This is a genomic window from Pseudonocardia yunnanensis, assembly GCF_039534065.1.
GTDB lineage: Bacteria > Actinomycetota > Actinomycetes > Mycobacteriales > Pseudonocardiaceae > Pseudonocardia > Pseudonocardia yunnanensis.
On record NZ_BAAAUS010000055.1, the window covers coordinates 1 to 89,455 of the forward strand.

Annotated in this window: 49 protein-coding genes and 1 pseudogene; 16 read left to right on the forward strand and 34 right to left on the reverse strand. The window is 72.5% G+C overall.

The genetic code is table 11. The features are described from left to right. The 5 genes and pseudogenes from ABD743_RS38595 to ABD743_RS38615 all read right to left on the reverse strand — a co-directional run. Positions 1-329 (reverse strand): annotated as a pseudogene (locus ABD743_RS38595) (potassium-transporting ATPase subunit B); the annotation flags it as partial. Beyond that, positions 326-1,987 (reverse strand): potassium-transporting ATPase subunit KdpA, encoded by a 1,662-nt coding sequence (kdpA, locus tag ABD743_RS38600; protein WP_344728693.1) that lies wholly within the window; start codon positions 1,985-1,987, stop codon positions 326-328. The gene kdpA and the pseudogene ABD743_RS38595, both read right to left, overlap by 4 nt. A gap of 37 nt (positions 1,988-2,024) precedes the next feature. Beyond that, entirely contained in the window at positions 2,025-2,117 is a 93-nt protein-coding gene (kdpF, locus tag ABD743_RS38605; protein WP_241041304.1) for a K(+)-transporting ATPase subunit F, read from the reverse strand. Positions 2,118-2,515: 398 nt separating this feature from the next. After that, complete coding sequence (locus ABD743_RS38610; protein ID WP_344728695.1) at positions 2,516-3,742, reverse strand: DUF1700 domain-containing protein; 1,227 nt, start codon at positions 3,740-3,742, stop codon at positions 2,516-2,518. Continuing rightward, a complete protein-coding gene (locus tag ABD743_RS38615) occupies positions 3,739-4,059 on the reverse strand; it encodes a PadR family transcriptional regulator (protein WP_241041306.1) in 321 nt (106 codons plus the stop codon). The genes ABD743_RS38610 and ABD743_RS38615 overlap by 4 nt, the downstream gene beginning before the upstream one ends. A gap of 184 nt (positions 4,060-4,243) precedes the next feature. Between ABD743_RS38615 and ABD743_RS38620 the strand changes: the two genes are divergently transcribed. The 3 genes from ABD743_RS38620 to lysA all read left to right on the forward strand — a co-directional run bounded on the left by ABD743_RS38620 (position 4,244) and on the right by lysA (position 7,261). Continuing rightward, complete coding sequence (locus ABD743_RS38620; protein WP_344728697.1) at positions 4,244-4,684, forward strand: hypothetical protein; 441 nt, start codon at positions 4,244-4,246, stop codon at positions 4,682-4,684. Positions 4,685-4,705: 21 nt separating this feature from the next. Then, positions 4,706-5,740: a magnesium/cobalt transporter CorA gene (gene corA / locus ABD743_RS38625; protein WP_344728699.1), complete on the forward strand. Its 1,035-nt coding sequence runs from the start codon at positions 4,706-4,708 to the stop codon at positions 5,738-5,740. Positions 5,741-5,923: 183 nt separating this feature from the next. Next, entirely contained in the window at positions 5,924-7,261 is a 1,338-nt protein-coding gene (lysA, locus tag ABD743_RS38630; RefSeq protein ID WP_344728701.1) for a diaminopimelate decarboxylase, read from the forward strand. Positions 7,262-7,277: 16 nt separating this feature from the next. Here the strand turns inward: lysA and mutM are convergent, their stop codons facing one another. Genes mutM through ABD743_RS38655 form a run of 5 tightly spaced genes read right to left on the reverse strand, consistent with a single transcriptional unit; the run spans position 7,278 to position 10,260 of the window. After that, positions 7,278-8,159 carry a bifunctional DNA-formamidopyrimidine glycosylase/DNA-(apurinic or apyrimidinic site) lyase gene (mutM, locus tag ABD743_RS38635; protein ID WP_344728703.1) on the reverse strand — a complete coding sequence of 294 codons (882 nt, stop codon included), beginning with the start codon at positions 8,157-8,159 and terminating at the stop codon, positions 7,278-7,280. Positions 8,160-8,167: 8 nt separating this feature from the next. Beyond that, positions 8,168-8,896, reverse strand: coding sequence for a ribonuclease III (rnc, locus tag ABD743_RS38640; RefSeq protein ID WP_344728705.1), 729 nt, complete (start codon positions 8,894-8,896; stop codon positions 8,168-8,170). A gap of 58 nt (positions 8,897-8,954) precedes the next feature. Beyond that, positions 8,955-9,137, reverse strand: coding sequence for a 50S ribosomal protein L32 (gene rpmF / locus ABD743_RS38645; protein ID WP_344728706.1), 183 nt, complete (start codon positions 9,135-9,137; stop codon positions 8,955-8,957). Positions 9,138-9,165: 28 nt separating this feature from the next. Next, the gene (locus ABD743_RS38650) at positions 9,166-9,741 is read right to left on the reverse strand and encodes a YceD family protein (RefSeq protein WP_379658917.1); all 576 of its coding nucleotides are present in this window, start codon (positions 9,739-9,741) and stop codon (positions 9,166-9,168) included. A 54-nt stretch (positions 9,742-9,795) separates the two neighbouring features. Next, positions 9,796-10,260, reverse strand: a complete 465-nt coding sequence (locus ABD743_RS38655) for a hypothetical protein (RefSeq protein WP_344728708.1) — start codon at positions 10,258-10,260, stop codon at positions 9,796-9,798. Between the two features lie 114 nt (positions 10,261-10,374). On the opposite strand from ABD743_RS38655, the gene ABD743_RS38660 reads away from it, so the two are divergent. The 5 genes from ABD743_RS38660 to ABD743_RS38680 all read left to right on the forward strand — a co-directional run bounded on the left by ABD743_RS38660 (position 10,375) and on the right by ABD743_RS38680 (position 16,817). Then, a complete protein-coding gene (locus ABD743_RS38660; RefSeq protein ID WP_344728710.1) occupies positions 10,375-11,043 on the forward strand; it encodes a response regulator transcription factor in 669 nt (222 codons plus the stop codon). Between the two features lie 9 nt (positions 11,044-11,052). Further along, positions 11,053-12,444, forward strand: a complete 1,392-nt coding sequence (locus ABD743_RS38665; protein WP_344728713.1) for a sensor histidine kinase — start codon at positions 11,053-11,055, stop codon at positions 12,442-12,444. Further along, entirely contained in the window at positions 12,441-13,376 is a 936-nt protein-coding gene (locus ABD743_RS38670) for a TAXI family TRAP transporter solute-binding subunit (protein WP_379658921.1), read from the forward strand. Before ABD743_RS38665 ends, ABD743_RS38670 begins: the two co-directional genes overlap by 4 nt. 111 nt (positions 13,377-13,487) lie before the next feature. After that, positions 13,488-14,834 carry an Nramp family divalent metal transporter gene (locus ABD743_RS38675; RefSeq protein ID WP_344728717.1) on the forward strand — a complete coding sequence of 449 codons (1,347 nt, stop codon included), beginning with the start codon at positions 13,488-13,490 and terminating at the stop codon, positions 14,832-14,834. A 72-nt stretch (positions 14,835-14,906) separates the two neighbouring features. Then, complete coding sequence (locus ABD743_RS38680; RefSeq protein ID WP_344728719.1) at positions 14,907-16,817, forward strand: AfsR/SARP family transcriptional regulator; 1,911 nt, start codon at positions 14,907-14,909, stop codon at positions 16,815-16,817. A gap of 58 nt (positions 16,818-16,875) precedes the next feature. On the opposite strand, the gene ABD743_RS38685 is transcribed toward ABD743_RS38680, so the two are convergent. Continuing rightward, the gene (locus ABD743_RS38685; RefSeq protein ID WP_344728721.1) at positions 16,876-49,218 is read right to left on the reverse strand and encodes a preprotein translocase subunit SecA; all 32,343 of its coding nucleotides are present in this window, start codon (positions 49,216-49,218) and stop codon (positions 16,876-16,878) included. 689 nt (positions 49,219-49,907) lie between these two features. Between ABD743_RS38685 and ABD743_RS38690 the strand changes: the two genes are divergently transcribed. After that, positions 49,908-51,944: an exo-alpha-sialidase gene (locus tag ABD743_RS38690; protein ID WP_344728723.1), complete on the forward strand. Its 2,037-nt coding sequence runs from the start codon at positions 49,908-49,910 to the stop codon at positions 51,942-51,944. Here the strand turns inward: ABD743_RS38690 and ABD743_RS38695 are convergent. Continuing rightward, positions 51,917-53,110, reverse strand: a complete 1,194-nt coding sequence (locus tag ABD743_RS38695) for a MinD/ParA family ATP-binding protein (RefSeq protein ID WP_344728725.1) — start codon at positions 53,108-53,110, stop codon at positions 51,917-51,919. The genes ABD743_RS38690 and ABD743_RS38695 overlap by 28 nt on opposite strands. A gap of 558 nt (positions 53,111-53,668) precedes the next feature. Here ABD743_RS38695 and ABD743_RS38700 point away from each other — a divergent pair. Then, positions 53,669-55,990, forward strand: a complete 2,322-nt coding sequence (locus tag ABD743_RS38700; RefSeq protein WP_344728727.1) for a hypothetical protein — start codon at positions 53,669-53,671, stop codon at positions 55,988-55,990. Positions 55,991-56,144: 154 nt separating this feature from the next. Here ABD743_RS38700 and ABD743_RS38705 read toward each other — a convergent pair whose 3' ends face one another. From ABD743_RS38705 to ABD743_RS38730, 6 genes are all read right to left on the reverse strand, one after another. Beyond that, on the reverse strand, positions 56,145-57,245 hold the full coding sequence (locus tag ABD743_RS38705) for a MinD/ParA family ATP-binding protein (protein ID WP_344728729.1): 1,101 nt from the start codon (positions 57,243-57,245) through the stop codon (positions 56,145-56,147). A gap of 154 nt (positions 57,246-57,399) precedes the next feature. Then, positions 57,400-58,545: a MinD/ParA family ATP-binding protein gene (locus ABD743_RS38710; protein WP_344728731.1), complete on the reverse strand. Its 1,146-nt coding sequence runs from the start codon at positions 58,543-58,545 to the stop codon at positions 57,400-57,402. 81 nt (positions 58,546-58,626) lie between these two features. Next, positions 58,627-59,373 (reverse strand): F0F1 ATP synthase subunit B, encoded by a 747-nt coding sequence (locus ABD743_RS38715; RefSeq protein ID WP_379658919.1) that lies wholly within the window; start codon positions 59,371-59,373, stop codon positions 58,627-58,629. A 76-nt stretch (positions 59,374-59,449) separates the two neighbouring features. Then, entirely contained in the window at positions 59,450-59,932 is a 483-nt protein-coding gene (coaD, locus tag ABD743_RS38720; RefSeq protein WP_344728736.1) for a pantetheine-phosphate adenylyltransferase, read from the reverse strand. 24 nt (positions 59,933-59,956) lie between these two features. After that, positions 59,957-60,547, reverse strand: coding sequence for a 16S rRNA (guanine(966)-N(2))-methyltransferase RsmD (gene rsmD / locus ABD743_RS38725; RefSeq protein ID WP_344728777.1), 591 nt, complete (start codon positions 60,545-60,547; stop codon positions 59,957-59,959). Continuing rightward, positions 60,525-63,902 carry a pyruvate carboxylase gene (locus ABD743_RS38730; RefSeq protein ID WP_344728738.1) on the reverse strand — a complete coding sequence of 1,126 codons (3,378 nt, stop codon included), beginning with the start codon at positions 63,900-63,902 and terminating at the stop codon, positions 60,525-60,527. The genes rsmD and ABD743_RS38730 overlap by 23 nt, the downstream gene beginning before the upstream one ends. A 180-nt stretch (positions 63,903-64,082) precedes the next feature. On the opposite strand from ABD743_RS38730, the gene ABD743_RS38735 reads away from it, so the two are divergent. Beyond that, positions 64,083-64,919, forward strand: a complete 837-nt coding sequence (locus ABD743_RS38735) for a hypothetical protein (RefSeq protein ID WP_344728740.1) — start codon at positions 64,083-64,085, stop codon at positions 64,917-64,919. Between the two features lie 81 nt (positions 64,920-65,000). Here the strand turns inward: ABD743_RS38735 and ABD743_RS38740 are convergent, their stop codons facing one another. Further along, a complete protein-coding gene (locus tag ABD743_RS38740; RefSeq protein ID WP_344728742.1) occupies positions 65,001-67,211 on the reverse strand; it encodes an ATP-dependent DNA helicase RecG in 2,211 nt (736 codons plus the stop codon). Further along, positions 67,208-68,878 (reverse strand): DAK2 domain-containing protein, encoded by a 1,671-nt coding sequence (locus ABD743_RS38745; protein WP_344728744.1) that lies wholly within the window; start codon positions 68,876-68,878, stop codon positions 67,208-67,210. Before ABD743_RS38745 ends, ABD743_RS38740 begins: the two co-directional genes overlap by 4 nt. Positions 68,879-68,992: 114 nt before the next feature. Between ABD743_RS38745 and rpmB the strand changes: the two genes are divergently transcribed. Both rpmB and ABD743_RS38755 read left to right on the forward strand, forming a co-directional pair. Beyond that, positions 68,993-69,184 carry a 50S ribosomal protein L28 gene (gene rpmB / locus ABD743_RS38750; protein WP_241041332.1) on the forward strand — a complete coding sequence of 64 codons (192 nt, stop codon included), beginning with the start codon at positions 68,993-68,995 and terminating at the stop codon, positions 69,182-69,184. A 142-nt stretch (positions 69,185-69,326) separates the two neighbouring features. Then, positions 69,327-70,532 carry a cytochrome P450 family protein gene (locus tag ABD743_RS38755; protein ID WP_344728746.1) on the forward strand — a complete coding sequence of 402 codons (1,206 nt, stop codon included), beginning with the start codon at positions 69,327-69,329 and terminating at the stop codon, positions 70,530-70,532. 12 nt (positions 70,533-70,544) lie between these two features. Here ABD743_RS38755 and ABD743_RS38760 read toward each other — a convergent pair whose 3' ends face one another. The 14 genes from ABD743_RS38760 to ABD743_RS38825 all read right to left on the reverse strand — a co-directional run bounded on the left by ABD743_RS38760 (position 70,545) and on the right by ABD743_RS38825 (position 84,660). Continuing rightward, a complete protein-coding gene (locus tag ABD743_RS38760; RefSeq protein WP_241041365.1) occupies positions 70,545-71,225 on the reverse strand; it encodes a uracil-DNA glycosylase in 681 nt (226 codons plus the stop codon). Then, positions 71,222-71,743, reverse strand: coding sequence for a gamma carbonic anhydrase family protein (locus ABD743_RS38765; RefSeq protein ID WP_344728748.1), 522 nt, complete (start codon positions 71,741-71,743; stop codon positions 71,222-71,224). The genes ABD743_RS38760 and ABD743_RS38765 overlap by 4 nt, the downstream gene beginning before the upstream one ends. 9 nt (positions 71,744-71,752) lie before the next feature. Then, positions 71,753-72,112: a monovalent cation/H(+) antiporter subunit G gene (gene mnhG / locus ABD743_RS38770; protein ID WP_344728750.1), complete on the reverse strand. Its 360-nt coding sequence runs from the start codon at positions 72,110-72,112 to the stop codon at positions 71,753-71,755. After that, a complete protein-coding gene (locus tag ABD743_RS38775) occupies positions 72,109-72,387 on the reverse strand; it encodes a monovalent cation/H+ antiporter complex subunit F (RefSeq protein WP_379658909.1) in 279 nt (92 codons plus the stop codon). Before ABD743_RS38775 ends, mnhG begins: the two co-directional genes overlap by 4 nt. Then, entirely contained in the window at positions 72,384-72,968 is a 585-nt protein-coding gene (locus tag ABD743_RS38780; protein ID WP_344728752.1) for a Na+/H+ antiporter subunit E, read from the reverse strand. Before ABD743_RS38780 ends, ABD743_RS38775 begins: the two co-directional genes overlap by 4 nt. Beyond that, the gene (locus tag ABD743_RS38785) at positions 72,965-74,497 is read right to left on the reverse strand and encodes a Na+/H+ antiporter subunit D (protein WP_344728754.1); all 1,533 of its coding nucleotides are present in this window, start codon (positions 74,495-74,497) and stop codon (positions 72,965-72,967) included. Before ABD743_RS38785 ends, ABD743_RS38780 begins: the two co-directional genes overlap by 4 nt. Further along, positions 74,494-74,952, reverse strand: a complete 459-nt coding sequence (locus ABD743_RS38790) for a Na(+)/H(+) antiporter subunit C (protein ID WP_344728781.1) — start codon at positions 74,950-74,952, stop codon at positions 74,494-74,496. Before ABD743_RS38790 ends, ABD743_RS38785 begins: the two co-directional genes overlap by 4 nt. A 59-nt stretch (positions 74,953-75,011) precedes the next feature. After that, complete coding sequence (locus ABD743_RS38795) at positions 75,012-75,557, reverse strand: MnhB domain-containing protein (protein ID WP_344728756.1); 546 nt, start codon at positions 75,555-75,557, stop codon at positions 75,012-75,014. Further along, the gene (gene mbhE / locus ABD743_RS38800) at positions 75,554-77,953 is read right to left on the reverse strand and encodes a hydrogen gas-evolving membrane-bound hydrogenase subunit E (RefSeq protein WP_344728758.1); all 2,400 of its coding nucleotides are present in this window, start codon (positions 77,951-77,953) and stop codon (positions 75,554-75,556) included. The genes ABD743_RS38795 and mbhE overlap by 4 nt, the downstream gene beginning before the upstream one ends. Before the next feature lie 488 nt (positions 77,954-78,441). Continuing rightward, a complete protein-coding gene (locus ABD743_RS38805) occupies positions 78,442-78,723 on the reverse strand; it encodes a hypothetical protein (protein WP_344728759.1) in 282 nt (93 codons plus the stop codon). A gap of 37 nt (positions 78,724-78,760) precedes the next feature. Then, positions 78,761-80,437, reverse strand: a complete 1,677-nt coding sequence (locus ABD743_RS38810) for a sodium:solute symporter family protein (RefSeq protein WP_344728762.1) — start codon at positions 80,435-80,437, stop codon at positions 78,761-78,763. Between the two features lie 220 nt (positions 80,438-80,657). Next, positions 80,658-81,155, reverse strand: coding sequence for a GNAT family N-acetyltransferase (locus tag ABD743_RS38815; protein ID WP_344728764.1), 498 nt, complete (start codon positions 81,153-81,155; stop codon positions 80,658-80,660). A gap of 64 nt (positions 81,156-81,219) precedes the next feature. Then, positions 81,220-82,443, reverse strand: coding sequence for an MFS transporter (locus ABD743_RS38820; protein ID WP_344728766.1), 1,224 nt, complete (start codon positions 82,441-82,443; stop codon positions 81,220-81,222). 75 nt (positions 82,444-82,518) lie between these two features. Then, the gene (locus ABD743_RS38825; protein WP_344728767.1) at positions 82,519-84,660 is read right to left on the reverse strand and encodes a malate synthase G; all 2,142 of its coding nucleotides are present in this window, start codon (positions 84,658-84,660) and stop codon (positions 82,519-82,521) included. A gap of 511 nt (positions 84,661-85,171) precedes the next feature. Here ABD743_RS38825 and ABD743_RS38830 point away from each other — a divergent pair. The 3 genes from ABD743_RS38830 to ABD743_RS38840 are packed head-to-tail and all read left to right on the forward strand — an operon-like array spanning position 85,172 to position 89,194. Continuing rightward, positions 85,172-86,626: an FAD-linked oxidase C-terminal domain-containing protein gene (locus ABD743_RS38830; protein WP_344728769.1), complete on the forward strand. Its 1,455-nt coding sequence runs from the start codon at positions 85,172-85,174 to the stop codon at positions 86,624-86,626. Positions 86,627-86,669: 43 nt separating this feature from the next. After that, a complete protein-coding gene (locus ABD743_RS38835; protein WP_344728771.1) occupies positions 86,670-87,848 on the forward strand; it encodes an FAD-binding oxidoreductase in 1,179 nt (392 codons plus the stop codon). Further along, positions 87,845-89,194 carry a (Fe-S)-binding protein gene (locus ABD743_RS38840; RefSeq protein WP_344728773.1) on the forward strand — a complete coding sequence of 450 codons (1,350 nt, stop codon included), beginning with the start codon at positions 87,845-87,847 and terminating at the stop codon, positions 89,192-89,194. Before ABD743_RS38835 ends, ABD743_RS38840 begins: the two co-directional genes overlap by 4 nt. Positions 89,195-89,455: the final 261 nt, after the last annotated feature.

The window sequence follows — 89,455 nt, forward strand, 5'->3', positions numbered from 1 at the left end:
GTACGCCGCAGCGACTCCGCCTGCGCCTTACCCCGACCCTCCGCCACCGCCTCGGCCAGGTTGGCGAACAACACCGTGAACCACAACCACACCGCGATCCACCACGCGAACACCGAGGGCTGGATGATCGCCATCACCGTCACGACAACGGATCCGACCCACACCACGAACATGACCGGGTTACGCAACTGCGTGCGCGGGTCGAGCTTGCGCAGCGCCTCCGGCAGCGACTCCCACAGCTGCTGGGGGCTGAACGCTCCCGCCTTGACGGCCTGCGGCGCGTGCGACGCCGCGGTGGGAGCCTTTTTCTCCTGAAGTTCGAGGGTCATGAAAGAGCCTCCGCGATGGGCCCGAGAGCGAGGGCCGGGAAGAAGGTGAGGGCCGCCACGAGGATCAAGGTGCCGCCGACCATGACCCCGAACAGCGTTCCGTCAGTGGGCAAGGTGCCTGCGCTGGCCTCCACCCGTTTCTGCTTCGCGAGCGAACTGGCGAGCACGAGCACGGCGAGGATCGGCACGAAGCGGCCGAAGAGCATCGCGAGCCCGGTCGTGACCTGGAAGAAGTCGCTGGTGACGGTGAGGCCGCCGAACGCGCTTCCGTTGTTGTTGGCCGACGAGGCATAGGCGTAGAGCACCTCGGAGAAGCCGTGCGCGCCGTCGTTGCCGAGGGCACCGAGTGTGCTCGGGAGCGCGATGGCGAGGCCGGCACCGATCAGGACGATCGCCGGCATCGTCAGCAAGGAGATCGAAGCGGCCGTCACCTGGACCCGGCCGATCTTCTTGCCCAGGTACTCCGGTGTGCGCCCGACCATGAGGCCGGCGAGGAACACCGCGATGATCGCGATGATGAGGATGCTGTAGAGGCCGGTACCGGTACCACCGGGCGCGACCTCACCGAGCAGCATGTTCAGGATCGTGATCCCGCCCGCGCCGCCGGTGAAGCTGTCGTGCCACGAGTTGACCGCACCGGTCGACGTTCCGGTCGTCGACACCCCGAAGATGATCGAGCTCGGTATCCCGAACCGGACCTCCTTGCCCTCCAAGGCTGCCCCGGCGGCCTGCGCGGCCGGCCCGTTGGGGTGCGCCTCGGACGCCCATGCGAGTGCGATGAACACGAGCCAGACCGCACCCATGACGGCGACGAGCACCGTGCCCTGCCGGGTGTTGCGGACCATGGTCCCGAACGTGCGTGTGAGGGCCACCGGGATCACGAGCTCGAGGAAGATCTCGACGAAGTTGCTCAGCCCGTTGGGGTTCTCGAACGGGTGGGCGGAGTTGGCGTTGAAGATGCCGCCGCCGTTGGTGCCCAGCTCCTTGATCGACTCCTGCGACGCGGCGGGCGCCAGCGCGAGCGTGTGCTGCGTGCCGTCGACGGCGGTGATGCCCACACCGGACTTGAACGACATCACCACGCCCGTGGCGATCAGGATGATCGCGAAGACGAACGCGATGGGCAGCATCAGCCGGATGACACAGCGGGTCAGGTCGACCCAGAAGTTGCCCAGCCGATCGGTGTTGTAGCGGACGAACCCGCGGATCAGCGCGATCGCGACCACGATGCCGACCGCTGCGGACACCACGTTCTGCACGGTCAGGCCGGCCATCTGCACGGTGTTGCCGAGCGTGGTCTCGGGGACGTAGGACTGCCAGTTCGTGTTGGTCACGAACGAGATCGCGGTGTTGAAGGCCACCGCGGCAGGCACCGGGTCGTGCCCGAACGCCATGGGAAGGAAGGTCTGGAGCCGCTGCAGCAGGTACAGCAGGATGACCCCGACGAAGGAGAAGCCCAGCACGCCTGCCGCGTAGGTGCTCCAGCGCTGCTCGGCGTTCGGGTCCACCCGGAGTATCCGGTACAGGGCCAGCTCGAGGCCGGAGTGCTTGTCGCTCGTGAAGATCCGCGCCATGTAGTCGCCGAGCGGCTTGTACACGATCGCGAGGACCACGAGCATCGCGACGACCGTGAGGATGCCGGCGAGAGTGTCGCTCACGCGTGTGCCTCCGCCCGAGAGTTCTTGTCAATGCGCATCAGAAGCGCTCCGGACGCAGGAGGGCAACGAACAGATAGATGAGCAGGCCCAGCGCGATGAGCCCGCCGACGATGTATGCAGCGGCGTTCACAGGGATTCGAGCCCCCTCGCGATAAGGGCGAGGACCGCGAAACCTGCGATCACCAGCACCACGTAGGCCAGGTCGGCCATCGTTTCTCCTCCACCAGGACACACCTGTCCGCCGAGCCGACGGACCGGTGCGCGAGCATCGTCGGAGTCGGCGGGGCATAGCGGACCGCGAACGCCGCGTTGACGCCTTTGGCCTGCGACGTTGACGCGTTCCTGACGCGCTGGTGGTGCCGCTCACGCGGGAGAGAAGGGCGGGCCGTGCCGGCGCCCCCGACGCATACCGGCACGGCCCTGGCACAACCGGCCGCGACCGGTCGGAGCTGACCGCACGCACCTGGTGGCCACCGCGCACACGTCCTGCCCTGTGTGCGGCGGCCACGAGGTGTGCGCCGTGGGGGTTCAGCCTGTGGGGGTGGGGGGAGCCGGCGGGCTCGGCGGGGTCGGCGAAGGCGGTGTCGGGGCCAACGGCGTCGTGGGCGGCGGCACCGTCACCTGGGCGGTGGCCGACGGCGTCCCGGAGGGCACCGCCACCACCAGCGGGCCGGGCGGGATGGTCACGCAGTCGCCGGTGCGCGGGTCGTAGTCCACGGTTCCGCGCGGATACGGGCGGGCCGCGGCGGCCCCGGGCGCCGAGAACCGGTACTCGTCCTCGCACGAGGAACTGGTGGACGTGTCGATCGGGCGCCCGTTCTGGTCGAACAGGTAGACGCCGGTGAGCGGGTTGCCCCCGGCGTCGACGGGCCGGATGTCGAGGATCTGCCGGTCCATGTCCTGCCACAGGCCCGGCTGCTGGTAGGTCCGCACCGAGCCGCTGGAGGACGACGAGGAGCCGAACAGGGCTGAGCTGCCGAGCAGCAGCAGGAGCAGTGCGGCCGCGAGACCGTTCAGCGGGACCACCGCCCAGAGCCAGCGCCGGTCACGACGGGTGCGGTTCCCCAGCCAGATCGACAACGGCACGGTCACCAGCGACAGCAGGACCACCAGTGCGAGCTCCGCCCCCACCACGATCTCGTCCACCAGCACCGCGGCGACCACCCCCCTGGCCACCCACCACGCAGGCTGCAGGGCCGCCAGGAAGTCCGTGGCGGACCGAGCGGCCGTTCCGGGGGCCGGCATGGCGGCGACGAGCCGGCGCATCGCCGGAAGAGCCGCCAACGAGGGCAACTCCGGGCCGTCCCTGGTGACGAGCGGGAGCCCAGCGAGAGCGAGGAGCATCCCGAACAGGACGACCTCGGGAGCGCTCGCCGCGACCCCGAGCATGATCAGCACGGTGGATGCGACGAGCCCGGCGACAGCGAGCCGTGCGGCACCCGACCTCGACCGCTCCCGCGGCGCTCCGGACGCGGGCGGGTATCCGGCGGCGGCCCGCAGCTCGCCCGCGTAGGCCGCCGGGGTGCCGAGCCGATCCACCAGCGCGGCGAGGCTCGCCTCGCTCCCCAGCTCAGCGGTCAGGTCCACGAGGTGCGCCCGGGCGTCGTCGAGGATGTCGGCGAGCTCCGGTGCCGGCAGGTCGGCCAGCGCGGAGCGGATGCCGGCCAGGTACTCCTCCACCGGCCCGGCCAGTACCCGCACGTTGGGCACGCCCTCGGTCCCGCTGCGCTTGACGTCGTCGTTGTCGCCGATCACGCCGCCCCCACCAGTCCTTCCATCGTCTCGGCGAACGACCGCCAGGTCTTCACCAGCTCCCGGAGCCGGTCCCGGCCCGGCCCGTTCACGCTGTAGTACTTGCGGTGCGGCCCCTCCTCGCTCGGCACGACGTACGAGGTGAGCAGGCCCGCGTTGTAGAGCCGGCGCAGCGTTCCGTAGACGGAGGCGTCGCCCACCTCCTGCAGTCCGGCCGCGCGTAGCCCGCGCACCACCTCGTAGCCGTAGCCGTCCGCGCGGTCCAGCACCGCGAGCACGGCGAGGTCGAGCACCCCCTTGAGCAGTTGGCTCGTGTCCACACCTCCCCCTCCCCTGGTCGACGCGCCGCGCCGGTCGTGGGGACCGGCTTGCGCACGGCACAGTACTACGCACCGCGCAGTAGTACGACAACCGCATGACAGGTGCGTCAGAGGTCGCCCCGGCCTCGTCAGGAGGGCGTCAACGATTCTTCAGCGCCGGACGCCGCGCTGGATCGTCGAAGACGTGCTCGCACCCCGACCCACTACAGGCGACACCACTCCCGCGCAGCCCCTCATGTCCGGCCCGGTCGGAGGCGTTCTGGGTCTCCCCGCCGGGGCCGTAGCCGCCATCGCCGCCTGGGCGTTCGCCGGCGACCCCACGACCGGGCTCGTGTTCGCCGCCGGGGCGGCCGTCCTCCTCGCAGCGATGACCACAACGGTCGGTGCCGTCGTCACCGCGAGCCTCAGCTGGGCCTGCTACGACGGCTTCGTCCTCCACCGCTTCGGCACCCTCGAGGGCGGCCGGGGCGACCTCATCGCGCTCGGCATCGTGCTGGGGGCCGCACTGGCCGCACGAGCGGTCGCCGGCGTCATGCGGCAGGTACGGACGGCGGAAAGTCGACGCGACTACCCTGCGAATGTGCCTCCGGAGGTACGGCTGCGCATCCGGAGCATGACCCGGTAGTCGCATCTGACAGGAGCACGGATGTCGGTCGTCGACAACGCCATCTACATCGACGGCCGGCGGGCTGTCGATCCGACGTCGCTCGACCACACCTTCGAAGAACTCCGTCAGTGCCCTGATCAGGGGCGCAGCTTCTGCTGGATCGGACTCCTGCGACCCAGCAAGAAAGAGATCGAAGCCGTCGCCGAGGAGTTCGGCCTGCACCCCCTCGCCGTCGAGGACACCATCACCGCCCACCAGCGCCCGAAGCTGGACCTCTACGGCGATGTCGTGTTCGTGGTGCTGCGCCCTGCCCGATACGTCGACCCGGTCGAGGTCGTGGAGATCGGTGAGGTGCACCTGTTCATCGGGCCCGACTTCGTGATCACCGTCCGGCACGCCGAGGAGCCCGACCTCGCCGCGGTCCGCAAGCGGCTGGAGGCCGATCCGGAGCTCCTGGACAACGGCCCGTACGCCGTGCTCTACGCGGTGCTGGACAAGGTCGTCGACGACTACTTCCCGGTGCTCGACGGCTTGCAGGACGACATCGACGGCATCGAGGTGCAGGTCTTCGGCGGTGACCCCGGGGTCTCGAAGCGGATCTACCAGCTGAGCCGCGAGGTGATCGAGTTCCAGCGAGCGGTCGAGCCGTTGCGGGAGGTCTTCATCGAACTGCGCGACCGGCTGAAGTCCACAGCGAGCGAATCCGACCTGGAACTGCGCCGGTCGCTGCGCGACGTCTCCGACCACGCCACACGCGTGATGGAGCGCGTCCAGTCCTTCCGCGACCTGCTCTCCAACATCGTCCAGGTCAACGCCGCGCTCGTCGCGCAACGCCAGAACGAGGAGATGGCGCGCTTGACCGAGGCGGGCTACGACCAGAACGAGCAGGTCAAGCGCATCTCGTCGTGGGCGGCGATCCTCTTCGCCCCCACGCTGGTGGCCTCGATCTACGGCATGAACTTCACCCACATGCCCGAGCTCGCGTGGACCTACGGCTACCCGTTCGCACTCGGACTGATGTTGCTGTGCGGGATGATCCTCTACACGATCTTCAAACGGGCCGGCTGGCTCTGAACCGCCCGTAGGGCCCCCGGGTGGCCCGAACCACTCGGCGCTATGGCGGCGTCAGGACACGGCCGGTGGCCGTCAACGCCGCGGTGACACCCTGTTCCGTCCGGTCCGATCGCGGGAAAACGGAGACCTCGGCGGCCTGCCGGCCGCCGTCGCCTCCGGAGACCACCGGATCTAGGAGAACAGGTGACTCTCGCCGATCTCATCCCGTCACTCCGCACGTCGCTCTCATCCCGACTGGCCCCGGGCCTGTGGCCGGAGACTGCCCGAGCGACGTGTGACGGGCAGCTGCTCGTGGGCGGGGTCGACCTCGCCCAGTTGGCCGCGCAGTTCGGCACGCCGGTCCTGGCGATCGACGCCACGGACGTCCGCTCCCGCTGCCGGGCCTACCGGGAGTCGCTCCCGGGAGTGGAGATCGCCTACGCCGCGAAGGCGTTCCTCTGCCGAGCCATGGCCCGGCTGGTCGACCAGGAAGGCCTGGCGATGGACGTCTGCTCCGGGGGCGAGGTCGCCGTGGCCGCGGCCGCCGGCTTTCCCGGAGCGCGGATGGTGATGCACGGCAACGTCAAGACCGTCGAGGACCTCAAGACCGCCATGGCCACGGGCGTCGGCCGCATCGTGATCGACTCTCTCGAGGAGATCGCCCCGCTGGCAGCACTCGTGCCGACCCGCCAGCAGGTGCTGCTGCGGGTCGTCCCCGGGGTCGACGCCGGGACCCACGCCGGGCTCACCACCGGCACCGAGGACCAGAAGTTCGGACTCTCCATCGCGACCGGTGCCGCGGCGCAGGCCGTGCGCGGCGTGCTCGCCCGGCCCGAGCTGGAGCTCGTCGGCCTGCACTGCCACCTCGGCTCCCAGGTGCGCTCGATCAGCCGGTACGTGGAGGCCTCGGAGCGCATGGTCGCCTTTCTCGCCGAGATCTCACGCGAGCACGGCATCGAGCTGCCGCAGCTGGACATCGGCGGCGGCCACGCGGTGGCGTACGCGCCCGGTGAGGAGTCGATGGACCTCGCCGCGTTCGGACGCACCGTGCCGGCCGCGGTGGCCGAGGCCTGCCAATGGCACGGCCTGCGGATGCCCCGCCTGACCGTGGAGCCGGGCCGGGCGCTCATCGCCCGCGCCGGCGTCACGGTGTACCGGGTCGCGGCCGTCAAGCACGGGGTGCACCGCACGTTCGTGGCCGTGGACGGCGGGATGAGCGACAACCCGCGGCCCGCGCTCTACGGCGCGCGCTACCACGTGCGGCGCTTCGGCCGGCCCGAACGCGTGCCGTCCCGGCCGGTCACGGTCGTCGGACGGCACTGCGAGTCGTCGGACGTGCTTGCCGAGGAGGCGATGCTCCCCGAGGACATCGCTGCAGGTGATCTCCTTGCCGTGCCCTGCAGCGGGGCGTACCACTCCTCGCTCTCCTCGACCTACAACCAGATCGGTCGGCCGCCGGTCGTCGCGGTGGCGAGTGGCGCGACCGTGCCGATGCTGCGCCGGGAGACGTTGGAGGACCTGATGCTGCGCGACGCGGGTTGAGGAGCGGTCCGGCGGATCAGGCGTGCGGATGACGCGGTCGGGGCTGGCAGCGCGGGCAGCTGAACGAACTGCGGTTCATGAACGGTTCACGCTGGATGGGCGTGCCGCAGCGGCGGCACGCCCGGTCCGCCTGGCCGTAGACGTCGAGCGAGCGGTCGAAGTAACCGGACGCCCCGTTCACGTTGACGTAGAGCGCGTCGAACGACGTGCCACCGGCCGCGAGCGCCGCCGCCATCACCTCGGTGGCGGCGGCGAGCACCTCGCGTCCCTGTTTGCGGGTGAGTGCCTCGGTGGGGCGGGCCCAGTGCAGCCGCGCCCGCCAGAGCGCCTCGTCCGCGTAGATGTTGCCGATGCCCGACACCACCGTCTGGTCCAGCAGCGCACGCTTGAGCCCGGTGCGCCGCCGCCGGATGGCCGCGACGGCGTCGTCGAGGTCGAACACCGGGTCCATCGGGTCGCGGGCGATGTGCGCGATCGGTTCGGGCAGCAGGCCTCCCCCGGCCGCAGGCACCAGCGGGTGCACCGACAGGCCCCCGAAGGTCCGCTGGTCGACGAAGCGCAGCTCCGTGCCTCCGTCGGCGAACCCGAACCGGATGCGCAGGTGCTTCTCGTCGGGCCGGTCGTCGGCGGCCACGAGCATCTGCCCGCTCATGCCGAGGTGGGCGAGCACGGCGTCGTCGCCCTCGGCGCCGCCGTCGAGGTCGAGCCACAGGTACTTGCCGCGACGGCGGGCACCGGTGATGGCGCGCCCGGTGAGCCGGGCGGCGAAGTCGTCACCGCCTGCCACGTGCCGGCGCACTGCGCGGGGATGGGCGACCGTGACGGCGGCGATCTTGCGGTCGAGGACGTGGTCGGCGAGGCCGCGACGGACGACCTCGACCTCCGGGAGCTCCGGCACGGCCGGCGTCAGGCGGGGCCGGACGTGGCGGGCTCGCTGCCCGCCGCGGCTTCGGCCGTGAGGGTGCGCCACGCGAGCTCGGCCGCCTTCTGCTCGGCCTCCTTCTTCGTGCGCCCTTCGCCCGACCCGAGCTCCCGGTTCGCCACGACAGCGGTGGCCGTGAAGACCTTGAGGTGGTCCGGGCCGTCCTCGGCGATCCGGTACTCGGGGACGCCGAGCTCGGCCGCCGCGGTGAGCTCCTGGAGGCTCGTCTTCCAGTCCAGTCCCGCTCCGAGCAACGGCGCGCTACGCATCAAGCCGTCGAAGAGGCGGTCGACGAGCCCACGGGCCGTCTCGAGCCCGTGCTCCAGGTACACCGCACCGATCAGGGCCTCGGTGGCGTCGGCGAGGATGCTCGCCTTCGTGCGGCCACCCGTCAGCTCCTCGCCGCGGCCGAGGTAGAGGTGCGCCCCGAGCCCGCCGTCGCCGAGGGTGGCCGCCACACCGGCGAGCGCGTGCATGTTGACGACGCTCGCGCGCAGCTTGGCCAGCTGCCCCTCGGGCAGGTCCGGATGATCACAGTAGAGCCGCTCGGTGACGATGATGCTGAGCACGGAATCGCCGAGGAACTCCAGGCGCTCGTTGGTGGGCAGCCCGCCGTTCTCGTACGCGTAGGACCGGTGGGTGAGCGCCAAGGTGAGTAGATCGTGGGCGATCTCGACTCCGAGGGACGCGAGAAGGGGCCCGCGGTCCTCCACGGGCCCCTGTAGGCCTCGCGCTACCACTGCGTCGTCGCCGATTCCGTGCTCCCGGCGATCAGGCCGGGCTGACGACCTGGCGGCCGTCATAGGTGCCACAGGTGGGGCAGGCCACGTGCGGGGGCTTGACGGCCCGGCAGGCGCGGTTCGAGCAGGCGACGAGCGTGGGTGCAGTGGCCTTCCACTGCGACCGGCGCGAGCGCGTGTTCGACCGCGACATCCGGCGCTTCGGAACAGCCACGGTGAATCTCCTAGCAGTACTCGAGGGATCAGTCTGCGGACAGGCGCTCACGCAGAGCGGCCCACCGAGGATCCAGTGTCTCATGCCCGTGGTCGGGCGCGAGGTCGGCCCGCTTCTCGCCGCACTCCGGGCAGAGGCCGAGGCAGTCCGGGGTGCACAGCGGGGCCAGGGGTAGGGCGAGCACGACCGCGTCACGCACGATCTGCTCGACGTCGATCATCTCGTCGACGACCCTCGGCAGCTCGTCCTCGTCGGTGGTCTCGTCGGTGACGCTGTCGGGGTAGGCGAACAGCTCCGAGAGGTCGACGTCGATCTCGTCGGTGAGCGCGTCGAGGCAGCGGGCGCACTCGCCCGTGAGGGACGCGTGCACGCTGCCCGAGACGTAGACCCCTTCGGTGACCGACTCGAGCCGGACGTCCAGCTCGATGGGTTCCCCCGCCGGCACGGCGATGGTCTCCAGACCGAGCGTGGCGGGGGCCGCCGGAGCCGGGATGGTGCGCCGGTAGCTGCGCATGTTCCCCGGGCGCCGCCCGAGCTCACGGGTGCTGAAGACCCACGGGCTTGCCGGATCGGGGTGGCCGGGGGTGGGGTGGTGCGTACTCACTCCACCAGAGTAGTAGCCCGCGACGATGCGGGCACCGCGCCGGGAAGCCGTGGGTCAGCCCGGTGTCACCTGGAACTCCGCCGAGCCGCCCCCGGCACGCACGACCTCGATCACGGCGGTGCCGACGGTGGCGTTCGAGCCGGGGGCGATCGTCACCGTGGCTCCGTCAGCCGTGAACGTGACGCCGGAGTCCTCGACCGCCGCGATCGCGATGAGCGGGCTCGAGCCGCAGGACAACGTCGTGTGCCCGTTCACGGTGGACGAGCGCGCGCTCGTGCCCGAGCTGTTGATCGACGTGCCGCCGGACGTCACCCGCACACGACAGAACCCTGAGGATGCCCGCGGCGCGGCCGACGGCGCGGCTCTCTGCGGGGACGGCGCGGCCTGGCCCGACACGCCCGGGCTCGAGGTGGCCTCACCGGCGATGCTCGTGGTGCAACCCGCCACGACGAGCGTCGGCAGCGTGACGGCGACGAGCACGGAGCCGAGCACCCGTAAGCGCGTACGGAGGAGCTTCACGATCCGGATCGTGCCGTTGATCCGGGTTGCTTGGCGAGCCCTGTGCGACGACCGGCCGTACGCATGCCGCCGATCAGGTTTTGCCGCTCGGGATTCGTCCGGCAGGGTGATCACGTGCGGGTTCTGGTGGTCGAGGACGACGACGGGGTCGCCGACGCGGTGCTCGAGGCGCTGGCCGCCCACGGGCACACCGCGATCCGGGCGGCCCGCGCAGCCGAGGTCTGGGGCAACGCGCACGACGCGGACGTCGTCCTGCTCGATCTCGGCCTGCCCGACGCCGACGGACTCGACGTGCTGCGCAGGCTGCGGCGCATCACCTCCACGCCGGTGCTCGTGCTCACCGCCCGCGGCACCGAGCGGGACGTGGTGCGGGGGCTGCGGCTGGGCGCCGACGACTACGTGGTGAAGCCGGTGCGGCTGCGCGAGCTGCTGGCGCGCATGGAGGCGGTGGCGCGCAGAGCCCGCGCGGGCCGCGCCGACGACGGCGCCGCGGCGGACGTCGTGGAGATCGAGGACCTGCAGATCGACCTGGGCGCCCGCCGCGCCACCGTCGGCGGGCGCGAGATCAACCTGACCGTGAAGGAGTTCGAGATCCTCGCCGCGCTCGCCCGCAGGCCGGGCGCCGCCGTCAGCCGGCAGCAGCTGCTCGACGAGGTCTGGGGTGACGCCTACCTGGCGGTTTCCCGCTCCCTCGACGTGCACCTCGCGGCGCTGCGGGCCAAGCTCGGGCGCCCCGGGTTGCTGACGACGATCCGCGGGTTCGGCTTCCGGCTCGGCGGCTGAGGACAGCCCGTGCGCCGTCGCCTGCTGCTGGTCCTCTCGGCGTTCTCCGTTGCCACCGTCGCGGCCTTCGCGCTGCCGCTGCTCGACAGCACGGCGGCCGAGCGCACGCAGCGGTTCGTGCTCGCCCGCACCGCCGACATCGACCGTTTCGCCGCGTACGCCCAGCAGGCGGACCAGGAGACGGCCACGGTGCTCGCGGAGGAGGTCCGGGCCCACAGCGAGCTCTACGGCGAAGGAGTCGTGGTCGTGGACCGGGGCGGACGTCCGATCGTCGAAGCCGGTCTGGACGTCGATGATCCCGGAGTGCTCGCGGCGGTCGACGCCGCTCTGCGCAACCAGCCTGCCGCCCGGCCGGAGCGGCTCGGGCCAGGATCCGACGAGCCGATCCTGTTCGCGCGTCCGGTCGGAACCGGCACACAGGTGGGCGGTGCGGTCGTTCTGCGGGCCTCGCCCGCCGGAGCTGCGGCCGATATCGCCACCGCCTGGACGACCATCCTGCTCGGCGCGCTGGCTGCGGCCGTGGCGTTCGCCGCGCTGGCGCTGGTGGTGGCCCGCTGGGTGCTGCGGCCGGTCGCCGAGCTGGCGGGAGGGGTGCGCGCGGTGGCCGAGGGGCACCCCGGAGCGCACGTGTCGCCGCGCGGCGGCCCGTCGGAGCTGCGCGAGCTGGCCACGGCGTTCAACCGGATGTCCGACGTCGTCTCCACCAGTGCCGAGCAGCAACGCCGGCTCGTCGCGGACACCTCGCACCAGCTCCGCAACCCGCTCGCTGCGCTCCGGCTGCGGGTCGACGCCCTGGACGCGCACGTCCCGGACGACGGCCGCCGGACCTACCGCTCGACGCTCGCGGAGGTGGAGCGGCTCGAGTCGCTGCTCGACGGGATGCTCGATCTCGCCTCCGCGGAGAGCCGGGCCACGGACCTCGCGGCGGGCGAGGCCGGCGTCGAGCATGCGGACATGGGCTCGGTCGTGGCCGAGCAGGTCGAGCTGTGGGCACCGGTGGCCGAAGGGGCAGGAGTGCGGCTCGTCGTCACCGACGGGCCTGCGGCCGAGGTGGCGTGCTCCGCGTCGGAGCTGGCCCAGCTGCTCGACGTGCTGCTCGACAACGCCGTGAAGCATGCGGGGGTCGCGGCCACCGCCCGGGTCGGCTGGACCGCGTCCGGGACGCCCGGGGTACGGCGGGTCCGGCTCGAGGTCCGCGACGACGGGCCCGGGCTACCACCCGAGGATCTCGGCCGCGCCACGCAGCGCTTCTGGCGATCGGCGCAGGCGAACGGGAGCCGGGGGTCGGGGCTCGGGCTCGCGATCGCGGAGCGCCTCGCGACCGCTCGGGGTGGCGCGCTGCGGCTCGCACCGGCGCCCGGCGGGGGTCTGGCCGTCACCGTGGAGCTGCCGTGCCTGTGACCCTCTCGCGACGGACGGTCCTGCGCGCGGCGCCGCTGGCTCTGGCGTTCGCCGCCGCGGGCTGCGGCGGCGACGGCCAGCTGCCGGTCGTGGTGGCGGCAGGCGAGCCCGGGGGCTTCTACGTGGAGTTCGGCGAGCTGCTCGTCCGGCAGCTGCAGGCCGCCGGGATCCCCGCGCGCGTGATGGAAACGGGCGGCAGTGTCGACAACGTCCGCCACGTCGACGACGGCACGGCCGCCCTCGGCCTCGCCCTCAGCGACATCGCCGTGGCTGCCCTGCGCGGCGAGGCGCCGTTCGCCCGAGCGGTGGGCCTGCGGGCCATCGGGCGCGTCTACGAGAACTACATGCAGGTTGTGGTGCGTGCCGAGGACTCGATCGCGGACGTCGCCGGTCTGGCGGGGCGGCGGGTCTCGCTCGGCGCACTCGGATCCGGTGCCGCCGTGTTCGGCGACCGGCTGCTCGCCGCGGCCGGGATCACCGCTCCGGTCACCCGGCGGCCCCTGCGCGAGGCCGTCACGGCGCTGGAGGCAGGGGCGACGGACGCGCTGCTGTGGTCCGGCGGCGTGCCGACGCCCGCGCTCGACGAGCTGGCCGCGCGCCGGCCGATCCGGCTGATCCCGCTGGTCGGGCTCCTGCCGCAGCTGCGCGCCCGCCACGGGGAGGTCTACGGGCCGGTCGCCGTGCCGGCCGGGGTGTACGGGACGAGCACCCGGGTGCCCACCGTCGGCGTCGCGAATCTTCTCGTCGCGAACGCCTCGCTGCCCGACGATGTGGCAGGCGCCGTCGCGCGCACCCTCGTGGGCGCCGCGCCCGACCTGGTGCCCTCGGCGGCCCTGGGCACCCAGTACCTGGACCAGCGCTCGCTCATCGGCACCGGTGACGTCCCACTGCACCCCGGCGCCGCGGCCGCCTACCGCGACCTGCACGGCTGAGCGACCAGTCTCCTAAGCGTTGGTAAAGATCTCATCGGAGGTACTGCTCCACGTCGTGATCGCTTTTACCTTCCCTGCGACACCTCTGACAGAACGACGAGCGGGGAGCAGATGACAACGACGTCACGGGTAGGAGAGCTCAGCCCACCGGTCGGATTCAAGGCGAAGGTCAAGCAGGTCGGTCCGGGGCTGCTCGCCGCAGCCACCGGCGTGGGTGCGGGCGACCTCGTCGCCACGATGGTGGCGGGCGCCTCGTACGGGATGGTGCTTCTGTGGGCGGCGGTGCTCGGCACAGCCCTCAAGCTCGCGCTGGCCGAGGGCGTGGGCCGGTGGCATCTCGCCACCGGCACCACCCTGCTCGACGGGTGGCGCAGGCTCGGGTACTGGGCCACCGTCTTCTTCGGCGCCTACATCGTCATCTGGGGCTTCGTCTACGGCGCCACGGCGATGTCCGCGGTCGGCCTGCCGCTCAACGCCCTGTTCGGCGGGCTGCCCGTGCGGTACTGGGCGATGATCGCCGGAGTCGTCGGCCTCGCTCTCGTGTGGGCGCAGCGCTACCACGTCTTCGAGAAGTTCATGACCGTGCTCGTCCTGATCAAGTTCGTGTCGGTCGTCTCGGTCGCGCTGCTCGTCTCACCGAACCTCGGTGAGGTGTTCAGCGGGCTGGTGCCGCGGCTGCCCGAAGGCTCCGTGGTGAACGTGCTCGGCCTGATCGGCGGGGTCGGCGGCACGATCACGATGGCGGCCTACGGCTACTGGATGATCGCCAAGGGCTGGAAGGGCACCCGCTGGCTGTCGATGATGCGGCTGGACAACACCGTCGGCTACGTCATGACCGGCATCTTCGTGATCGCGATGCTGGTGGTCGGTGCGGAGATGCTGCGGGGCCAGAACCTCACGTCGAGCGACTCGGGCCTGCTCACCCTCGGCACCGCGCTCGGTGAGTCCTACGGCGACTGGGCCCGGATCATGTTCCTCATCGGGTTCCTCGCCGTCACCTCGTCCTCACTGCTGGGCGTCTGGAACGGCGTGAGCCTGCTGTTCACCGACTGGACCCGCACGATCCGACTGCCGCACGGCAGGAAGGCCGAGGCAGAGCTCGAGGCTGCGGAGGCCGAGACGGCCCGGGACGCCACCACGGACCCGACCGGCACCGCCACCGGGTACGAGGCCACGGTCGCCGAGCGCAGCCTGCCGTTCCGCGGGTACCTGCTCTGGCTGACCATCCCGCCGATGGCGCTGCTCTTCCTCGACAAGCCGTTCGGGCTCACGCTGGTCTACGGCGTGCTCGGCTCGGCGTTCATGCCCTTCCTGGGCATCACGCTGATGCTGCTGCTCAACTCCAAGCGCGTTGTGGGTGACGGCCGCTCCGGCTGGGTGTCCAACGTCCTGCTCACCGGGGCGTCGGCGCTGTTCGTCGTCCTGCTGGTGATCGATCTGATCGATCGCTTCGGCTGATCCTCGGCGGGGCGCCCCGTGCTCGGACAGCACGGGGCGCCCCGCTCCACCTGTGGAACGAAGGGACGGGGCGTGGACTCGATCATCGAGTTCCGGGTGCTGGGACCGCTCGAGGTCGTCCGCGACGGAGTCGTCCTCCGGTTGGGCGCGGGCAAGCTACGGGTGGTCCTCGCCGCACTGCTCCTCCAGGCGAACCGTCCCGTCTCGATCGACGACCTCGTCGACAAGCTGTGGGACGGGGCCGCGCCCGGCGACGCCCGTGGCACCGTCCAGAAGTACGTGATGCGGATCCGGCGCCTGCTCGGGGGCGGCGCCGAGGACTCCGCCGTGCGGACCGAGCCGGACGGCTACCGGATCACGATCCCCACCTGCCGTCTCGACCTCCACCGATTCTCGACCCTCTGCGCGCAGGCGGCCCGGGCCGCTGCCGCCGACGACGACGTCGCCGAGTCCGCGCTGCTGACCGACGCGCTCTCGCTGTGGCGTGACGTGCCGCCACTGTCCGATGTCCCCTCCCCTCCCCTGCAGCGCGACGAGGTGGCCGGGCTGGTCGAGCGCTACCTGCAGGCGCTCGACCGGCGGATCGAGCTCGACCTGGCCCTCGGCCGGCACGCCGAGGTGCTCGGCGAACTGGCCGCCCTCGTTCGCCGGCACCCGGAGCGGGAGCGCTTCTGGGCACATCGCATGCGGGCGCTGCACCGTGCGGGCCGCCAGGGTGAGGCGCTCGCGGCCTATCGCGAGGTCGCGAGCCTGCTGGCCGAGGAGCTCGGCATCGACCCGGGGGCCGACCTGCGTGCCGCCCACCGTGAGGTCCTCGGCGCGCCGGCGCCTGCCGCGCCCGTCGCTGCGCCCGTGGCGCGTCCGCCTGCCGTCCGCCCACCGCGCCAGCTCCCCATGGCCGACTCCGGGTTCGCGGGGCGGGAGACCGAGCTCGCCGCGATCGTCGACGCCCTTGGGGAAACGGGGCCCCGCAGCGGCGCACCGGTCGTGATCACGGGCATGGCCGGGGTGGGCAAGACGGCACTGGCCGTACGAGCCGCCCACGGCGTGGCCGACCGCTTCCCCGACGGAGCGCTGTTCGCCGACCTGCGCGGCCACTCCCCCGCTGCGCCGACAGCCGTGCCGGATGTGCTGGCACGGTTCGTCCGGACGCTCGGACTGCCGGCTGACGCGCTGCCGACCGACGAGGACGAGCTGGTGGCCGCGTACCGGTCGCTACTCGCAGACCGTCGCATGCTGGTCGTCCTCGACGGCGCGGCGTCCGCTGAGCAGGTACGGCCGCTGCTGCCCGGGTCGGGGTGCGGGGTTCTCGTCACGAGCCGGGCCGACCTCGCCGGGCTGGCCGTCTCCCCCGGCTCGCACCGGATCGTGCTCGACGTCCTGTCCGGTCCCGACGGGCGCGCGTTGCTCGCGGGCGTGCTCGGCGCGCCGCGGGTGGCCGCGGAACCGGCCGCGGCCGACGAGCTCGTGCGGCTGTGCGGCGGGTCGGCGCTCGCGCTCCGCGTGGCCGCCGCCCAGCTGGTGCTGCACCCGCAGCGCGGGATCGCCGAGCACGTCGAGCGTCTGAGCAGCGGTGACCTTCTGACCGCCCTGCGTCTCGACGGCGACGCCGCCACCGACGTGGTGGCCGCGCTCGACCTGTCCTGCCGCGCACTCGACCCCGAACACCGGCGGCTGCTGCGGTTGCTCGGCCCGCTCCCCGGCGTGACCGAAGAGGGGTTCACCGCCGCGGCAGCGGCCGCGGCCACCGGGATGGGCCGGGCCGCGGTGGCAGCGGGGCTCGAAGCGCTGGCCGCGGTGAGCCTGCTCGACCGCCGCCCTTGCGCGCGCTACCGCATGCACGTCCTCGTCCGCCGGTACGCAGCGCGCCGGGCGGAGACCGAGGAGACCCCCGAAGCACGCGACCGCGCCCGTCCGGCGGCCGACGGCCCCGTCATCGTCGGCCACCCGTTGCCTCGCTTCGCGCGGATCTCCAACTCCTGATCGCCGCGAGATCCGGGTTTCGGCCCCGCGGAGGTCCGGAACCCCGATCTCGTCGCGATCATGACTCACGCAGGGCCTCCATCGCGGTCGTCGCGGTCCGCTCGGCGTCGGTGCCCGGTCCGAGAGTCACCGGCTTGTGGAACACGGAGGCGAGGGCGCGGAGCGCGGCCTCGCGCGGGGTGGCGGGGTTCAGCGGCGCGGCGGCGAGCGCGGCCAGAAGCTCGGAGATGCCGTCCGCCAGCACGTAGACGCCGCCCCGTGGGCTGCCGTCCGGGCGCCGCTCGACCAGGCCCAGCCGGACGAGGGCGCGCAGCCGCACGTGCATCGGTGGCTTGCTGGTTCCCGCCCGCTGCGCGAGCTCCTCGGCGGTGACGCCCGCGGGTGCGGCGACGAGGGCGTCGAGAGTGCCGCGCACGGAGTTCGGCGCGGCCGGAGGCCCGCGAGCGGACAGTGGTCCGCGGGGAAGCGCCCTGACGGCGTCGATCGCGCGCGCGACCGCGTCCGTCGTGGCATGGCCGGGTTGCAGCCGGCTCGGCCTGTCGAGCGCGGCGACGAGGTCGCGCAGCGCCTGCTGCCGCTCGTTCACCGGGTGAACCGGCACGGTGACGAGTGCCCGTAGAAGCCGGACGGTCTCGTCGGGAAGTCGGTAGACCAGGTCTCGCGGATTCCTGCCGGGGCGCGTGTCCCGGATCTGCCACACGAGCCCCCAGCCGACCAGCACCGGCAGCCGTTCCCGCAGGCCGGCCACGTCCGTGCCAGGGAGCCGGGCCGCGAGCTCGGCCGTCGTGAGCCCCTCGGACGCCCGGTCGAGGGCCTGCAGCACGGCCCGCACCGAGTTCGACGGTGCGTGCGGACGGCGGGCCGGGAGCGGGCCGTCCGGTATGGCACGCACCGCCTGCAGCACCTCGGCGGTCCGGCGGGCCGACGGCGAGCCGGGAGCCAGCCGGTCGGAGCCGGCCAGCTGCACCGCGAGCGCTGCGAGCGGACGCCGGGCTCCCGCGTGGGTCTCCGGCCGGTCGAGTTCCGCGAGGAGAGCAGCGGTGTCCGGCCCCGGCCGGTAGACGTAGCTACGGCGGGCACCGGGTCCGGGGCCCGGATCACGCACCACCAGGCCCCAGTCCAGGAACGTGGCCAGCCGCAGCCGCACGGCGGTCCGGTCAAGACCCGTGATCGGCACCAGCGCCGCGACGGTGAGCCCGTCGGGGGCCGCGACAAGGGCGTCGAGCGTGGCGCGCGGCGAGTCCGGGGACGCGAGCCGGGCGAACGCGGCCAGCGGGCCGTCCTCGATCCCCGCGACGGCGTCGAGCCCGGCGAGCACGACCTCGCGCGTTGCCGACGTCTCCGTGTTGGTCGCGGTGCCCAGCAGGACCACGAGATCCTCGACGGCCGCCCGGTACCGGGGTGCGTCGATGCCAGCGGGATCGGCCAGCTCCGCGAGCAGCCGCCGCGTGTCCTGCGTGAGGGAGTGGACGACCTCGGGCGCGCTCCCCGGGCCATTCCAGTCGATCTCACGGTGTACGAGGTGCCAGCGGTGCAACACGGCGAGCCGGCCCACAACCCCGTGTTCCCGCAGCTGCTGCGCCCGGGCCAGCCACGCCGCCGGCACGGGGCGGCCGGCTGCAGCCAGTGCGAGCAGGGTGCCCCGCAACGAGTCCGCGGGGACCTGGGGGCCCCGCCCCAGCGGACCGGCCTCCAGCTCGTGAACCACCGCGAGGGCACGGATCAGCTCGGGGGTCCTGGGTGAGCCGGGCAGGAGGTTGGCGTTCTGCGCGAGCAGCGGAGCGAGCCGCTGCGCAGCGGCCCGGTAGTCGGGGTCCGCGATCCGGGCGGGCTCGGCGAGGTCGGCCAGCAGCAACCGGGTCACGGCGGGCACGGAGTAGAGCTTGCGACCCGCGGCACCACGCCGGATGCGCAGCAGCCCCCAGTCGGCCAGCACATGCAGCCGGTGGCGCATCTGCGGCACCGGGAGCATCCCGGTCGTCCCGGTCAGCTCCTCCGCGCCGATCCCGTCGGGCGCGGCGGCGACCGCCTCGATCGTCGCCCACACCGAGTCGGCCGGCCTGTGCAGCCGCTGCGTCGAGAGCGGTCCGGCCCGCAATGCGCGAATCACATCGAGGACGTCCGCGAGCTCCCGCGTCCCGCGCTGTTCCGGCCGCAGCCCGGCCGAGCGGGCCAGCAGCTCGGCCAGGTGCGCTGCCGCGGCCCGATACCGCGGGTCGGCGATCGCCTCGGGATCGTCCAGGTCCTGCAGGAGCCGCCGGGTGTGCGCCGGCAGCCCGTACCGCCTGGGCGCAGGCCCCCGCGTCCCGCCGGACAGGACGACGACCAGGCCCCAATCGGCGAGGGTGAAGACCCGCCCCCGCACGGCCGTCTCGGCGGTGCCGGTGCCCTCCGCGACCTCCGCGACCGTCGCCCCGCCGGGCGCGTCCAGGGCGTCGAGCGTGGCGCGTACCGACTCCGGCCGGGGGCCGAGGCGCTGATCGCGCAGAGGGCTGTAGGGCAATGCGCGGACCGCCTCCACGGCCTCGGTGACCTTCTGCCGCGACCCCGGGCCGAGTTTCGCCGCCGGGGTGCTCAGCAGCTCGTCCAGCGCCCGCAGCCGGGCCCGGCTCTCCTCCGCGACGAAGGAGGACGGATCGTCCGACGCGGCCAGCAGCCGCCGTACCGGCTCGGGCAACCGGTACACCCGGCTGCCGGAACGCGCACCCCGGCCCGCGCCCGACACCCGCTCCACCAGGCCCCACCCCAGCAGGAGCCGCAGCCGCTGCCGCATCGGCACCATGCCCAGCCCCGGTGGCAGGGCGGCCAGCTCCTCGGCCGTGATGCCGGACTCGCCCGCCGCCCCGATCGCGTCGAGCGTGCCCCGGTAGGACGTCATCGGCGCGGGGCCGCGCGAGGGCAGCGGGCTCGCCGCAAGACCGCGGATCACACCGACGAGCGTCACGAACTCGCTTGCCTGCGCCGTTCCGGGCTTCAACGGCGCCGGTGAGCCCAGCCGGTGGGCCAGCTCCTCCAGCGCCGCCGCGTACTCCGCGTCCCGCAGGACCTCGCGACCGTCCACATCAGACAGCAGGCGTCGGGTGTGCTCGGGCACCGAGTATGCGAACCGCGTGGTCGTGTGGTGTCGCGCACCGGCGGGGAGCCGCTCCAGCAGACCCGCCTCGTAGAGCGCCGCCAGGCGCTGGCCCAGGACGGTGCTCACGACCCCGGTGACGGCCGCCGCGATCTCGCCGACCGTCATGACACCTGTCCGGTCCATCACGTCGAGCATGTGCCGCACCGAGTTCTCCTGCGGCGCGAGCGACGCCGGCAACGGGCTCCCGGGCAGGTCGCGTATCGCCGCGAGGACCGCATCGATCCGCCGGCTCCACCCGTCCCTGCCGCGGTCGATCGGCCTGTCGAGCCACCCGGCGAACTCGTCGAGCAGCACCAGGTACCCCGGGTCGGGCTGGAGCGAACGGCCGTCTACGTCCCGGAGCAGCGCACGCGTGTGACCCGGCAGGCTGTAGCGGTACTCGCGGGACCGCGTCCCCGCGGTCGGGTCGATCCATCGATCGACCACCCCCCATCGGTGCAGCGCGTGGAGCCTGGTGACGAGGGCCCACGGCCTCGCCGACGTGGTCGCCGCGAGCTGAGCGAGCGTGACGCCGTCGGCGGCGGCGACCGCGTCGAGCAGCTGCCTCGTGCCCACCCTGGGCAACGCGGGCAGCGCACCCTCCGGCAGATCCCGCACGGCCTGGAGCGCGGCCTCGATCCTCCGGGTCGACACCACGCCGACCTGCAGGCTTGCGGGACGGTCGAACCATCCGGCGAGCGCGTCGAGGGCCTCCCGGTAGCGGCGGTCGAGCACGCTGACCCGATGGTCGAGGTCGTGCAGGAGCCGACGAGTGTGCGCCGGCATCCGATAGACCGACCTCAGGTCGGAGGCATGCCCCAGCTCGAGCAGTCCCCACTCGGCGAACCGCGCCAGGCGCAGCTTGACCGCCGGGACGTCCTGCTGCGCGAGATCGGCGCCACCGACGAACCCGACCGCAGCGGCGACGGCGTCGAGCGTGGCCCGCAGGGACGACCCACGGGTCACCGTCCTCGGGCCGGCGGCCTCGGTGCCTCCTCGGTCGAGCAGGCGGGCGACCGAGTCGATCAGGGCGTCCATGGAGAACCGGTCGCGCCCCGGATTACGGCGCAGCAGCAGAGCCGCGCGGTGCAGTGCGGCCCGGTCGTGAGGGTCCGCCACCGTGCTCGGGTCGCGCACTGCCTCGAGGAAGATCCGCCCGAGGTCCGTCAACTCATAGGTGAACTTCGTCCGGTGATAGCTGGCCGACTCGGGGTCCGGCGCGAACGGCGAGCCAGGCGAGGCCATGACCGGATAGCTGCTGTCCCACCGCAGCACCCGCCGGGTGACGGTGACCAACCGCGGCACGAACCGGTGCACCGTCGTGGCGCGGATGAACTCCGCGTTCGCACCCAACGCGAGTGCAATCTCCAGGTTCCCCGATCCCGGGACCGCCCCGATCGCCATCAGCAGGTCCAGGAAACTCACCGGCGGCGGCTCGTACAGCTCGTGCACCCGCCCGTGGGTCTCCAGTGGGCTTGCCGGGATCTCCCGCAACCGCGCCACAGCCTCGGCCAGCACCGCCAGCGGAGGCCGCGACCGCCCCTGACGCATCAGGAGCTCCGCCAGGTCCAGCAGCGCCTCCCGGTAAGACGGGTCGGCGACGCGCCGCGGATCGGCCAGTGCGTCGAGCAGCGCCAGCACCGGCGCACGCAGCAGGTAGCTGTCCCCGCCCCTGGCCTTGTGCGTGATCTGGACCAGTCCCAGCCTGGTCAGCCTGCGCACCGTGTCGCGCACGCTGCTGTCCTCCAGATTCAGCTCTCGCGCCAGCCCGACCGTGTTGACGCCGGGAGAGCGGCGGACGGTCAGCAGCACGGCCCCGTAGCTGGTCGGCCCGGGCTCCCACAACCCGCCACGGTCCGCGTCCGGGTGCAGCGGGCTGCCCTCGATCGTCCGCAGCCGGGCCACCACCGCGCCGAGCCGGTCGGCCGCCCCGTCCGCCGCGGCAGGCACCTGGCGCAGCAGGCCGAGCAGGGCGTCCAGTTCCCGCCGGTAGTCCCGCTCCTCGATCTCGTCCCGGTAGGCGAGATCGCCGAGCACCCTGCGGACGGGGACGCCGAGCAGGTACCGGACCGCGTCCTGCACCTCGACGTGGACCAGGCCCGCCGCCCGCAACACGGAGATCGCCGCGGTCACGTCCGACGCGGCACCTCCCGGCACCGCTGACAGCAGGTCGCCCGCTCCGAGCCCGGCCGGGGTGGTCCCCACCGTGTGCAGCAGGTCCAGGTAGGTGGGCCTTCCGGCGTCCACCTGCACGCCCAGCTCCGGCAGGGCGGTGAGGAGCGTCAGCAGCCGGGCGATCTGATCAGCGGTGCTCTCCTGCCACAGCACCGGGCGCGTGGAGAGCACCGCGGCGGTCTCGTCCAGCAGAGCGTGCACCGGCCCGTCCGGCAGGCCGTCCCGGGCGTCCACGCGTTCGAGCAGCCCGATCACGCGGTCCACCGGACCGTAGGTGTCACCGCCCCGGCCTGCCCGCAGCAGCCCCGACGCCACCAGCCGGTCGAGCACCATCCGGGCCTGTTCGGCCGGGCCCGGCAGCGCCGTCCGCCGCAGCAGCGTCAGTGCCGTGCCCGGGCCGGCCGCCACCTGTGACAGCAGAGTGCGCAGTGCCGGCAGCCGGGTGGCCTCGGCGCGATCGAGCCGTTCCGCCGCGGCGATCTCGTGGCGCCGCACCCTGGCGATGATCACCTTGGCGACGAGCACCGCGCGCTGCACGGCCTCCGCCCGCCGGTCGGACCCGCCGTCGAGGCGGGTGTCGAGATGGGCATCGAGGAGCGCGCCGAAGTCCCGGCCCAGCAGCCGGCCGCGCACCAGCCGGTCGATCTCGGCCTGGACGTGCCGCAGGGTCACGGTCCACCGCCGGCCGTGCACGTCGACCAGGCGGAAGGCCACCAGCTCGGTGCGAAGCCGCCCCAACCCGATGCTCTCCATCTCGGACCGGAGCCGCTCCCAGTCCGCGGCGATCGTTCCGCCGTCGACCGACGGTGGCTGCTCCCCCAGCCACAGCGCGAACCTCACGGCCAGCCACCGTTGCTCCCCCGGCGAGAGCGTCCCGGTCGAGACGCCGTACCCCAGCTCGGGACGGACCAGGGCGAGCAGGGCCGGCGCCGCCGGCAGCGGCATCGCCTGCACCGCGTCCTCGGTTGCCCGCTCCAGACGTGCCCGCTCCCGTTCGGCCAGCTGCTGTCGCCACGGCTCCGGCAGCAGCACCAGGCGCGCCAGCACCTCCGCGTCGACGAAGACCGCTGCCCGCCCCGGCTCTACGGGGTCCGGTGCAACGAACTCGACCACGGCGAACCGTTGCGGCAGAGCGGCGTTCCACCCCGGCACCGCGTACAGCCGCGGCGCGAACTCCGCCCACACCCCGCCCGGATCCGCGCGTCGGTACGCCCGATGCTCCCTCCCGACCTCTCGCAGCGAGTCCCGCATCGCGTCCAGCACACGCAGCACCTGCGCGTACTCGGTGTCGTCCAGCCGGGTGGGCACGCCGGTGTTCCGAACGACGGCGACCGCGCCGCCCTCCCGGCCGCCGGGGGGCGGGCCGCGCAGCCGTCCCGCCTCGGCGAGCCACCGCTGCAGCGCGTCCAGCCGGTCTGCGACCGGTCCCGGGTCGTGCAGGGTGAGCAGCCGGGCGTCGGCGAGTGTCTCCGTGACGACGCCGGCCAGGCCTGCGACCGCTCCCGGCGGGAGGGCGAGCTCGCCATGCCGGACAACCAGCCGCTCGATCCGGGCGAGCCCCCACCGCGCCGCGGCCAGTGCGGGCCCACCGCGCCAGCGGACGGGAACCTCGCCCTGCTCCCGGCTGGTACCGAGCACGAGGTCGAAGGCCTCGTCGATCAGCTCGACGAGCGCGGCCCGCGCAGCCCCGTCCCCGAGCCGGCCGGACAACGGTGCGAGCACCGCCAGGAGCTGGTCGAACAGCCGCCGGTGCTCCGACCGGCGCAGATCCACCGCCATGGGCAACGGCGCCGGGAGCCGGCCTGCCGCGCTCATGAGCGCATCGATGAAGCCGGACGGGAGATCGTCGGCGGTGGTGGCCTGCTCCGCGCGGTCGGCGAGCAGCGTCCAGAGCCGATCGGTCGCCGTGGCGGCCTGGTCCTCGACGTCGCGGATTCCGGCCGCGAACGGCTCGGGGTAGCGCCGGGTGAGGAACCCGGCGAACGCAGCGGCCTCGCGGGCCTGCTCGACGAGTTCGGCGATCTCCCGCGGCCGATCGCCCGTCAGCGCGCCCGCCCTGACCAGCGCTACCCGGGCGCGGTCGAGGCTCCGCTGCGCGGCGGCCGTCAGGGCCGGGCTGTCGCCCCACCGACCCGGCACGACGTCCGGGTGCCTCCTCGTCGGAGCCGGATCGTCGGGCGCCCAGGTCGCGGCGAGGTAGGCGCGGACGGCCGAGGCGCCCACCGCCAGCGTCGCCCGGGCTTGCGTGCCGTCCAGGTCGAGGACGCTGATCGTGATGCTGTGCGCGACACCGACAAGCCGCTCATCCGCGCCCTGACCAGCGAGGACGGGGCCGCCCGAGCTGCCGAGCGCGACCCACGGGCTTCCGGCGATCACCAGGTCCCACCGGTCGGCCCCCGGTGTGGCGACCCACCGCCCCGGTGCCGCGATCCCACCCGCGACGACGGGCCGCGGCTGCTCCGCCGTCCGGTTGTCCCAGACCGCGCCGGGTCCGTCCACGGGGAACGACTGGTGCGGCAGGCCGACGAGGGTGACCGGGCTGCCCTCGGCCGATGCCGCTCCCGGCACCACCGGAGCGAGCGTGACCTGCGGATGCTCGTCGGTGCTGATGCGCACCAGCGCGAGGTCGAGATCTGCGACGGAGCCGAGCAGCTCCTCGCGGGGCATGGCAGCGGCCTCGGCGTCGATGCCCGCCAGCACGTCGGCGATGCGCCCGGTCGAAGGTGCGGGGAGCACCCTGCCGCTCCAGGCCAATCGGCCCAGTTCCACCCGCACGCGGACCGCGCCGTCCACCACGTGCCGGTTGGTGAGCACGTCCGCGGTGCGCCCGGCCACACGGACGACCACTCCGGAGCCCCAGCTCCTGCTGATGATCTTGTCGGCGTGGACCACGGTCATGCTGCTCAGTGCCGCTGGAGGCGGCCCCAGCTCGGGAGCGACGAGCGCCGTGCGGCCGTGGACGTCCACCACGGATCGGAACGCGACGGGCCGGGCCGGCAGTTGGGCGCCGATCACCGTGGCCAGCGGCGTGAGATCGGGTAACGGGGGCAGCTGAGCGTGCGGCAGGCGCTCGTGCTGTGGCAGGCGGCCGTTGGCCAGCTCCGCGAACTCGTGCCGCACCAGGGCGCGCAGGGCGTCTCGACCGAGCACTCCGGCGCGGAGCGCCGCCACCGTACGTGTGTCGGCGTAGAGCCAGCCGTCCCAGCCTGCGTAGACGACGAGGTCGGCAGGGCCGCTCGCGCCGCGGACGGCATCGGCGAACCCGTCGGCGCCGCGGATTCCGCGAGCGCCGGAGGCTGCGGTTTCCCCGGGCTCGAGCCGGGCGAGGCGGTCGAGACCGACGGGGTCCACCGCGTCCGTCCACACCAGGCCGTCGATGACCTGGACGACGATCTCGCGTTCGTCGTCCGGGAGGTCGCGGTGGGAGATCAGCGCGGGGCCGCCGCTGCGATGCCGGGGTGGCGGGCCGCGGGTGGGGCCAGCGGCGACAAGACCGGCGAGCCGGCGCAGAGCTGCATGCAGTGCCCGCCCGATCGCACGGGGTCCGCCGAGCACGGCCGCGACGGCAACACCGAGCACCGCAGCCCGGACCCAGAGCGGCAGCGCGTCGAACGTGGCTCCTGGCGCGATGACGGCGGGCAGGGCCGACGCACCCGAGCCGCCGGGCGGGCCGTGGCGGTCCCACTCGACGGTGTGGTCGGCCGTGAACAGCCGGATGTGGTCGAACGCGCCGGGGTGGGCGTCGCGCACCCGCTGCAGCACCTGGTCCAGCTGCTCGGCCGTGACGGGCGAGCGGACCCAGATCACCACCCGCCCCAGCGACGTCAGCTCACCTGCCGCCGCGACAGCCCGCTCGGCCAGCCCGTCGTCCGGCCGACCGGACACCGCGCCCAGCATCGTGGGGATGCCGTCCACCCAGGTCAGCCCCGAAGCGTGCACCTCCACCCCGGTACCGCCCCTGCGCAGCTGCTCCGCCAGCTCGGTCGCCGACACGACACCCGGCTCGGAGACGTCCGGGACCACCTCGGAAGCGGCGGGCGCCGGGGGCCGGGGCAGCAGCGGGCGCAACGCCGCGAGCACCCGTTGGGGATCGACGCCGTGCAGGTCCGGCGTCCATGGATCACCGGCGCCGCGCGCGTCCTGCGGCCGCAGGCTGATCTCCCAGCGGCCCTGCCCCCACAGGCCGGCGCGCCAGCCGTGAACCTGCACGGGCAGCCCCGCCTCGACGAGCGCCCGCAGCTGCCCGTAGCTCGCCAGCCGGAGCTCCCGCTGCCCGGTCGGCCCGGCCTGGCGAGCCCATGCATCCGCCAGGGCCAGTGCCTGCTCGGCGAACACCGGAAGGTGGCCGCCGGGCGGGCGCGGATCGCCGGGATACCGCGCGGCGACGCTGCGCGCGGCCCGCTCCAGGTCCTGCACCAGCGCCTCGGGGAGCCGACCGGCACGCGCCATCTCCTGCATCCGGGACAGCCGGGCCGCCACCATCCTGTGCAGCACCCCGCCCGGCACCCCGGCAAGCAGCCACTCCCGCAGCCAGCCGACGTGCTCCAGCTGGGCCAGCACGTCCGCGGGCGTGAGCCGGCCGTAGATCTCCGGGCGCGACCCGATGCGTAGCCCCCGCTCGACCGGACGTGCGTCCCGTCCGATCGGTAGCGACTGGTCGAAGTCGAACGACCACACGAGCCCGTCCGCGGTGCGCAGCCGGTCGTCCTCCGTGGCTCGCATCAGGTCCGCGTCCTGCAGGAGCCCGGCGAGCACGAACTGGCCCGCCACCTGATCCCGCTGCGCTCCGCTCCCCAGTGCGTCCAGCTCGACGGCGGTCCCGTCGAGGAACCCCCGCATGACCAGGACGTCCCCGGCCTCCACCACCGTCCTGCCGGTCTCGTCGCGGAGGTCCTCCGACGCCATCGCCGGCCAGGACGGCGCCGTCGGCACCCCTACTCGCCGGGACAGCTCGGCCCCTGCCACCGCGCGCAGGAGCACCCCCGGATCGTGCGCCCAGTGCATCGCCGCCAGCAGGGCGCCGTCGGCGTCGCGCAGGAGCAGCACCTTCGGGCGCCCGCCCCGGACCGTCTCCCCGGTCAGCCGCCGGACGAACGACGCACCCTCCAGCCGCCGCAGCGGGATCCCGGGCACGTCGGTGACGGCGGCCGTCCCCGACTCACCAAGGTTCGTGGGGTCGCCGTGGCGCCGGCGGAGCAGCACGTGCTCCTCCAGCGCGACCCGCAGCTCCTCGTCAAGGCCCCGGATGTGCCCGAACATCTCCCTGTCCGCGAGCACCCGGCTCCGCTCCCGGTCCAGGACGTACACGACCGCGAGCCCGTCCGAGCCGGGCTCACGGGCCAGCTGCGCGTTCAGCCCGTCGACGAGCGCGAAGTCCAGGCCCTCGGTCACCCACAGACCGCGTGGCCCCGCCACCTCCAGCAGCGACTGCCGCGCCGGGTGCACCGCTCCCCGCTCCTCGAGCGCCCGGACGGCCTCCCGCATCGCCGTACCCGCTGCACCGTCCGTCGCGTCCACGAACCGGCCCGCCGTCGCACCGCTCGTGCCGATCGCCAGGAGATGCATTGAGCCGGCCTGAACGGTGCGCCGAGCATCCAGCAGCTCCGCGACGATGGCAGCGGCGTCCGCGTCGTGGCCGGCATGGGCCTCTCCGCTCAGGTGGTGGCGCACCTCGTGATCGATCAACCGCACGAACCACTCCGGCCGCAACCGCCCGGCCGCGAGATGACCCGCCACCTCGGCCGCCACCGCCTCCGTCATCACGACCACGCCGTCGGCCGCCCCGGGCACCGAGGGGTCCCGCCACCCGAACGCCACGAGCCGCTCCAGCACGCCCGCCGACGACTGCGGGAACGACGCCGTGTCCAGCACCAGCAGCGGGGGCGCGCCGGGCGGTCCGCGGGGCATCCCCGCGACCACCCGCTCCAGCGGATGCAGGTGCTCCGCCACCATCGGCAGCAGCCGCAGCAGGTCCAGCCGCTCGCTCTCCGACAGCCCACCGATCGCCACCGGACCGCCGTCCGGAGCGCCGGACCGCGCCACGTTCAGCGGGACGACCACGGCGGTCTTGTCGTCGCGGCCACCCCTGCCGGTGGCAGCGTCGGCCAGCTGCCGGGCACCGAGCCCCGGGTCACTCAGCGCCGCCGGCACATCGATCACCGCGGCGAGGTCGGCCGGGGCCGCGAAGAGGTCCGACACCCCGTCCGTGACCAGCACCAGCAGCGCCGGAGCGGTCACCGTCACCGTCGCCGTTCGCGGCTGCGGCGCCGGGCTCTCCCCGAGCCAATGGGTGCTGACCGACGTGGGCCGCCAAGGGGCGGGTCCCTCGGCGGTCTGGGCGCTGGCCATGTTGTCGTCGGTCGTCAGCAACTCGGCGGTGCCGTCCGGCCGCACCAGGTAGGCCCGGCTGTCGCCCACGCCGACCAGCACGACCTCCGTGCCGGTGCCGGTACGGGTCGCGACCGCCGCCATGTAGCTGGTCGAGTCGGCGTCGAGGACGTCGGGTGCCGGCGTGGTGGCGCCGGCGGCGGCGCCGTACACGGCCCGGCCGACCTGCAGCCCGGAGACCGTGCCCGGCTGCGCGCGCGCCGCCGCGATCCCGGCCTCGACCGCCACCACCGACGCCGGCACCGCCGCGCCCCAGCCGGCCACCTCGTCGGCGACCATCGCCACCACCCGGCCCGGCGACGCCACGCCTCGCCAGGCATCGCCGTTCACCCTGCCGAGGCGTCCGGATTCGCTTACCGCACCGAGCGCCCCCGAGCCCTGAGTGACGGCACGGCGCGACGGAGGTGCGGCAGCGAGCGCGGCGACGTCGCCGACGAGCACCCCGAGATCGGTCAGCGACTCCACGACCGACTTCTCGCTCTGGCGGTTCCTCCGGATGACCGCGGCGATCTCGTCGTGCAGCGCCTCCAGCCTCGCGATGCACGCCGCCAGCAGGTCACGGGGGTCGAGCGGCGCACCCGCGACCGCGAACATCGCGCCGTACCAGGGCCCTGTCACGGGCACCCGGCCACCCGCCTGCAGCTCCCGCAACCGTGCCAGCTCCGCCGCCACGTCGACGTAGAGGGCCCGCTGGATCTCCAGCTCCGCGCGGTAGCGCCCGAGGATCCGCCGGCGGTGGCGAATCTGGTGCCGCTCGCCTCGGGCGGCGAACCATGCCGGAGCTCGCTCGACGTACTCGCGCACCGGCCGCGGTAGCAACCGGCCTGCGACGCGCCACACCCTGACGAGCCCCGCGCGGACCTTCCGACCCGTGCCCTTGATCATGTCGAACTCGTGGACCCGCCCGTCCCGGCGGGTGATCACCACCTTCTGCAACGAGCCGCGGTACTCCATCCAGTTCGGCAGCACGGGGTCCGCCGGCCCCACCCCGATCCCGAACTGGGTCTGGGAGAGGAAGTCGAACGGCTTCCAGGTCCACGGCGACAGGTCGTGGTTCAGCGCCCAGTGCCGCAGCCGGCGCACCGGGTGGAAGCCGATCACCCGCGGCGCCTCCACCGTCTGTTCCAGCGCCCGGCCGGGAACGTCGAAATGCAGCACGAACGGCTCGATCCGGAACCAGCCGCGGAGGGCGATCAGCAGCCCCACCCGCCCCACCGGGAACGCCCCGAGCACCCGGGTCTTCTTCGTGGTCTTCTGGGACAGCTCTGCCTGGTCGAGCACCGTGAGCATGCCGTTGTTCCCGGTGCTCATCTTGATCGACACGTCCAGGAGCGCGTCCGCCCATCCCGGCAGCGGCACGGGCACGACGGCCGACGCCCAGAGCCATTGACCCCCACCCGTCGCCGCCCGGTTGTAGATCGAGCGCGCGACGATCTCCCGGATCCGGCTGATCCGCTCCCGCAGCGTCAACCGCCGCCGCTCGATGGGCGCGAGCTTGTCCTTGCGCACCAGCTTGAGGTGCAACAGCTGGTACACGATCTCCCCGGCCGGGCCGAGCCACTCCTGCGCCCAGGTCAGGTAGAGACGGTGCTCCACGACGGCCCTGACGCGCTTCGGCTGCGCAGCCGCCTGCTCCAGCACCCACGCAGGCGGCGACCACACGAACCGCAACCCGGACAGCAGCCCGTCCCACCAGGCGCGCACGCTCCGGCCGACCGAGCCGGCACGGGTCCACGCCCGCGCCGCGACCGCCCGGGCAGCTGCGGTCATGGCGGCCGGCGACCCGACGGCGACGCGAACGCCGATCCGCGACACGGCCCCCGCGGTGGACGGTGGACCACGTGCGGGCGCGGTGAGCACCAGCGCCTCGACGGCGGCCACCGTCGCGTCGACCCGCCCGGCCAACGCCCGCGCCGGCACTGAGGCCGAGCCGTCCCGGACCGCGTCCAGCATGCCGCCGAGCCGGTTCAGCTCCCCCGCCAGCGAGGTGGCCGTGGCGACCTGCACGGCGTCCCACCGCAACCGCGACGCCCCGTCGAGGCGGTCGCGCGCGCCCTGCACCCGCGCGGTCATCGCCCCGGCCGCCCGCCGGTCCCGCAGCTCGGCGAGCCGGCGCAACGGCCATCCGGCCCACCGCAGAACGCGGCCGAGCCCAGCAACGACCGACCCCAGCCCACGCCGTGCCGCGGCCCGCGCCAGGTCAGCGCGCACGATGCCCACGCGCCAGAACGCGCGCACTCCGGCTATTTCCCGCCGCGCATCCAGCAACCCGGCGACGACAGCGGCGGCATCGACGTCGTGCCCGCCGTGGGCCACACCGCTCAGGTGATGCCGCACCTCGTGATCGATCAGCCGCTCGAACCACTCCGGCCGCAACCGGCCGGTCGCGAGATGACCCGCCACCTCGGCCGCCATCCCCGCCGTCATCACGACCACGCCGCCGGCAGCCACCGCCACAGCGGGATCGCGCCACCCGAACGCCACGAGCCGGTCCAGCACACCAGCCGACTGCGCCGGCACCGAGGCACGCACCGCCTCGACGTCCAGCACCACCACAGCGGGCGATCCCGGCGGTCCACGGGGCATCCCCGCGACCACCCGCTCCAGCGGATGCAGGTGCTCCGCCACCGTCGGCAGCAGCCGCAGCAGGTCCAGCCGCTCGCTCTCGGACAGCCCACCGATCGCCACCGGACCCCCGTCCGGCGCGGGGACCGGCCGCTGTCCGTTCAGGGGGACGACGACGGCGGTCTTGTCGTCGCGCCCACCCAGGGCGGTGGCCGCGGCGGTCAGCTGCCGGGCAGCCTGCCGGGGATTGCTCAGGCCGGCGGACACATCGATCACCGCGGCGAGGTCGGCCGGGGTCGGGAAGAGGTCCGAGACGCCGTCGGTGACCAGGATCAGCAGCGCCGGTCCGGTCACCGTCACCATGGTCGTCCCCGGCTGGGGCGCCGGGCTCCCGCCGAGCCAGCGGGTGCTCACCGACGTGGGCCGCGACGGCGCCGGTCCCTCGGCGGTCTGGGCCGTGGCCATGTTGTCGTCCGTGGTGAGCAGTTCCGCCGTGCCGTCCGACCGCACGAGATACGCCCGGCTGTCCCCCACCCCGACCAGCACGACCTCGGTGCCCGTGCCGCCGTGCGTGGTGACCGCGGTCAGGTAGCTGGTCGAGTCCGGGTCCAGGACGTCCGGGGCGGGCGTGGTGGCGGCAGCGGCAGCGTCGTAGACGGCCCGGCCGACCTGCGGCCCGGTCGCCGTGGGCGACTGCGAGCGGGCCGCGGTGATCCCGGCCTCGACCGCCACCACCGACGCCGGAACAGCGGCCTGCGAGCCGGCCACCTGGTCGGCGACCATCGCGACCACGCGGCCGGGCGCCGTCGTCCCCCGCCAGGCGTCGCCGCTGGCCACGTCCGGGCGTCCGGCCTCGGTCACGGCCCCCAGTGCGCCCGAGCCGACCGCGAGGGCCCGCTGCATCGGCGCTCCCGCCACCAGTACCGCGTCGCCGACGGACACACCGAGAGCCGTCAGCGACTCGACGACCGACTTCTCGAGCTGGCGGTTCGCGCGGATGGCGACGGCGATCTCGTCGCGCAGCGCCTCCAGCCGCGCGATGCGCGCCGCCAGCAGGTCCCGCGGGTCGAGCGGAACACCGGCGACGGTGAACATCGCGCTGTACCACGGCACCGTCACCGGCACCCGGCCACCGGCCTGCAAATCCCGCAACCGCGCCAGCTCCGCCGCCACCTCGACGTACAGAGCCCGCTGGATCTCCAGCTCCGCGCGGATCCGCCCGAGGATCCGCTGCCGGTGACGCACCTGGTGCCGCTCGCCCCGCACTGCGAACCGTGCCGGAGTGCCCGCGAGGTACTCGCGCAGCGGGCGCGGCAGCAGCCGGCCACCGGTGCGCAGCATCGCCATGACCATTCGCCGCAGCCCCTTGCCCGGGTCCTTGATCATGTTGATCGACACGACCTGCCCGTTGCGGCGGTTGATCTTCACGCTCTGCAGCGAGCCGCGGTACTCCAGCCAGTTCGGCAGCGCCGTGCTCGCAGGCCCCACACCGAGCCCGAACTGGGACTGGGAGATGAAGTCGAACACGTTCCACGTCCAGAGCCCGAGATCGTGGTTCAGCGCCCAGTTGACCACCCGGCGTACCGGGTGGAACCCGACCACCCGAGGCGCCCGCGCCGTCTGCTCCAGCGCCCGGCCGGGCACGTCGAAGTGCAGCAGGAACGGCTCGATCCGGAACGAGCGTCCCACCGCGATCACCAGCGACACCCGGACCACTGGGAACGCCCCGAGCACCCTGGTCTTCTTCGTGGTCTTCTGCGACAGCTCGGCCTGGTCGAGCACCGTGAGCACGCCGATGTTCCCCGCGCTCACCTTGATCGACACGTCGAGCAGCCCGTCCGCCCAACCTGGCACCGGCAGCTTCCACACCACGGGCGGCAGGTACACGTGCGGCGCACCGCCCGTTCCCGCCCTGTTGTAGATCGCCCGCGCGACGATCTCCCGGATGCGGCTGATCCGCTCCCGCAGCGTCAACCGCCGTCCCTCGACCGGCGCGAGCTTGTCGCTGCGCACCAGCTTGACGTGGAACAGCTGGTAGACGAACTCCCCGACCGGGCCGAGCCACTCCTGCAGCCAGGTCGGGTAGAGGCGGTGCTCGACAGCGACCGTCACCCGCTTCGGCTGCGCAGCCGCCTGCTCCAGCACCCATGCCGGCGGGGACCACACGAACCGCAACCCGGACGTCAGCTCGCCCCACCCGGCGCGCACGCTCCGGCCTGCCGACTCTGCAGCGGCCCGCGTCCGCGCCGCGGCGGCCCACACGCCCCGGCGTATGTGAGAGAACCGACCGGCTGCCGGTGGCGACGTACCGGACGCCGTAGCGCCGGATCGATGCCGGATCTTGTTGCCCTCGACCGGGCGAGGTGATCCCGCCGCGCTCGGATCCGGCGTCCTGACCTGCGCAGAACCAGCACTCGGTGCCGGTGGGCCAGAGCCGGACCCGGAGCCGCCTGCCTGAGAGGGCCGAGCGGGTCCCGGGGTCCGACCGGACCCGGGCTGCCTGGGTCCGCTGCGCGACTCGTAGATCGTGGTCACCGAGGCCGGGTGATCGAGCGATCGCCGGTGCCCGGCCACCGCCGGCCCCTCGCGCACCTGCACGAAGCCGGCAGCCAGCACATCAGCCTCGCTCAGGTGCATGGCCGGGTTCTGCGGGCTCCCCGTGACCACCAGGCGCCCGCCCGGCACGAGAACCCTGGCCGTTTCCGGAGACACCGGCTGGAACCCGGACGGGTTGACCGCGTGAACCTCCGCGAACGTGTTCGACCGGAACGGCAGCCGGGCTGCGTCCGCGATCACGTCGACACCCGGACGGGCGCGCCGGTCCACGGTGACGCTGCCGGGCATCGGGTCGGCAACTGCACCGAGGTACAGCCGTCGCCCGCCCGGCCCGACAGGCCCCGGGCCCACCACGGCCGGTGGGGAAACGCCCGACGCGGTGTCACCAGATCGAGGCCGAGTCGCGCTCGCCTCCGCCGAACGAACGGGTTCAGCCACACCACGGCCGGCACCCGCGACGGGTTCCGGACCGGTAGCGGTCGCAGCCGTCCAGGCGCCGTCGCCTGACACGACGACGGGCCCTGCAGGAGCCGATGCCGACGGCGCCTGGGTCGGCGACGCGGGCCGCGGGAGGTCAGGTACGACGTGACGCAGAGCAGCCCGCAGGGCGCGCTTGGCAGACCGGCTCCAGTCGAGATGGTGACGTCCGGCGAACTCCCCGATCGCGCGCGCCGGCCTGCCCTGGCCCGGCAGGTGCCCTGCCTGCAGCAACGCGCGGATCTCCTCCGCACTCACGGCGTTCTCGGCGGCGAGCCGGTACAGGTCGGCGAGGATCTCGGCCGGCGGGTTCGCCTGCTGGAGCCGATCGAGCTGGTGACGGGCGGCGTCGTCCACGAGAGCCGCAACGGCGTCAGCGGCCGCGCCCGGGGGAAGGGTCGGCACGAGGCCGTCGAGCCGAGCGAGGGTGCGAGCGAGCTCGCGGGCCTCGTAGCTGTGGCCCACCCTGCCGTCGAGTGCGGCCAGCCGCCGGGAGAGCCTGCCGACCTCGGTGGCGGTGGGCGAGAGCGTCGGGCTCGCGTCAGTGGCACCCTGCTGGATCGCCACGAGCCGTTGCAGCAGATAGACGGCCTGGTCGGCAGACGTGGCGGCCCACACCGCGCCACCCCAGCGCCTGCCGGCGAGCTGGTCGACGGCCTCAGCGCCACGGGAGAGCCGCGAGAGGGTCTCGGCGGCACCGGCGTAGTCACCGGCCGCTACCTGGTCCCGGGCGAGCGTCACGACGCCGGTCGTCACGCCCAACTGCTGGGCCGCGATCCGATCGAACTCGGCGGATGCTGCCTGCGCTCCCTCGGCTGTCTGTGGCCCGACCGCCGGTTCGACGAGATCGCGGTAGTCCTGAAGCGCCTGGGACACCGCGGTCTCCACCCGGCACAGCTGCGAGCATTCGTCGAGGAGCCTGCTGGTGGTTTCGGCACCGCCGAACCGGGCGACGGCGCTGCGGGCGGCGGCGAACTCCTGCCGCAGCCCGTCGATCCTTCCGATGGCCGCGTCGACCAGTCCGTCACTCGCGGTCGCTGCGGTGTCAGTAGCGGTCGCCGACCGTGACAGGGTCGAGGCCGGGGCTGCACTGTCCACCGCCTGGACCACCTCGGTCTCCGGCCCGATCTTGCCTCGCACCACCCCCGTGAGCCGGCGCGCGCCGGCCTTCTCGGCGCGCGCCACCGCTCGCTCGACGAGGCGGTTCACGGCGCGGGCCGGGATCGGGGACGTCGAGGCGCCGTAGGTCTTCTCGAGCCGGGCGAGCGCCCGCTTGTCGGCGTATCGGGCCAGGATCGGGTCGTCGAGGGACAGCACCTCACCGGCCGAGCCGGGGCTGCCCTGGCGACCGGCCCTGCCGAAACCTTGCCTGGTGGCTCGGAACGACTCGAACACGCTGGCCGTGGTGACCCGCAGACCGCCCGCTTCGGTCACGAGCCGCTGGGCGACCAGGTCGACCGGTCCGCCCTTGCCCCTGCCGCCGAGAATGATGTCGGTGCCGCGACCGATGATGTTGGTCGCCACAGTGACGGCGTACGGTCGTCCGGCTGCCGCCACCACCGCGTCCTCGAAGGCGATCCGCTCGTCGAGGGCGTTCAGCACCTGCACCGTCACCCCGCGTTCGCGCAGGATCGCAGCGAACGCCTCGGCCTGGGCAGGCGTGCGCATGATCAGCAACTCGGGAGCCGGGTTGTCCTTGCGCATCGCCACCTCTGTGGCGAGGGCATCGTGCAGGGCCCGCTCGCCGGCGTACACCTGGCGTTGCCGGACGGTCATTCGGCTGGGCAGGTTCGGCTCGATCCGCACCACGTCCATCCGGAAGAGGTTGCGGAACAGGCCGCGCGCCTCCCACGCCGTACCGGTCATGCCTGCCGCGTCGCGGTAGTTGCGCAGGTACTGCACAACGGTGGCCTGGGCGATGGTCTGCTGTGGGCGTCCGATCGGCAGCTTGTGCTTGGCTTCGAGCGCCTCGTGCAACCCCTGGCTCCAGCGCTGCCCGTTCTTCGCCCGACCGTTCGGGTTGTCCAGGACCTCGATCCGGACGCGATCCGCGATCTTGTAGTCCCCGCCCAGCTGCATCCCTTCCGCCCGCTTGGCGTTGGCCAGATCGATGCGCTGCTGGTCGGACAGCACCTGCCCGGTGCGCTGCTCGATGCGGCTCGCCTGCTGGCGGCTGATCGTGACCGGCCGGTCGGCGCGGACGCTGTACTCGCCCCGCTCCAGACCACGAGCGACGTCGCGGGCCCAGACCAACTCGGCGCGGCGCGCGCTCGCCTGCGCGGCCTCGGCGAGCCGGTGCGGGCTCGCACCCCAGTCGAGCATGACCATGTCGGCCTCGTCGACCAGCGCGAAGGCGTGCCCACGCTGCACCCGCTCACCGGCGGGCTTGCGCTGGTCCTCGAGGAAGTCGAAGATCAGGTCGGTGGCCGATCCAATGGTGATGTCGGCCTCGTAGGCGCTCCGCGCCGCCGGGTTGCCGCGGCTGCGCAGGCGAACGGTGAGGCCGAGCTCGGCCGCGACCTCGCGGTAGGCCTTCACCGCATCTCTGGCCAGCGGCGTGTTGCTGGTCATCACGTGCACGCCGCGACCGTCGACTCCCTCGACGCGGTTCTCGAAGCCACGCTTCATCGTGGGGAGCATCCCGGTGTAGGTCTTGCCCTCACCGGTCAGCATCTCCACGACGTTGCCGCGCGCCGTCCGTCCACGCGTCAGCGCGAACCGGATCCGGGTGGACAACGGGCCGCCGCCGTCCATCGCGATGGCACCGGCGAGCTGCACATCGTGCACGCGCTTGCCGTGGGTGAGCCGGATCTGCTCCGCGATCAGGGCGAAGGACTCGACCCGGTTGAGCTTCTCGCCTCCCCGTACCCGCTCACGCAGTGCCTGGATACCCGCCTCGTCGGACCACAGCGTCTTGATCGCGCTGATCTCGGGCCGGTAGGCCCGCGTCCTGCGCTCCTTCGTCAGCTCGTGCTTGGCCGCGTCTACTCGTGCCTGTGCCTCCTTGACGGGTCGGTCGTGCCGGGGACGCGCGTCCAGAAGCTCCCTGCGACGGGCGTAGTCGGTCGTGTGCGCGAGCTCGTCCTCGAGCCGCGCCAGGATCTCGGAGCGCGCCTCCTTCGCCGTGCGCAGTTCCTTCGTGGCATCAGCCAGCGTCGTCCTGAGCACACGCGGATCAGGAGCCTCCGCACCGCTCGGCCGGGCTGGCGTCTTCTCCTTGCCGCGAACCCGCGTCTCGGAACGGTTTGTGGTGTCGTCGGCCGCGCGGACCGGCGGGTCGCCGCTGCGCACCTTGCCGTCGTGCTTGCGTGCCCCCACGGACGGCGCCGTGTCGACGGCCCACGCCTCGTCGGGGGACCGGAGCGGCTCCGGATCAGGGCCCCTCACCGCTGTGGGGCCGCCGCCGTCTCCGACCGGTGTCCTGGGACGACCGCCGCTCGCCGTCGACCCGGTGGGCAGTGCCTGGTCGTTGTTCGTCCGGCCCGGGCCCGGCGGAGCAGGGCGCGGCGATTCGGCAGGTGCTCCTGCGCTGTCCGACGACCGCGCCGCGGCAGGCGACCCGTCACCGGCGCGCACCCGCGACGCACCCGCACCCGCACTCGACGGCCCCGGCCCGGCGGGCGACCTCCCGCCGCTGATCGCCCGCGAACCCTCCGTCGGCGCGCCCGGCCCGTCGCCGGTCGTGGTTCCCCTCGCCGACGGCCGTTCCCCGTCGCGGCGCTGTACCCACGCCGTCCCGTTCCCGTCCCGGACGATCTCGGTCCGCGGCCGTGCACTGCCGGATGCGCTCTCGCGGCCGGAACCGGACTCGCCCGCCCGGTGGATGTCGGTCTTCTTGACCCCCAGCTCCCTGGCGAGGGCGGCGGCGGTCATCGGCTTGTCGCCGTTGGCCGCCAACGTCGCATCGATCCGCTCGGCCAGCGAGGCGCCGCCGGCACCGTTGGTCGTCGGCGAGGGCGCCGGCCTGCTTGCAGCTGCTGCCGGGGCACCGCCTGCGGTTGTGCTCGTCTCCGGCGTGTTCGGACCGTGCTGTCCCGCGGGGTTCGCAACACCCTGTGCGACCGGAGCACCCCGACCGGCGGCACCCGGCGCCTCCGCCACACCGGCCGCCCCGCGCTGCCCGGCAGTGCCGAGAGCCGCCGCAGCAGGACCATGCCGACCAGCCGCCGCCTCGATCACGGCAGCCGGCCCGTGCAGGCCTGCCTCGGCCGTCGCCCCCGCCACGATCGGGGCGGGGCGCGCGAGCCGACCGGGGCCGCTCGTGCGGGCGGTGGCGCGTGCGGCCTTCCTCGCGTCCTTCGCTTCGACCTTGGCCGTCACCCTGGCGCGGTGGTCACGGACGATCTGCAGCGATTCGTCGAGGCCCGCGCGCCTGGCGGCGAGAACCGGGTCGTCGACCTTCCCACGACCGGCCTTCGCGATGCGCACGGCGTGGGCAGCCTCGATCTCCCTGGGCGTCGCGGCGCGGCTGACGCCCAGGTTCTTGTACGCGCCGGGCATCTTGATCGAGCCGACAAGGCCGTGCCGGGCGATCATGCGCGCGGATTCCGCGCTCCGCCCGAGACCGCCTGCGACGCGCCGCAGGCCTGTGGTGGCACTGAGCCAGAGCGGCGCGGTAGGCCGGTTCGTGATGGCGCCTGCCAGCGCCCGCATCCCGGCGGCGGTGCTTCCGGCCTGCGCCACCCGCGCCGCAGGCGCTGTCACGGCACGCACGGCGGCGGCGCCGGCGCGTACCGGCAGGCCCACGGCGTAGTACGGAGCCGACGCCAGGTGCACCGGCACGCTCGCGATCTTGCGCGCGGTCTCGAGCCGACTCGCCCGGTTCTCGAACCGCACCGCGGCGGTTCGCAGAGCGGAGCGCTGCGCCACGGTCGCCGCGGTCCGTGGGAGATTCGCGGCAGCGGCGCGCGCAGCGGCGCCACGGGCCGCCGCGCCGACGGCGCCGCCCCGCAGGGCTGCGCCGACCCCGCCGGCAACGATCAGGACCGGGAGCCCGTCCTCCATCAAGGACTCGATCGGCCGGTCGTGATAGTCCCGTGACGCGTCGCCGTCACCGAACCATCGGTTCCAGGAGTTGGTGACCGGGGTGACCAGCATGCCCCCGGTCAGGGGGTGCAGCCGCGTGTAGTACTCCACATCGGACTCGCCGGTGCGCTGTGGCGGTGGGGCGGAGCGTGTGGGGTCCCGCTCGGACACGAAGGGCGCGAAGGCAGCCGTCCCCGGGGTGAGCGACGCCGCCGTGCCGAGCACGCCCTCGTATTTGATCTTGTTGGCCATCTCGACCCCGCCGCCACCGATGACCGTGCCGGGCAGCGTGAGAATCCCCATCCCCAGGGTGACCGCGCCGCGGCCCACGTTGCGACCGAAGCTCTCGTGGCCGACCCCGAACTCGCGGTTGTACTTGCGCACCGCCTCGGACTGCAGCAGCTGCGCGCCTTCGAGCATGAACCGGAAGAATCCCGCGACGCTCTTCGGATCCTCCTCGTTCACGACGTCCCGGAGCTTGTCCATCTCCGAGTCGGACAGGCTCGACCCGAGGTCCTTGATGAGCCCGGCGTGGTTGATCTGCCGGAAGTAGTTGTCCATGGCCTCGTCGTGGCCGGCCTCGCCCTCCTTCCCGGCGAGCAGCTGGACGGCCTCGTCCGCCGTGCGCGGTGTGCTGGCGAGTCGGGCCACGTCCGTGAGGTCAGCAGGGTCGCCGTAGACCCAGGTGGCGGCCAGGTCCGAGATCTGGTCCGGTGTGTAGTCGCTCCCGTCCTTGTTGACGAACGGGCTGTTCGAGGTCTCCACCAGTTTCTTGAAGTACGAGTAACCGGCGGCCGAGCGCATGGCCAGCGCCAGGTCCGGTGCCCCGGACGACGGCAGCCCCATGTCGTGCAGCCTGCTGCTGGGGAGGCGGGGAGCCTCGACGGAGGCGTCGTAGCCGAGACGGGCGGCCTCGCTGAACGCCACCAGCTTCCGTGCCGCCGCGACGTCCTCGTCCGTCTTCAGCTCGGGCAGCGCGTCCACGACACCCCGGACGGCCTCGAGGTTCGCCTGCGCCACCCGCATGTTGCCGGCGTAGTTCGGGTCGTTCGCCAGGCCCGCCGCCGCGATGTCATAGGTGCGCAGTACGTCCTGGGACGCGTCGAGCCGACCCTGGATCGGGCGCTGGTCGTTCTCCAGCTCGCCCGAGAGACGCTCGATCTCCTTGCGCTCGGCCTCCAGCGCATCCCGGTTCCCGCCGAGCCCGAGGTTGTAGTTCGTGACCGCCCGCTCGTATGCGTCCTGCCGACGCTCCAGGGCGTCCTCACGCGGCTGCAGCGCGGTCAGATCATCGATGGCCCGCGCTGACGCCGCCTGCTGGTCAAGGAGCTTGTTCTTCGCAGTGGTCCTGTCCTGGTCGGACGGCTTCCAGCCCGCCTCGTACGGCCGACCCAGGAGGGAGGCCACGAGCTTCGGGTCCTCGGCGAGCCTGCGCTCGACGTCCTCGGTCGACGGGCGCTGGGTGCCGTTGACCTTCATCAGCACCTCAAGCGCGTCGCCGGTCCGTCCGGCCCGCTCCATCGTCTTGGCCGGGAGGCCGTCCACCTTCCGGGCGAGCTCGCGCGCCTCCGCGGGGGTGATCCCGCCTTGCTTGGCCCGCTCGAAGGCCTCGGCCACCGGCGCGAGCTGGTGGTTGCCGGTTTCCGCCATCCACCGGACGTGACCCTGTCCGGCGGTGAACCGGAACGCGGCGCGGGCGCGGTCGACCAGCGAGGTGGAGCCGCCGCTCGCGACCGGCCCGATGAAGCCCGGCGGGCGCTGCGGCGGGCCACCCCGCATCCCGAGCGCTGCGGTGACGTCCTGGGACGGCTCGACCCACGTCAGCCTGCGCTCGACGGGGTCGGATCCGCTGCAGCCGCCGCCCTTGCCACCGACACATGACTGCCCGCGGTTGTATCCGTCGGCTTCGGAGTAAAGCAGGGCCATGCGGCCGCCCTCGCCGGCCGTCTGGATCCAGTTCCCGTAGGCGTCGGTGCCTCGGGCGACGCCGTCGCCCGAGGTGAAGGCGACCGCCCCGCCGCCGCTGCCGTCGGCGTTGCGGAGGAACTGAGCGAACTCGACGGCACCCTTCGCGTGGATGTCGATCGAGGCACGCTGCACGTCGCGCCGCCCGTCCCAGGGGGCGCCGGTCGCTGTGCAGGAGTCGCCTGCGTTGCCGATCGAGCAGGTGGCGAGGCCGCCCATCCCCGCCCGGGTGGGCATGTACTCCGCACCCTCGCAGCCCCAGCAGGCGAGCGAGGCGCCCTCGGCCGTGCGGATCGTGCCGTAGCCGTTGGTGACCTTGATGAATCCGCCCAGGCCTGCCGCGTTTCGCGTGAGGATCTCGACGCGATCCGCTGTGCCCGTGCCGGCGGCACCGAAGAACGTGTCGCCTTCGGCCGAGGTGAAGTGGCCTGCACCGGTGAAGGTGATCCTGGCCGGGTTGCCGTTGCCGTCGCGGCCGGTGATCTCACCCCAGGCGCCCTCGACGGTCAGGTGGTCCACACCGGCCTTACCCGGCAGCTTCGCTCCCGTGTAGACACATCCGCCGTTGCAGGTGGATGTGAAGGGCGAGCCGGCGGGGTTGCTCAGCCGGAAGGTGTTGACCGGGTTGTCCGACGTCGCCCGCCGCGTGTACCGGACCGTCTCGCCGGTGCGCCCGTTGGTGACGCTTCCGCTGCCGCGGACCCAGCCGCCCCCGTTTCCGTGCGCATCCCGGGCCAGGCGGACGCCTTCCGAGCCGGTGACGCTGTCGCGCTTGTCGGACCCGGGATCGGTCGGCATGGACCCGGAGAAGCCATCGGCGGGGTCGTAGCCGACCCGCTCACCGCCCTCGACGGACTCATTCACCCCGTTCTTGCACGGCGCCGGGCAGGTGCCCCCTCGAACCTTCTCGCCCTTCGGCTTGATCTTCCAGACGACGTTGCCGTCGGCGTCACGCTCGATCTGCACGGCCCGGTCGTCGGGGCCCAGCTTCTCGATCGGGATGGGCTTCCCGTTCTTGTCGACGGGCTGACCCGAGCCCGGCTGCACGTACTTCTCGAAGGAGTTGCCCCCGGTGTGCTCGACGCAGCTACCGGTGCCGGTGCACCAGCCTCGCCCACCGCCGTTCGGGCCGGGCACCGCTTCGGCGCGCGCACCGCAGGTGCCCCCCGAGGACCCGCCTCCCACGCACTTGGCGTGGCCCCACGCCTCCCAGTAGCCGCCGCGCTCCGGATCCTCGGCACGGGCGTGCATCTCGGCCTCCGCCGAGAAGCTCGTGGTGCAGTTCGCGGCGCCGGAGCAGGACGCGGACGCCTGCGCGAAACCTGGGCCCGCGACGGCCTGGGCCGAGACTCCGACACCCCCGCCGCCCATACCGCCACCACCGGAGCCGTGGGCGTAGGCCTCGGCCTCGCTGTGGCTGCCGTTCGGCCCCTTCCAGGAGTCGGATGCGGAGGCCGTGGCCGAGTAGGAGTGGCTGCAGCTGGTGCCGGGTGTGCCGGTGCACGACGCCGAGGCCTGCGCGAACCCGGGTCCCGCGACGGCCCGCGCGCTGACGGCGACCCCGCCACCGCCCATACCCCCACCGCCCGACCCGCGAGCCGACGCCGATGCCGACGAGCCGGCGGCGGAGGCGGATGCCGAGACGGCGGCCGAGTAGGAGTGGCTACAGGTCGTGCCTGCAGTGCCGAGGCACGACGCCGAGGCCTGTGCGAAGCCCGGCCCGGCGGCTGCGGCGGCGGTGGTCAGCACCTGGCCGGCGCCGAACGTGCCCCGCCCGAAACCGGTGGCCGTGGCGTGGGCAGCGCCCCCCGCCGAATCGCTGCTGTGGGCCCGGTAGGAGTAGCGGCAACCCGAGCCCGCGCTGCCCTGGCAGGCCGCAGCGGCCATGGCGAACCCATCGCTGGTCTGAGCCGCCGCGCTCGTGGCGCACCAGCCGCTGCCGGCGCCGCCACCGGACCCGCAACCGGCGTCGGCGGTGGCCTGATGGCTGCCGGTGCTGCTCTGCGCGCTGGACCGGGCGGCGATGCGATGGGTGCACGCCGACCCCTCGGTGCCGGCGCAGCTCGCGGACACCTCGCCGCCGGTTTCGGTCGCCCCGACCCGGCTGGAGCCGCCGCACATACCGTTCGGGCCCGCGGTGCAGTCGGTGCGGCTGGATGCGGTGTGAACGGCGTTCCCACCCGCGCTGCGGGCATTGCCCTGGGTGTGGGTGGTGCAGCTGGTCCCGGCGCAACTGGCGGTGACCTCGGCGACGTCGCGGGCGGTGAACCCACCGGTGGCGGACTGGCAGGCACCGGCCGTCGCGCAGGACGCCGTGGCCAGGGCCCGTACGTTCGTCGCGCCGACCGCCTCGGTGCGCGACGAGGTGCGGGTGGCGCAGCCCGTCGCCGTGCCGTCATCGCAGGTGGCGACGGTCGAGGCGCTGGTCGTGGCGAACCGGGCGGCCGGGTCGCGATCCGTACCGACCGTCGCCGACGTGCCGGCGGAGATCTGAGCCTGGCAGGCAGTGGTGCCATCGCACCCGGTCTCGCCGTCGGCGCTGCTGCGGCTCTGGCGGCCCTGGGGGCCGGCGCTCACGTCCGCGCTGCCGGTCATCCGGCCGGTGCATCCGGCCTCCGGGCAGGTCAGCATCGAGCTGGTCTGCCCGCTACCCGAGTAACCCGGGCTCGTCTTCCCGCCCTGCGCCACACCCGCGTTCCGGACCACGCTGGCGGTCGCATCGCTACTGATCGCGCACCCACCCGCCGCGGCCGTGCACGTCGCTTCGGTACGCGAGACGCCGGGCGAGCCCGAGGTGCGGCCCGTGGTCGTGGCGGTGCAGCCCGCGCCTGCGCACAGCGCGGTGGCGGAGGAATCCGACAACGTCGCCGGGGCGTTCTCGACCGGCTTCGCCGCCAGTTCGGCTGCGTCGACGGCCGCCTTCTGCGCCGCCTCGGCGACCATGGCCGCTTCGGTGGCTGCATTCTTCTGCTCGGTGGTCGCGCCGGGCTCGGCCGCGACCTGCGCTGTCAGCTCGGCCTGCCGGCGGGCCTCGGTGGCCTGCAGGCCGGCCTGCTCGGCAGCGCTGTTCTGCCGCTCCGCGACGATGTCGGCCACAACCTGGCCAGACCCCGCGCTGGAGCTGGTCTGCGCCTGGCAGGCACTGGGGCCGCCGGCACAGCGTGCAGTCGTGGTGGAGACGCCCTCCGGCGGACCCCGGGCCCCGCCGGCCCCGGCCAGCGTGCTGGGGCCGTCGCTGCCGGAGGCTGAGCTGCCGGCGGTACCGCGGCAGACCGCGGCGCTGCCGTTGCAGTCAAGGGTGGCCGACGCCATCGTCCAACTGGACGCGCCCGGCACCGTCGGCGCACCGGAGTTCGCCGACGAGCCCGGCGCAGTCGGGGCCGGCGGGGTGGCCGGCTGGTCCTGACCCGGCACCTGGACCGGCTGGTCGTCCGCCGGCGCCTGCTCGTCCGCGGACCCCGTGGTGCCGGAGCTGACCGAGGCGTTCGAGGTCGAGGGTGCCTGCACCAGCGGAGCGATGACGTTCGCGTCCGGACCCGACGACGCCCCGGAGTTGGTCACCGCCTGGCAGACGCCACCCGACACACCCTCACAGGAGCCCTCGCTGTACGAGCCGCGTGGGTCCGGCGACACCGACGGGTCCGTGGCGGTCGCCGCGCTCGACACGCGACCGGTGCAGGCCTCCTGTCCCTCACAGGACAGGGCGGCCCCGGCCGCGGAGGCCGCCGAGGGGCCCGCCGTCAACCGCGCGGTGTTCACCTGCGACCGCTCGGCCGTGACCGTTGCCGCCGTCTCCCGGCCCGTGGGCCCACCGGCCTGCGGCTGACTCTGGGGCTGACCGCTCAGGGCGAGCGCAGCGCCCGAGCCGGTCGACGCGTTCGAGACGGACTGCACATCGCAGCCGCCGGTGCCCGCCGTGCAACTCGCCGTGCCGGTCGACGTCCGCGGCTTTCCGCCCGCGACCGCGCCGTCCCACGCGCTCGAACCGGTGTGGACCGTGCCCGAGCAATCCGCACCCGACGGGCAGACGAGGCTCGCGCTCGACGAGGACGTGGACGTGGGCCCGCTGGTCGGCTGACCCGCCACCGGACGCCCGGTCGCCGAGTCGACCACCACGAAGTCGGGGGCCGACGAGCCGGACGAGCTGGTCTCCGCGTCGCAGCCACCACCCGTGACGGTGCAGTCCGCACTCGCCGACGACCCACGGGCATGCGGCGACACCGCGGTGTCCCGCGCACTCGTCGACGAGGTCGCGGTTCCCCCGCAGTCACCCGCACCGCCGGAGCACTGAACGGAGGCGCCGGCGTTCGAGACGCTCACAGGGCCCGCCACCGCACCCGTGGCGCCGACCCCGGCAGCGGGGGCCCGGCCGCTCACGGTGGTGTCCGACTGCGCCGAGCACCCTGCACCGTCGCCGCGTGCGGTGCAGCTCGACGAGCCCGTGCTGTCCCGCACCCCGGTGATGTCCCCCGACGCCGAACCGGACGTCGTGCTCGCGGCCGAGCCCCGGCAATCCGCACCGGCGCACTCGACCTGTGCCGCGCCCCGGCTCGATGCACTCAGCTCCCGAGCCGCCGGCCGCACGGCGCCGACCGTGCCGAGCCCCGTCCTGGAGGAGACGAGGGCTGCGCTGTCACGCACATCCGAGGCGGACTCGGCGCTGCACGCACCGGCGGACGCCTCGCAGTTCGACGAGCCCTTCGTCTCCCGCACCGGCGCTGCTCCACCCGCGGTCGCAGCCGTCCCGGTGACACGCCCCGTCGTCGCCGTGGTGCCCTTGCCGGAGCACGCCGGGGAGTCGCCGCAGTCCACCCGCGCGCCTGCCGAGCTGGACGCCGTGGCCGCGCCATCGGTCAGCACCGCCGGCTGTACAGCGCCATCGGCGTCCGAGCCGGCCCGGTGGTCCTCGCGCTCCTCGACCGAGTTGTCGACCTCGGTGCTGCTGTTCGCCCCGCACGCCCCGCCGGAGACATCACAGGTTGCCGACCCGGTGCTCCTGCGCGCCGCACCGTCCCGCAGCCCACTCGCCGTCCCACCGGTCCTGCTCGCGCCCGTGCCGGTGCATCCGGCAGTCCCGTCGCAGTCCACGTCCGCGGTGGCCGCGCTGCCCCCGCCGACGTCGGCGACGCCGTCGGCCCGCGACTCGCTGTGCGTGCGGCAGCCCCCGCCGGTGGCGGTGCAGCTCGCGGAGGCGTTCGTAGCCGCCTCCGGCGTGCCGGTCGACGCCGGATCGTCGGCCGCACCCGCGGTCGCGCTCGCGTCACGAGGCGCGGCCTTGCGTCCGGCGTCCGTGCTGCTGGTCGAACGGCCTGTGCAGGCGTCGTCGCAGCTGACCTCCGCACCCGCCACGACCGCATCACGACCCGCGCGCTCGCCCCGGTCCCCGAGGTCCGCACCGTCACCGAGGTCCACCGTGCTCGAGGTGCCACACCCACTGGCCGACTCGCAGTGCGCCGACCCGCTCCCCTGGCCCCGCGACTCACCGCCGGTGGCAACAGGCTCAGTGCTGACGGCCCGATTCGCAGCGGCCCCCCGCCCCGTGGCAGCCGGCCGCGCCTCGTCCCGATCGGACCGAGACCCGGTGCTGCTGCTGTCACACACGCCGCCGTCGGTTCGGCACTGCGCCTGCGCGCCGGAGGAGTATGCGTACCCGGTCACGTCGCACCGGCCGGTGCAGGACGCCGACGCCGCCGTCTTCCGCTGCGCCCCACCCACGGACTGGGCGTCCACGCCGCTGGGACCCGACGACTCGCTCCGGCACGACCCACCACCCGTGGCGCACGCAGACTCTCCGCCCGCCGAGCTCGCCCGGCTGCTCAGGCCGCACCCGCTCGCATCCCCCGAGCACTTCGCCGACGCCGTGGCCACCTCACCATCGGCATTGCGATGGGAAACGCTGCTCCCACAACCCTGGTCGGCCCCGGACAACGTGCACGACGCCGCGCCCTTCGACTCCCCCGACGAGGTCTGCACCCCACACCCGGACGACACCCCGGCCAACGCGACACACCGGTCGGAGTCCTTTTCCCCGTCCGCGCCCCGGCTCACCGAACCACACGCAACGAACGCCCCACTCGACCCACACCCGGCCGCCGACCCCTCACCACGACTGCGAGACGGAACCGCATCCGACACCTCGTTGTCGGTGGCGGCCATCAGCTCATCGGTGGCCTCGTACACCTCATCGCGCTGCTCCTCGAACTTCGCGACGTTCTGCGCGTGGGCCTTCTTCGTGACCGTGCCCGCGGCGACCTTCTTCTCCTCCGCCGCCAACTGCTTCTCCTTCGCAGTCAACGCACGGTGGCCGTCCACGACCTCATCGACCAGTTCAGCCCGCTCCGGCGACAGCTCCGCGCGATCCGCTGCGACCTGCTTCGCCAACTGCTGGTGCTTCTTCTCGTCCTTCGCATACGCGGCCTTGGTCACCTCACCCGAAGCGACCTTCTTCCTCTCCGCCGCCAACGCCGCCTTGCTCTGATCAACCTTGATCCGGCCCTCGAGCGCCCGCTCGGTCCGCTCCGCCGAATCGTCGTACTCCTGCCATTCTCCGAACCCGCCCACCGAGTACCGGTAGTCGCCCCGATCCGAGGGAGGACCACGGGGATCGGCCGCCGATGACACCCGCGACCGCATCGGCGCCGCGTCCGCGAGCGCGGTCGTCAGAGCGGCCTGCATGGTGCGTGCGGCGCGGACGGCGGTGGCGTCATCCGCCGCGGCGCCGCCCTTCTTCTCCCCGGCCTTCTGCGCGGTCTTCAGAGCGAGCTTTCCGCCGACCTGGCCGAGGGCCTTATCGGCGATCTTCACGAGGGCATCGGTACGACCGGCCCTGTCTGCGGCCGGCACCTTCGCGGCGATCTCCGCGATGGCCTTCTCGGCAGCCCGGACTGCCTTGTCCGCACCTGCGCCAGGCGTCTTTCCTGCGACCTTCATCCGAGCCGCGGTCACCGCACGCGTGGCCTTATCGGCCTTGTCGGCGGCAGCGTCGGAGGCCTTTCCGACGGCCGTCGCGAGTGCCGCCTCAGCAGCACCGCCGACCTTGTCGGCGGCTGCTGTGCGAGTCTTCTCGGCGGTCTTGCGCGAGGTCGTCTCTGCGGCCTTCTTCCCGGCAGCCGTTGTGAATGCCGCCTCGAGCGCCGCTCCGGCCGTCCTCGTGGTCCGCTTCGCGACATCGTTCGTGAGGGCGGTGCGCACCTTCTCCGCGATCTTGCGCGTTTCCGCCGGGCCCACCTTCGTCGTGCGCTTCTCGCTTGCCTTCGTGTTGAGCGTTGTCAGGGCCCGCTCGGCGATCTCCGTTTCCATCGAAGCAGTGACCGTTGCACGCGCGTTCGAACGTGTCGGAGCGGAGCCCTGCACTGTCGCCTTCTTCGACTTCGTCGACGACTCCTCGCGAGTAGCCGCACGCCCATCGCTCAGCTTCCGTGTGCTGGTTTTCTTCCCGGCTGACGTCGCCGCCGACCGCGCGGCGGCCTTCTTGCCATCGGCTTTCTCGGGCTCGGCCTTCTTCGCGGCAGACACGGCGCTCTTCTTCGCTGCGACCGTCCGGCTTTCGGCGGTGGTGCTTGCCGGCCTCCCGGAAGACTCGGCCCGCTTCGCCTTGTCACCGGACTTCTTCGTCTCAGGATTCTCGGAGGTCTGCTTCGCGGACGCCTGCTCGGCGTCCGCCTTCTCGACCTTCGCCTTCTTCTCGGACGCCGCCTTGTTCTCGGCGGGCTTCTTCTCCGAGGTCTTCTTTTCCGAAGAGTTCACCGACGCCGGCTTCTTATTCGAAGTCTTCTTCTCGGTCGTCGTCTTCTTCTCGGTCGTCGTCTTCTTCTCAGTCGTCGTCTTCTTCTCAGTGGCCTTCTTCTCCGATGCACCGGAATCCGAGCCACCGCTCTTTCCACCTGCGGGCCTGCTGCTACCTCCCTTCAGCACGCCCTGCCCCGCAACCACCGGGACCGCCACCGCAGCCGACGCGGGCGAGGCGGCAAGGAAGGCCGCTCCCACCCACAGCACGACAACCGCGCCCGCCAGCCCGAGCACCCAGCGCATCACCCACAGCAACCGCTCCAGCGGCGACAGTCGCAGCCGCACGACGGCATCCGAACGCACGGCGAGGCCGGCGGCCTCACCATCGCGCACAGACACCGGATTCATGACGGAAGCTCCAGACGACTCGTCGGACGAAGCGGAACGAGGTGGCAGAACCAGCTGCAGCCACGGACACCGTCCGCGGACACCGCAGAGACATGCAGAACGACAGGGGCCCCGCACGTCGCGCCTGAGGCAGCGACCCACAGCCGGACGGTCGAACTCACGCCCAGCAGCCCTTGCGGCCACCGCCACCCGACCCGTCGCGCTACGTCAGCAACCGGTGAGAAACGGCACCGCAGCCCCGACCCGAAGATCCAGGCGAACGGGAGGTTAACAGACGAGGCCCGATGTTGACCAGATCGATGTCCGTCGTTCATCTCCGCGCTCACCGGCGGCCACGGCGGCAAGACGGGCGAACCACTACGTTCGGTAATGATCAGGCCGGGTCCGAGAGCGGGCTCGACAAGGTCCGGACCACCACCGCTCGCGCGACCCGGCAGCCATGGCGCCCCGGTGGTCTTCCGGCACCACGACGGGTACCCGATTCGCCCGATGATGCCCACGAATGGCGGACTTCGGATCCGGCATCGGTGCGGCAGGACCACGCTGACACGGCGGAACGACAATTGTTCTCGGGCCACGCAGGGCAGTCGGCGGCCCGCGCCTCCACCGATCCGTGGGACACCTCATCAGGGTCTGTCGGGCTGTTCCATCCTTTGCGATATTGCCGTGGCCAGACCTGGGAGGGCCCGATGACCAGCACCACGACAGTGTCCGGACCGGTCGACGACGTGGGCACGAGCGTCCAGAACTGGTCGATGGTCAGTGACGTGACCACGCAGAATCGCGCACGGACCGGAGCCGTCCCCGCACTCATCCGATTCCACGGGGTGCTCTATCTCTTCTACCGGGGTACGTCCGATCGCGGGACGGTGTACTACTGCACCTCGCGTGATGGATCCCGGTGGTCGGCACGGATGAGGATGATCGAGCGGCCGGGTGAAGCGCAGGCTGCCGCCGAGGTGGTGCCGATCGTCTTCCAGGACACGTTGTACGTGTTCTTCCGCGACAAGGCCGATCCCGGCGTGATCAAGGTCTGTCACACCGTGGACGGGCAGAAATGGTCACCGCTCTCCACGATCACCACGGAGGCTGCACGCAGTTCGAGCAAGCCCGTGCCGGTGGAGTACGGCGGATCGCTGTACGTCTTCTACCGCGGCGACAGCGCCACGCGAGGACTGCGGATCTGCGTGAGCAGCACCGGCTCGACGTGGACCGCGCCCGCGGATCTCGAACACATGACCGGAACGATGGCTGACGCGCCGGTAGCGGTGGTGCACGGCGACCGCCTGGTAGTGGCATTCCGCCCCGGCCAGTCTCCCGCCACCGTGATCACCCTTGTCAGCGACGACAGCGCCGGCTGGCGTTACGGCGCGACGATCACCAGTGCGTCTTTCGACTCCGCCACGAATCCCGCACTGATCAGTTACTGGGGAATGCTCTACGCGTTCTACACCGATCAGGTGGACGAGGGCACGGTGCTGGTGGCCCAGAGTATCGACGGGCTCGCCTGGTACGGGTGGCGATCGATCAACGGCCACAACCGCAGCCGCGAGACACCGGTACCTGCCGTGCAGGATGGCGGGCTGTTCCTGTTCTTCCGCGACGAATCTGACCCCACCCTGATCAATGTCTGCACGAAGAACGACAACGACAGTTGGAACAGGTACACGTCGATCTCCGCTCGTAACCACGCCGCCGCCGACGGCGCGCTACAGGTGGTTTCCGACGAGTTCGGCATCGATGTCGGCTACCGCTCCACGGACCACGACGGCACCGGTCTCGCCACATTCCATGCCACCACGCCCGAGTGGTGGTCCCCCCGGATCGTCGACGTGCCCGCCGCCGTGGCCGCGGTGTCCCCGACCGGCGTCTTCAAGCACTGCGTCGTAGGTGACGTCACCGAGAACACCTACGACCGCATCCGGGCGATCCTGCCCTACCGCGACTGGTTCCTGCTGCCGCGCCACCGCGCGCTCGAGGCCCGCGGCCAGATGGACATCGCCGACCGCGACCGCGACCGGGTTGCCCGGGTCGTCACCCTGCCCGAGGACGGGCTGAACCATCCGGGCGGCGGTCAGGTGATCGGCGACTACCTCGCCCTCTCACTCGAGGGCACGGCCGGGCGTCATGGCTGTGTCCGCTTCTACGATCTCGCCGCCCTGACCGACACCACGCAACCGGCTCTGCTGGACCTGCGCGTCGACGTCGGACGGGCAGTGAACGCCGTCGGCATCACCGACGTCGGGTCGGGGGCGGGCCGGCACTATGTGATCGCCGTGTACGGCGAGGGCGAGGTGTCGGTGTACGAGTCGAACCCGCTGCCGCTCGCCGACCCGCGGTGCCGCTTCACGTTCCGCTTCTCCTGCCCGACGACCGGGGAACCGGCACCCGACCACATCTCCCTGCTCACCGACGTCCACGGCGACGTGTGGCTGCTCGGCCTCGGCTCGCACGAGTCGACGGAGCGCACGGATTCGTCACCGATCCGCTTCGAGGACTGGGTCACGCTCTACAAGCTCGACCTGCCGGGCCGGGGCATGGCGCTCTGGAGCAGGGAGCGGGTGCGCGTGCAGGCACCCGAGCGTTTCCTGATCCACTTCCGGTTCGGCGCGGGCCTCGAAGTGATCGACGCGAGTTCGGTGCGCCTGTTCGCGTCGGATCGCAACGTCGACAGCGCGGACCGGAACTGGCGCTTGGCCTACAACGAGTTCGGACCGCGCGTCTGACCGCTGCCGCTGGTCGCCGCGATCGGGGGATCGCCTGCCGCAGGATCGACAGGCGCGGGGTCGCCGGGATTCGCGGTGCCGAAGTCGTCGGCCACGAGTGCGGTCAGCTCGAGAACGGCGTCGACGGTGCTGCGGCGTAGTGCACCCATGTCGATCCGGCCACCGGTGGCGAGATGCGGGTCGTGGGGCAGATCGACCACGGCCCGGCAGCGGGCCGCGAAGTGTGAGCGCAGCCGGGTGGCGTCCACCTCCTTGCTCGTACGGTCGCCTGCGAGCGCCACGACAGCGTTGCCGACGAGGTCACGGTGGCCGTGCGCCACCAACCAGTCGAGCGTCTTGCTGGCCCGGCTGGCGCTGTCGAGAGTGAGCGCGCCCACCACCACCAAGCTGTCGGTCCGCGCGAGGATCCCGTCCATCGCCGAGTGCAGGATGCCGGTGCCGGAGTCGGTGACGACGATGTTGTAGAAGCGCCGGAGCACGCGGCACACCTGCTCGTACTCCGCGCGGTTGAAGGCCTCGCTCCGGGCGGGATCCTGCTCCGAGGCCAGCACCTGCAGCCGGCCCGCGAGACTCGTGAACCGGGCGACGTCGGGAAGCGCCCGCACGCCGTCGATGTGTTCGATCAGCTCGCGCACCGTGACGCCGGGCTCGCCGGTCAGGCGGTCGGCGAGCGTTCCCGCGTCGGGATCGGCATCGAGCGCCACGACCCGGTCGCCTCGGTGTTCGGCGAGCGTCAGACCCAGCAGAGCCGCGACCGTCGTCTTGCCTACCCCGCCCTTGACGGAGGAGACCGCAATCTGGTGCGGCCCGTCCAGTGGCCGTCGGATGCGCAGCGTCAGGCCCTGCCGGTGACGTTCGGCGGGGCCGGCGCCGGGATTGATCATTCCGCGGCTGAGGGTGTGAACCGCCCGCCTCCACCCCGCGGTAGGTGGGTCGGAGCGGCGCCGGACGATCGTGTCGTCGGTCAGTTGCGCCGCGCTCCCGGCGGTGCGCTCGTCCGAAGCCGGCCCCTCCCCCGGGCCACTCGAGGTGCGGGCGGGCTCGACCGCCGGCTCCTCGGACGATGACGGCTCGTTCCCGGCCTCGGTGTGTGGCAACGGCTCCGGATCCGCCGGCACCTCCGGCGCATGATCGGTGTCCGATGACACGAAGGCTCGCTTGGGCATGTTCCCCCCACCTGCACGGCGACGGCCGATGCTGGGACCGGACAGTGGGCCGGATGCTACGAGATCGAGAGATCTCGCATGATCACCGCCAACGGGATCCTACGCACGTTCGCTCAGCATCCGGTGATCACCGGGTGGCTCACCTGTACGCCTCCTCAGGGAAGAAATCGCCACCGATCGGTGAATTTGTACGAATCCGGGCATACCATGATCATGTGGATCGTCGGCACGTAACGCGAAAGGGCGATCCCTGCGATGAGTGATCGGTTGCGGTGCGGGTTCTCTCCGGTCATTGCGCGCTCACCCCGGCACACCGTCGACGGGACGGCCGTCACGGCATCGTGCTGGCATCGGCGTGGCAATACCGTCGGCCACACTCGTGATCATGGGGCGTCGTGTGCCGAGAGGGCCGCAGCGAGGCCCGCATTTGCAGTGGTGGAGATGTAAGGGGGGCAGGTGTGCTTGCGGGTTGTGCCCGGAAGCGCTCCGGCCGCCGGCTGGGCGACACGGCGAGACGCGTGAGCATCGCGCAGGCGTGATCTCGCCAGGGGGGACGACATGACCGAGGAGCCGACCGCCTGCGCCCTACCCGGGTGCAGCGCCACCATCGAACAGCCGGAGGACGGCGGGCCGCCCCGGCGCTACTGCTCGCCCGCCCATCGGGCGGCCGCGCGCAAGCAACGCCACGTGGCCGCTCAGACCGAGACCGAGGAAGCCGGCCCCGCAGCACCTGCGGCCCTGACGGTGCCTACGACACCGGAAGAGGCGACGGCGGCGGCAGGAGCGGCTGCAGGGGTCGAGCCCCTTCCACCGCGTCGCCCCTCCCCGAAGCCGTGGAGCGCTGCCGCCAGCTGGCTGATCACCCCGACACCGCCGCCACCGCCACGACCCGTCCGCCCGGCGGGAGAGAACCGCGGCACCGCGCGGAGCACCGGTGAGCGCAAGCGCGCCGCCGTGCTGCTGCGCCAGCGAGCGGTCGCGAGCATCGCGGTCGCGAGCCTGATCGCCGGGGGTGGCGGATACCTGCTGACGCAGACGCCGGTTCCCGTCGCCCCACCGCCGGCCCCGCCCGCCGCACCCCAGCCCTCGGTGGACCCCGCACAATGGGCGGCCAGGGCCGAGGTCGTTCTCGCCTCGATCAACAAGCAGCTCGACACGGTCGCGGTCACCGAGGCCAGCTGGAACCGCCTCCCCGAGGCTCAGCGCGCCGGACAACCGGCCGCACTTCAAGCCCTCCAGGAGCGCAAGGCGCTGCTGGAGCAGCAGCGCGCCACACTGCAGTCGCAGATCGGCGCGTTCCGCTCCCTGCCGGACGTCACCACCGACCTCACCACTGCCCAGGCACAGCTCGACGCCGTGGAACGGGCGCTCCGCACGGCCCCGCCGCAGCCGGCCACTCCCGACCAGGCCGAGACCATCCGCACCCTCGCGGCTCAGCGCGACGTGCATCGCCAGCAGCGCGACTACAACTCGCAGGAGCTCGAGGTCCTGCGCCACGGCGTCGACGAGGCGGTTTCGACGCCGCTCCCGGACGCGAGCGACCGCACCACGTCGATCGCACAGCAGGTCATCGCGCTGATCGAGAAGCGGCCCGACCCGAAGCCGCGGGCGCAGAAACCGCAGCAGGACCTGGCGATCGCTCCCCGCCGGGAGAGCACACGCGAGGAGCGGAACACCGTGAGCTCCACGGCCCCGCCCGACCCGTCCCGGCCGAAGGCCGACGGACGCTCCACCACCGACCTGGCCGTGGCGCTGCGCGGCAACACCGGTGCGGGCGACGGAGCGCAGGGTGGCGCGACGAACGTCGCAGCGAGCGCGGTCCGCACCGGCGGTGCCGTGGTCCGCACCGCAGGCGACGTCGTGGACACCGCCCGGCAGGTCATCACCGGCCGGTCCGACTCCGGAAACCGGTCCGCCTCCGACCGGAAGCCCAGCGACGACAGACAGTCCGGCTCCGGCGACCGCACCGAGCAGTCCTCCGAACGGGTACGGCCGGTCAGCAACGTCGTCAACACCGTCACCGGCTCACTGCTGGGCCGCTCCGACGACGGCCGCAGTTCATCGGACAGCGGTTCGTCGAACCAGGCCGACTCCGGGAACCGCTCCAGCTCCGACCGGAAGGCCGGCGCCGACAGGCAGTCCGGCTCGAGCGACCGCACCGAGCAGTCCTCCGAACGCGTACGGCCGGTCAGCAACGTCGTCAACACCGTCACCGGCTCACTGCTGGGCCGCTCCGACGACCGCCGCACGTCATCGGAGAGCGGCTCGTCGAAGGGGTCCGGTCGGAGCGGCGACGCCCGCACACCCACGAACTCCTCGGCGTCGCGCAACGATCAGCAGCAGGCGTCCGGGCGGTCGACGACCGGCAAGCAGCAGCCGAAGGAGAACACGCCGCGCGGCAAGGCAGAACGCATCAAGGACCGCGTGGGCTCGGCCCTCGGAAACGCGGAACGAGTACTCGACCCTCAGGCGCGGGGCGGCTCCACGGAAGGCAAGTCGGGCTCCGAGAGCGCACGCACCGGGAACGGCCGTTCGGCCACGAAGGGCGAGGGGCGCGGCACAGACACCCGCAACAACGCGGCCACCGGCAGCAGGTCCGGCACGTCCACCGACTCCGGCTCCACCAGCCGGGCCAAGTCCTCGTCCACCTCGAAGAACGGTGGCAGCACGGCCGGCAGCAAGAAGAGCAGCACCACCACGAGCCCCGGCACCAAGACGGCGCGCAACAAGAAGAGCACCAAGACCGGCCCGAGCAGCAGCGGCAACACCGCGAAGAGAAGCACCACCGGCGGCAGCAAGAGCGACGCCGGGAAGAGCAGCTCGGGCGGGTCGTCCAAGTCAGGCGGGTCCACAGCCAAGAAGTCCTCGGCCAAGGGCTGATCGATCCGGCGGTGCCGGGACGTGCCGGGTCTCCCTGCGGCACGACCGGCACCGTCGCCATGTCAGGACTGTGCGGGAACGGCGGCTGCCCCGGACGTTCCGGCCCCTACCGCAGCCGGAACGCCTGCAGGTTCGCTCTGACGAACCGTGCAGCTCAGCCGAGGCTCGGCACCTGCTCGGGAGCGACCTCAGCACGCGGGACCCGCGGGCCGAAGCCGTCGGCGAGCAGCGCGGCGAGGTGCAGGAAGGCGTCGTGCGTGGCCGGACGCAACCGGGCGAGCTCGATGCGCCCGCCGGTGGCGAGGTGGGGGTCGTGGGGCACCTCGACCACCGCGCGACAGCGGGCCTCGAAGTGGCCCCTGACGCGCTTGAGGTCGACCTCTTTGCTCATGCGGTCGCAGCTCAGCACCACCACGGAGTCGGCCACCTGCGGGCCGTGGCCGTGCGCGATCAGCCAGTCGAGCGTCTTGCTCGCCCGGCTCGCACCGTCGACGGTGGGCGCGCCCACGATCACCAGGCTGTCGGCCAGCGCGAGCGTGCCCTCCATCGCCGAGTGCACGAGGCCGGTGCCCGAGTCGGTGATCACGACGTTGTAGAAGCGGGTGATCACCTCGCAGACCTGCTCGTACTCGGTGCGGTTGAACGCCTCGCTCATCGCCGGGTCCTGCTCGGACGCGAGCACCTGCAGCCGCCCGGCGAGGCTCGTGTACCGGGCGACGTCGGTGAGCGAGTGGGTGGCGGCGATGTTGTCGAGCAGGCTGCGGACCGTCACCGCGGTCTCGGTGGTGAGCCGGTCGGCCAGCGTGCCGGCGTCGGGGTTCGCGTCGAGCGCGATCACCCGGTCGCCGCGGTTCTCGGCGAGCACGAGCCCGAGGCACGCCGACACCGTGGTCTTTCCGACCCCGCCCTTCAGTGAGCTGACAGCGATCTGGTGCGAGCCGGGAAGCGGACGCCGGATCCGGCGCAGCTGGTCCTGGCGCCGGCGTTCGACGGCCCCGACGCCCGGGTTCAGGAGCCCTCCGGTGATCGCGTAGAGCGCGGCGCGCCACCCGTGCTGCGGGCGGTCGCTGCGGAAACGCACGATGGAGTCCTCGGTGAGCTCCGCAGCACTGCCTGCGTCGGGCCGCGAGCGGTTCGCCCGCTCGACCGCCGGATCCGGCGCGGCTGGGGCGCTCGGTGCTGCACCCGCCGGCTCGGCGACGGTGGACGGCGCCTCCGGCTGATCGTCGGCGACCGTCTCGTTCGGCTGTGTCATGCCCGCTCCGCCCCCGGATGCGCGCCTGTGGCGGCGCTCCGATCGCCGTGTGCGGCAGCCGCCGCGATGGTGCTCTCCCGGCCGCTCACCGCCACCATTCCCCCGTGATCGCGGGCCTGCGCCCGAAACGCGGGCAGGGTACCGCTCCGGATGATCACTGCGGGCCGGCGGTGGCGTCCGGCGACGGCTGCGGCGAGGTCACGAACTGGTCGGCCATGAGCGCCGCCAGGCGGTAGGCCGCATGCCGCGTGGAGGGGCGCAGCCGGGCCAGCTCGACCCGGCCGCCGGTGGCGAGGTGCGGGTCGTGCGGGAGCTCGACGACGGCCCGGCAACGGGACGTGAAGTGCTCGCTGATGCGGGTGCGGTCGACCTCGGCACTGACCCGGTCGCACGACAGCACCACCACCGCCTCGGACGCCAGCGAGGAGTGCCCGTGCGCGTGCAGCCAGTCGAGGGTCTTGCTCGCCCGGCCCGCCCCGTCCACCGTGGGTGCGCCGACGACGATGGTGCTGTCGGCGAGCTTGAGCGTGCCGTCCATCGCGGAGTGCACGAGCCCGGTGCCCGAGTCGGTGATGATGATGTTGAAGAAGCGGTCGAGCAGCTCGCAGATCGCCTCGTACTCCTCGCGGTTGAACGCGTCGCTCGATGCGGGGTCCTGCTCCGAGGCGAGCACCTGTAGTCGGCCGGCAAGGCTCGTGTAGCGCGACACCTCGGTCCAGGAGTGGATGCGGGCGATGTCGCGCAGCAACTCCCGGACGGTCACCGACGACTCGCCGGTGAGGCGATCGGCCAACGTACCGGCGTCGGGGTTCGCGTCGAGCACGATCACCCGGTCGCCCCGGTTCTCCGCCATGACGAGGCCGAGCAGCGTGGCGACCGTGGTCTTCCCGACCCCACCCTTGATCGACGTCACCGCGATGCGGTGCGACTGCAGGAGCGGATGGCGGATGCGGTGCAACTGGTCGCGCCACTGCACCTCGGCAGGGCTCGGGCCGGGGTTCACCAGGCCGCCGGTGGCCCGCAGCACCGCACGGCGCCAACCGGACGCGGGTTCGTCGGGCCGGGCCCGCAGGATCGTCTCGGAGCTGAGCTCCCCTGCCGCGCCCGGTGTGCCGTCCTGCTGCTGCGAGGCGATCGGGGACCGATCTCCTGTCGAGCCCACTGCACCCACGTGTTCTCCCGGCCCGTCCGGACCCGCGTGCCGCCGGTCGGTCGTCGTGGCCCCCGGACGGGGTTCCAGCCGATACCCGTACCGCTCCCACCACACGGACGGGTCGGGTTCGACGGGGCGGCTCGCCACCCGCAGAGGGTAACGCGGTGACGATCACGGTCCAGCCGATAGTGACCGAGTGGTGATCCGTTCGGCCGAATTCGCTGTCGGCTATTCGATGAGGTCCATACCGGTGCCCGAGCGGCCGTTCGACAGTCCCGTCGGAGCGCCGCTCGGGGGGCCGCCTCGCCACATCTGGGTGCGGCCGCGGGAGACCGTACGCAGGGCCTTGGTGAGGGTGTCCTCGAACTCCGCCAGCTTCGCGTCGACGTAACCGTCGCACTCCTGGCGCAGCCGATCCACCTCGCTGTCGGCCTCGTCGACGATCCGGGCCGCCTCGGCGTTGGCCGCGCGCACCACCTCGGTCTGCGACACCAGCCGGGCCTGCTCGGCCTGCCCGTCCGCGACGTACCGGTCATGGGCGGCACGGCCGGCGTGGGCGAGCCGGTCGGCATCGATCTGGGCCCGGTCGGTCAGTTCGGTGTACTGGCGGCGGCCGTCGGTGACGGCCCGCTCGGCGTCGTGCCGGGCCTTCGCGAGGAGCTGTTCGGCCTCCGCGCGCGCTTCCGCGACCATGCGCTCGGCCTCGGACTGCGCCTCGGCGAGCATCTCCTCGGCGTCGGTCTGCGCGCTCGTCCGCGTCTGCTCGGCCTCCTGCGCCGCGTCGTCCACCAGCTCGTCGCGGCGGTCGAGCACATCCTGGGCGTCGTCCAGTTCCCCGGGTAACGCCTCTCGGACGTCGTCGAGCAGCTCGAGCACGTCACCACGAGGTACCACGCAGTTCGAGGTCATCGGGACACCCCGAGCCTCCTCGACCAGCGTGACCAGCGCGTCGAGCGATTCGAAGACCCGGTACACGCTGGGCATCCTCTCACCGCGGCGCCCCGTGCCGCGTCATTCCGAGCACCCGCGTGTCAAGTTCCGAACGGGTGACTCAGGCGCGTTCGGCGATCCGTTCGAGCAGGTGGCGGTGCACCGACTCCGGCAGAAGGTGCGCGACGTCGCCCCCGTACGTCGCCACTTCCTTGACGAGCGAGCTGGACACGAAGCTGTAGTCGGGGCTCGTGGACATGAAGAGCGTGTCCACGCCGGACAGGCGCTTGTTCATCTGCGCCATCTGCAGCTCGTAGTCGAAGTCGGTGACTACCCGCAGGCCCTTGACGATGGCCTGGATGTCGTTGTCCTTGCAGTAGTCGACCAGGAGACCGTGGAACGAGGCGACACGGACGTTCGGGTACGGGGCGACGATCTCGCGCAGCAGCGCCATGCGCTCGTCGACGGTGAACAGGCTCTTCTTGTTCTTGTTGATCAGCACGGCGACGACGACCTCGTCGAACAGGGCCGCCGTCCGGCCGATCACATCGAGATGCCCGTTCGTCGGGGGGTCGAACGAACCGGGGCAGACAGCGCGCGTCATCTCGGAAGCCTCACATTGCGGACGCTACCGGAGGCCGACGTGCAGCGCCGTATCTCCGTAATGGCGCTCACGAACGCCGCGCAGCGGCTCGGGCCAGGGGAACGCACCCGAGCGCGCCGATCTCTCCACCACCACCGTGGCCTCCTCGGCCAGCCAGCCGTGCGCGGCGGCCGCCGCGAGCCAGCCCGCGACCTCGCTGTCCGGGACGTCGTAGGGCGGGTCGACGAGGACGACGTCGTAGGCGCGATCGGCAGCCGTGCCCAGGACGGAGGCCGCAGACGCCGCGCGCACCACCGCACCCGGGAGCCCGAGGGCGTCGACATTGCGGCGCAGCACGGTGGCCGCCCGCCGGTCCGACTCGACGAACAACGCGTGCGCCGCACCGCGCGAGAGCGCCTCCAGCCCGAGGGCACCCGATCCGGCGCACAGGTCGAGCACGGCCGCGCCGTCGAGCCCCGGGTCGTTCTCCAGCGCGCTGAACAGCGCTTCGCGAACCCGGTCCGACGTGGGGCGGGTGCCCTTGGCCGGCACCGCGAGGCGGCGCCCTCCGGCAACTCCGGCGATCACTCGTGTCATGCGGCTCCGCCGTGCCTCACGAGAGCTCGAGCAGCAGATCGCCGCCCTCGACCTGCTGGACCTGCCCGATGGCGAGCCGGGCCACCGTTCCCGACCGGTGCGCGGTGATCGACGCCTCCATCTTCATCGCCTCGATGGTGGCCACCGTCTGGCCCGACTCCACGGTGTCGCCCTCGGCCACCGCGAGCGTCACCACACCCGCGAACGGCGCGGCGACGTGCTGCGGGTTGGACCGGTCGGCCTTCTCCGCCGCCTTGACGTCGCTGTCGACCGACAGGTCGCGTACGGATACGGGTCGCAGCTGGCCGTTGAGGGTGGCCAGCACCGTGCGGATCCCGCGCTCGTCGGCCTCGGAGATCGCCTCCAGCTCGATCAGCAGCGTCACGCCGGGCTCCAGCTCGGCCTCGTGCTCGATGTCGGACTCGAGGCCGTAGAGGAAGTCCTTGGTGGACAGCACCGACGTGTCGCCGTAGGCCTCCTGGTGGGCCACGTACTCCTTCGCCGGACCGGGGAACAGCAGCCGGTTGAGCGTGGCGCGGCGGTCGTCACGCAGCCCGCGGCGGTCCTCGATCGTCAGCTCGGCGGAGTCCTCCTCCACGCTGCGGCCCTCCAGCGCACGCGAGCGGAACGGCTCGGGCCAGCCGCCGGGCGGGTCGCCCAGCTCGCCGCGCAGGAACCCGATGACCGAGTCGGGCACGTCGAACTCGCCAGGGTCGGCCTCGAAGTCCTTCGGCTGCACCCCGGCCCCGACGAGGTGCAGCGCGAGGTCGCCCACCACCTTCGACGAGGGCGTCACCTTGACCAGCCGCCCGAGCATCCGGTCGGCGGCGGCGTAGCAGTCCTCGATCAGCTCGAACCGGTCGCCGAGTCCGAGCGCGATCGCCTGCTGGCGCAGGTTCGACAGCTGTCCGCCGGGGATCTCGTGGTGGTAGACGCGCCCGGTGGGCGACGGGAGCGCCGCCTCGAACGGCGCGTAGACCTTGCGCACGGCCTCCCAGTACGGCTCCAGGTCCCCCACCGCGGTGAGCGAGAGCCCGGTGGGACGGTCGGTGTGGTCGGTGGCCGCCACCAGCGCCGAGAGCGAGGGCTGGCTCGTCGTCCCGGCCATGCTCGCCACGGCCGCGTCCACGGCGTCCACCCCGGCGTCGATCGCCGCCACGAGCGTGGCCAGCTGCCCGCCGGCCGTGTCGTGCGTGTGCAGGTGGACGGGCAGGTCGAAGCGTTCGCGCAGGGCGGTGACGAGCGTGCGCGCCGCGGGCGGGCGCAGCAGCCCGGCCATGTCCTTGATCGCGAGGATGTGTGCGCCCGCATCGACCGCCTGCTCGGCCAGGCGCAGGTAGTAGTCCAGGGTGTAGAGCCTCTCGTCCGGATCCGAGAGGTCGGCCGTGTAACAGAGCGCCACCTCGGCCACGGCGGTGCCGGTGTTGCGGACCGCCTCGATCGCCGGGCGCATCTGCTCCACGTCGTTGAGCGCGTCGAAGATCCGGAAGATGTCCATGCCGGTGCGCGCCGCCTCCTCGACGAAGGCATCGGTCACCTCGAGCGGGTAGGGCGTGTAGCCCACGGTGTTGCGGCCCCGCAGCAACATCTGCGTGCAGATGTTGGGCACCGCCTCGCTGATCGCCGCGAGCCGCTCCCACGGGTCCTCTGCGAGGAACCGTAGCGCCACGTCGTACGTGGCTCCGCCCCAGCACTCCAGGCTGAACATCTCCGGAACGGTCCGCGCCACGTACGGGGCGACCGCCAGCAGGTCCCGGCTTCGCACCCGCGTGGCCAGGAGCGACTGGTGGGCGTCGCGGAAGGTGGTGTCGGTGACGGCGACGTTCTGCTGCGCGCGCAGCCGCTCGGCGAACCGCACCGGGCCCAGCTCCCGCAACAGCTGCCGCGAGCCGTCGGGCGCGGGCGCCTCCAGGTCGCAGACCGGCAGCTTGTCCACCGGCTCGACGACCTTGGGCCGCGGCCCGTTCGGCCGGTTGACCGTGGTCTCGGCGAGGTAATGGAGCAGGCGGGTGCCGCGGTCGGCAGGCTGGCGCGCGGTGAGCAGCTCGGGACGTTCCTCGATGAAGCTCGTGGTGACGCGCCCCGCCTGGAAGTCCGGATCGCTCAGCACCGCGGCGAGGAACGGGATGTTCGTGGAGACGCCCCGGATGCGGAACTCCGCCACCGCCCGCTGCGCGCGGCGCACCGCGATGGGAAAGGTGCGACCGCGGCAGGTGAGCTTCACCAGCATCGAGTCGAAGTGGGCGCTGATCTCCGCGCCCGTGTGCGTGGTGCCACCGTCCAGTCGCACGCCGGCGCCGCCGGGCGAGCGGTAGGCGCCGATCACGCCCGTGTCAGGGCGGAAGCCGTTGGCCGGGTCCTCCGTGGTGATCCGGCACTGCAGCGCCGCGCCACGCAGGACGATGTCCTCCTGGGCCATGTTCAGGTCGGCGAGTGTCACCCCCGAGGCGATGCGCAGCTGCGCGATCACGAGGTCGCGGTCGGTGACCTCCTCGGTGACGGTGTGCTCCACCTGGATACGCGGGTTCATCTCGATGAAGACGTGGTTGCCGCGCTCGTCGAGCAGGAACTCGACCGTGCCCGCGTTGACGTATCCGATGTGGCGGGCGAACGCCACGGCGTCGGCGCAGATCCGATCGCGCAGCTCGGGGTCGAGGTTGGGCGCAGGCGCGATCTCGATGACCTTCTGGTGGCGCCGCTGCACCGAACAGTCGCGCTCGTAGAGGTGCACGACCTCGCCCGTGGCGTCGGCGAGGATCTGCACCTCGATGTGGCGCGGGTTGACCACCGCCTGCTCCAGGAAGACCGTGGCATCCCCGAACGCCGACTCGGCCTCCCGCATCGCGGCCTCGATGGCCTCGCGCAGCTCGCCGGGCTCCAGCACGCGGCGCATCCCGCGGCCACCGCCACCTGCCACTGCCTTGACGAAGACCGGGAACCCGATCTCCTCGGCCGCCGCGACGAGCGTGTCGACGTCGTCGGAGGGTTCGGACGAGTCCAGCACCGCCACCCCCGCCTCCCGGGCGGCGGCGACGGCGCGCGCCTTGTTGCCCGTCAGGTGCAGCACACTCGGCGGCGGCCCGACGAACGTGATGCCTGCGCGCTCGCACGCCTCGGCGAGATCGGGGTTCTCCGACAGGAAGCCGTAGCCCGGGTAGATCGCGTCGGCCCCTGCCCGACGCGCGGCGTTGATCACCTCGTCCACCGACAGGTAGGCGCGGACCGGGTGGCCCGGTTCTCCGATCTGGTAGGACTCGTCGGCTTTGGCACGGTGCAGAGAGTTGCGATCCTCGTAGGGGAAGATCGCGACGGTGGAGATGCCGAGCTCATAGGCTGCCCGGAATGCCCGGATCGCGATCTCTCCCCGGTTCGCGACGAGCACCTTGCTGAACACGGCAACGCCTCCCTGCTGATCGGTGATGCGAAGGCGAACGGTACCTGTGGGCACTCGATCGGACCCTGCGAACAGCACTGTGCTTCGGTACTAAGGAGAGGTGCGACACCATCTGGACTCCGTGGCCGTCGCCTCGGGTAGAGATGCGTCGCCGTTCGTGACGACGGAGGGTGCGACGTGATGCCACGAGTCCGGCCCGGGCAGTCCGCCGCGTTCGCGGAAGGACGTCGACTGCGAGAGCAGGCCGAGAGGCGCAGGCGGCGCCACGGCGGACGTCCTCCCCGATCGCCCTGGCTGCTGTTGTTCGCTGTGCCGGTGGTCGCCGGCGGCGCGAGTGCGCTCGCGATGGCGATGATATTCAGCGTCATCATGGTGGGCGTGGCGATCGTGGCGAGCTCGGCGCCGCTGCTCGTGGCCGGCGCGCTCACCTTCGTCGCCGTGCACCGCAGCAGGCGCCACGCAGCCCTGCGCCATCGGAGTGCGTCCGTTCCCGCGCCACCGCCCCCCGCGCGGCCGGTACGCCGCCCCGATCTCGAGTGGGGGAAGGTCCGCAACCGGTTCCACGCCCTGCGGTCCGCGTACGCCGCGTTCGAGTGCGACCCCATGGAGGTGCTGCGGCTGCCCGCACTCGCCGACGTGTCCGTGCCGAGCACCGCTCGGTTCGTCGACGCCTTCGCCGAGGCCCAGGCCCTCGACACCGACCGGTTCCCGCCCGCCTCGCACGCAGCCGCGTTCGAGGCCGCCGTCGACCGGGCCGAACGCGCATGGCAGGCCGCCCGCGAGGCAGCCCAGCGCATCCGGCTCTCGGGCCTGTCCCCCGCCGAGCGCGCCACCGTGGAGCGCGTGATCAAGCTGCTCACCACCGCTCGCGACTCCGACAGCGACCCCGAGCGGCTCGCCGCCTACTCCCGCGCCCGCTCGGAGCTCGCCAAGCTCGACCGCGCCGGGGTGATCCACCTTCCCCCGACGGCCGGAGCCGCCCTGGACGCCGCGGCACGAGGAGCGCTCCCCGGCTGACCGGCGCGCCCGCGGTGCACGAACGGCCCAACAGTCCGACAGGAGCGGATGAGCGGGCCGGTCGTGCGGAGCCGAGCCGCGTCAGACCTTGTCGAGATAGGCGGCGCGCTCCTCGTCGCCCACGGTCTCGCCGACGAGCGCGGCGAGTCCGGGGTGGTCACGGAGACCGGGGTCGTCGGCCACGATGTCGGCCGCGTAGACCCGTGACTTCGCGATGATCTCCTCGTGGCGCAGCAGTGACAGCAGCCGCAGGCCGGAGCGGCGGCCCGACTGCAGCGCCCCCAGTACGTCGCCCTCCCGGCGCAGCTCCAGGTCGAGCCGGGCGAGCTCGAACCCGTCGGTGGTGCCGGCCACCGCGTCGAGCCGCTCCCGCGCGGTGCTCGCCGCAGGCGCTTCGGTGACCAGCAGGCAGACGCCGGGCGCGGAGCCCCGGCCCACCCGCCCGCGGAGCTGGTGGAGCTGGGAGAGACCGAACCGGTCGGCGTCGAGGATGACCATGCCGGTGGAGTTGGGCACGTCGACACCGACCTCGATCACCGTGGTGGCCACCAGGACGTCGAGCTCGCCGCGCTCGAACGCCCGCATCACGGTGTCCTTCTCGTCGGGCGGCAGCTTGCCGTGCAGCACACCGAGCCGCAGCCCGTGCAGCGCTCCCTCCTCCAGCCGGGGCAGCACCTCGAGCACCGCCAGCGGCGGGCGGCGGGCGCTGCCCTCGTCGGAGTCGGCCCCCTCGTCGGGATCGTCGAGGTCGACGAGATCGGCGTCGGGATCGTCTCTGCCGTTGTCGCCGCCGTTGTCGCCTCCGACCCGCGGGCACACGATGTAGACCTGGTGGCCGGCCTCGACCTCCTCGTGCACACGGCGCCAGACACGCTGCAGCCAGGCGGGCTTCTCCGCCAGCGGCACGACGGTGGTGGCGATCGGCGAGCGGCCACCCGGCAGCTCGCGCAGGGCGGAGACCTCCAGGTCGCCGTAGACCGTCATCGCGACGGTGCGCGGGATCGGCGTGGCCGTCATGACCAGCATGTGCGGCGCGAGCTCACCGCGCCCGCGCAGCGCGTCGCGCTGCTCCACACCGAAGCGGTGCTGCTCGTCGACGACGACCAGGCCGAGGTCGGCGAACCCGACGTTGTCCTGGATCAGGGCGTGGGTGCCGACGATGATCCCGGCCGCGCCGGACTGGGCGTCGAGCAGCGCCTGGCGCTTGGCCTTGGTGCCGAGCGAACCGGTGAGCAGCGTGACGGCGGTGGCCTGCTCGGCGCCGTCGAGCTCGCCGCGACGCCCGAGCGGGCCCAGCAGGGTGCGCAGCGACCGTGCGTGCTGGGCGGCGAGCACCTCGGTGGGCGCCAGCAGGGCCGCCTGCCTGCCACCGTCGACGACCTGCAGCATCGCCCGCAGTGCGATGACCGTCTTGCCCGCGCCGACATCGCCCTGCACGAGACGGTTCATCGGGTGCTCGCCTGCGAGATCGGCGGAGATCTCCGCGCCGACGGCGTGCTGGCCTGCGGTGAGCGTGAACGGCAGCGCGGCGTCGAACGCATCGAGCAGGCCACCCGGCTTGGGCGGGCACGCCGCGGCAGGCCGCGAGACCGTGGCCTGCCTGCGCAGCGCCAGCGCGAGCTGGACGCCGATCGCCTCGTCCCAGACCAGCCGGTTGCGGGCGGCGTGGAAATCGGCCTCGGACTCGGGCACGTGGATGCGCCGCAGGGCCCGCCCCAGCTCCGCCAGGCCCTCGCGCTGCCGCAGCGCGGCGGGAAGCGGGTCGGTGGGGTCGTCGAGGAGTTCGAGCACCTGACGCACGCAGCGCGCGATCTCCTGCGAGTTGACCTTGCCGGTGGCCGGGTAGACGGAGAGGAACGGCCGCACCTCGTCGGCCTCGTCGAGCGGCTCGAACTGCGGGTGGGTGAGCTGCAGCTTCTTGTTGAACACCCCGACCTTGCCGGAGAACACCGCGCGCACCCCGGGCCGGATGATGTGCTGGACCTTGTGGCCGTTGAAGAAGGTGCAGTCGAGCGTGGCGCCCTTCTCGTCGCGGATGACGACGTTGAGCAGCTTGCCGCGCCGGGCCTTCATGTCGCGCAGCGTGGCCTTCTCCACCTGGGCGACGAGGGTGGCGTGCTCGCCGATCTCGAGACCGGCGATATCGGTGAGCTTGCCGCGGTCGACGTAGCGGCGCGGGTAGTGGCGCACCAGGTCACCGACCGTATGGATCTCGAGCTGCGCCGCGAGCAGATCGGCCGCCCGCTTGCCGATGAGCGGGAGCAGCGGGCTGAGCATGTCGACGTCCGTCATTCCACCCCCAGCACGATCGCGTAGTCGGACTGCCCGCCCCGGTGCACGACGACGTCGACCTCGGGGTGGGTGCGGCTCAGGTCGGCCGCGAGCATGTCGGCGAGCGACGGGTCGGTGCCCTCGCCCAGGAGCACGGTGACGAGCTCTCCGCCGACGGTGAGCATGCGATTAGCCAACCACAGCCCACCGACGGCCAGGTCGGGGGCGATCACGACGACCTCGCCGTCGGTGATCCCGAGGACGTCGCCGGGCTCGCACGGGCCCACCCACGTGAGCGCCTCGGTCTCGGCGGTCAGCAGACCGCCGGTACGGGTGCCTGCGGCGGCCTCGGCCATCGCGACGACGTCGTCGCCCACCCGGCGCTGCGGGTCGTGCACGGCCAGCGCCGACAACCCCTGCAGCACCGACGCCGTGGGCACCACGAGCACTTCCTGCCCGTCCCGGCGCGCCAGCACCGCGGCCCGCTCGGCGGGCGCGGTGAGCTCGGAGTCGTTCGGGAGCAGCACGACGTGCCGGGCCCGCATGCCGGCGAGCGCGGCGACGAGGTCGGCCACGTCCACGTCCCGGTCGCGCGGGCGCTCCAGCACCGTGGCTCCCGCCGACCGTGCGAGCTCCGCGATCTCCGCCCCACCCACGACCATCAGCACCCCACGGTCCCGGACGAAACGGTCGTCGCACCCGGCCCCCGGATCGTCGCCGATCTGGTCGGCGAACCGGATCACGGCGATCCGGTGCGGCCTGCCGGCGGACAGACCCGCCTCGATCGCCGCCCCGATGTCGGTGCAGTGCACATGCACGTTCCAGAGACCGTCACCGTCGCCGACCACGGAGACGCAGTCCCCGAGCGCCTGAAGCTGCGCCCGCAGCGCGTCCACGCGGTCCGCCGACGTGCCCTCGAGCAGGTACATGACCTCGTAGTCGTGGCCGGGCCCGCCGCCCTCCCGCTGCGCGACGAGCACGTCCCGGAGGCGGGCCGGCGTCGGGACGGACACGACCGGGGCCGGGAGCCGGTCGATGCCGCTGCGCCCGCTCACCAGCGCGGCCAGCGCGTCGAGCACGACGTAGAGACCGAGACCGCCGGCGTCCACGACCCCCGCCCTGGCGAGCTCGGGAAGCTGCCCGGTGGTGGCCTGCACCGCTCCGGCAGCCGCTTCGGCGGCCGCGAGCGCGACGTCGTCGAGCCGGTCGGGGCCTGCGGCGACCGCTGCGCCCGCTGCGGCGTCGAGCACCGTCAGCACCGTGCCCTGCCGTGGCCGGGCGACCGCGGCGGTGGCCAACCGGTGGGCCCGGCAGAGCGCGTCGGCGAGCACGGCCCCGGCAGGCGTGGGACCCGCGCGCGCCGCCAGTGCGTCGGCCACACCGCGCAGCACCTGCGAAAGGATCATCCCGGAGTTGCCCCGCGCCCCCACGAGCGCGCCGCGGGCGAGCGCCCCGGCCACCGCCGCAACCCCTCGGGCCGACCCGTCGCCGTTCTCCCGGGTCTCCCGCCGCGCCCGGCGCACCGCCTCTGCCGCGGCGCGCATGGTCAGAAGCAGGTTGGTGCCGGTGTCACCGTCGGGCACCGGGAAGACGTTGATGCGATCGATCTCGGCGCGGTGCCGTTCCAGCGCCTGGGTGGCGGCCCGCGTCCAGCCGGTGAGCAGCGCGGAGTCGAGGGTCGGGGGCACTCGCCACAGGGTAGCGACGGGCGGTGTGCGGCCGGTGCGGTGGCGCAGGTACTCTGGTCTCTCGCGACCGGGCTGGACCCGGCTCCCCCATCGTCTACCCGAGGAGTGTTCGACGTGGCTGCCGTCTGCGACGTCTGTGGAAAGGGTCCGGGCTTCGGCATGTCCGTCTCGCACTCGCACCGCCGCACCCACCGTCGCTGGAACCCGAACATCCAGACCGTGCGTGCCCGCATCGGCGGTGGCAACCGCCGCCGCATGAACGTCTGCACGTCCTGCTTGAAGGGCGGCAAGGTCGCCCGCGCCTGAGCGCGAGCGACAATCAGTTCTCTCGGACGGCGCTGCCCTCCGCTCCGGCGGACGGCAGCGCCGTTTGCACTGCGGCAGTGATCGTTCTTCTCGTGCCACCATCGGGCCGTAGCCGGACGACCACCGCGCGAGGAGTTCCCGCATGACGCTGGCCCCCGACCCGTTCCGCTCGGCCACGCACGGAGAGCGCCACAGCGCCTACACCGAGCTGAACGACCGCGGCCCCGTGCACCTCGTTCGACAGACCCGCTCCCGGTCGATCTGGCTGGTCACGGGCCATGAGGAGGCCCGCGCGTGCCTCATCGACCCCCGGCTGGTCAAGGGCGGCGGAAGCGCCACCATTTTCGGCCACCGGCTCGATCCGGGGCTGCTCGCCGCCACCCGCACGGAGATGCTCAGCAGCGACCCCCCGGACCACACCCGGCTGCGCAAGCTCGTGTCGGGAGCGTTCACCATGCGGCGCATCGACCAACTCGCCCCTCGCATCCAGGAGATCGTCGACGAACTGCTCGACGCCCTCGTCGACGTCGAGTCCGCCGATCTCGTCGCCGCGTTCGCCTATCCGTTGCCGATGACGGTGATCTGCGAGCTGCTGGGAATCCCGGAGGAGCGGCGGGGCGACTTCCGCACCTGGTCCTCGCTGGTCATCGACCCGGCGGTGAGCGGCTTCGAGACCTTCGCCGCCGCGGCCGAGGCGCTCGTCGGCTTCGTGCGTGAGCTGATCGCGATCAAGCGTGCGCAGCCGGCCGACGACCTGCTCTCGGCGGTGGTCGCCGTTCGGGACGGCACGGACCGGCTCTCGGAGGACGAGCTGACGTCGCTCGTGGTCCTGCTCCTGATCGCGGGCCACGAGACCACCGTGAACCTGCTCACCAACGCCACCTACGCCCTGCTGACCCATCCCGGCCAGCTGGCGCTGCTGCGGTCCGAGCCCGAGCGGCTCCCGGCCGCCGTCGAGGAGTTCCTGCGGTTCGACGGTCCGCTGCAGGTCGCGACGCAGCGGGTGGCCGGCGAGACGTTCGAGCTGGGCGGCGTCACGATCGCCGCGGGGGACTCCGTACTCGTCGGGCTCCTCGCCGCCAACCGCGACACGTCCCACCTGCCGGGCGCGGACGTTCTCGACATCACCCGCACGCCCACTCCGCACCTGGCCTTCGGGCACGGGATCCACCACTGCCTCGGTGCACCGCTCGCCCGCCTCGAGGCCCGCATCGCGCTCGGCTCCCTGATCAGCCACTTCCCCCACCTCCGGCTGGCAGAGGCCGCCGGGGACGTGCCCGTGGACGACGCCGTGCTGATCAACGGCCTCACCGCACTCCACGTCGCAACGCGGCCGCTGCCCGCCTGACCAGGTCGGAGGTCAGGGAAGCTTCCAGTCGACCGGGTCCCCGCCGAGCTCGTCCAGCAGCGCGTTGACCCGGCTGAACGGACGCGACCCGAAGAACCCGCGGTCGGCCGACATGGGGCTGGGGTGCGCCGACTCGACGCACGGCACGTCCCCGAGCAACGGCACCAGGTTGCGCGCGTCACGACCCCACAGGATCGCGACCAGCGGCTCGCCCTCGCGGTCCACGAGAGCGCGGATCGCCTGCTCGGTGACCTTCTCCCAGCCCTTGTTGCGGTGCGAGCCCGGGTTGCCCGGCTCAACCGTCAGCACCCTGTTGAGCAGCAGCACACCCTGCTCGGCCCAGGGTGTGAGGTCACCGGTGGACGGGGTGGGGTGGCCGAGATCCTCGCTGTACTCGCGGAAGATGTTGGCCAGCGACCGCGGGACGGGGCGCGTCTGCGGTGCCACCGAGAACGACAGCCCGATCGCGTGGCCCGGCGTCGGGTAGGGGTCCTGGCCGACGATCAGAACGCGCACCTGGTCGAACGGCTGGGTGAACGCGCGCAGGACGTTCGCCCCGGCCGGAAGGTAGCGGCGCCCCGCGGCGATCTCCGCGCGCAGGAACTCCCCCATCTCGGCCACCACCGGTGCCACGGGGGCGAGTGCCCGCGCCCATCCGGCTTCCACGACCTCTTCGAGTGGCTTGGCCATCAGGGAAGCCTCCGCAGCTCGGCGCGGAACCGTTTCCCGCGTTGGATGTAGCTCTGTACAGCGCGGTCGTAGTAGCCCTCGGGCACCTCGTAGCCCTCCCGCACGCGCGCCGGCACGCCCAGCGCCATCCGCCGCGCCGGGACCTCCGCGTTCGGCGACACCACGGCACCGGCACCGATCACGGCCCCCTCGCCGACCGTGGCCCCGTTCAGCACCACCGAGCCCGACGAGATGAGTGCCCGGTCGCCGACCGTGGCGCCCTCGATGTGGACGTTGTGCCCGACCGTCACCTCGGCGCCGATGATCGTGGGGTGGCGCGGGGTGCAGTGGATGATCGAGCCGTCCTGCACGCTGGTGCGCGGACCGACCTCGATGCGTCCGTCGTCGCCGCGGAGCACCGCCCCGGGCCAGATCGAGGCCTCCGCGCCGATCGTCACGGTGCCGATGACCACGGCGTCGGGATGGATATACGCATCGGGATGGATGACGGGTTCGGCGTCGCCGAGCGCGTAGAGGGGCACGCGGCGAGCCTATGACGACCCGTCGCGCGGCAGCTTCCCGGCCAGTTGGTCGACGACGAGCAGGTCGCGCTGCACACCACCGCTGCGGTAGGCCGACCGGCCCGCGAGTTGGGAGATCACCGGTGCGGTGATCACCTGGAAGAACGCGACGAGTACGAGCGTCACCGCACTCTCCAGTTCCACCCGCAGCGCGGTGCCTGCGAGCACCAGCAGCAGACCCAGCGTCTGCGGTTTGGTGGCGGCCTGCAGCCGCCCGAGCAGGTCCGGCAGCCGGAGCAGGCCGACCGCGCCGAACAGGCACGACAGCGCCCCGAGGAGCAGCAGCACCGCGGAGGCGATGTCCCGTGCGCTGTGGAGGGCGGGGGTCATCGGTGCCGCTCCCTGCGCTCGGCCAGCCGCATCGCGGAGGCGGACCCGACGAACCCGAGCAACGCGACCGCCGCGAGCAGGGGGATGTTGGAACCGTCCTCGTAGTAGGCCACGTAGACCGCGGCGGCGGCGACGATCAGCAGGACGAGCACGTCGAGCGCCACGATGCGGTCGAGCGTCTCCGGGCCCAGCAGCAGCCGCACCAGGGTGAGGGCGGCGGCGAGCCCGAGCATGCACAGCACCACCACGAACACGATGGTCATTCCGTCGTTCATCGCGGCCCTCCCGCCTGCGCGATCCGGCGCCGCGCCTCTGCCAACTCCTCCGCGGTACCGAACGCCGCGAGCACCCGCCGCTGCATGTCCATGGTGCGCAGCCAGGCTCGTTCGGCCCCCGCACGGTCGCGCGGGCCGAGGGCGTAGACATACCAGACCTGGTGTTCCTGATCGATCTGCAGCGCCATCGCGCCCGGGGACAGCGTCAGCGCGTTGGCCATGATCGTGATCACCCGGCCCGACGCGGTGAGCAGGGGAACGGCGACGATCGCTCCCCGGGCGTCCGTGCCGCGGCGCAGGATCTGCCACGTCACCTCCACGCTCGAGGCCACGAGGTCGTAGAGGAGGAAGGCGGCCAGCCCGAGCAGGCGCAGCGGCCGAACCGACAGCCGGTCGGCCAGCCGCGGCATCGGGAACAGCGCCACGACGAGCACCGCGACCACCACACCGCCGAGCACGCTCAGGGGCGTGAACGTCCCCCACAGCAGCACCCACACCAGTGTCAGCCAGGCCACGCGCGGCAGCCGGGCCCGCAAGCCGGCGGCGCGCCACCGCACGTGCGGCCGGTCGTGGTCGATCATCGGCCCTCCTGTGGGCCCAGCACCGCGTCGATGTACGGCGTCCGCTCCATCAGGTCCACGCCCGCCTGGGCGGTGACGGCCGTCAGTGGGCCGGCGAAGACGACGATCGCGAGGCTGACCGCGATCAGCCCACCCGTCGCCGCGTACATCGGCGCGGACGTCCTGGCCGTGCCGACCAGCACCTCGTCGCTGGGGTCGTCGTCGGGATGCGGTGGCTTCGGCTTCCCCCAGAACACCCGGACCCACACCCGTACCAGCGCGTACAGCGTCAGGAGGCTGGCCAGGATCAGCACACCGGCCACGACCTGGGGGAAGAGGCCCGCCTCCGCGCCTGCCTCCAGGAGCGCGAGCTTCGCGATGAACCCCGCGGTCGGCGGGATGCCCGCCAGGGTCAGGGCCGGCACGGCGAAGAGCACCGCGAGGCCGGGAGCGCTGCGCGCGAGACCGCCCATCTCGTCGAGGGCCACCGTGCCGGTGCGGCGCGTGATCAGGCCGCTCACCAGGAAGAGCGTGGCGAGCACCGTGATGTGGTGGGCGGCGTACAGCATGGCCCCGGACAGCCCGGACGCGTCGAACACGGCCAGCCCGAAGAGCATGAACCCGATGTGGCTGACCAGCAGGAACGACAGCAGCCGGTTGAGGTCGTTCTGCGCCAGCGCGCCCAGCGCCCCGACCAGCATGGTGGCGACGGAGAGCACGAGCAGGAGCGTCCACGGCGCGTCGCGGCCGAAGAGGAGCGTCTCGGTGCGTAGCAGCGCGTAGAAGCCCACCTTCGTCAGCAGGCCGGCGAACAGCGCGGCCACCGGCCCCGGCGCGTTGGGGTAGCTGTCGGGCAGCCAGAAGTGAAGCGGCACGATCGCCGCCTTGATCCCGAAGACGACCAGCAGCATCAGAGCCAGCACCGGGCCTACGCCGGGATGCAGCATCCCGATGCGCTCGGAGAGATCCGCCAGGTTCACCGTGCCGGTCGCTGCGTACACCAGGGCCACCGCCGTGAGGAACAGCAGCGACGACAGCAGGCTGACCGTCACGTACGTCATGCCGGCCCGGATCCGCCGCGCGCCGGTGCGCCGCGTGATCAGCACGTAGGACGCCGTCAGCATCAGCTCGAAGGCCACGAACAGGGTGAACAGGTCCCCGGTGAGGTAGGCGAGGGAGACCCCGGCGCAGAGCATCAGGTACATCGGGTGGAACGTGGTGCTCGCGGTGCGGCGCCCGTAGTCGGCGATCCGCTGGTCGATCGCGTACACCAGCACGGCGAGCGTCACCAGCGTCGAGACGAGCAGCAGCAGTGCGGAGAGCCGGTCGGCCACGAGCGCGATGCCCACGGGAGCGGCCCAGCCGCCGAGTTCGGCGACGACCGGGCCGCGCTCGTCGGCCACGACGAGCAGCACCCCGGCGATCACCGCCACCACCGCGAGCACGGCGACGCCGACCACGCGCTGCAGCGCAGCGGACCGGCTGCCGATCACCGAGACCGCTGCGGCGAGCATCGGCAGCAGCACCGGCAGGGTGATGATCGTCGTCACGAGCGTTCCTGCCCGCGCGCGGCTTGCGCCTCGACCTCGTCGTCGGCGCGTTCGAGAGCGTCCTCATCGCTGTCACCGGGCTCGAGCGCTGCCGACGGCGTCTTCTGCCGCGAGATCCGCCGGTCCTCGACGTCGTCCTGCACCTCGTCGTGGCCGACCAGCACGAAGGCGCGGTAACCCAGGGCGAGCAGGAAGGTCGTGAGGGCGAAGGTGATCACGATGGCGGTGAGTGCGAGAGCCTGCGGCAACGGGTCGGCGAACGACTCCGGCGGCGCGGTTCCGACGATCGGGGGGCGCGCCGGTGGGCCACCGGCGAGCTGCAGCAGCAGGTTGGTGCCGTGGCCCAGCACCACCACGCCGATCAGCACACGCATCAGCGAGCGCGACAGCAGCAGGGTGAACCCGACGGCGTAGAGGACGCCCACGGTCAGGGCCATGACCAGGTTGATCGTGATCGGAGAGCCCGGTTCCGCGGCGAGCGCCGACTGTGCGGCCAGGAGGGGAACGATCATGGTCACGGCAGCTCCCCGGCGTCGTCCATGTCCCGTTCGATGCCGGTGCCGAGGGCACGCAGCAGGTCGAGTACCACCCCGATGATCAGCACGTAGACCCCGATCTCGAGGAACAGGCTGGTCTGCAGCTCGATCCGGCCGAGCAGCGGCAGGTCCACCGCGAGTTTCGTGGTGGACAGCACGGGCGCACCGAACGCCGCAGGCACCAGCCCGGTGACGAGCGCCAGCGCCAGCCCGCTCCCGATGACGGCCGGCACGCGGGGCGCCATCACCGCCCCGAGATCGGCGCTGCCGCCCGCGATGTAGCGCAGCACGAACGCGAGCCCGGCCACGAGGCCCGCGGAGAATCCGCCGCCCGGCCCGTAGTGTCCCACCAGCAGGAGGTACAGGGAGAAGACGAGCACGGTCGGGAACACCGCGCGTGTGGTCATCTCCAGCAGCAGGCTCCGGTCCTTTGGGTTGCGGCACTCCCCCGGCAGCATCCATGGCTCCTGCGGCCGGTCCCACTCCTCGAAGGGGCGCTGGTGCGGGCTCTCGTCCGTGGTCATCCCTTCGGTCCTCCTCGTCCCACTCCTCCGCGACCCACTACGTCTTCCTCGTGCTGGGGACCGCCCTGACCGCTCTCGACGCGGACGCGCCCGCGCTGCCGGTCGTAGCGGGTGGCGAGCACGAGGCTGGCCACCCCGGCAGCGGCGACGAACAGCACCCCGATCTCCCCGACCGTGTCCAGCGCCCGGAAGTCGACGATGATCGCGCTGACCACGTTGGTCGCCCCGGCCTCGGTGGGTGCGAGCCGGGCGAACTCCTCGGTGGTCGCCGACGGGGTGGTGCGGGCTCCGGACATCACCACCGCGTACGCGGCCACAGCGGCCCCGCCCACGATCCCCAGCAGCGCCTTGGGAACCCGAACCCGGCGCGGCGGCCGCTCCTCGGTGAACTCGGCGGGCAGCCTGCGCAGCACGAAGACGAACGCCACCACCGACAGGGTCTCGACGAGGAACTGCGCCAGCGCCAGGTCCGGCGCCCCGTCCACGATGAAGAGCCCACCCACGCCGTAGCCGATCACCCCGACGAGGAGCACGGCCGTGAAGCGGCGGCGCGCTCGCAGGACGGCGACCGCCGCGATCACGACGATGATCGCGAGGGGCACCTGCATCACCGAGTGGTAGAGCGCCTGGCCCGCCGGCCAGGCGCCGCCCATCGCGACGGCAACCCCGGGCAGCAGCACGAACGCGACGATGATCGTGGCCAGGTACGCGGGGAGGGACCCGACCTGCAGGCGACCGGTCACGGCGAGGGCGACGCGGGCGATGGCCGCGATCGTGAGCTCGTATGCACGCTGTGCGGTGAACGGGCTGCGGTGGGAAAGCGCGGTGACACGGTCGCGCTGCATGTACAACACCAGCCCGCCTGCGACCGCGAGGGCGGCGAGCAGCAACGGCGGACCGACGCCGTGCCAGAGCCCGAGGTGGTAGCCGGATCCACGGGGGTAGGGGCGGGCGTAGCTCGCGCCGAGCGCGTCGACCACGGGGTAGGCGATCCCGAGCACCAGACCGGCGACCGAGCAGACCCAGACGGGTGCGGTGAGCAGCGGGCCCGGAGGGTGCGCGACCCGGGTCGGCTCGACGCGCGGCTTGCGGGCGAACGCACCCCACAGGAACCGCGCGCTGTACGCCACGGTGAACATCGACCCGAGGAGCAGGACGAGCGTGACGATCCACCCGCGCACGCCGCCCTCGCGGACGAACGCCTCGAACGCGGCCTCCTTGCTGACGAAGCCCAGGAACGGTGGCAGCCCGGCCATCGATGCCGCGGCGAGTGCGGCGGTGACGGCGGAGCCCGGCAGTGCGGTGTACAGACCGGAGAGCTTCCGCAGGTCGCGCGTGCCCGTCGCATGGTCGATCGTGCCGACGATCATGAACAGCGACGCCTTGAACAGCCCGTGCGCGAGCAGCAGGGCGATCCCGGCGAGCGCGGAGACCTCCCCGAGCCGTCCGCCGCTCCCGAGCAGCACCATGAGGAAGCCCAGCTGGCTGACCGTGCCGAGGGCGAGGAGCTGCTTCAGGTCGGTGGCCGACAGGGCACGCCAGCCCCCGACGAGCATCGTGCCGAGTCCGACGGCGATCACCGGCACCCACCAGACGGCGAGATCGGAGAACCCCGGCGCCAGCCGCGCCACGAGATAGACGCCCGCCTTCACCATGGACGCCGCGTGCAGGTACGCGCTCACCGGTGTGGGGGCGACCATCGCCGCCGGCAGCCACGGGTGGAACGGCAGCTGGGCCGACTTCGTGAATGCCCCGAGCAGGATCAGCAGCAGTGCCGCCGACACGAGCGTGCCGTGCAGCCTGCCCGCGCTCCCGGCGGCCACGATCTCGGAGATCTGGTAGGTGCCCGCGGCCTCGCCGAGCAGGATGAATCCGAGCAGCATCGCCAGCCCGCCGAACACGGTGACCAGCAGAGCCTGCACGGCACTGCGTCGTTCCTCGCCTCGCTCACCGCTCTGTCCGATCAGCATGAACGACGCGACCGACGTCAGCTCCCAGAACACGTAGAGCGTGAGGAGGTTGTCGGCGAGCACCAGGCCGAGCATCGCGCCCGCGAAGGCGAGCAGCAGCGCGGCGGTACGCGGGGCATCCGGCGAGTCGGGACCGAAGTAGCCGATGCAGTACACGAGGATCACCGCGCCGATCCCCGACACCAGCACGACCATCGCGAGCGCCAGGGCGTCGAGCCGGAAGCCGAGCGCCAGTCCGAGCGTGGGAGCCCAGGCCGTGTTCTCGGTGATCCCGCCCGCTAGCGCGGGGACGGTGTTGGCGAGCGCCCACACCAGGGCGACGGCGGGCAGGACGGCCGCCACCGCGAAGCCCGCTCGCCGGTTGCGCGCCGAAACGAGCGGCAGCAGAGCGGCGACCACGAGATGCGCGACGACGAGCGCGAGCAAGGGCGACTCCTCTCGTCCTGGACCGGACCACGGGCGAGTTCCCCGAACGGGAGAGCGACCCCCGGATCAGCGGGGCGATCGGCCCGGGCTCGCGCACCCCTGCCATGCACCGGATCCGATGATCCGGGCGGGCCCCGGTGCTCGATACGACCCTACCTTCCGTCTCTTTTCGGACAGGACGCCCCAAATCCGCGACCTCGGCCGGCGGCTCCCGTCGCGAGCGTGCCTCGGCTCACACTTCGATCTGGAACGATCCAGAAGATCGATTCGCTGCACTGAATGCAGGCGCACAGCGCGACTGCCGCCCGCAGCGAGGCGGGTGTTCGAAGAACGACGAGGAGGACCGCATGACCGACACCACCAGGCGATTCACCGCCGGGCTCAGGGAGGCGCTGCGTCGCCTCGACGCCTGGACCTTGATCGCGTTCAACCCGCGCTATCCGACCCCGGGCGGGCGCGGCTGAGCACGAATCCGGCGGGCGCCGCCCTCAGTGGCGCTCGCCGGGCGGAACCAACGGTCGCAGGTAGGCCCACAACGCGAACAACACGGCGACCACGATCATGACGATCCCGGACCACAGGTTGATGTCGATGCCGCCGGCCTTCTCGAGCTCACCCGGGCTCTCGAAGAACAGGCCCATCACCAGCAGGATGATCCCGTAGACGCCGAACAGCAGCGCGATGATCGAGCGCAGGTCGAACAGCTGCGACGCGGCGCTCGGCGCGGCCTCGGTAGCAGCGTGGTTGGTGTTCTCCTGGGATTCGCTCACGGATGCCTCCTCTCGGGGCTCTCTGTCGGTCATCTGGTCAGCCGAAGAGCACGTACAGCACGATGGTCAGCGCGATCACGATCGCACCGAGCACGACGGGCGACTGCCACCAGCTGCCCTCGTCCTCGCCGGTGCGCATCCGCTCCCGCGGCGTGAGCGACCAGACCAGGCCGACCAACTCGGCGTCCGGCTTCGGGGCGGTGACCGCCGAGACGGCGACGGCGACCGCGATACCGACGACGAACGCGGCGCTCGCGCCGATGAACGACCCGGCCTGCGACGACACGGCGATGACGCCGGAGCGCACCATCACATCGATCACGATCGCCGCGATGGTGCCGGAGACCAGGCCCGTCCAACCGGCCGTACCGGTCATCCGCTTCCAGAACAGGCCGAGGATGAAGATCGCGAACAGCGGCGCGTTGAAGAAGCTGAACAGCGTCTGGATGTAGTCCATCAGGTTCTGGAAGCTGCCCGCGATGAACGCCGTGCCGATGGCCAGCACGCACCCGACGACGGTGATGGTGCGTCCGACTCGCAGGTAGTACTCGTCGGGACGGCCGGGGCGCACCCAGTCCTGCCAGATGTCGTAGGTGAACACGGTGTTGAGCGAGCTGACGTTGGCCGCCATGCCTGCCATGAACGACGCCAGCAGGCCGGCCAGGGCGACGCCGAGGATGCCGTTGGGCAGCACCTCGTTCATCAGCAGCGACAGCGCGTTGTTGTAGGTGATGTCGGTGGCGCCGCCCTCCTTGAGGGTGGTGAGCTGCGGCACCAGCACGCCCGCGATCATGCCGGGGATCACCACGACCAGCGGGATGAGCGCCTTCGGGAACGCGGCGATGATGGGAGTGCGCCGGGCGGCCGACATGCTGCGGGCCGAGAGCGCGCGCTGCACCTCGGCGAAGTTGGTGGTCCAGTAACCGAACGAGAGCACGAACCCGAGCCCGAAGACGATGCCGAGCACCGACAGGAACGGGTTGGCGATCTCGGTGAGGGCGGTGCCCGGCCACGTCGACACCTGCTCCGGCCCCGGCGGGAGACCGACCACCTGCGCCTTCAGCCCATCCCAACCGCCGACGCGGGCGAGCCCGGCGACCGTGAGCGGGATCAGCAGGGCGACGATGACGAAGAACTGCAGCACCTCGTTGTAGATCGCCGCGGACAACCCGCCCAGGAACGTGTAGCTGAGCACCACCAGGGCGGCGATCGGGATCGCGAGGTTCAACGACCAGCCCAGCAGCGCCTCGAGGATCAGGCCGAGCGCGAACAGGTTGACCCCGGCGATCAGCACGGCGGCGACCGCGAAGGTGACGGCGTTGACCCGTTGAGTCGTCTTGTTGAACCGTTTGCGGAGGAACTCCGGAACGCTGCGGGCCTTGCTGCCGTAGTAGAAGGGCATCATCACGATGCCGAGGAACACCATCGCCGGGATGGCGCCGATCCAGTAGTAATGGAATGTGGCCACGCCGTACTGCGCGCCGTTGGCCATCATCCCGATGAGCTCGATCGCGCCTAGGTTGGCCGAGACGAACGCCAGTCCCGTCACCCAGGCCGGCAGCGACCGGCCCGACAGCAGGAAGTCGAGGCTGGACGAGATCGACCGGCGGGCCATCACCCCGATGCCCAGCACCAGCACGAAATAGAAGACGACGAACACGTAGTCGATCGCGGTCGTGTCGAGCCGCAGATCGGTCTGTGCCAGCACCGCCACCGTTGTCCCCTCCACCGCTCGTCGAACCCGTGGTGTGCGGATCATTCGCCACGTGGGCGCGTCTCGCCATCGCTGGGGGCGACGTACGCCCGATCGACACCCTCCAGTTGCCCTACCGATGGCACTGAAGACCCTGGTGGGGCACCGGGCTAGGCCATTTCGGCCCCGCCGGCGCAACGGGTGTGGCCCTTGAGTGGCCGGCCCGGTTCCCGCTCGGCGGTCACCTTTCCGTCGTCGTCGACGCGCGGTCACCGGTCCTCGGCGCCCGCGTTGCGCGCCCGGACGGCACGGCCAGCGGCTTTCCGAAGAACAGGCTGTTCGGCGAGTCGCGGTACCGGCCGAACGCCGGGATGGGCTCGTACCCCGAGCTTCGGTAGAGGGCCACGGACTCGGGTTGGTGGGTGCCGCTCTCGAGCACGGCCCGCTGCCGGCCGGCGGCAGCAGCCGTCCGCTCCAGCTCGGCCAGGATCGCGCGGGCGTAGCCGCGCCCGCGGTGCGCCGCCGCCACGTACATCCGCTTGATCTCGGCGTCCCCCGACCGTAGCTCGGGGTCCTCCCCGCCGTCCCGGGCCCGCCAGCCCCCGCATCCGACAGCCGCACCGTCCACGTAGCCGACCACGAACAGGCCGCGCGGAGCGTCGAACTGCGTCGGGTCGATCGGCGTGGTGTCCTCACCGCCGTACCGGATTCGGTACTCCTGCTGCAGCTCCGCGTTCAAACGGACAGCGTCGACGTGGTCGATCGAAACGGCGCAGAGCTGGAGCACACGCCCGAGCCTACGATCACCCCCCGGCCGCGCCGCACGCCCGCCGGGGCTCGGCGAAGCCGGCCTGCGCGGGCCGGCGGCCACTGCGCCACACCACCGCCAGGCTGACGAGCGCGAGCACAGCGGGCCCGAGCAGCAGCTCGGGGTAGCCGGCCGTCGGGGTCAGAGCCGCGAGCACCACCGGGAACAAGAACCCGACGTAGGTGATCGTGTAGTACACGGCCGTGAGTGCGCCGAGGTGCTCGGGAGCAGCCATCCGTTGCACCTCCAGCAGGCCGGCCACCAGGCACAGGCCGTAGGCCGCTCCCAGCACCGCCGAGGCCACCACGGCGAGGACCACGGACCCGAGCGCCGCGGATCCTGCGGCGAGCAGGACACCGGCGACCGTCGCGGCGAGCCCCACGCGCGCGGTGAGCGCAGGCGAGCGACGGTCGAGCCGCCGTGCCCACGGCTGCACCGCCACGCCCGCCCCGAGGGTGACGACCGTGACCAGCGTGGCGAAGACCAGACCGAGATCGCCGGTCACGTGCGCCAGGGCGGCCGGCTGCACGGCGAAGGAGATCGACGGTCCCCCGAACACCCACGGCGCCATCGGCGCGACGACCCATCGGAACCGGGCGGGAAGGGTCACCCGCAGCTGGATCCGCTGCCGCGGTGCGGTCGTCACGCGCGTCTCGGGCACGCCCAGCACCGCGGCGATGGCCACCAGCGTGATCACGATGTGCGCGAGGTAGGGCAGCTCCATCGGCAGCGGCGCCCACTGAGCCAGCACCCCGGCGACGAGCGGGCCACCGCCGAAGCCCGCCGAGAGGGCCAGAGCCGCCCTGCGCGCACCCGCTCCGGCGTCGGCATCCGGGTCCCACGGGGGCTGGGAGAGCTCCTTCACCCACGTCGTGCCCACGGCCATGGCGACGCCGGTGACAGCCCCGAACAGGAACCGTCCGGCGAAGAGCGCGGGCTCCGACACGCCGGGTACACCACCCAGTGCGAGCACCGCGCTCGCCGGCACCGACACGACCAGCGCCGGCAGCAGGACCCACCGGCGTCCCCGCACGTCCGACGCGGGACCACCGAGGAGCAGCCCCGGAGCGAGACCCAGGATGTAGACGGCGAAGAAGGCGGCCACCGTCACGGCCGAGAAGTGGCCCTGCTCGCGGTACAGCACCATCAACGGGCTGAACTGGTTGGCGCCGTAGGCGATCACGAACAGCACGGCGACCACACGAACCCACGCCCGCACCTGCGCTCCTCACCACCGCGCGTGAGCGCGGATACGGCCGGAGGGGGCGGCCGTATCCGCGCAGGACTTGGAGCGTCAGCCGGCCTTGGCCGTCTGCCGCCACTTCGTGAGCGCCCGCTCCGTGTAGCCGTTGGGCTCCTCCCGGCCGGTGAAGACCAACTCGAGCGCCGCCTGGAACGACGGGCTGCTCTCGAGGTCCTTCGCCATCGGGTCGTAGCCGGGCTCGTTCGCGTTCTGCTCGTCCACCAGGGCCGCCATGCGGGCGAACGTCTCGCGCACCTGCGTCTCGTCGGTCAGGCCGTGGTGCAGCCAGTTGGCGATGAGCTGGCTGGAGATCCGCAGCGTGGCGCGGTCCTCCATGAGCCCGACGCCCGCGAGGTCGGGCACAGTGGAGCAGCCGATGCCCAGCCCGACCCAGCGCACGACGTAACCCAGGATGGACTGCGCGTTGGTCTCCAGCTCGTGACGCTTCTCGTCGTCGGTGAGCTCATCGGGCAGGAGAGGCACCCGCAGCAGCTCACGCCGGTCGGTCGTGCGCCCCGCGAGCTCGCGCTGCCTCGCGGCGACATCGGTGCGCAGGTAGTGCAGCGCGTGCAACGTGGCGGCCGTCGGCGACGGCACCCAGGCGGTGTTCGCACCCGCCTCCGGCTGCGCGCCCTTCGTGTCGAGCATCTCGCGCATCGCGGCGGGCTTGGCCCACATGCCCTTGCCGACCTGCGCCTGTCCGCGGAAGCCCGCACGCAGTGCGACGTCGACGTTGCGGTCCTCGTAGGCGACCAGCCAGGGCGTGCTCTTCATGTCGTTCTTGCGCACGACCGGGCCGGCCTCGAGGTCGGTGTGGATCTCGTCGCCGGTGCGGTCGAGGAACCCGGTGTTCACGAAGATCGTGCGGTCCGGAGCCTGGGCGATGCAGTTCTCGAGGTTGAGCGACGTGCGCTTCTCCTCGTCCATGATCCCGATCTTCAGGGTGGTGGGCTCCAGGCCGAGCGCCTCTTCCACCGCGGCGAACAGCTCCACGGTGAGCGCCACCTCGTCGGGCCCGTGCTGCTTGGGCTTGACGATGTAGACGCTGCCGGCGCGGGAGTTGGAGAACCGCCCGAGCCCGCGCAGGTCGTGCAGCGCCGCGACGGCCGAGACCATGGCGTCGAGCACGCCTTCGCGGATCGGCTCGCCGTCGGCGGTGCGGACGGCGTCGGTGGTCATGTGGTGCCCGACGTTGCGCACGAGCAGCAGGGAGCGCCCGGGCAGCGTCAGCTCGGAGCCGTCGGGCGCGGTGTAGTGGCGGTCGCCGTTGACCTTGCGCTCGACCGTCTCGCCGCCCTTCTCGAACGTCGAGGTGAGCGCGCCGGTCATCAGGCCGAGCCAGGTGCGGTAGGCACCCGCCTTGTCCGGCCCGTCGACCGTGGCCACCGAGTCCTCGAAGTCGACGATCGTGGTGACCGCAGCCTCGAGCACGACGTCGGCCACATCGGCGTGGTGCTGACGACCGACACGGTGTGCGGGGTCGATCGTGAGCTCGACGTGCAGCCCGTTGCGGTGCAGCAGAACGGCCTGCACGGCGCCGGCGTGCCCGCCGTCGGCCCCGGCACGGTGCCCCGCGAACTGGCCGGGGTCGGCCAGGCCGGTGCTCCCGCCCGCCGTCTCCACGACGAGCGCACCGTCCTGCACGCGGTAGGCGGTGGCGTCGGCGTGGCTGCCCGCCTGGAGCGGGAAGAGCTCGTCGAGCAGCTTTTCGGCCTCGGCGATCACCTGGGCGCCGCGGCGCTCGTCGTAGCCGCGCTCGAGCTCGTGGTCCAGCGGAAGGACGTCGGTGCCGTACAGCGCGTCGAAGAGCGAGCCCCACCGGGCGTTGGCGGCGTTCAGCGCGTACCGCGGCACGGTGGCGGGCACCACCAGCTGTGGACCGGCGATCTCGGCGATCTCCGAGTCGACGCGGGACACGTTCACCTGCGGCGACTCCGGCGGGAGCAGGTAGCCGATCTCGGTGAGGAAGGCCTCCAGCGCCTCGACGTCACCCGCCCCGTTCTCCCGGTGCCAGGCGTCGATTCGCTCCTGCAGCTCGTCACGGCGGGCGAGCAGTTCGGCGGTCCGGCCGGCGAACCGCTCCTGCAGGGCAGCGCAGGTGGACCAGAACCAGGTGGGATCGAGGTCCAGACCGGGTAGGAGCTCATCGGCCACGAATGCGCGCAGCGCGGGGTCGACCTGCAGATCCGTCACTTCTCCACCATCCGCTCGTCGTTCGGCAGGGTCGCGTTCGGCGGTTACCCGAACGCGACCCGTCCCCGAACATTCTTCTACCAGACGGACTGTGGTTTCCGCATTGCGGAAGTTCGGGGTTAGGGAGCAATCATGCTCGTGGATGCGGGCACGGGGGCTGCCGCCGCGGGACCAACCGCGCCGGTGAGGGCAAGCAGCAGCGCCAGCGCTGCCGCGACGACAAGGGACAGCTGCAGCGTCCGACGGGGACCCAACGCTCTCAGCCTCCTGAGGGCTCGAATCAGCGACGACAAAGCGATCATTCGCCCGGGTGGTGTGACGAGCTCCTGGGGCGAGCGCGCCACGCACCCGGTGCGTAAGCGGGTCGTACCGTACGCGGGCACCCAGATCCCCCACACAGCGGCCGTACCGCCGGGGAAGCGGGAGATGCGCAACGCAAGGTCCACGATCTACCCGGCGCAGACGTAGGCTCATCCGGGCAACGATGCGCACGAGGTGGAAAGGGTGACCAGTGGCGCTGGACGGCGGAGTACGGCAGGCGTTCGAGCTGGCGCTCGATCCTGCCGACGTGATCAGCGACCCGGTGAGGTGCCGGGCCTACGAGTGCGACGGCCTCACCGGCTACCGGGTCGTGCCGGAACTGGTCCTGCTGCCCCGCGACGCGGCTCAGGTGGCCGCGGCGGTGCGGGTGTGCGCCGAGCACCGGGTGCCGTTCGTGGCCCGCGGGGCCGGCACCGGGCTCTCCGGTGGAGCGCTGCCGGTGGCCGACGGCGTGGTGATCAGCCTGGCCCGGCTCAAGCGGGTGCTGGAGGTCGACCCGGTGAACCGGCGCGCCGTCGTCGAACCGGGCGTCACCAACCTGGAGATCACAGCTGCCGCGGCACCGCACGGGCTGTACTACGCCCCCGACCCGTCCAGCCAGCAGGTCTGCACGATCGGCGGCAATGTCGCAGAGAACTCCGGAGGCGCCCACTGCCTCAAGTACGGATTCACCACCAATCACGTTCTGTCCTTCGAGACCGTCCTGCCCGACGGTTCGGTCGTCACGCTGGGCGCCGACACCGGTGAGCAGGCAGGCCCCGACCTGCGCGGGGTTTTCCTCGGCTCGGAGGGCACGCTCGGGATCACCACGAAGATCGTGGTACGGCTGCTGCGCGCCCCGGAGTCGGTGCGCACGCTGCTCGCCGACTTCCCGTCCGTCGCCGCGGCGGGCGACGTCGTCTCCGACATCGTGGCGGCGGGGATCGTGCCCGCCGCCGTGGAGATGATGGACACCCTGGCCATCGAGGCCGCGGAGGAGGCGGTGCACGCGGGCTACACGGTCGGCGTGCCGGCGGCGCTCGTCGTCGAGCTGGACGGGCCGGTCGAGGAGTGCGACATCCAGTTCGAGCAGGTCAAGGAGATCTGCGACCGCCACGGCTGCACCCGCCTGCACATCGCGGGCTCTCCTGAGGAGCGTGCGGCGATCTGGCGGGGACGCAAGGCCGCCTTCGCCGCGGTCGGCCGGATCTCGCCCGACTACTTCGTGCAGGACGGCGTGGTGCCGCGCACCCGGCTCGCCGAAGTGCTCGACCGCATCGCGAAGATGGGCGCCGAGGCCGGCATCCGCGTGGCCAACGTGTTCCACGCCGGCGACGGCAACCTCCACCCGCTGGTGCTCTACAGCGCCGACGCCGGGGAGACCGAGCGCGCCGAGAAGCTGTCCGGCGAGATCGCCGAGCTCTGCGTGGAGCTCGGGGGCTCCCTGTCGGGCGAGCACGGCATCGGCACCGACAAGGCGTGCTCGATGCCGAAGATGTTCTCCCGCGACGATCTCGCCGTCATGCAGCGGGTACGCACGGCCTTCGACCCGCAGGGGATCTGCAACCCCGGCAAGGTGCTGCCGACACCTCGGCTGTGCGGGGAACGGCCGGGGAAGTACAAGCCCCACCCGCTGGAGGAGTCGGGAGTGATCGAGCGCCTGTGATCGAGTTCGCGAGTTCACCGTCAGGCGCGTGTGAGGAGGCACCGTGACGACGTCAACCACGCTGCGCCCGGACGATCTACGGTCCCTCCGCGACGCCGTGCTCGACACGGCGGGCACCGTCGCGATCGCCGGTGCCGGCACGGCCGCCGACTGGGCGGGCCGGCTCGACCCGGTCGACGCCGTGCTCGACACCACCGGCCTGTCCGGTGTGATCACCCACAACCCCGGTGACATGACCGTCTCCGTGCGTGCGGGCACCCCGTTGCGCGCGCTCGTCGACGAGTTGGCACCGCACGGGCAGCACGTCTCGTTCGACGCCGCGCGGGTCGCCGACGGGGCCACCGTGGGCGGCTTGATCGCCACCGCGGACGCCGGCCCGGCGGGGCTGGTCTTCGGCTCGCTGCGCGACCTGGTCATCGGCATCACCGTCGTGCTGTCCGACGGCACGGTCGCCCGCAGCGGTGGCCACGTGATCAAGAACGTGGCCGGGTACGACCTGGCGAAGCTGCTGCACGGCTCCTACGGCACGCTCGGGGTGATCGCCGAGGTCGTGCTGCGGCTGCATCCCGTCCCGAAGCGCACGGCCACGCTGCTGGCCGACTGTTCGCTCGCCGATGCCGACGAACTCGCCGGGCGCGTGCTCGGCGGTCCGTACGAGCCGGCGGCGTTGGAGTGGGTGTCCAATGACGCGCGCGGGGACGGGGGCCTGCTCCTGCGCATCGAGGGCACGGAGGATGCGGTGTCGGCCCGGCTGCAGCGGCTGCGCGAGGTGCTGGGGTTCAGCGCGCGAGTGGTCGCCGACAGCTCGCCCCACGCGGAGTGCAACGAGGGCGACAATTTGTGGACCCGCCACGCCGCGCTGGTGCGGGGCACACCTGATCGCGCGGTCCTGCGGGTGGGCGTCACACCGAGTAGGTTGCCCGGGCTGCTCACCGACCTGCCGCCCGGCACCGTCACCGCAGGGCTGGGCACCGGGGTCGCCACGGTCACGATGGCCCCCGAGGCCGTCGCCGACGCCCACGCGCTCGTGCACGCCGCCGGGGGCACGTCCGTGCTGCGGGCCCGCCCGTCCGGATCGCACGCCCCGGCGTGGGGGCCGCCGCCGTCCGCTGTCGCCGTGCTCAGGGCACTGAAAGCCGAGCTGGACCCTCGAGGCCGGTTCGGCCCCGGCCGGTTCGCCCCCTGGCCCGTGACCGGAAACGATGGGAAGGACGCCCGGTGACCACTCCCGCCGGATCCGCCGAGACCAACCTGCCCCAGACGGGGCCATCAGGCTTCGACGCCCACCGCCCGCCGGAGCGGGAGCTGCTCGACGACTGCGTGCACTGCGGCTTCTGCCTGCCCACCTGCCCCACTTACCAGCTGTGGGGCGAGGAGATGGACTCCCCGCGCGGCCGCATCTACCTGATGGACCTCGTCGAGAAGGGCGAGATCGGGCTGTCCGGGCCCGTCACGGAGCACATCGACCGGTGCCTGGGCTGCATGGCGTGCGTCACGGCGTGCCCGTCCGGGGTGCAGTACGACCGGCTGCTGGAGTCGGTGCGTCCGCAGATCGAGCGCAACGTCGAACGCGAGACGTCCGACCGGCTCTTCCGCAACGCGATCTTCGCGCTCTTCCCCTACAAGCGCAGGCTGCGCGCCGCGGCCCTGCCCGGAGCGCTGTACCAGAAGATGCGCAAGGTACCGGCCATCGCGAAGCTCGCGGAGAAGCTGCCGGGCCGGTTCGCCGCGATGGAGTCGCTGCTGCCGCCGGTGTCGGTGCGGGAGGCGTTCGCCAAGCTACCCGCGTACACGCCTGCCGTCGGCGAGCGCCGGGCACGGGTAGCACTGCTGTCGGGCTGCGTGCAGGACGTCTTCTTCCACCGCGTCAACGAGGCCACCGTCCGCGTGCTCGCCGCCGAGGGCTGCGACGTGCTGGTGCCCGCGGGGCAGGGCTGCTGCGGTGCGCTCGAGCTGCACGCGGGCCGGGAGGACAGCGCCCTCGCCCGTGCCAGGCGGGAGATCGCCATCTACGAGAGGCTCGACGTCGACCACGTGGTCACCAACGTCGCGGGCTGCGGTTCGTCGATGAAGGAGTACGGCCACCTGCTCTCCGACGACCCGGAATGGGCCGAGCGCGCAGCGGCGTTCAGCGCGCGGGTGCGTGACGTCCACGAGGTGCTCGCCGACCTGGAGCCGCGGGCGCCCCGCCACCCGTTCCGCGGCCTCGTGGCGTACCACGACGCCTGCCACCTCGGGCACGCCCAGAAGGTGCGGGCCCAACCCCGTGCGGTGCTGCGCTCGATCCCGGATCTCCAGCTTGTGGACCTGCCCGAAGCCGAACTCTGCTGCGGCTCCGCCGGGATCTACAACATGGTGATGCCGGAAGCCGCCGGGGACCTCGGGGCTCGCAAGGCGGCCAACGTGCGCTCCGTGGAGCCCGACGTGATCGTCACCGCCAACCCCGGCTGCCTGCTCCAGATCGGCAAGTACCTGAAGGGCGACGACGACACCGACCCCATCCCCCTCCTGCACCCGGTACAGCTGCTGGACGCCTCGATCCGAGGGATCCCGGTCCCCCGCAGCTGACCACCCGAGCTGGACGAACGACCCATCCGGACGGACCTAGCGGCCGAACGCGCCGCTCGTACAGCTGCTCACGCGTGGACCCACCCAGGCGGGTCCGAACGAGCGGCACGGCCAGGCGGGGCTACCAGACGAACGCGCCGCTCGTACACACCCTCGGGCACGCACCGAAGCCCCGGCCCGGCAGGCCGGACGAGCGGCCCTGCCGCGCAGACCAATCGGACAAGCGGGCCGCTCGTACAGCTCAAGCCCTCCGATGGCATT

Bases quoted from the DNA above. Each gene is read 5' to 3' on its own strand.
- ABD743_RS38685 (WP_344728721.1), bottom strand. From the start codon at position 49,218: ATGAATCCGGTGTCTGTGCGCGATGGTGAGGCCGCCGGCCTCGCCGTG.
- ABD743_RS38740 (WP_344728742.1), bottom strand. From the start codon at position 67,211: ATGACGGACGTCGACATGCTCAGCCCGCTGCTCCCGCTCATCGGCAAG.
- ABD743_RS38700 (WP_344728727.1), top strand. From the start codon at position 53,669: ATGACCGAGGAGCCGACCGCCTGCGCCCTACCCGGGTGCAGCGCCACC.
- ABD743_RS38705 (WP_344728729.1), bottom strand. From the start codon at position 57,245: ATGACACAGCCGAACGAGACGGTCGCCGACGATCAGCCGGAGGCGCCG.
- ABD743_RS38780 (WP_344728752.1), bottom strand. From the start codon at position 72,968: ATGATCGACCACGACCGGCCGCACGTGCGGTGGCGCGCCGCCGGCTTG.
- ABD743_RS38735 (WP_344728740.1), top strand. From the start codon at position 64,083: ATGCCACGAGTCCGGCCCGGGCAGTCCGCCGCGTTCGCGGAAGGACGT.
- ABD743_RS38690 (WP_344728723.1), top strand. From the start codon at position 49,908: ATGACCAGCACCACGACAGTGTCCGGACCGGTCGACGACGTGGGCACG.
- ABD743_RS38795 (WP_344728756.1), bottom strand. From the start codon at position 75,557: ATGACCACGGACGAGAGCCCGCACCAGCGCCCCTTCGAGGAGTGGGAC.
- ABD743_RS38775 (WP_379658909.1), bottom strand. From the start codon at position 72,387: ATGAACGACGGAATGACCATCGTGTTCGTGGTGGTGCTGTGCATGCTC.
- coaD (WP_344728736.1), bottom strand. From the start codon at position 59,932: ATGACGCGCGCTGTCTGCCCCGGTTCGTTCGACCCCCCGACGAACGGG.
- ABD743_RS38675 (WP_344728717.1), top strand. From the start codon at position 13,488: ATGACAACGACGTCACGGGTAGGAGAGCTCAGCCCACCGGTCGGATTC.
- mnhG (WP_344728750.1), bottom strand. From the start codon at position 72,112: ATGACCCCCGCCCTCCACAGCGCACGGGACATCGCCTCCGCGGTGCTG.
- ABD743_RS38755 (WP_344728746.1), top strand. From the start codon at position 69,327: ATGACGCTGGCCCCCGACCCGTTCCGCTCGGCCACGCACGGAGAGCGC.
- corA (WP_344728699.1), top strand. From the start codon at position 4,706: ATGTCGGTCGTCGACAACGCCATCTACATCGACGGCCGGCGGGCTGTC.
- ABD743_RS38695 (WP_344728725.1), bottom strand. From the start codon at position 53,110: ATGCCCAAGCGAGCCTTCGTGTCATCGGACACCGATCATGCGCCGGAG.